Here is an 81,581-nt window from a genome sequence, read left to right as displayed (position 1 = left end):
CACGCTTGTTTTCGACTGCGAAATTGGCTAAATTATCGAAAGAGGAACAGCAAATGATCGACGAAGCACAGAAAGCCAAATGGGACGAATACGCCATCCATAAAGCCGCTATTGATACGGGGATGCGCTATGGTCGCAATCAAAAAGCTCGTGAAATGGCGAAAAAAATGGTGATGAAAAACGAACCTGTTGATAAAATTGTCGATTTCACTGAACTTTCCGAAGCAGACGTTCTCGCCATCAAGGCGGCTCTCGGCAAATCGTAAATTGACGAAGTTCTTTGATTATTTGAGTCCGGCGTTTTCGCTGGACTTTTTTGATTAAAGATGACTGCACTGGATCCTATCGGCTTTGTCTCAGGATGACAATGTCAAGGCTGAGGTGACAGTTTGGCGGCAAAGCCGCGATTTTTCACTTATTCCCCGTAAACTTTGTCGTCTAGCGGTCGGGTGCAGCCCCATGTTTTGGCGAAGTTGTCGAATTTCCGTTTGACGATGCGTTTGAGGACTAGTGCTATAATTTGACGAGCTGCCCATGGAATTTGTTCTGGCCCAGTGAACTCTTTTGCTTCGGCGAACATGAAGTTCCCGTTTTCGGCAAAGAGCTTGCCCATGGGAATATAAGCGTCTAGAACTTTGTCTGTATTCTTCTTGATGTACTCGTCATCGCGCATGCGGAGCATGAAACTGCCGCCTTTGACGAGTGTTCCGCCGTAGGTGCAGCCGAGTTTTGCAGGCAACGATTTCAAGAATTGTTCGCCGAGACGCAGCTGGTGGCCTTCGTCGAATCCGCCGTGAAGGATAAACGAAATTTTTGCAGGCCGCACGCGTTCTGTGGGGATTGTCGTCAAGAATTCAAGCATAAGGCCCGGAACGCATTCTACGTAAAGCGGCAATGCGATAATGATGTGGTCGCTGTTCATGAACGCTTCGCGTGCTTCGTCCCATTCTGAACGGTTCGAAAGCGAATAAAGTTTGTGCGTTGCCCCGGCTTCTTCAAGCCCTAAGGCGAACGACTGAATGATTTTGTCCGTGTTGCTGAATTTTTTGACGCGAGGGCTTCCGTTGATGATGATGACGTGTTCAACTTTTTCAGGTGCGGTCGCAGTAGCATCAGTCGCAGTTGTGTCGGTCGCTGTTGTCGCTTGGCTCGAAGCTTCGTTAAGGGCGAGCACTCCAAGCGAACGCCCTCCGAGGTTTGCCGCCGTCCGGTTGCACCATTCTTCGAGCATTTGCTGGTCGCCGTCGCCTTTGTAAATGACACCGACGTTCAGCGAATGGTAACGCAACTGGTGTCGCATCCATCCGTCGCGGAAAACAATGTACATGTTCAGCATCGGCATGATGCGGTCTAAAATCCGCTTGCCGCGATAGTCTATAAACCCAAATTTTGTATCTGAGACAAGCCACACGTTGTCTGCACTTACCAGTTTTTTGATGATTGTCTCGTAATCGTCTTTGATGGCGCATACGCCCGGAGTCTTGAGCCAGCATTGGTTGCAGCCCATGCAGTGGGCGATTTTCATGTTTGCGGCGTCGATGATTTCTATATCGAAATCGTTATTCGCGAGCAGTGCGTTTATCTGTTCTGTGTAAACGCCTGCTTCCAATGTGTTTATTACTATAGTCATTTTAACCTTGCTAAAATCTTTTTATCTATAACTCTGTAACACCTGAGACCTTAAAAAATGTCACCAACTTTTGAAACTTTTTTCAGGTCGCATCGCTTTTTCGGGGTACGCGTGTCGAATGGCTATAATCCGAAAATGTCAGCGTGGGAACCGGTATCGACTAAAGTTAAGGTGAGTATGCCATGATTTTTTCGATAGCACAATAACCAATTAGGCCTGATATGCAGTTCCCGAGTGCCGCTGAAATTCCCTGACAATTCGTGGTCATGGTGCTTTTCTTCAAGTGGCTCGTCTTTGCGAAGCTTTTCGACAATGTCTTTAAGTTCTTGTATGGGAAGTCCTCTCTTTTTGCAGAGCTTGTAGGACTTCTTGAATTGGCTGGTCCAAATTACTTCGTATATCATTTATCGAGATCCGCCCACATTTTTTTCATGTCCGTATAACGCTTTGTCTTTGGATCTGCTTCCAATCGTTTCGCTTCTTCGATTGCTTCCATCAGTTCCTTGGGGTATTCCGGATATTCAATCTTGAAGGGAAGTCCGCGATGCAACACGACTTGACGCAAAAATATCGAAACAGCCTGTGACATGGAAAGGCCGAGCCCCTCCAGCAAGGTTGTAGCTTGGGCGTTAAGTTCGGAATCGATACGGAAATTTTTTGCAACGGTACTCATATCATCAAATATACATTGATTTGCAAGCGTTTGCAAGTGTTTGCAAGTATTCTCTATCATTTTGACGCTATTCCTGTTATAATTGACTTTTCCCTAAAGGGGTAAAAAGCGTATTCTCGCAAACGGTGACTGGGCACTGTAGCGAGTGATACAGAAAAAACGCTTGTGAGCTGTTTGTGCTACGACCGCTTTACATGGAGAATATATTTCATGCGGAAATTGGATGCAATAGCTCGCGTTGCGGCAGACGTTCAAAGTATTTACAGCAAACTAAATAAGTTTTATATCAATTGGTGCAACTGATGCCGTCCCCATTCGCGGACCATGACTACTAAGCAGCAGAGCTGCAAGTGGTCAAAGTGAACAGAGTCCGGCATGACAGGCGTTAATAGGAATGTTTTAATGTCGTTTACTGTAATTTGTCAGAAGCAACGTGTTGCCTTGCGGTGTTTTGACTTGTACGACATGCGGCCCCTTGCTTGCGTTCGAATTGAGGTGCAGTCTGTATTCGCTCCCTGTAAACGTTGCTGTTGCAAGCGTTTGTCCTTGCACGTCGAAAACGTGAACCGTCTTTAATCCAGCGTCAGCGGAACTGATGAGGAGCGTGCTGCCTTCTGTTGCGATGCGGATTCCCGCAGGCATTTGAACACCTTGATGCGTGAATGTTCTCCTTTCGCTGCTCGACGAGACCGCCTGCGACGAACTCGATTTGCGTTCTGCGCTGCTCGACGATTCCGCTTGCGACGAACTCGATTTGCGTTCTGCGCTGCTCGACGATTCCGCCTGCGACGAACTCGACTTGCGTTCTGCGCTGCTCGACGATTCGGCTTGCGACGAACTTGAACTTTCAACATACACGCAGTCCCCGTCTTCTATAGTGGCGAGCGGATTTAAAGTGAAACATACGAGGGAATCTTTTTCGATGATGGAATATATGGCGTTAACGGCCTTTTTGTTGTCCCAAGTATAGATGGTTCCGTATTCTGTCACGTTCTGGCTACCGGGGAAGGTGTCGTCTATCAATTCTTTTGTTGTAAAATTGCCATTGTTTGTAGTAGGGACTTTTAGAGTTCCCGCTTCGACGATATCGACTCGCTGGTGGGCTGCACTGTCATTTAACCGCCCTCCCGACCATGCTCTTATGTCGAAATCTATGTGCCATATAAGCATGCCGTGGTTCGGAAGGCGAGAATCCCATTTTCCCTTTTGGCGGTTTTCGAAAACAAAAAATTCGTGGCTGTTGGCTTTGTGGTAATAGGCGACGTTGCTGGAATGTAGCGGTGGCAGGACTTTTATTTCGGAGCTTGATTTGAGGTCTGTAAAAGTAATCCATTTCATAAAGCCACGCTCGAACGCGCTGTACCCCGGCGGCGTTCTTCCATCGTTGAGAAATGTTCCACTCGCCATGACATCCCAAAGGAAAACTCCGGGAGCTTGGTATTCCTTGTATCTGTAGTTGAGGTCACATTCGCTACTCTTGGTGGTGCAGTAATGATCCTTGAGCCCCATTGCATGGCTGAATTCATGAATGAAATTTGCAAGCAACTTGTCTTTTTGAGGGAGGATAAAGCCGTTGTTGAACAATTTGCCTTGACCTGCGTCGAAGACGAGCGTGGAATCTCTTCGAGCGAACCAAGCGTGGAATCCGCCTAAATGCTTTCCGTTAGAATAGAAATTTTGGCCAGAAAAAAGTACGCCGAAGGCGTCGATTTCGCCGTCGTTGTCGGAATCGTAGAGGCTTGCGTCGAATGTCGGATATTTTTCTCGCATAGCAGCGATAGCCCTTTGGATCATCTCACCTTCGTTTTTGATAAAATCCTTGTAGGGTCTGCTTTCGCTTACGAGAAATACATCGAACGAAGGGGCGAATACGCCAAAGGACTGGTCGATAAAATAGTCCCGGACCGAGCCTGTGTGGGAATCCTGAGAGAACCCCTCTTCGTTGAGCAACGCATAAACGTATGCGGAGTCCATTGTCTTGTTGCCGTTTCCTTCTACGAGGATAATCGGGAAACGCAAGTTCCCTTTAGAAAATTCAGGGGCAGGGAGAGAAACGAGGCTTTTCGGAGGTGCACCCGAAGCATCGCCGAAAAGCTCTGTACCTGTTTCGGTCGCCGTCGGTACCCATGAGGAACGTTCTTCGGGATCGTTTTCGCGGTTTGTCAAAAGCGGATTTGAATTTTCGCTTTTTTGGCGGTGTGACTCGAGAGCTTTTTCTTGGTCGATGTTGTTCAAAAAAGTTTGCTCTGCGGCGGAGCGTTTGTCTGCATTTTTCGCCACGAATTTTGACGCCTCTCCGTTTTCGTCGGCGTAGTAGAAAGTCTCGGAGCTGTCGCATACGACGAGAAAACCGTCTTCGGTGAGCGTTCTGTTGTAGTATTCGTCGCCGATGAACCTAAGCGAAAGCGAGTCGCCGCCGTTATAGACGGTGTGAAGTTCCGAAGGGTCGAATGGGTTGGCGAATGCAGAGGCGGCAAACGACAAGAATGCAGAACCGAGTAAAAACGAAAATTTTTTCATATCCAACCTTTTTGCTGTCTAATTTTTACGTGGATAATTTAATATTTTATGCAACAAAAAGTCTAATATTTATTTAAAAACATTAATTTTTATAATATTTTTCATTTTTATTTTCTATATGCTACATAATGTTGCATATGAGGGGAAATGAGTGATTTAGATATTACGCACTTGTATTTTTATGCAAATACATTTGAGTCAATGATTTTTTTCAAAGATTCTTTTGTTTCTTTGTATTTTATATTGTCGAAAATAAAGAATTGCGTTACTCCTTCGTAATCTGACTTGAAGAAATCCTTGTCGCAAATTTCTTTTAAAAGCTGATTTATGTTGATTCCGGGTTTTGCCGAAGGGCAAATATCCAATGAACTCCGTATTTCACGAACTTTTTGCAAAAGTTTTCTGAATTGTTCGTTAAAGTTGATACGCGGAAGTATCTTATGAATATCGTAAATGTGTCGTGATAGACGGCGTGACTTCTCCGCAAGATAGTAGTCGCAGATGGCGAACACTTTGTCGATAAGTGTACGTTCCAAAACTTGAACATTCATCATGAACGGTTCCAGTCCGTAATCTTTCAGAGAAATATCTTTTGCATAGTCAGCGATGTAGTTTCCGATAGGCATCGCTTGGAACGGAAAGACCGCTGTAATTAAGCTTGTTTCTACTTTAACCGCAGGGATGATATGTGCATTGGAGTTGCATAGTGGCTTGTATTCGAATATGTAATTATTGATGTCTCGGTCGCTTTGCGTCTTATCTAAATTTGTGATAACAAGTCCAAGTTTCTCGGCGATTGGTGCAATTATATTGTATTTGAGCTTCTTTCGTCGCGATGCTCCGATATGCTCCGAAAAAGAAATGTCGATATCTTCTGAAAATCGGTTAATGGCCTTGAGAGCTTTTGAAAGAGATGTACCTCCCTTAAAAACAACTTTGTTTGAAGATGTCGCGATCTCTTTCAAAATGAGCGAAACATAGTAGTCTTTTTCGACTAGATCAGCTTGTATCTTGGAAACCTTGCTTACGGATTCCAATACATTAAAAAACTGTTCTTTGTTGTTATGCAAATACATCATAAAGCCTCAAGTCATAGATGTACTTGTATGTTTTTAAAGGGAAGTTCCCAATATATTTATCCACATCGGAACGGAGAATTTTGTTGCGTAGTATGTGCCTGCGGATGATGTCGGGAGCTTCTTCTTCGCAGCAGTAGTCGGTGTATTCTTCCACATCCTTTAGCAAATCCAGAAGTTGAAGGACGTTGCGGTTTTCCTTGGTGACGGCAACTTTGGCTCGACGTATGTAAAATGGAATATTTCCCACTTTTACTTCGCGTGCGATGGCTGTTGTATTATTTGTTACGATTTCTTCTTTATAAGGTACTTGTAAGCATAATCCAAGCTGATTTGCGAAGGTATAACCTGAATAATAGCCGTAAATTTCATCGCCATCGGTAATGTACTTGTACTCTGCAACCATATTGGACGAAATCGAGTAGTATTCGTGATTGGGGTCGGGCAGAAAATAGACGCCAGGCTCATAGCGAAAAAGTTCGCCGGAATCAACTAGTTTCTTAAATTGTTGACGCAGATTCCCGGCTGAAAGTCCGAGAGGTTCGGCATCTTCTGTAAAAATGGGTTTTCCCGGTCCGAATTTTGTTTTTAGAAATTCCAAAAGCATATTTGCCCCCTATTAACGCAATTTAATGTATATAATCAAAATACGTTTGTCAATAGGGGTGATTCATGCCAAAAGGCTCAATTATGTTTTTGCTTGTACAACGAGACTGGAATAAATCGTTTTAAAACAACCCGTCTAGCGTAATTTGGTGCTGTTAAAACGGATAAAGAATCTATGATTTTATATCCGAAAGTGGTATAAAAAGGTACGAAACGGATAAAGAATCGCAATGCGTGGTGGCGATAGGTGTTATGGGGGCTTGTTTTTTGAGTGTTCTGTCGAACGTGGTATGGTATTTTTCGAATCGTGAATTTTTTTATGTTGGGGAAACTATTTTATAATTTTTTATTATATTGCAAACGACATAGCCTGTGGCTTAAATAGCCATAGGCGCGAGTTTAACGTTGAGTTAGCTCTTATTCTCGTAATGGAAATCTGGTAAATTTTCAAAAAATCCCGAGAGTAAGGCGAAACACTCACGTCCAGCAATGGGCGTGGGTCGTTTGTGCTTATTGGGATTATAGGTTTACCAGAGCCTCCATTACGGTAAGTTCATTCGACGCCACGCTTTTTCTTTTTTTTGCGAACGCGTGGTTGCCGGGCGAGATAAAGGTCATTGAGCTTGCCGAAATGACCGCGGAATTTTGCTTGCAGTTGAATGCACCAGTATAAGGGCTAGCAAATGAGGCCCTTATGTTTGAGCAGACTTTTAACAATATCGATGACATCCTCTGGAAAGAGGGTGGTTGCAGCAACGAACTGGATTACGTGGAGCAGACCTCGTGGGTCCTGTTCCTCAAGTACCTGGACAACCTCGAAGCCGAGCGCGAAGAAGAAGCCGAACTCAAGGGCGAAACCTACGAGCGGATTATCGAAAAGAAGTTCCGTTGGAACACCTGGGCCGCCCCGAAGACCAAGAACGGCGAACCCGACCACGCCAAGGCTCTCACCGGCGATGACCTCACGGATTTCGTGAACAACAAGCTGTTCCCTTACCTCAAAAAGTTTAAGGAAACCGCCACCACGCCGCAATCGCTGGAGTACAAGATTGGCGAAATCTTCGGTGAACTCCGCAACAAAATAACGAGCGGCTACAACCTCCGCGAAATCCTGTGGTATGCCGACGCGCTGAGTTTCCAGAGCAGCGAAGACAAGCACGAGATGAGCCACCTGTACGAAGACAAAATCCGCAGGATGGGCAACGCAGGCCGTAACGGCGGCGAATACTACACGCCGCGTCCGCTTATCCGCACCATCGTCCGCATCATCGACCCGAAAATCGGCGAGACCGTGCTAGACCCGGCTTGCGGAAGTGCTGGGTTCCTTTGCGAAGCCTTCGCCTACATGAAGCAGAAAGTCAAGAGCGTTGCCGACAGGGAAACTTTGCAGAAGAAAACCTTCTACGGACAAGAGAAAAAGGGCCTTGCCTACATCATCGGCATCATGAACATGATTTTGCACGGCGTGAACGCACCGAACATTCTGCACACGAATACCTTGTCCGAAAACATGGCGAACGTGGAACAGAAAATGCGTAAGGACGTCATCATCGCGAATCCGCCCTTCGGTGGCAAGGAACGCGCCGAGGTCCAGCAGAATTTTCCCATCAAGACAAGCGAAACCGCCTACCTCTTTATGCAGTATTTTGTCAAGCTGCTCAAGGCGGGCGGCCGTGCGGGCATCGTCATCAAGAACACCTTCCTTTCGAACACCGACAACGCATCGGTCATGTTGCGCAAGGAACTCTTGGAAAACTGTGACCTGCACACGATTCTCGATTTGCCGAGCGGCGTGTTTACAGGCGCAGGCGTAAAGACCGTGGTACTCTTCTTCGAAAAGGGTCGCCCCACCGAAAAAATCTGGTACTACCAGCCGGACTTTGGCCGCAATCTAGGCAAGACAAACCCGCTCACCGAAGACGACCTTGCGGAATTCGTGAAGTTGCAGAAGAAAAAGACCGACAGTGAAAAATCGTGGACCGTGAACGTCAAGGATTTGAACCCCGAAACATACGACCTCTCGGTGAAAAATCCCAACAAGAAAACCGAAGTCGAATTCCGCGACGCCAAAACCATCATCAAGGAAATGCAGAATCTCAACAAGGAAAACGAAAAGATCTTGGAGGCTTTGTCAATATGATGGGGGAAGTCTCCCCCTCGCTATCCTTCGGCAGTAAGGCAGAGAAAGGTCCCTGAGCTGGTATGCTGAGCCAGTCGAAGTACTGCCGAAGGGCCGCTACCCCCTCGCCTAGGGGCTCTGCCCCTAAAACCCCGAACCGCAGAGGAAAAACGGTAACGTCATTGCGAGCTATGCGAAACAATCCAGTGATTACAAAGAACTGTATTTGGAGAATGTTATGAGCAAATGGGAATGGAAGAAACTTGGTGATTTGTATCCAATTGTAATGGGAAAAACTCCTCCACGTGGAGATCCCTCGTGTTGGGATAAAAGTAAACGTACAAATAATGTATGGGTTACTATAGCTGATATTTCATCTAATGAAAATCAGGTAATAACGGAAAGTAAGGAATATATTTCTGATAAGGCGACGAAAAATATTTCTTTGGTTTCGCCGAAATCTCTTTTGCTGAGTTTTAAGTTGTCAATTGGGAAAATGGCTTTTGCTGGTGTTCCGTTATATACAAATGAAGCGATTGTTAATTTTCCTCCTATAAAAGATATTGATTTACATTATTTACATAAGTATTTTCTCTATTACAATTGGGATAAGGCGAGCGAAGGTGATACAAAAGTAAAAGGAAAAACATTAAACAAAGAAAAATTAAAAAATATTGATATTCCCATTCCCCCTCTTTCGGAGCAGAAACGCATAGTCAAATTTCTTGACGAAGAATTCTCAAAAATAGACACGCTCAAAACAAACGCCGAAACCAACCTCAAAAACGCCAAGGAACTTTTCGAAACCACCCTTGAAAAAGAACTGAACCCACTATCACGTCATTCTGAGCGTAGCGAAGAATCCAGTGCAGATTTACCCTCCGGCTGGGAATTGAAAGCATTGGGAGATGTGTGCTATAGAATAAAACGTGGCAAGGCACCAAAGTATGTTGAACAAAGTGATGTCCTTGTATTTGCACAAAAATGTAATCAGCCTGATGGCACAATGTCTTTAGAAAAAGCTTTGTGCTTAGATCCATCAATTTTGGGTAAATATAAAGCGGAAGATTATGTAAAAGAGGGTGACGTCCTTGTAAATTCAACGGGAAATGGAACTGTTGGTAGAGTTGGCTTTTTTAACAATAAATTATTAAATAATAAAAAACCTGTTGTTCCTGACACCCACATAACAACCATTCGTGGTTTAGCGAATACATTTCCAAAATATTTGTATTACTTCCTAAAACCTAAAGAATCATATCTTTCTGATAAAAGTCTTGGAACGACAAATATGAAGGAACTTCATGCAGATGTTTTGGAACATCTTCAAATCCCCCTTCCGCCTCTTTCCGTCCAGAAAGAAATCGTCGCTCGCTTAGACAAACTCTCCGAGGACGTCAAACGCCTCGAAGCAAACTACAAGCAAATCATCGCCAACTGCGACGAACTTAAAAAATCCATCCTCAAAAAGACATTTCAAAACGAGAATTGAGATCCTTCGACTTCGCTCAGGATGACACGTTACTTTTTCTAACCACTAATCACTAACCACTGCCCACTAGATCATGAACGAGTCCGATACCAGAAGAAAGAAGATTGACCCCAAGCTGAAAGAAGCCTTGTGGGAAGTGACGCCGGACAGCGCCATTTATACGGAACAGTCCGCTTACGAAATCGCGCCGGGGCGAATCGGCCATGCCGAACGCAACCCCAAGAAAATCGACTACCTTCTGGTTTACAAGGGCATCAAGATAGCTATTGTCGAAGCGAAAAAGGACGAACTTGATGTAAGCGAGGGTGTGCCGCAAGCTAAGGAATATGCGGAACGCATGAACATCCGCTTCACGTATTCCTGCAACGGCAATAAAATCTGGGCAATCGACATGCAGACGGGTGAGGAGGGCTTTGTCAATGCTTTTCCGACACCGCAGGAACTTTGGAATCGGCTTTATCCTGAAAAAAATCCGCTCCGTGACAAACTGAATGCCGTTCCGTTCAACAGGGATGGCGGCAAGTCTCCGCGCTACTATCAGGAAATCGCCGTCAATAACGTCATGGATGCCATTTCCCGAAAGCAGGACCGCGTCTTGCTCACGCTTGCTACGGGAACCGGCAAAACATACATCGCTTTCCAAATCTGCTGGAAAATTTTCAAGGCACATTGGAATGTGGATGGAACGGAACGCTTGCCGCGCATCTTGTTCCTTGCCGACCGCAATATTCTCTCGAATCAGGCTCTCAATGATTTCGGACAATTTGACGAAAATGCCATGTGCCGCATTACGCCGGAATCTATTGCCAAATCAAAAGGCGTGCCTAAGGGCCCGAGCATCTATTTCAGCATTTTCCAGACGATGATGACCTCGTTGAATGGAAAATTCGTTTATGAAAATTATCCCGAAGATTTCTTTGACCTTGTCATCATCGATGAATGCCATCGCGGTGCCGCCAATGACGAAAGCCGCTGGCGTGATATCCTCGATTATTTCCAACGGGCGTATCACTTGGGCCTGACCGCGACACCCAAGAAAAATGAAAATGCCAATACCTACGAGTATTTCGGAAAGCCTGTCTATGTGTATTCTCTGAAGCAGGGAATCGAAGACGGTTTCTTGACGCCCTACCGCGTGCGGATTTCTTCTAGCAATATTGACAACTACATCTACGATCCCGAAGACGATGTAGAAAGCGGTGAAGTAGATCCGAATAAAATTTATAACGAAGATGATTTTTATCATGGTAACATCAAGATTCGTGAACGTGACGAGTTTAGGGTAGAAGAATTCCTAAAGCAGATAGACCCCGACGAAAAGACGATTGTGTTCGGTGCGACGCAGGCCCACGCGGCCATTCTGCGAGACCTCATCAATCAGCATTCTCGCAAGCCCAACGTGAATTATTGCAAGCGAGTCACCAGTGACGATGGCGACAAGGGCGAAGCCGATTTGAAGACTTTCCAGGATAATGAAAAACTGTTGCCAACAATCCTTACGACATCGCAAAAACTCTCGACAGGTGTAGATGCCAAGAATGTCCGCAACATCGTGCTGATGCGGCCCGTAAACAACATCATTGAATTTAAGCAGATTATCGGTCGCGGCACGAGACTTTTCGACGGAAAGTATTTCTTCACGATTTACGACTTCGTGGGCGCGAGCAAGAACTTTAGTGATCCCGAGTGGGATGGCGAACCGATTGTAGATACGCCGGAACCGCCCGACGGTGGAAAACCTGATGGAGATGGCGGCTCTAGCGGCGGGCCACGCAAACCGAAACCTTGCAAAATCTGCGGTAATCTTCCGTGCACATGCGACCCTAAAATGAAAGAGAAAAAATGCGTTGAAATTAAACTTTCCGACGGGCATGTTTTGCGCTTGCGTGCCCAGTGGCAAGAAAAATTCATGTTCGATGGCGAACTCATAACGCTCGAACAGTTTATTAAAATCCTCTTCGGCAAGATTCCGGAGTTCTTCAAGGATAGCCAGGATTTGCGAGCCCGCTGGTCTGACCCCACGACCCGCGAAGCGTTGCTGCAGAACTTGAGCGACAACGGATTCAGTAAAGAAAGGCTCCGCCAAGTGCAGGCCTTGACGCAGAACGAAAAGTGCGACCTGCTCGACGTGCTGGAACTCATCGCATACAACAAGAGCCCCATGGAGCGCGCCGAAAGAGTCCGCCTGATGCACGAAGAAATCTTGAACGAAATCTCCGAAAAGCAAGTCCCCTTCATGGAATTCGTCTTGCAGCAGTATGTGGAAAACGGAGTCGATGAACTATCGCTGAACCAGTTGCCCGAACTCGTCAAACTCAAGTACGGCACCATCAAAGATGCCTGCAAAAAAATGGGAGTGACTATCAAGGATCTGAATAAACTCTTCACCGATTTCCAGAAGACGTTGTACGTAGCGTAATTTTTGCAAGTGCCACTTGCACAATAAGATCGCGAACCAATTTTGCTAACGGTTATTTACAGAACAACCTATGACTCGGTCATGAAAACAAGTAAACTTGTTTTCGCGACTCTCGTGCTAACCTCATTTAAGAGTCGTTTTCTATATCGTTATTTATTTATCGACATAGGAACGGCTCTTTTTTTGAATTTAACCTACACAGAACAATCTGTGTAAAGGAGTAAAATGCAAGCAAACCACATCCCGTTTGAACAGCTGCCCTTCCCGAACACGAATTAGGTGACCAGTGTTTCAAAGATTGAGCTTTGCTCCAAATTCGCTGCGACTCGCAAATGCCGACATAAATGTCGTCGCTTGCTCGCCTTGCGGAATTTATTATATATTCAATAAGTACAAGGATGTCGCCGAGAAATCAGTCAAGGAGTACCTCGAATACTTCGCGACCAACAAGGCGACTTCTCAGGTAACTCAGGACATTGAACGTCTGCGGCAATGGTATCTGTCGGACAATGAAACAAGGAAACGCTATATGACTTGGCAACAGGAATTGGATGACATGGTATATGAGGAACGCGAACGCACCAAAGCGGCAGAACGCCGTGCTGACGAAGCAGAATCCCGTGCCGATAAAGCCGAGTCCCGTGCCGATGAAGAAAAATCTCGTGCCGATGAAGCGGAATCCCGTGCTGAAAGGTATGAAAAGATTCTTAAGGAGCATGGGCTTCTGTAAGGCTTCCTCATTTCCCTCTTCGTAATGATCGAGAATTTGCGACTGCCGATTGCGTGATTATCAGCAGCACAAACAAATTTACTTCATCTTGAACGCGAGCATCGTGATATCATCGAATTGCGGGGCGTTCCCGGCGAATTCCTTGACGGCCATGCGGACTTTTCTGCATGTGAGACGGACGGAATAATTTTTGGATTCGTTTAGGACGTTCAAAAGCCGTTCCATGCCGAATTCTTCGTTTCTTTCGTTTGTGGCTTCGGGAATGCCGTCGGTGTAGGTGAAAATCGTGTCGCCCGGTTGTAGCTGCGTTTCGAAATTCTGGTACCTGTAGCCTGCCATTCCGGCGAGCACGAATCCGCTTTTGATTTTTACGATTTCGAAGTTGCCGTCTGCGTGTTTGATGAAGGGCTTCTCGTGGCCGGCGTTTGCATAAACTAAGTGGCCCGTCTTGATGTTCAGTACGCCGCAAAGGCAGGTGACGAACATGTCGTGGACGTTGTGCTCGGCGAGTTCGTCGTTGGCGCGATTCAAGGCTTCGGCTGGAGAATGCCCGTTTTGCAAGTTGTGCCTCAGGACGATTTTGGAGACCATCATGAAGAGTGCTGCAGGGACTCCCTTGCCCGAAACGTCTGCGATAACGAGAGCTAGGTGGTCGTCATCAATCATGAAGTTGTCGTAAAAATCGCCGCCGACTTCAAGCGCGGGCCGCGTCATGGCGTAGTTGTCAAAACCTTCAACATTGACGGGCTTTGAAAGCGATGCCCGTTGGATGGCCGTCGCGATGGAAAGCTCCGTGTGCACTTTCTCTTGCTGTGCCGTAGCTTCGGTCAAATTCTTCACGTAATCGTCGAGTTCCGTTGCCATTTCTTCGTACGAACGGGCGAGTTTCCCGACTTCGGATGTGAAGTAGATGTACTTGTGGCATTTTTGCAGTGTGCTATGGATGCGCACGTAAATGTCTGTATTTTGTCCGAAAGTTTTTGCGATTTCGCTCATGCTTTCGATGGGCTTTGTGACGGTGCGTTCCATGTAGTAGAGGAATCCGAGTGAAACCCAGATGCCGATGTTGAGCAATGTGCCAATGTAAAAGTAAACGTAGTTCCAGAGGTAAAGATTGTTCTCGCCGTATTTAAGCGCAATGCTTGGGTAGCTTGTAATTCCAAACGCAACTGAGATGATGATGCTTGTGGCAAGGAAAAACAGAATAAATTTTTCGTTGAGCGAAAATGAAAAGATGAAATTGGCGGGCTTGTTCTTTTGCTTGCGGATGTTGCGTTGGCAAATCAGCGAAGCACAAATGAGGTACGGGAAGCCGATGACCACCATCGTGATGAATTGGTTGAAGAAAATGTTTGCCGATAGCATCGAAAAATACTGCTCGTCGTATTTGAGCTTGATGACGCTTACGACCATGAACGCTGCCGCAAGCGAATCTAGGATGACGATGAGCATGTACTGCACGTTCTTGTAAATCTTGTCGAGCTTGAACTTGTTCTTGTCGTTTTTGCGGAGCTTGTTCCAAATAACTGCGGGCACGTAACCATAAATAATCTGGATGAAAAATCCCGGGATAAAGATGATGGCGTCATAGCCCGATAATATATCGGCGATGAGGTTTGCAATCGCGCAGCCGAGGACGCCTGCAAATCCAAACGAAATGCCAAACAGCAAGGGGAGAGCCGCCACAATGCGGACTTCGGTCGTGTCGGAAATCTTGAAAAGCTCTCGGCAGGGGAATCCGAGGATAAAGAAAATAAGCCCACAAATAATCGCGATGAGTATGTACTTATGAATATTCTTCATAAAAAACTCCTTCTTAATTTTTAATATAAACATTTTTGAAGAAAGGAGTTGAAATGATGTCTTCCAATTGCGACTATGGGATAAAGTTGTTTGCGGACGGCAAAAACGAAAAGCCCTCTCTTTCGAGAGGGGTGAATTTTGTTTGTTTCGCATTCGCTCAACAAACGAAAAGCCCTCTCTTTCGAGAGGGGTGAATTTTGTTTGTTTCGCATTCGCTCAACAAACGAAAAGCCCTCTCTTTCGAGAGGGCTTTTTCGCGGGATAGACGAGGCTTGAACTCGCAACCTCCGGCGTGACAGGCCGGTGCTCTAACCAAAATTGAGCTACCACCCCAAGTGGTCTGATTGATTTCTCAATCAGTGTGCCATATTTAAAAATTTGTTTGGATTCAGTCAAGTCATTTTTGCAAAAAAAGTGATTTTTTTTAGAAAAATAGCCTTTTTCCTCGTTTTGGCTAATCTATTTCGTGTTTTTTTTCAAAATGTTCACTTTGAAAACGGGCCTGTCTTGTCAAAAACTCCTGAGGAATTGCTTTTTTTTACAATTTTTTGTATTTTGTCCGATAGATTTTTCTTTGTTGTAAAGAATAGTTTGGGAGAGCCATAAATGAAAACCCCTTTTAAAATGCATTTTGTTTTTGCCGCTTTTTCGGCAATTCTGCTTTTGGCTTGTTCCGACTCGCCAACATCTTCTGACTCGCCGGCGTCTTCTGCCGATGAGAAAATTGAGTCGTCATCGGGGAGTACGCCTTTGCCAGGTGGTAATTCCGCGAAGTCAATTTATGATGCGAAAAAGCAAACTTTGACGGATGGTCGCGATGGTCATGTTTATAAGACCTTTTCTTTTGATGACCGTGTGTGGATGGCCGAAAATCTGAATTACAATTATAATATATATTCAGCAAAAAGTACTTGCCTACATAATGATACTGCGAATTGTTTAAAAAATGGGCGAAGTTATACATGGAGCGCCGCTATGGATTCCATGGGTATCTTTTCGATTGGAGGTAAAGGGTGTGGTGTTTCTAGGTGCCGAAATATTACAGGGACGATTCGTGGGGTTTGCCCGGAAGGTTGGCACTTGCCTAACTTTGAAGAGTGGAATGAATTGTCTTATGCTATGAAAGCAGAAGGCCTAGATGTTGATTTTTATGCATGGAATCGTTCTACAGAAATCGCCGACCTTGAGAATGCTAATCTTGGTTCGGTTTTTTGGACGTCTAGAAATTATGAAGGAAATGTAATTGCTTTATATGAAAATGGAGATATTTCTTTTTTTAGAACGCTTTATTTAGAAGGTTCTTATCCTGTTCGTTGTGTGATGAACTATGACGAAAAAGATGTTTCCCCTAAATCGGATCGTAAAATCGTTTTCGGGACTCTTAAGGATTCTAGAGATGGCCGTGTTTACAAAACTGTAGATATAGGGGATCAAACATGGATGGCCGAAAATTTGAAATATGAGTATCCACAGGTGCCTTCGGAAAAAACATCTTGCTTTCGGGATGATCCCGCAAATTGTGATTCTTTAGGTCGTTTGTATGAATGGCGTGCTGCTGTGGATTCTGCTATGGTTTTTTCTGAAGATGCAAAAGAATGTAGATCAAATAATACTTGCATATTGAAGCACGTTGTTTCGGGGATATGCCCAGAAGGTTGGCGTATTCCTAGAGTAGCGGATTTTTTGAAACTTGCGGAAACTGTTGGGGGTAGCGATGTTGCGGGGCAGGTTTTGAAGGGGCGTGTTGGCTGGAATTATGAAGGACGGGGCTATGATTTATATGGATTTAATGCTTTGCCCTATGACAGTTTGGGAAAAACTAGTTTTTGGACATCGGATGTTTCTCATTCAGAGATTAGTTATCATGCGATTGCTTATGGATTGTCTGCTTTATCACCTAGGTCAGGTTTTTTCGAAGAATATATATTTGACAAGCTTCCAATTCGCTGCCTTAAATATTCTAAGGCCGATTTTGATTCTACGAGCTTATATATAAGGGATGAGAGTTTGTATGATCCAGAAGCTCATACATTGACTGATCTTCGTGATAATAAAGTCTATAGGACGACAACAATAGGGGATCAGATTTGGATGGCGGAAAACTTAACTTTCAATTATAATTGGGGTTGGGCCAAAAGTCATTGTGTAGATTATTATGGCAAGTGTGAAGATAAAGGTCGTTATTATAGTTTGGGAACAGCAATGGATTCTATTGGATTGTTTTCTGACGATGCGAAAGGCTGTAGCATGCATGCTTGCGAAAAATCTGAACGAGTTCGTGGTGTTTGTCCGAAAGGGTGGCACTTGCCAGACACTACGGAATGGAATAAACTGATTAAAAACGCTGGCGGCGGGTGGTATGCTGGAAATGCTTTAAAATCTGTGAATAGCTGTTGGCGTGCTGAAACCGTTGGAACGGATTCTTTGGGCTTTTCGGCAATTGCAAGTGGTTATATGAGTATTTATGGTGTCGCTTACAAAACTTGTGAACTGGCGAAATTCTTTACTTCGGATGTGGCGGTAGATTCTGTTTATTCCGTTTTATTAGATGCTAGATACGGAATATCCTTCTCCGTTGATACATACTACCCTAGAGAAATGTCTGTCCGTTGTGTAAAAGACGATGATTAGTATGCTTTGCTGGCGGTAAATACAGTTTTCTATCCAAATGTTCACTATTTTTTAGACAATTTGGCGGTCTTTTCCTATATTTGCGGTCATGACGAAATCTATTGAAATCCGCGATGCTCATGAACACAACCTCCGCCATGTCGATTTGACGATTCCCCGCGACTCGATTGTCGTGGTGACTGGCGTTTCGGGCTCGGGCAAGTCGAGTTTGGCGTTTGATACGGTGTTCCAGGAAGGGCAGCGCCGCTTTGTGGAGTCGCTTTCGGCGTATGCGCGCCAGTTCATTGGCCGCATGAAGCATCCGGATGTGGAGAGCGTTCGCGGTATTTCGCCGACTATTTCGATTGACCAGAAGACGGTGAACCGTAACCCGCGCAGTACGGTGGGTACGGTGGTCGAGATTTTGGACCATTACCGTTTGATGTTTGCGCGCCTCGGTGTTCCGCATTGCCCTAAGTGCGGCAAGGTGATTCAGGCGCAGTCGGTCGATCAGATTGTCGATAACTTGTATGCGAGTGACGAAAACAAAAAGATTTTGGTGATGGCGCCGATTGTGCAGGAGCGCAAGGGCGAATACCGCAAGGAACTTGCCGAACTCAAGGAAAATGGCTTTGTCCGCGTGCGTGTCGATGGGACGATTTACAGGCTCGAAGATGTGCCGTTGTTGGTGCGCTACGAGAAGCACACGATTGAAGTGGTGATTGACCGCTTGACGCTGGAACGCAAGAACATGAGCCGTTTGCGCGAGGCGATTGAAGGCGCCTTGAAGCTCACGGACGGAAAGCTCGTGTCGTTCTTGCTTTCGTCGCCGGATGTTGCGGGCGGTTCCGATGCTGCGGGCGGTACGGCGAATGCGTCGCGGGGTGGGGACGCCGCAAAGGAAGAATACCGCTTGCAGGGTACGCAACTTGCTTGCCCGAAGTGCGGAATTTCTATCCCGGAACTCGAACCGCGATTCTTTAGCTTTAACGACCCGAAGGGGCAGTGCCCCGCTTGCAAGGGCCTTGGTGAAAGTTGTGAATTTGACGTTAATTTGATTGTGCCGAATCCGGATTTGTCTTTGAAAGAGGGCTGCCTTGCCCCGCAAAAGAAGGATGACGGCTGCATTATCTTTAGCGATTTTGGCTGGCGTAATTTGCGCACGATTGCAAACGAAATGCACTTTTCGCTGGATACGCCGTGGTGCAAACTCAAGAAGGCACAACAGGATGCCGTGCTGTACGGGACTCCGAGCGGGAGCGAACGCGGCGTGGTGACTGTAATGCAGGAACTTTGGGACATGTGGCATATTTACCACTTCCGAAAGTACATGCAGATTGGCGTTTGCCCGGAATGCCATGGCACGCGAATCAACCGTATTGCGGCGGCGGTCGATTTTCACGGCCATAACATTTGCGAAATGACGGAATGGTCTGTCGAAAAGTCCGTCGAGTTTTTTGACAAGTTAAAGCTTTCCCCGAAGGAACAGCGCATTGGCCGCGAAGTGCTCAAGGAAATTCGCGGGCGCCTAGGGTTCTTGAAGGCGGTGGGCCTTGGCTATTTGGATATCAGCCGCAAGGCTTCGACTTTGAGCGGTGGCGAGGCACAGCGTATCAGGCTCGCAAGTGCCGTGGGTGCGGGTTTGCAGGGAGTGCTTTATGTGCTTGATGAACCGAGCATTGGCTTGCACCCACGCGACAACGACAAGTTGCTCGAAATGCTTGAACGTTTACGTGCCCAAGGCAACAGCCTTCTCATCGTGGAACACGATGAGGATACGATGCGTCATGCGGACTGCGTGATTGATGTGGGCCCTGGCGCGGGTGTCGAAGGCGGTCGCATTTTGGCGGCGGGCACGGTCGAAGAACTGGAGAAGAACAAGTCTTCGCTTACGGGCGCATATTTGAGCGGTCGCAAGGCGATTGAAATTCCGAAGCAGCGCTTGAAGATAGACAAGAATACGCCGAAGCTCAAGGTTTGCGGTGCCTGCGAAAACAATCTCAAGAACATCGACGTGGAAATTCCGCTTGGCGGTGCGTTTACTGTAGTGACGGGTGTTTCGGGCTCGGGCAAGAGCACGCTTGTGAACCAGATTTTGCGCCGTGAACTTGCGCGAGTGTTCTACAATTCCGAAGAACCGGTCGGCAAGTTTGACCATCTGGAAGGTCTCGAAAACATCGACAAGGTTATTGAAATTGACCAGACGCCGATTGGACGCACTCCGCGCAGTAACCCTGCCACTTACACGAAAATTTGGGACGATATCCGCGACTTGTTTGCTGGCATGGAAGAGAGCAAGGTGCGTGGCTACACCAAGAGCCGCTTTAGCTTTAATGTGAAGGGCGGCCGTTGCGATGCTTGCGAAGGCGCTGGCGTGAAGGTCATCGACATGCACATTTTGCCGAGCGTGCAAGTCACGTGCGACGTGTGCGACGGCAAGCGCTTTAACGAAGCGACCCGTGAAGTTTATTTCAAGGGCAAGAACATTTCTGAAGTGCTCGACATGAGTATCAGCGATGCTGCTGAATTTTTCAAGGATATTCCGAAAATTGCAGAACCGCTCAAGCTCCTTTGCGAAGTGGGCCTTGGCTACCTTACGCTTGGGCAACCCTCGACAACGCTTTCTGGTGGCGAAGCGCAACGCGTGAAGATAGCTTCGGAACTGCGCCGCCCGGGCACGGGCAAGACGCTTTACTTGCTCGATGAACCGACGACCGGTTTGCATTTTGAAGATATCCGCCGGTTGCTGGAATGTTTGAACCGCTTGCGTAGTCTCGGCAACAGCGTCGTGGTGATTGAACACAACCTCGATGTGATTAAGTGCGCGGACTGGATTATTGACCTTGGCCCGGATGCGGGCGTAAACGGCGGTCGCATTATCGCGACGGGGACTCCCGAACAAATTGCCAAATGCAAAAAGTCGGAGACGGGGCGTTACCTCGCTCCGGTCTTGGCGAAAAAGCATGGCGAAAACAAGCATTTTGAACGCACGGACGAAAAGGGCGAAAATTACTCGCTGGACATCGAAGTTCACGGTGCGCGCAAGCACAACCTCAAGAACATCGACGTGACGATCCCGCGCCACAAGCTCACTGTGATTACAGGTGTTTCGGGCTCGGGCAAGTCGAGCCTCGCGTTCCATACGCTCTTTAGCGAAGGACAGCGCCGTTTTGTGGAAACACTCAGCACATATGCCCGCCGCTTCTTGGGCCGCCCTGACCGTGGTAGCATTGATTCCATTTCGGGCCTCGCCCCTGCGATTGCCATTGACCAGAAGAGCGCAAGCAAGAGCCCTCGCAGTACGGTGGCGACGCTCACTGAAATTTACGACTACTTCCGCATTTTGTGGGCCCGCGTGGGTACGGCACACTGCTTAAAATGCGGAAAGCCGGTCAGCTCTTATGCCGCTGGCGACTTGATGCAATTTGCATTTGAGCGTGACCTCAATAAGATGGTGACGGTGCTTGCCCCGTTCGAAATCAAGGATGAAATTAAGTTATCTAAAATTCTGACGGAAAAGGGTTACCGCAAGGCGTATCTAGGCAAAAAGCTTGTAGAACTTCCGCTGCCTAAAGTCCCGACACGCGAAAAGCTGTTGCTGGCTGTAGTCGATTCTGTTGTTGTCAAGGAAGAAAATCGCGCCCGCTTGGTCGAAGCGTTTGAACGCGGCTACCGCGACGGTAACGGCATTTTGTACGTGGATTGCGATGGCGAAGAACGCCTCTCGGCAAGCGAAAAGCCCGGCTGCCCGGAATGCGGCTGGTACATGGATTCTGCACTCAATCCGAAACATTTCAGCTTCAACACGCACTGGGGCGCCTGCGAAACGTGCCTCGGCCTTGGCCACTTCAAGGATGGCGAGGAATGCCCCGACTGCCACGGCGAACGCTTAAAGCCCGAATATCTTGCGGTGCGTATCTTGGGCAAGAACATCATGGATGTGCATCACATGAGCATTGCCGAAGCCCGCGACTGGTTTGCAAAAGTCGATTTTGCAAACGAAGAAAATGCAACTTCTGCATCCATCCAGAGCAAAACGACAATTGCTTCTCCGCTCCTCCGCGAAATCATTGGCCGCTTGGACTTCTTGATTAGCGTGGGGCTTGGTTACATTGGACTTGACCGTGCGGGCGATACTTTGAGCGGTGGCGAGTCGCAGCGCATCCGCTTGGCAAGCCAAATCGGTAGCGGCCTCGAAGGCGTCTTGTATGTACTTGACGAACCGACCGTCGGCCTCCACGAAAGCGACACCGCAAAACTCCTGGATACGCTTTACCGCTTGCGAGACCTCGGCAATACGCTCGTGGTCGTGGAACACGACATCAAGATGATGCAGGCGGCAGACCACATTATCGATATGGGGCCAGGCGCTGGCGATTTCGGTGGCGAAGTCGTTGCCGAAGGATCTCCGGCAGAACTTGCAAAGCCGTATGCGTTGCAACAGTTCCCGCGTAGCGAAACGGTTAAGTTCCTCACGTATTCTACGCCGGTGGCAAACCAGCTGGAACCGGTACGCATTACGGATGATACGGAGTTTTACGAATTCAAGAACCTCAAGGCAAACAACTTGAAGAATTTGTCTGTGAAATTCCCGAAGAAGGCGGTGAGCGTTGTCTGTGGCGTTTCGGGTTCGGGCAAGAGTTCGCTTGTCGTGGATGAAATTTTCCCGGCGCTTAAAAAGCAGTTCCAGGCGCGTGGCCGCAAAAAGCAGAGTGGCGAAGTGCTGCTTGTCGATCAAAGCCCGATTTCGGGAACGCCGCGCAGTACGCCGGCGAGCTTCACGGGCGTGTTTGACGATATCCGCAAGTTGTTCTCCAAGCTCGAACAGTCCAAGGTCAAAGGCTTTGACTATGGCCGTTTCAGTTACAACCTCGCACGTGGGCGTTGCCCTGCTTGCGAAGGCCGTGGTGCAGTCGCGGTCGAAATGCACTTCCTCTCGGACATCTGGGAAACGTGCGAAGTCTGCGGTGGCAAGCGTTACAATCAAGAAACCTTAACAGTCACCTTCAAGGGCAAGAACATTGCCGACGTGCTTGACATGCGCATCGTGGATGCCTGCGAATTTTTCAAGGACCAGCCGAAGATTTTACCGAAACTCGAATGTCTCCGCGATGTGGGACTTCCGTACGTGAAACTGGGGCAGCCGGTCACTACGCTTAGTGGCGGCGAATCGCAACGCTTAAAGCTTGCTGCAGAACTCTGCCGCCGTCCGGCGAACGAGATGGTCTATCTGCTCGACGAACCGACGACGGGTCTCCACTTGAAGGATATCCAGATTCTCTGGAACCTCTTGCGCAGGCTTTCGGCCCGTGGTGATACGGTCATTGTCATTGAACACCACCCCGATATTATCCGTTTGGCAGACTGGAAAGTTGAATTAGGGCCTGTGGGCGGTGCAAAGGGCGGTTATTTGCTCGAAATGGGGGCAAATTCCATAAAATTTTAGAACATAATTGCTTACAAGAAATTATTTTTTTCTTAGAAGAAGGTTCTAAAGACAGGAGAGCTTATGACATTTTCCCGATTGCTTCCGCTTTTGTTGCTGGTTCCGGCATTGACCATGGCAGACGATGACCGCAACTTTAAAATAATGCCGGAAAATTTTAAAGTCGGTAGCGTTTTAGAGCATGCTGCCAATATTGCTATTGTATTGGATAGTTCTGTGGCTATCTCCTCGCAACCTGTTTTTCCATTGCAGCCGAACCAGCTTTACTTGCGTCAGAAAAAATCGGTAAAGGAATATTTGTGGTTCTCCGGTGTCGCCAAAACTGAAGAATATTTGAAACTTCATGCTTTTAGCCTGAAGGAAAACCACATGAGTCTGCGTGAAGTGGTTGGAATGCGGTTGTACGCATCACGCCAGCAAAAGGCTTTCCAAGATGAGGCCGATATCTATTTTGATTCCGAGTACATTTATTCATCGCGGGTTTCAAAGCTCTTGTTTATGAAAAACGGCAAGTGGCAAACGCTAAACGAGAGCGCTCATCCTGGCATCGTGGAAATCCAGTCTAGTGAAAAGGATCTGGAAATAGTTTCTTATAATACGTCCATGAAGAGTAACGCAAAGGTTTTTTATCCGGCGAAGGAAGGATTTTACATGTTCGCGTTCTCTGCTCCGGACAAACTTCCTTATGTGGAAGCCGGGCAACTCCGTGCAGGGAAAAGTCTTGTGTTCAAGGTGGATTTCCCTGTTTTGGATACCACTGCTTCTACGACTTCCAATTTCTCGGTATCGATACCTGATGTGCAAGCTCCTAAAACGCTTGAAGATACGGAAATACTCTATGATGCGTTCTCTGCCGAAGTGAATCAGAATGTTGGGCGAGTCGATACGACTGAATTCTCCAATATATACCCAGCAATCAAACCCGCTGATTCACTTGGGTTGATTGATTCTAGCAAGGATTACCGTGGTTACGTCAATCGTTACAACCACAAACGTTCCGAAGCACAAAAGATATGGCGTACCAGAAAGCTGGGCGAAGTCAATCAAGTTTTCAAGTCTATTCGTGAAAAACTTGACAGCTTGCAGCAGTTCCCGCTCCAGTTGAATGTTTGGCCCAGGTCTGTAGAAGCGATTGAAAAAGGTTCTACAATTAAGCCTGTTGAAAAGACTGCGGTTGTTGTGGATTCTACGGTGAAGGTCGCTGCTTCTGTTGCAGTCCCAGCTGATTCGACTGCGAAGGTTGCTGACTCCACTGCGAAGGTTGCCGATAGTACAGTTGCTCCAGTGGCTTCGGTGCCTGCACCTGTCGATGCAAAACCAGCGAAACCTGATACACTCCAGCTTGCTTTTGGCTCTAGCCAGGAAAGGGTTGATGTCATTTGGAAAGGTGTCATCAAGGGGTATTCCATGGATTCGATTTATGCAAAGCTGAAGTCTGTCGATCCGAGTGTCATTGTGACTTTGTTCCTTGCAAACAACAAACCTGTATGGATTTCCAAGGAAGGAACTCTAGTGGGGCGTTATCACTATCGCTACGAAAAGATTGCGTTCCGCATTGGAGTAAAGCTTTATGAAGGTGAAGGCAAATTTATTTTGCCGACGTACATAGAACAGGAACCAGAAGTCCGAGATTGGATTCACAGGGTCGAAGTGCCGACATCGAGTCCTTCTGTAGTGGAGGATACGACGCATAAGTTTGCTGTGCCGATCATTGAACATGCCACTCGTGGAACAGTTGCAGTCATTGATTCTGGCTCGTTCCGTTATCGTGGCAAGGTTGTCTCTATGTCGCCGTTTGCAATCCACACGACGGAAGTGACTCAGGAATTTTATAAGAAGACGATGGACAATCTTGATTCTGCAAAACGAATTCCGGACCGTTCTACGTTTAAAGGTCCGAATAAACCGGTTCAAGGAATTTCTTGGGAAAAAGCACAATACTTCTGCAAAGCTCTTGGTGGTGATTTGCCGACCGAAGCGCAATGGGAATTTGCTGGGCGTGCAGGCAGTAATAACGGCGCTCTTTGGGAGGTGGATGACCATTTCAGTGTGAACAAATATGCTGTCTTTGCTGAAAATTCTTACAAGATGGGCAAGACGGATACTGTGGCTTATGGTCCGCATGATGTTGCTACCAAGGAACCGAACGCTTGGGGCATGTACGATATGTCGGGGAACATGGCCGAATGGACTCGCGATAATTACTTTGCCATTACGTTCAAAATTGAAGATTCGAACCCGACCGGTTCTTACTGGGGTACGAATAAAGTTTTGAAAGGTGGATCTTGGAAGGACGGTGTTAAAAAACTGTACATGACGGATAGGGATGATGAAGATCCGCGTTATTGGTCTGATCATATTGGCTTCCGTTGCGTGTTCTCTCTCGAGAGAATCAATCAGGGAAAAAAGAAATGAGTAAAAATTCCGATAGGGAAAAAAGCATTTTTAAAAAGATTACGGCGTTGCCGTATCTGTTGGTTTTTCTTGCACTGTTGATGCCGCTTGCCAATGTTTCTTGTTCTGTCAAGGACAATAGCAAACCCATCGCGGAGACAACGTTTTATCAGATTGCTTCTGGCGTCGATTTAGATAAAGCTTTGGCGGAACCGGCACTTGGGCAAATGCACCGCATGGTCAAAGAAAACCCGAAAACGCTAGACCGCTTTAAAATGCATATTCCGAATTTCCCCAAGATGGAACCGATTCATCATTTGTATGGCATTCTGGGTGCGATTCTTTTAGCGGCAATATTTGCATGGCTTGTACCGCTGGCTTCGACTGTGATGGGGCTATTGTCGATGGTTTCTCTTTGGTCGCTTTTGATGCGGCTTGCTCACGTGGGAGAATCGCTTGGAATTCCGCTTTTAAAAGTTGAAGCCGGAATCGGGCTTTATTGCGCGAGTTTCCTTATCTTGATTGGAACGGCAATGAATATTGCGACGATGGTTCGACCTGCGGTTGCTGCTCGTCGCGCACGGAAAAAGAAAAAAACAAAATAACGTCTAAAGTAATTATTTTGAGCCTCCAATTTTAACGAATGGAGGCTTTATGCGTTTTATAGATTGTGCATTGGAATATTTGAATAAATGCTCTGATGAATTGTCGCCACTAACAGTGCGTACATATTATTGGAACTTGAAAAAAGTTGAATTGTTTAGTCCCGAATTGAGTTGTGATGAGGTAACTTCGAATTTTGTACGTGATTTCAAACATCATTTGGAAAGCTTGCGAAATAAGGAGGCTACTGTCGTCAAGGCTCTTTCTGTGCTCCGTGTATTCTGCAATAAGATGAAAGCAGATGACGTTATTAAAACAGACCCGTTTGAAAATGTGAAAATCAGGAGGGCGTATTCGCATCGCGGCTTTTTGACATTGCGAGAATTGAAACAACTTTATTTGAATTTTATAGATCGGCGAACGGTCTTGACTCGTGCCGAGGATGAGGTGATGCAAGTGTTTTTGTTTAGTTGTTTTACGGGGCTCCGTTACGGGGACTTGCGCACGCTCGACTCTTCAGAAATTTTCGATTGGAAAATCCGAAAGCAAATGCACAAGACAGGTGAGGCTGTCTATATCCCTATTCCTGTGCAAGCTCGGCTTTTGCTTCCGGAACCTCTTAAACCTGGGCTCGTGTTCCATGTGGTGGAAAATGCGACGTTCAATCGCACGCTTCGCAAAGCGGCTAAAAAACTAGGGCATTACAAGTATATCCATTGTCATCTAGCGCGGCACACGTTTGCTACGACGTGTATTACTATCGGTATTCCGCTCCCGGCGACGAGCAAGCTTCTCGGCCATCGCAATCTCGACACAACGCTTATTTACGCCAAGTACGTCGATACCTTTTTGGACAAGGAAATGAAAAAGTTTGACCGGCTGAGATAGCGCCTTCGGCGCATTTTATAGAACTTGGTTTGTTTCCCGCTGGGCAATGATCTCTTCAACTTTTTTGTTGATGCGATTGTTTTCCAGCAGGTCGTGCACAGCTTGTTCGTTTGTGGTCGCGACTCTGATGAGCTTGATGTAGAGAACGGTTAGGATAATCCACAAAAGCGTGCTGGTAAATAGTACGGCAGTATTAAAGCTTTTAAAACTGAAATAATTGAAAATGGGTGTTGCAATGTTGAAAATAAAGAACCATGTAAGCAACTTGTTTGACTCAGCTTTAACTTTTATACCCAGTAATTTTAATGTTTCATGTTGATTTTCTAATAATGATTTAAAGACGAAGTAATTGACGACGGGGATGTAGTAGCAGATGGTTGCTCCCCACGGGGTGAAATATGTTTCCGTGAATTTATTTTGTGCTTTATGGGCGTGATAAAACCAGAGCAAGTTTTTGCCGATGAAAACGCTAAAGGGAATGGCTACGAAGAAGAAAAATACGATTAAGGTCCATACAGCAAGATTGACATCTTTAGGTACAGGGGTGTCAACTTTATAGTTTCTATAATAATTTGCGATTACACCGAAAGTTTTTGTTGCTACGAAGAAGAAAAGGATGTTTAGGGCTATTTGGAGCTTTGTCCACGAGATGGCGCTTTTTCCGCGTTGCACATTGTCGTTGAAAGCTTGTTCAAGTTCTGGATCAACAATTTTTTTGAGCGATTCTTTGTGGGCTTCGCTTTGTGTCTCGGAATCTGCGGTTGAGGTGTCATCCCCGTCTTGTGAAGACAAGCTTTCGTTCGGTGCGTCACACCACAAGCATTTCGGCATGTCGTTGTCGTATTTCCTTCCGCACTTCTTGCAAATCATATTGGCCTCAAAAACATTTCAAAAGCAATTTTCGCATGACATTTGCTATTACTCGTCCATAACGCAACGGACACTGCGACCATATTGCTTGTCGGTTCCATACATGTACCAAACATGGGTAGAATACGTAAAATACATAAAGTCTGCTTTGTTTTCATCATCCTCTGTAGAAGTCCAGAAGTGTGCTTCTGAACCCACCTGGCCTCCATATCCCCGCTTGTCCCTATAGCCCGCAGGTAACGCCGAGAATCCATAGTCATCTGTTCCATTGCCACTAGTTCCTTTATAATCAAGCCAGCCACTGGTGGACTTTAGGTTCTCTGCTGCTTCATAATTGTTACCAACAGTAAACATCAAGCTACTCCATTCACTATTGGTAGGCAGGTGCCAGCCTTCTGGACACACTCCTCGCACATGCTGTCCAAAAGGCGTAGAAGGATAGCATTTTTTGCCATAACCGCAGCCCTTACCATACTCGCCCCATATGGCTGCGCTATCCATCGCGGCGGCCCAGGTGTAAAGTCGCCCATATTTGTTACAATAATCAGTGATATCGCTCATGCATAAGCTGTTATCCGATTCAAAGTTCAAATTTTCCGCCATCCATGTCTGCTTGCCTATGGTGACCGTTCTGTAGGTCCGTCCGTCGCGATTGTCTGTCATTGTTCCTAAGGCCGCGTTGAGCGCATTTGACGAAGAATTTGCGCGGGTGGCACTGTCACCGCAGGCGACAAGGTTAAACAGGAGCGCAATGGCCGCGCCTTTGGCGAGGCTCGCAAGGGTTCTGTAGGTGTTGAATTGTTTCATATTTCATTCCAAAAGGCTTCCTCAATACAATATAAAAATGAATTTGTATTTTACGTTTATTCACATTAGAATTGATCATAAATTATTAGGGAATATTGTGCTGCCTCATCGGGGGACGTTCCAGTATTTTCGTGTGACGGCGAAGACGGGGCGCCTATATTCAATTGGGCGATCGCTTTTTCGTTTGATAGTGGCTGTTGGACCAAGTTCATGCATATGAGTAGGACGATTATTGCAAATATGTCGAAAAATTAGAATCCGAGCCGAGCGTTATAATTCCTATCACGAAAATGAACAGGTCCGCCAAGACAATGGTTTGAACGGGTTATCGGGTGTGTAGGGGAGCCGTTTCAGCCTCTTGCAAATCATGGTTTTCCCGTCACAACAAACTCTACTGGTCAAGTTAGAAATTAAAATGTAGATTACTTCTGCTCATTATAAAATTTGAGGGGATTTGATGGAACGAGTTGTAGAAAATTTGTCCAAAGATTGTCTTTTGCCGCTGCTTCGTGAGCGGATCGCTGAATTGTCTAATGTCGAGGCGGTGCTTTCGAAAAGGCTTTCGCGTGCGCCGGCTGGCGTGCTGAATGTGTCGCCGCACCGTGGCGGGTTCCAGTATTTTCGCGTGACGGCGAAGACGGGGCGCAAGGGCGAGTATATTCCGGAAGAGAAAATGTCGTTTGCGTCGGCCATTGCCCAGCGCGATTACGACGCGAAAATGCGGGCCGAACTTCAGAAACTGCGCGGGGTCTTGGAAAAATGCGTGGCGAAGTACGATGCGTCCGTTGCGGAAAACTTGTATGCACTGCTGCATCCGGCGCGACGTTCGCTGGTGACCCCGCTTGTGTATCCCGATGAAGATTTTGTGGCGCGCTGGAGTGCGGTGAAGTACGCCGGTCGTGAATTCGACGCGGACGCGCCGGTGCTGATGACGGCGCGGGGCGAGCGCGTGCGTTCGAAGTCTGAAATTATCATTGCGGATGCGCTGTTCCGCAGGGGGATTCCTTACCGCTACGAGTTTCCGCATGAGTTGCTGCATGCGGGGGCGTGTGATGTGGACGTGGCGCGCGGTGTTGGTGAGGTTCGCGCGGGTCGTCGCGATGCTGGCGGAAGTCGCGGAGTTGGTGAATGTCGCGGTGGATTGCGTGCGCGAGGCCGTAAGAGCGTTGTTGTGTATCCGGATTTTACGTGCTTGAACGTGCGGACGCGTAAGGAGTTTGTCTGGGAACATTTCGGGATGATCGATGTGCCGGAGTATTGCCAGAACATGGCCTCCAAGATGGAAATGTACTTGATGAACGGCTTTTGCCTGGGCAAGAACTTCGTGATGACCACGGAGACGCATGACCGCCCGCTCAATTCCATGATGGTGGAAAAAATACTTGAACAGCTGGTGTGACGTTTTGGGGCTGAAAGCGCGAGCGAAGGTCTGAAAATGCGAGCGAAGGTCTGAAAATGCAAAAGTGGCGGTGAAATGAACAAAAAATTCGCGATTTCACCGCCAAAATTTAGTTTGTACGTGCTGAAATGAGGCGAATTCAGCTTTTGCAGGACTGCTGAAGCGTTTTCTGGCGGTGAAAATGGACGAAAATGCTGAAAATCACCGCCACAAAATGCGACATTACGGCGTTTTGGTCCAAAATCTTACAGACAAACTACAAAAGTGGCGGTGAAATGAACGAAAAATTCGCAATTTCACCGCCAAATTTCAATTTTTGCGAGCGAAGCACTCTATTCTTTAATTGTCGGGGCCTGTCTTGCGACCGGGGCGAGCTCGCCGTGCTTCCTAAACAGGTGCTTCACGAGCGTGCCAAATCCGCGGAAGACGCGGTAACGTTCACGCGGGTTCTTGATGGCCATGATGCCCTGGCGGATGATGTAGCTCGGGCGCAGGTAGAATTCACGGCGGGCCTTGTCGCAGAAATCGACGAGCGCCTGGCTTGTGAGTTCGCCGCGCTGGATCGTGGTGCGGTGGAAGCCGTCCTTGTCGAGCCACTGGCTGTAGTCCTTGGACTTGAGCGCACCGCTTTCGAGAGCTTCCTTGTACGCTTCGGTGCCGGGGTACGCCATGATGGGGTAGAACTGCGCCGTGTTCGGGTTCAGCTTCTTGGCGTAGTCGAGCGTCATGCGGAGCGTTTCCGGCGTGTCGCCCGGGTTACCGACCATGAAGCAACCGTGAACGAGGAGTCCTGCCTTGCGGGCGTTCTTCGTAAATTCAATCGCCTTGTCCGTGTTCTTCACGCCCTTGTGGATCTTTTCGAGAACCTCGGGGCTTGCACTTTCGAAGCCCACGCACATCTCGCGGCCACCGGCCTTCTTCATGAGCTTGAGCAAATCGAGCGGCACATCGGCGCGGGCGTTGCAGCTCCACGTAATCTTGAGACCGCGTTCCAGAATCAAGTTGCAAATCTGGCGCACGTGTTCGTGGCTCGCCGTAAACGTATCGTCTTCGAAGAACACTTCGCCTAAATCTTCGAAGTTTTCCTTGATGTACTGCAGTTCGTCAACAACGTCCTTCGGATCGCGGCGGCGGAACTTGTGACCGTTGAGCGTCTGCGGGATCACGCAGTAGCTGCAGTGGTTCGGGCAACCGCGGCCACTGAGAATCACGATAAGCGGGTTCAGGTTCGCGCCGTAGAAATACTTCTTGTAGCAGCTGTAGAGGTGCTTGCGATAGACCTTGGAAACCCACGGGATTTCGTTCAAGTTCTCGATTTTCGGGCCTTCGGGCTGGAAGTCCACCTTGCCTTCGGCGGTGCGGTAGGCAAGTCCCGCGAACTGACCGACGGGAGCGCCGTCTCCGCGGAGTGCACGGACGAGGTTCCGGCAAGTGTAATCGGCTTCGCCAATCACCACAAAGTCCAGCGACGGTTCCATTTCCATGGATTCAAGCGGCTCGGCGGTCGCGTGCGTGCCCATGATGGCAACCTTCACGTTCGGCAATTCTTGCTTGATGGCGTGGACCACCTTGAGGTCGTTCAAAATACTCGGGGTGCTAGTGCTGCAAATGACAAGTTCTGGGCCGAACTTCTTGATGCCTTCAAGCGTCTGCGCGAGGTCTAGTTCCATGGCGGGGCTGTCAATCAGCTGGATTTCGTTGCCGTCGGCTTCGCAAACGCCGGCTGCATAGCTCAAAAACATCGGCCAGTAAAGCGTACTGGATTTAGTAACACAAGGGGAGCGAGATTCCCGACTGAACATCGGGTGAAAAGGAGGATTTAAAAAAGTAACATGCATGACGGACACAAAATACATAATCTTAAATGATTATGCTACATTATAATGTAATGAAAAAGCTTTTTTTAATGATTTTTTTGTGTATCGTGACGGGCTGCACAGCTCAAACGGGCTCTTTGGCGGATTCTACGGCGGTTTCTCCCCCCGTAGATACGGTAAAAACGACGTATGACGACGGTCGCGTGTCGAGAATTTACACTGTCTTGAAGGGAACGGACGTGCGCGAAGGCATGTCGTTGACATACCATCCGAACGGGAATTTGGCGGTCGAAGCCCCCTACAAGAACGGCAAGTTGGACGGCGTTTTACGCTCGTACGATGAAAACGGGAAGTTGCACGAAACGGTCGGCTACAAGGACGGCGAAGAAGAAGGTCTGAGCACCATCTATTATGAAAACGGCAAAAAGAAATCGAGCGAGAAGTATAACCGCGGAACGTTAAACGGCATGTCGGAAGACTGGTACGAAAATGGAAAAATCCGCCGCCAGATTCCGTACGAGAACGGACAAATTCACGGCATCGTGAAAATATACGATGAGATGGGATTGCTGTTCGAAGACATGAAATTTGAACGTGGTATCCGCAACGGAGCTTACCACCGCTACAGCTTTGGCAAACTCGTCCAGGAAGCGGAATTTAAGGACAACCGCTGTGTCAAGAATTGCGATTTTTAGTCGTTTGTCAATGGTCGTGAGTCGTTAGTTATACAATCGCGTCGAATTGCCAATCTTAAAGCTAGTGACCAATAACTAATTACTAATAACTATTGTTAAATTTGTTCTAAAAAAGGAGAAGGATTTATGCTAAAAAGTAATTTATGGACTTTGACATGCAAACCGATGGTGGTATTGTTTGCCGCGTTTGCAATGCTTGCCGGATGCGGCGATTCGAACGGCACTTCGGTTGATGAAGTGCAATGGAATGGAGATAAAGGTACTTTTACCGATTCTCGCGATGGTCAAAGCTACAAAGCAATTGCCATTGATTCGGTAATTTGGATGGCCGAGAACCTCAGCTACAAGACTGAAAATAGCAAGTGCTTTGATGAAAAAGCGGACAAATGCAAGTACGGTCGCCACTACTCTTGGGATGAAGCCTTGATTGCTTGCCCTGCCGGATGGCATTTGCCGAGCAAAAGTGAATTTATTGCAATGTTTGCTGCTGTTGACATGAACAATTCCGAAGTGGACACGAGTAACGCTGCATATTTCATTATGGAAGATGTCGGATATGCTCTTAAGTCCCAAAAGGGGTGGGTGAATGAAGATGGCAAAAGCATTAATGGCTCTGATGCTTACTCCTTTACTGCTCTCCCTGCTGGCTGTTGGAACGCGGAAGACTTGGACTTTGTGCTTCAGGGCGAACAAGCCGATTTCTGGAGTTCTACAGAGACAGATTCTAATTTTTCGTATTGCGCGACTATAGGCGAAAACACTTATGTAAATGTGATAAGCTGCGGTGTTAAATTTGGACGCTCTGTCCGTTGCGTAAAAGACTAGTGGGACTTTGACGCCTTCGGCGTCTGCGGCTGCACTCGGTCATAGAAAATGCAATAGTTCACAAGGCGAAGCAAGCAGAAAACATTTATGTTTTCTATTTGTGAGCCGAAGGAATGGACGCGAAGCGTCAACCATTTTCTGCGACACTCGTTTTGCACGCTTTTGAGGTCGCTTCGCTCTCAGCTCGCTCGTAAACTCGCTTTTGGGCTATGGGGTCGGCACATTGTGCCTTTGAGCACGCTTCGCTTTGGGGTCGCCTTGCTTTGCAAGGCTTTGGGCTGTTCTAATTACAAATGCCCATACCTCAGAGGGAGCCGAAGGCGACCGTGCTCATACCCCATACCTCAGAGGGGCGTAAGCCCCGTGCCCATACCTCATACCACTCCTTTTTGAAGATAAATTTTTATATTTTAGTTGTATAAATAAATTTGAAGCTGGAGTGAAGATGAAACTTTATTGGATTGGTGTGGTGGCCTGCCTTGTCTTTGGGGCGTGCGGTTCGGATGAATCTCAAAAGCCAAATGATGAAATTCTTTCTCTGGATACGGAAGAAAATAAAGAAAGCAATTCCGAAAAAACGGAACTTAAAGGTAATGTAGATCCTGATGAAAAAGAGGACTACATCAAGACGAGTTTACCTTCGAACATTGTTTTTTCTATTGATTCGGTTCGCGATAACTATCGTAGCACGAACGTTTATTACATTCGTGTTGGAAATGCCGTATGGAACAGTCAGAAAAATACGGCGACATCTAGCGGTGTGGAAAGCGTTTGCTATGACGAGCAAAAAGGCAACTGTGATGATTTCGGTCGTCTGTATTCGTTGAATGGAAATATAAACGCGGTTTGCCCTGATGGTATGAATTTACCTTCGTCAAAAGACTGGGAACTTTTAGAATCATATCGTTCCGAATACCGCGAAATCGGTAAGCTGTTGTCGTTCTCGTATGGCGGTTATTGCGAAAAGACGAATGGCAAGTTTAAATGCTCGGATTTAAATTCATCGGCGAATTACCTTACTTCTGACGGGAAAGTTTATTCTCTTAAGAATGGTGCTGCAAAGGCCTCCTTTAAGTCTGCTAAAGAAAACGGATTTTATAATATCCTTTGCGTCGGTTATCCGTCGTATGTCAAAGCGAAAAAGGATTTGCCTACTTGCGACGAAGTAAAAAAGAATCCGCCCACGTTGGCGTATGTTTTTGAAGAAAAGCAGAACTACCGTTGCTACCCGGACTTGAAATCTTGGTTACCTGATTTCACTGAGAACTGTAGCAATAACCGAAAAACGTTCGTTGTCAACGATTCGATGATGATTTGCCAAGATGAAATTTGGCAGCTTGCAACTATCAGCGAATCGCCTGTAGTTTGTGACACCAGCAAGCAGGGGAAGGTCTTTAAATTCAACGGCGAAAAATACGTTTGTGACCAACTTAAATGGCGTAAGCCGACGGGTCTTGAAGATTCCTTGGGCGTTTGCAATAGCCGCAAAAACGAAAAAATTGATACTTTATTCCAAGGTAATGTAATTGAATTGTATTATTGCGATGGCTACAAATGGCGCGTGGCGACGATGAACGATTTCGTCGGTGATTGCAACGATAAACAGACTAAGCATTTGTACGATACGCTCGATTTCAAAAATACGCATTATATCTGCCGTGGCAATGGCTGGGAGCGAGTTACAAAACTTGAAGAACGTTTTGGCGTTTGCATTCCCAAAAAACAGTTTATGTTTGAAACTGGCACTTACGATATCACGGACGAAAAAACGGAATACATGTGCGATACTACGATGACTTTTGTATGCAAAGATTCTAGCGCAAAATCGACTGTTTGCGATTCGACAAATGGCGAAAAACAGATAACGTACGCATGGAAAAATTACACCATTAATGATATTTTGGGACCATGCGATGCTCCTGCGATAACAGAATTTCGTGATGCATATTACGAATGCGATGAGGGCTATAATGGGTACTTGTGGAGCTATCGTAGAATCGGATCTTCTTATAGAAGTGTACAGACTTTAAATCATTGTAATTCATCGACCGTAAATTTAATAATGAGCTCTAATGGCAATTATTATTATACTGAAGTATGCACGGACTATGGTGATTATTACAATGTAAAGACTCTTGTTTTCCCAAAATGTTCAAAAGAAAATCATGGTGAAACCTACACGAATGATACAACGGGAGTGAGTTATTACTGTAATGCTGATAAGGGTAGCTGGCGAAGCTTCTATGATGGCGTGGATAAATGTCTTTCTGATAATTACGGAAAAATGGGCAAAACAACTAAGTTTGGCTACGTTGTGTGTGATTCAAGTGGCTGGAAAAGCATCTCAAAAACAGAATACGAAATAGGACTTTGCGATAGAAAATCAAATTTGCAAATCAAAACATATAATGGTTCTAAAGTTATGTGTGTCGATGGACGTTGGGAGCTGTACAAGGAAAAAGACTCCTATCGAGTAAAAGGCAAAGCTAAAGGGGGCAAATAATGAATCCGATGAGTATGTTGAAAATGAAGTTGTTTGCTTTTGTTTTTGTTGCCTTGATTGCTGGTACATTTAGTGCTTGTGGCGATGATTCAAGTTCTTCGCAAGATGTCGAAAATGAAATTTCGACGGCGGAAAGTAGCAGTAGTGGAAAAATTAGTGGCAAAAAAGTTTCTAGTAGCAGCTTGGAATCTAACGTTGATATCAAAGATGGTCCCGTAAGCAATACGGATACCATTGATGTCAGCGAATATGATGATAACGATATTATTAAGGATAAGCAAAGTGAAAGGGGTTATGAACTTTTAGTTTCGGGAATTAACTCATGGATGGTCGAAAATCTCGATTACAAACCGAATCATCCGATAAGCACATGCTACGATTACGCCGATTCTTTGTGTCGCGATTACGGAAGGCTTTATTTCTCGAAGCAAAGGGAGGACATTTCTTGCCCGGAAGATTATCAATTGCCCAAAGCAAGCGAATGGAGACTCTTGCTGGAATCTAAGGTCGATCACAAACCGCAATTTGCCGGAAAGTGCAATCAAACGAGTGGCAAACCTTTGGAATGCATTGCCATCAAGGATACATCTTATTACCTTACTCAAGATGATAGCATTGTCGTGCTCCCCAAAAAGGGAACCTGGAAAGTCGTCAAGAATAGCAGTAAAATATTTACTAGCGTCCGCTGCATAAAGCATTTGAGTATCATCGAAAAAAAGAAGGATTTGCCCAAGTGCAATAACGATTACAGCCAGCGAACGGTTTATGTGATAGAAAATGATTCCGCTTACAAATGCCAATCTTCTGAATGGAAGTACGCAAAGACTTATTCTGTATGTAAAGACGGAGAAAAGTACCTTTACAAAGGCAAAAGCGATTCGCTGTATTCCTGCAAAAACGGAATGTGGCATATCGCAGACCTTTCTGACATTAACAGACCCTGCTTGGATGAAAACCGCCATAAGGACGTGACACTCAGCGGCAACCGTTATGCATGTACTGACACGGGTTGGGCAAAGTTGCCGTACCCGGCTTCTGTACTTGGCGAATGCTATTTGGAACATTTCGGTGTTATTGCGAAAGCTGATAGCATGAATACGTTTGTCTGTAGAAATACAGGACTTTGGACAAGTGCCGGGCCTGTTGATGTGTTCGGTAAATGCAATAAAGACCGTGATGGTTCCATTGTTACCCTTGATACCATGGAATATTTCTGTACAATGAAGTATGATGGTCGTTGGAATCGTCGAGATGATGATGCTGTGACGAAGGAACATGGATTCTGTACAGATGAACGTTACAATGAAAAACAGGTTACCCATGACCAATATTATTTGTGTGGAAGCGACAATCGTTGGATTCGAAAAGATAACTTTGATTACTTTGATAAATGCGATACAGCTTTGTGGGATTCTGTTGGCTTTGTCGGTAGTTTGGAATATTTGTGTAACAGGTATTTAAAAAAGTGGCAAACGGTTCCGCATATGTCGTTTGAGGAATTGGAAAAAGAAATCGATTGTACTCCGAAGGTTTATGGCAAGATATACACTCGAAAGTCTGGTGGTGACAAGTATATTTGCAAGTTAAACAGTAAATCGCAATATCAATTTTTGACTCCATCTGAAACGGAATTGAAATATGGTATATGTGGTCGAGATACTGCATTTCATGTTTCTGAAAGCGATAGCATCACTTATGTTTGCCAAAGCGGAAGCTGGAGTAAACGAGTGTTGGATAAGAACGAAATCAAATTTGGCATCTGTCCTAGGGATACAACGTATTTTATAGTCGAAGATACGCTTGTTTACACATGTAGAAACGGATCCTGGTCGAGTCGTAAATTGAGCGCTCTTGAATATAAACTTGGCATTTGTCCTAGAGATACGACTTATGAAGTTTTGGAAAATATGTATGTCTATACTTGCAAAAATGGAACGTGGAGCGAACAGAAATTGTCTGAGTGTGAATCTAAGTTTGGCAAATGCACTAAGGATTCAAATTACGTCAAGCTAAAGGATAAAACGGGATGTTTTTGTGAAAGCGGTGCATGGAAACAAAGAGTCCTGGAATCTGTAGAAATCAATTATGAAATTTGCAGGCAAGGGGTAAATTATATAATATTCGATAATAGATACACTTATACATGCAAAAATGGGGATATAACAAAGTACACTACGACAAAAAGTGATCGTAACGATGTTTTTGGAAAATGCCAAAGCTCTACTCATGGCATTGATACGGTCTATTACGGTCAGAGATTTGTTTGTGATATCGTTGCTTCTGATGAATGGATTCAATATGGCATACTTGACACCTTAGCGGGTTCGCACTGCACTGAATCGATAAATGATAAAGAAGTGAAATTGAATGACACTACGTATTTTACTTGTACCCATACAGTTTTTGGATATGAATGGAAACAACAATATATGTCTGAGCGCATGTCGAACTGTAACAAAGATAAAGAGGGGGCTATCGAAACTAACGGTCTTACGAGGAGTGTGTGCCGTAATTCTAAATGGGTGCCTGCAGATACGTTCCATGTAACGGATAGCCGCGATGGCAATGAATATGCGGCGATTACTATTGCTGGAAAAACGTGGATGGCTGAACCTTTAGCCTATGTTCCTGAAGGACAGCAAATTTTTGTGATAGGGAAAAAATATCCTGTTGAATCCGTAAATCGTGGTCAAGTTGTATTTTATCCTTGGGCTGTTGCCATGGGACTTGATAGGAAATATGATTCAACTTATGCAGGGGATCTTTTTAAAGATAAGGCTATGGTTCAGGGTATTTGTATGGATGGATGGCATTTGCCAAATCAAGATGAAGTCAGTGAATTAGATAAAGCTATTACGAGAAATTTTCGTAATAATTCGAAATTATTTGAAGATGAAGATATTGTCGGTATTCATTTTATAAAATCCCAATCATGGCAAATTTATCGAAATAGTGAAACCGGAATTGATTCTTTGAGTGTTGTAACTAATAATGAAGTAGAACATGTGTGGACTTCAAAGGAACAGGGATATACGAAGGCGTTTGAGTCTTGTTTTACTGAGGACTACCAAATCTCTGTGGCTGTTTCGAAGTTGCAAGTGTTTCCAGTCCGCTGCGTGAAGGATTATTAGTAGGCTGTGAGGTCGGCACGTTGTGCCTTTGACGCCTTTGGCGTCCGCGGCTGCACTCGGTCATAGAAAATGCAATAGTTCACAAGGCGAAGCAAGCAGAAAACATTTATGTTTTCTATTTGTGAGCCGAAGAAATGGACGCGAAGCGTCAACCATATTTCTGCGACACTCGTTTTGCACGCTTTTGAGGTCGCTACGCTTTGGGCAATTGCTCATACCTCGGAGGGAGCCGTAGGCGACCGTGCCCATACCCCATACCCCAAGGGGCGTAAAGCCCCGCCCATAGCTACTTTTTCTTCGGCTTCACGGCGTTCCACACCATGTAACCGATGAAGAGTACACCAAAGCCAAGCAACGCAATGGCGAGTTCAGAATTGTACTTTTCGATGATGTCCTTTTGACCGTGCGCAAAATAACCGAGCAGTGCGAGGACGCAGTTCCAAATGGCAGCACCGAGGAACGTGTAAAGCGTGAACGGAGCTAGCTTCATTTTTGCAAGGCCTGCCGGAATTGAAATCAGCTGGCGGATGACCGTGATGAGGCGACCGACGAATGTTGAAATGGCGCCGTGTTCGCGGAAGTAGTTTTCGGCTTTTTCGACTTTCTGGACATCGAGCAGCAAAAAGTGTCCGAGGCGGCTGTCTGCGAATTTGTAGATGATCGGGCGACCGAGAATCTTGGCGAGGAAGTAGTTGACGTAGGCGCCGATGAGTGCGCCTACGGTTGCGAAGAATACGATGAGCGCGATGTTGAGGCCAGAACCCGGCTGGAGTGCTTTATAAGCGGCGGGCGGCACGACAAGTTCTGACGGGAACGGGATGAATGAACTTTCAATCGCCATCAAGAGCGTGATTGTGCCGTAATTCAGGTTGTCATTGTACCAGTCAATAATGCGGTTGTAAATGCCTGTCGATTTCGTGGTGTCGGCGACAGCGCCTGCTGCGTTGGCGGCATCGACAGAGAGCGAATCTGCGGCAAATGTAAAAGCGGTAAGGAGAAGAGCTAAAGTAACTGTTGTTTTGAGAACTGAATTTTTCATTGGACGCAATTTAGAAAAATATTTGGCGTGTCGCCAGAAGATCTCATAAAAAACAGACCTCGGCGCAATGGCCGAGGTGACAAAAACTTGTTTTGCTGAGAATGTTAGAATACAAAGTAGATGCCGACGCCGAGAAGGGCGGCTGCAGTTCCTAGCAAGATGCCTCCAGCGATGGCCTTGTTGTCGCCTTGGTTTACAAGCTTATGGTTCTTTGAAACTTTGTTCCTGTAATTTTCACCTTTGACAGATCCCGGAATCTTGAGTTCTTTCTTGATTTCGTCGGCATCGTTGTAATCCAGATGGGCGAGGTACATGAACAAGGCTCCGATGAGCGCTGTTCCTGCGGCTCCGCCGATGAACGCTTCGCCGATAGTCTGCATTTTCTTGTCGCGAATCCACTTGTTCTGCTTTTCGATTTCGTCGAAATCCGTGAGCTTTTGCAGGTCGATGCTCAAGTCGATTTGCGGAACGGGGGCGACGAAGAAACTTATGAGCGTGTCGCGGTAACCGGCTTTGCGAATGATGATGCTGTCCGTGCCCATTTCGTAGGCGGGAATTTTTTCGGGCGTTTGTGCGATGACCTTGGATCGCTTGGTGATGGGGGAGCCAGCCTTATAGATGTTGGCTCCTTCGGGGAATGTCTGAATGCGAATTTCGGGAGAAACGCGTTTGAGTTTGAGCGAAACATGGGTGGTGTCGCCCGGGAGAGGATGGATGCTTGTGCTTGTGCCCCAAAGGTGCCTATCGACGTTCCAGTAAGCGTAAAGCGTGAATTTCGATGTGTCGGTAGTGACGAATGTGCAGGGTGACTTGCAGATGGCATCTTTGTCTGCTCGTGAAATTGTTGCACCGTCAGGATCCGTTTCGACGTGAATGTAGCTTCTGTCTTTTTTCGTCTTGACAATCTTTTTGCCTTGGGCATCCAGAAGCTGATTTTTTAATTTGTTGTTCGTGATGGCTTCGCTGAGAGCGGAACTTTCAGAAATAGTCAGCGTGGCGCGGTGCAATGTCGGGAGAGAATCCTCGTAAAGAACGTGCGTCAGGTTTAAGCGGAGGCTATCGGTTCTGATGACTGGCGTGATTTCACCGAAATAGATGGAGTTGAAGCCCATTGATGCAAGTTCGCTTTGAACGCAAACATTGTCATTGCAGTTGTTGATGTCCGTTTTACGGATGATTTGCGGCTTTTCTCCAGATTCGTATAAAAGGCGTGCCGTAAGTGCGGTGAACTGGTCTGCAAAGGATTTTTCAACATTGTCACCATTGTAAGCGACGAGTGCTGTTTTAATGATCGGCTTTGCTTTAGCTTCTTTAACTTCAGGAGATTCGTTTGATGCTTGCTTGCTTATTGTGGAATCCTTTGGTTCTGCTTTTTCTTTCGATGGTTCTGTTTTTTTCGATTCTATTTTTGCTGTTTCAGCTTTTTTTGCATCATTATTCTTCGCTTCATTCCTTGATGTTTCCGCTTTTGAAGAATCGGCGGCATTTTTCGCTTGTTCTGCATTTTTTCTTTCTACGGGGGCCGCTTCTGTCTGTGTGGCTACAGGTTTTGCTTGTTCTGGCTCGACCTTGTTTTCTGTTTTTGTAGCCGGCTTGGAATCGTCTGCTTTGTTCAGCAAGTCGTTTCCTTGTTCATCTACAATTTTTTTGAATTGCTTCTTTGCAATTTTAACGACAGTGAACTTGTTTTGAATGTACCCGCCAAGACTTACGGTATCGTTTTCGATGCCTAAAAATTTAGCACGCTGATGCGTTCCCGACAAGAGTTCCACATCGACGTATTTTCCTTCGGGCTCGGCGAAGGCGGCGGCTAAAGCGATTGTGATGAGTAAGAAAATCTTTTTCATATTCTACCTAGAATGAAAGAATAAACCCTGCGGAAAGGAGCAATAAACCTGTTCCGAAAAAAATCTTGGAAACTGTTTTCCCTGTTCTAGCACTGTTTCTGTGGTCCTCAAATTCTCGCATGTGCGAGTCGTAATTTTCATTTTTGAAACGCGTGTTTTCCATAGCTTTTTTGTGATCGTTTGCCTTACTGATATTGTACAGCGTGACGATTGTTGAAATACTGCCGATGCTAAAAGGGAGAATTGAAAACCATTGGAGATGGCGCCCTAGATTGCGCCTGCTTCGATGCTTAAGCGTTTCTTGTTGCGAAAGTAGAATTTCTTCGTCATAAGTTTGGCGGAGTGCGACTATAATGTAAGAGGTATCGTTAGAGGATAACTTTATATTGATGGTCGTATCGGCGTAATCCGTATGGAAAAAAGAAATGGTGATGTTGTCTTTTCCGTCGGGAACGGGAATGAACGCTGGCGACGTGTAATTGGGCTGGTTTGCAAAATCGACAAGTTGGGCGTCGGTATAGAGGTCAACGGTAGAAGGGTTTGTCGAAATGTGCAGGTAGCGCGTCTTTGGCTGGGCTTGCTGTTGTGCAAACAAGTTTCCATAGATTGCCATTAATATAAATACAATTACAAAGGAGGCTTTTTTGAAATACATCATTTATCCTCCGTTTTTGCATAAGGTCCATCAATTGTCGTTATGGTTTTGTTGACCTTGATTTTCCAATAGACTTCGGGAGCCTTGTTCTTTGCGTAGTCTTCGGCGTAGATTGAAAGATTGCATTCTTTTTTGCATGTATTGGGTATGGATAAAGTGTATTCGTCAAAGTAGGTTGTAAGTGTATCGTCATTCATGATGGCTGTAATTTTTGATGCGTTGACACCGGAGCCGTTGTCGAGAATGAAAAAATTTATTAGAGAAGATGTCGGAAGTTCTGTTGCTGAGGGAACCATGTTGGGCTTGATTTTATCTTGCAGGAATAGCGTGTCCGTTGTTGTTTTGGTACTTGATGGCAAATTTATGGTCATGGAATTACAGCCATATTCTGTAAGAACGCTGTCGCAGACAACGATTTTAACGTTAGATTGCGGAGGTAATGTTTTCCGAATGACTGAATTTGCGTTAATTTTTGAAAATTTGGCGAGTGTGTCACCGGTGCTTGAAATGAATGCACCTTTCAATTGCGATTTTTCGGGATATTGGCTGTGCATGCAAGCGACAGGAACTTCGATAATGGCTTTATCGTTATTTTCCAGTATTGTAGAAAAACTGAAAACATCGCTGAAATTCTGTTCAATATTGCCCCGTTCGTTTTTCGTGATGGCCCGAACTCCCCAATAAATTGTCGAATTGTCAGTAGTATGGTTGACTTCTTTTCCATTTTCGTCTATGTCCAAATTGAGCCTTCCTATTAGTTCGACGCTTTCGGAACAATCCGTTTCGCCTAAGGCTCGTTCCCAAATGGTTTCTTTGTAATAACTGGCGTAAACGATGCAAACAGAAGATTCCCAAGGGTCGATTCCAAAAACTTTCCATGAAAGTTCAAGCCCAGCCGCGTTTTCTCCATTAACTTGATTGTAGTGGTTTGCTGGCGACTGGAGTGCAACGGTGACAGGCGTGTTGACATAAACATTTGCGTGGGAAACCAACGTGTCTTCAAGAATGCCTATGGTTTCAAGTGAAATTTTATGGATTCCCGGTTTGCTAAATGTGTAGTAAAACGAGTTCGTGTTGATTTCTTCATTGTCGAGATGCCATTTGTTAGAATTGTAGAATGAAGCTGACTGATCTGTAGGGATATACTTATTGTCAATGGCGTAAATTCCGCAGACCCTGATTTTCTCGTTAAGATCAACGTAGAAGTTTTCGGAGGATGAATATTGATTGTATGGTTCTCCGAAGTAGTTCTCTGGAACAATGAAAATGGACTGTGATAATTCCGGTGTATCAGAAGAATGTATTTCGGCATCTGAACATGAAATCATCAGCAAAAAGATAACTATCGAAAAAAATACCGAAAGAGAATAAAATTGAAATCTCATTAATCTTCCTCCTTCGTTTTAGATTCCTTGACGAAAAGTTTCCATCTCTTGCTTTGCTTCATTCCGTTTGTATAAATGATTATAGATTCTATAGTTTGTTCTTTGTCGAATAGACTTGCTTCAAGTTCTGCGGAAAATGACGCCTTTTCAATATTTGAAACAGAGATGATGCTTTCGTTTTTGGTGACATTGTAAAATTGTAATGTTTCTACGCTAAACTCGAATGGGTTGAAGTCTTTGATGAACAAAAGAATTTTTTCGTCACTTGTAATGGTCGTATCACTGTTTGTTGCAAACCAGAGCGGAGAAGGTTGAATATAGAACGATTTTTTGGTAGTGTTGTTGCTTCCGTCGATCGCTGAAATGGTCAGAATACGGTATGTCCAGCTCTTGTCCGTATCTTTGAGAATTACGTTTAAAATGCTGTCTTTGTAGAATAGGTTTGTGATTAGGTCGGATTCTAGATGAACCATTGTATTCTTTGTGTTGATTTCTCCGCTTCCATCTTTTATGATAAATTTTAATGTATCTGAGAAATCAAGAGTATCGAGATTTGAAACGGATATTATGGAGGGAGGAATAGAATCAATTAATTTGATGTTGTCTAGGACTGTAACGAATCCGTCGCGAATGTTGACATCTTTTTTTATGGTTTCAAAGTCTGGATAATTAGACTGAATTGTTAGCTCGTATGCACCCGCTGATATTGCTCCGAGCGATATTTTGTTTTTAGATGGCGAAAGTGATATATCATATTTGAAAATGTTGCTTGCGCTGTTCTTCTTTTGAAGCGATAGCTGTATAGGTATGGAGAATTGTAGGTTTGTGTTGATGGTTGCTTGTAGAGAACCTTCTCCTGTTAATCCCTTGGTGTAAAAGAAGCTTTCAATTTTTTCTACAGATGCCAAGTTGTATTCATTGAATGCTTGAACGGTCCAGTTGTATTTTTTTAACGGATTTAGTTCATTATGATATTCAAAGTGTGGCTCGTTTAGAATTGTATCAATGGGAGTGAATTTTGATTCTGAGTGAAATCCTGAATAGGCGAAATCGTCTTCGCTCAACGTGAAATGAAAATGATGGGCGAGTCGAATCCCTTCGGTCTTAGCACTCCATGTGAAGTAAATTGTTTCGTAAGGATCAATGGCCTGTGTCCCTTGGGCTGGGATGAATGCACTATCGTTTAGAATAGGATTATCTGCTATCCATACGTCTAACGAGTCATAGTGCATATCGCCAAAGTTGTCTTTTAAAACAAACTTGAATTTATGATAGCCTGGTTCTGTGATTTGCTTTTTAAAATTGTATTCCGAAGAACAAAATTCTCCATCCATGAGCCAATGGTAATCTTGTACACGAAAATTTTTATTGGGGGTAATCGATGCTATAAAATAGATAGTGTCATGAATATTGAATGTATCCGCTTTTATGCTAGGCGTAAGCGTGTACATGGTGTGCGAAAGGCTTGCGTCAACACTTATTTCAATGGAATCATCTTCGTCAAAAATATGGTCATTGGAATTAAAGCATGATTGAAAAATCCATGCGGCGACAACAATGCAAAATGTTTGAACGTACTTCATTTTGCCTCCAAAGTGTCAATCACGTAAAAATTTCTGTAGTCAAGCGTATCCGTGTCTCCGTAGAGGTCTTGCACGATAATGCGGAATTTATGTTTTCCCGCTTTCAAGCCGGATTGCTTCACTTGCAAAAGAGTCCCGACATCGAATTGACGATCGTCAATTTCTAGAATGTGAAACAAAGTATCGTTGTTAAGCATGTCCATGTCGATACTGTACCATGCAAACAAAAATGCGGAATTTTGTGAACCGTAAAGCGTGTCACCATTGGCGGGTATCGTGGAGTCAGAAAGTACTGGCGGCGAGTTGATGATAACATTGAATCCCAGTGTGTCCTTGTTTCCTTCTTTGTCGGATGTTATGAGTTTGTTTGGAATTACTGCTTCGGATTTCGCTGCGTAAAAAGAGTATTCTGAGTTGCGCCCAAGCAAACTGTCTTTTTTTTCGCTAGTATAAAACCACTCGAAAGTCAAATCGTTTTGGTATTTTTCGGGAATGACTTTTGCTGTGACAGTTGCCGAATCGGAAGGATGAACCTTGAGCTGCGTCGAGAAGGAATCCCCTTTTTGTTTCACTAAAATACGGATAGAATCAACAGGCGTAAACGTCTCTGGATAGTCCGGTGCGTCAAGGCAACCGACAAGGAATAGACCGAAAAACATCGCGGTCATCAAAAAAGGCAAAAAGTAACGATTGAACAAATTCATTTGGTTTAAATCTAACTATATTCGTCGATATGAGTGAGCAAAATTTTGAATATAAAAACGCAATGGCACGTTTAGAGGAAATTCTCTCGAAAATAGACAATTCCGAGATGGAAATTGATGAACTTGCTGTGGAGGTTCAAGAGGCTACGCAGCTTTTGCGCAAGTGCCGCCAGATCTTGATTGCGACCGAAAAGAATGTTCAAGATGCTCTAGCCGAATTAGATGCTTGAATTGGACGCTTGATGAACATCGAAAATTTTGATAAGGCAGTTCCGGCCATCGAGGTGAACGAACTTACGGTAAAGTTCCCGATTCGCGGTGGCGTTTTCAGCAAGGTCAAGGATTATTTTACTGCTGTTGACAATGTTTCTTTTTCGCTACCGCAGGGGAAAATTCTTTCGATTGTGGGAGAGTCGGGCTGTGGTAAATCAACGCTTGTGAAGTCGCTAGTAGGACTTGTGCCCATTGCTAAGGGTGATGTTAATTTATTCGGATTTTCGGTGAAAAATGGAAAAGTGGGGACGGCGAAGGATTTTGTTCGTGTTTCGGATTTGGTGCAGATGATTTTTCAGGATCCGTTTAGCAGCTTGAACCCGCGACAGACTGTGGCTGAAATCTTGACAGCACCCGTTGTTGCCCGTGGCATTCCTTTTGATGATGCTTGCAAGCGTGCTAAGGAACTCTTGGACCGTGTTTCGCTCCCGACGGGGGCAATGGACAAGTTTCCGCATGAATTTTCGGGGGGGCAGCGTCAACGCCTTTGCATTGCGCGTAGCTTAATGGTTCGTCCCAAGGTGTTGCTTTGCGATGAAGTGACGAGCGCTTTGGATGTGTCTGTGCAGGCGCAGATTTTGCACTTGCTTGATGATTTGCGTTGCGAACTAGGACTCTCCATTTTGTTTATTAGTCATGACATGCAAGTGGTCCGTGCGTTAAGCGACGAAGTACTTGTGATGTACTTTGGCCATGCTGTGGAACATGGGGCTGCTGATGATGTTCTCTCGAATCCACAGAACGATTACACGAAAAAGCTTTTGGCGAGTGTTCCTACTATTCGTAGAGCGTAAATTGCTGCGTATTGCGTCAAATTGAATTGTTCAATGTCTTTGCCATTCCTGTCCCTTGACCGAGATAAACTCCGACGGGAATCTTCTTAAAAACTATATTTTACAATATGAAAATTGTATTTATGGGAACGCCGGAATTTGCGGCGCATTTTTTGGAGCATTTGATTGCTTCCGATAACGAAGTTTTAGCCGTTGTCACGCAGCCGGATCGTCCGGCGGGCCGTGGCCGCGTTCTTACGCCTCCGCCTGTAAAGGTGGCTGCTCTTAACTGTAATTTGCCTGTGTTGCAGCCGACGGACTTGAAGTCGCCGGAATTCGAAGCGGACCTCCGTAAATACGATGCCGACTTGTTTGTCGTCGTGGCTTATTCCATTTTGCCAAAGAACATCTTGGGTGTTGCAAAATTTGGTGCGGTGAACGTTCACGGTAGTTTGCTTCCGAAATATCGCGGTGCTGCTCCGGTGCAACGAGCTATTGCCGATGGCCTCAAAGAAACAGGCGTAACGGTTTTCCGTTTGGACGAAAAGATGGATCATGGTCCGATTCTTGCCCAGCGCACGGTTGTGATTGACCATCAGGATACGACCGCAAGCTTGCTCGACAAAATGGTCGCTCCGGGCTGCGATGCGTTGGACGATGCGATTAACCAACTCAAGAACGGCTGCGAAAAAGATTTGACGCAAGACCACGCTCAGGCCAGTGGCGCTCCGAAAATCAAGAAAGAAGAAGGTTTGATTGATTTCAGTTTGCCGGCACTCACGATCCACAACCGCATACGTGCATTTAACCCGTGGCCGGGCGGATACGGGAAGCTTGGGGGTCGCATGGTCTATCTCCGCAAGACGGATACTCCAGAAAATGCTCCGAAGCTTGCTCCTGGCGTTGTCGAATTTAAGGACAATCGCTTCTTTGTTGGCACTGGCGAGGGCGCTCTCGAAGTAATTGAAATTCAGGCCGAAGGCAAAAAGCCCATGCCCGTTGCAGACTTTATGCGAGGTATCCAAAAACGCGAGGAACTTCAATTTTGCTAACGGAACGTGAAGAAGCCTTTCGAGTCCTTTTGCTTTGGCTAAAAGATGGCTCGTTCATCAAGGAAAGCGGACTCTCACCCTTTGCGATGGAACTTGCTTTGGGCGTTTGCCGTAGGCACTTGTATCTCGAATATTTCGTCAAGTCGCTCACCAAGAAAAAGCCATCGCTCGAAGCTCGTGTGATTCTTGAAATGGGTATCTTCCAGATGTTCTTTATGGACGTTCCTGATTATGCGGCGATTAATGCAAGCGTGGAACTTGCGAAGTCTGCAAATCTTGGCGAAAGCACTGCGCGTCTTGTGAATGCTGTACTCCGCACGGCTCGCCGTCAAGGCGAACCCGCGCTTCCGCCACAGCGTGTGCGTCGCGTAAGTATCGAAAATTCTGTGCCTGAATGGCTTGTACGTCGCTGGTTTGATGTGTATGGCGGTGACCGTGCCGAAGTTTTGGCAAAAGCAACGCTCGATCGCCCGACGGAATGGATTCGTGTGAACTTGCAAAAAACAAGCGCACCGGTGCTTGCCGAAAAACTCGGTATCACGGGTTCGTCGATTCTGTACGATCGCTACATTGAAATTCCACGTGATGTCGGCGTGAAGCTATTGCTTGCCACGCCAGAATTTGTGAAAGGCGAATTCTCGTTTCAGAATCCGTCTGCGTTCGAAGTCGTGAAACTCCTTGACTTGAAGCCCGGCTTGAAAGTTTGGGACGCTTGTGCCGCACCCGGCGGCAAGACTGCCCTCATGGCTGAAATGGATAGCTCGTTAGAAATTTTCGCGAGCGATTCGTCTGCTTCGCGACTTGAAAAAATGCAAGACCTGATGAATCGCCTCGGCCTCACAAATATCAAAACCGAAGTCCTCGACCTCGCCGCAGTAGCCCATACCCCAGAGGGAGCCGAAGGCGACCGACCCCATAGCCCATACCTTTTCGACCGCATCCTCCTTGACGTCCCCTGCAGCAACATGGGTGTTATCGCGCGTCGTCCGGAATCCGTCTATCGCATGACTCCGGAATCTATTAATGAAATTGCTGAATTGCAATTCCAGATTCTTGAAAACGCATCAACGGCACTCGCTCCGAACGGTCGTCTCGTTTATGCGACTTGCAGCCCTGATCCTGTTGAAACGACACGCGTTATCGCTCGCTTCCTCAAGGCTCATCCTGAATTTGAAAAAGTGGGGCCGTCTGTTTTACCAGGACAGAAAGATTCTCGTTTTGATGGCTTTTTCGCACAAGCTTTGGAATATAAAAAATGAAAAAACTTATTACGATTCTTGCTTTAGGCTTGGTATCGTTTTTGCATGCGGAGGATCCACTCCAATTTCGAAATGATTCTGCGGCTGTTCAAAGTGATGTTTCTTTTTCGCATTTGTCTGTCATTCTTGATGGGGGCGAACTTTATCCGATGGGCGACCTGATGGATGCCGTGAAAAATGCTTTGTATGGTGGTGTCGGCATTCGCTACACTTACTGGGAAGACGTGGATGGTATTGTGATGTTCCAATACGCTTATTTTAAGCCGAATACAGATATATATTACGATGGTGTTCATCAGTTCATAGGACGAGTTGGTGTTGATTGGAAATGGAAACTTATTCATCCTGTTGTTCTTGGGGGGGGCTTTACTTGTAACTGGACACGTGCTGATACGGATAAAGAAAATAGTGACCTCCGTGGTGGTACGTTGGTTGATAACGAAACCGAATTTGGCTGGTTTGTAAGAATTAATCTGCCTGTGTTTAAGTATAAAGAATATAGTGCAGGTTTTCATGTAATGTGGGAACAACTTTGGACTCTTCCGAAACGTTCTAATATGTTGTCTGCTGGAGTTACTGTAGAAAGGAGCCTTTGGTGATGAAATTATTTATGAATAAAATAATTGTCATTGTGGCTATTTGGGCTTGTTCCTCCTTTGCGTCTGTCGATGCGGAAATGGATGGCTTGGAAGTTGTTTCCCGCGACGATGGAACATTTTTGGTGGGCTCGCCTACGTTCTATTTTGATCGTGCTCTTGGAGCAGGAGGAATCCATTCTGAAAGTGAACTGTGGACTCCGCGCAAGTTACGTTACCGTCAGCTTTTAAATCGCTTGTCTGTTTTGCCGAACTGGGATCCTATTGAAACACCATCAATTTGGATGAAATCTGGTAACGAATTGGGCGATATGATTTATAATGATTTTTTAATAGAAAAAAAAGATCGCCCTATGAATAGAACCCCTATTTTGGAAGGTGGCTTCCGCTCACCGCTGTTTCATGGATTATGGGCGACATTCCGTTTATTTCAAGATGATCATTATTGTTTTTCTTCGGCAAGATCGTACCGAAGATTTTTGGTAGGTAAATCTTTTTCGCTTTTTGGTGAAAACTGGCCGATGTTCAGCTCTGCTTACGGTGGCCTTGGATACAGAAACGATTTTATAAATGCGTTTGTTCTTGCAGGAATGGAATACATATGGATTTTTTCTGAAAGTTCCAGATGGATTCCGATAAAGTATAAACCGCGTATTGAAGCGCGTGCGGATTTTGGCAATTTTTCGACAACGCTTGTTTATGAAAATGCGGAATATCAGGACCTGCGCAAAAACGAATCTGGTGAACGCCATGAAGTAAATGGATCTGTCGTTTATAATTGCGGTGAAAGTTGTCAGCGCGGTATGCTACAACTTTCAGCAGGGCTTGCATTTCGCTTTGTCGATGATGATGGCGTGGTTTATACGGGCCTACAGAGTGATCGTGTATTGTGGCCGTTCCTTGAAATGCGTTTTGCTCCAATGAAACCGCTCAAGTTTGATGTAATGTTCGGTATCAACGATAGAGATTGGCTTGTGCAAGATAGCGTTGAATATCAGGTTCCTGCTTTTGAAAAAATGAATATTACAGTGGGCGCAAAAAACATTGCTGGAACGCGTTTGAATCCTTTGGCGGATACACATGAATATTTTGACGGTGATACGATCTCGCTTACCGCCGATGGCTACATGAATTTATTGCAAGGGTATGTCCGTTTTGAAGATTCTCTCACGAATTTCCTTGGGTTTGGCGTTCGGGGTAGTTTTTGGGCAGAATATGGTGCAGAAACATTTGATGTAAGTGAATTTGTTAAAGATGTCGATTTCTTGTTCCGTCATGGCGATGCTGGACGCATCAATTCTTGGATAAAAGGTGTGACTGGAGAATTTTGGTTAAAACTTTGGTACAAGGATATGCTCAAGTTTATTGCACTTGCGGGTTTTGAACGCATTGATGGTAATGAAAAACGTTTTGAAGTCAATCCCTCGGAATTTTTCGTTTCGTTCAATGCTGATTGGCTGATTCGAAAAACGTTCCGCATTTCTCATTCTCTGCGATACCGAAGCGACGCGCAATGGAATCTTCGTTCTCAAGACCCGCTTATCGTAAAGGGCGACTGGTTCTGGGATGCCACTTTTGAGCAACGCTTCCCGAAGTGGGGGATTTCGTTAGCTGGAACCATCATTCAAGCTCTTGGTGATGAAGTAAAGCAAGCACCGAATGGTGGATATAGTCGTATGCGATTTTTCTGCACTGCAAAGAAAGCTTTTTAGCGAATGGTCTTAAATATTCTAGAACACTTTCTTTAAAGCTTTCAAGCTAAAGCTGTTCGCGAAAGTCTCAAAGGCTTTCGCTTTTTCAATCCATTCAAATACGGCAGACTTGTCGCTATTCGCTTTAGATTTTGGCAAGTGCGCATTATTTGCTGTTGTTGTAAGCCGCATGTGCAGCACATTGCATTCGATTTTGTGAACGGTAATGTTATGGCGGAATGTTCCGCAATCATTGACCGATTCGACATCATCCGCGTTGATGTATTCTTCTGCTTGTGCAGGGATTCCGACCGTTGCTCCGCGAACGCTTTCAAAATGGGGCAAAGCGAGCTGCCCGTCCAAAAATTTTTGGCCACCATTTACAGCAAGAATTTTTTCGTCTGCACTTTCGATAACGAGCACTGTTCCGTGCCAGCTTTTTTCTGTGCGCTTCTTTGTGGGCGGAAATTCAGCCGTGCGGCCATCCAAAAATGCACGACATTCTTTATGGAGTGGGCATGTTTCGCAGAGCGGCGACTTTGTCTTGCAAACGGTTCTGCCAAGCTCCATTAAAGCTTCGTTGTGCATGTATGCTTTCGGCGAATCTGCCACCTCCCGCGCATATCCCCAATAAATCTCGGAGGAAGATTTTTCTGTCATGCCCGTTTCGTTACTTGTCATGCCCGATTTAATCGGGCATCTCCTTTTTTCTACTTTATCCGTCGGCAAAAAAGCAAGCTCATAAAGCCTGCTGAAAATTCGAACAAGGTTTCCGTCCAAAATCGCTTCGCGTTTATGGTAGGCAAGGCTTAAAATTGCCCCTGCTGTATAAGCGCCAATTCCCGGTAACGCTTCCAGTTCCTTGCGGGTCTCCGGCATTTTGCATCCCACCCGAGCATTCTCATTCAACGTCATCCTCGAAGCGGAGCGAAGGGGATCCTGTAAATTTTCCTCGCATACAATCTTCGCGGTCTTCAGTATATTCCTAGCACGACTATAATAACCAAGCCCCTGCCAATACTTGAATACTTCTGCTTCATCTGCTTTTGCAAGCGTTTCCACATTCGGGAACCGTCCCATCCAGCGGATAAAGTAATCCTTGACAGTCGAAACTTGTGTCTGCTGCAACATCGTCTCGCTAATCCATACCGCATACGGATCACGGGGCGCGTCCAAGTCCGCAGGCCTCCACGGCAATTCCGCCGCGTTCTCCTTGAACCATTTGCACAGCTTTTTTAAGGAATGGGGTGTCATTGGATGTAGGTGTTAGGTAATAGGTTTTAGGTATTAGGAATAATGGTTGTATTAGACGAGAGAGGCAATGTTACGAAAGCTAGTTTACATGATTTCATAACTGAGGCGAAATGTCTTGCACGGAATGCAAAGACGAGATGAGAAAAGTCGAAACTTCGCTGTCAAACTATAATCTTTCGTCTATCGTCTATCGTCTAACCTAAATCCTGTACGTTTCTTGCTTCAGTTTCCTGAAGTATTCGAACTGCGTTTTCGTCGAGCTTTCAAGCGTGTAGCGTTGGCTGCGTTCGTGGCTGTCGATTCGCATCTGTTCATAGACATCTTGCTTTTCGAGCTTGATTGTTCGGCATTCTTCCAATGTCTCGATCCACTTAGCCTCATCAATCGGCAAAATGCGACCGCACTTGTCGTCTTGCACAATGCTTCTCGGACCGCCGTAATTGCTGACGATTGCAGGGGTTCCTGCGGCCATCGCTTCGACAACAACGTTTCCAAACGTATCGGTTGTGCTCGGGAACAAGAAAAAGTCCGCATCTGCGTAAAGACTTGCGAGCATCTCGCCGCCTTGTTCGCCAGCAAAGCAAACGCTTGGATTGTCTTTGAACCGTTTTTTGATTTCTTCAAGATACCAGCCGTAGCCGACGTACATAAGCTCTACATCGTCAAATTTCGCCGAGAACTTGTCCCAAACGGAGTTCAAAAATTCCAGGTTCTTTTCTTTGGAAATACGCCCGATAAATGCGAAACGCACTTTCTTTAAGCTGCGTTCGCTGCCGAATTTTTCCCAAACGCCTTTGCCGCGCAATTCCGGCGAGAATCTTTCCAAGGGGAGTCCGCGAGGCAGGATTTTCACTTGATTCGCTGGAACCTTTAATTCCTTTTCGAGAATATTTGCATAGTCTTCGCAAGGGCTAATGACGGGGCGCGCCATCCAATAGAAAATACGCATGAGCCAAAGCACGTATGTATGCATCCATTTAGCTTTCACAAGCGTTTTGGCGTAAGTGGGCACGTCGGTGCGGTAATGGCTAAACACCTTGATGCCTGCAATCATGCCGCAAAAGCAAACGACCCAAGCTCCTGGACTCGGCGTTTCGAGTTCAATCATGTCGATGGGGTAACGCTTGAGCAACCGCAATGCCGGCGAAATTCGAGGAATGGCAAGTTCGCTATTGGCGTATCCGAGCTGTTCCATGGTGAACAAGCGAGGCAGCAAAATGCAATAGCTGTTTTCGACGACACCGCAGGGGCGAGTGTTGAATGCGCTTCCGGCGAGGTAAGCCTTCATTCCATGGTTACGCATGTATGGAATGACGTTTCTCAGATTGTTAGCAATACCGTTTGTTTCGTCCAAGTTGTCCGAGTAAAATAATATGCGTACATCGTTCGGATCTCTACGCTTGCGTTCTTCTTTCAAGTAAAAACGCAACTTCAAAAGTCTCGGGAAATTGATGATAATCGTGAGGAACACCAATGGCGGAATCCAGCAAGTACGGATATTGCCGGGCGGCCTATGGTCAAACGAAAACATCTTGCGGAAGGTGCTCGTGACCTTACGTCCAAAGATGGCGGGGCGAGAATCCAACTTGTCACTAGTCTTGAGCTTTGTTGAACTTGACGCAATCGTCATACTTCACTCCTTTGCCACCAAACAAGTCTAAAGCGCTGCCTATGGTGAGGTCAATTTTTCCGTTCGAAATTTCTTTGCAGTGTTTCAAGTCTTCTAGCGATTTTGCGCCGCCAGCATACGTGACAGGGATGGGGCTATTCTCGGCGAGGAACATGATGAGCTCGTCGTCCATGCCTTGCTGCTTGCCTTCGACATCTGCAGCGTGAACCAAGAATTCGTCACAGCTTTGTGCGAGGTCTTCAAGCGTTTCTTTGTTGATTTCGATGTCGATAATCGTCTGCCAACGGTTCGTCGCAATTTTCCATTGCGGTTTTCCATCGACAAATCCTGTGCGTTTGCAGCTCAAGTCCAAAACCAAATGCTCTTTGCCGACAGTTTGCACAAGTTCGGCCAAGCGTTCGCGGTCGAGCTTTCCATCTGGGAAAATCCAGCTCGTCACAATCACATGCGATGCGCCTGCGTCGATGTATTCACGAGCGTTCTGTGCGTTGATTCCGCCGCCGACTTGCAGTCCGCCCGGATACGCCAAAAGTGCGTCCTTTGCCGCACTTTCGTTTCCCTTGCCGAGCATAATGACATGCCCGCCCTTGATGTTGTCGTTCTTGTAGAGTTCTGCAAACCATGCAGATGAACGGTCTGTCTCAAAATTAGTTTGGAGTCCCGCTCCGCTATCGGAGAGAGAACTCCCAACAATCTGCTTTACTTTTCCATCGTGCAGGTCGATGCAGGGTCTAAATTTTGTCATTAATCCTTGACCCCGGTGATTGCCCAGTCAATATTCTTGCCAAGCCCATTCTGGCTACGACCGCGATAGAACAAGACTTCTCCGCCTGCTGCGACCTTCATGGCCTTCTTTGCAAACCAGCCGTCAATCTTGTCCAAAAGCGATGCTTTTTGCAAAACCTTGTTTACGGGGAACACTAAAGGCGTGACACCATTTTTCCATTCAAACGCCAAGGTTGTCTTCGGGAACTTTTTACCGTTGTATTCCGTTCCGCCTTCCTTGATCTTTGTCGGGATGGCGACCTTCATACCTTGGGGGCCGTTAAAAAGAGCATAGCCCATAAGCTGGCCTTCCGTAGTAAGCGTAATGCGACCGGCATGCATCGGGGATTTGTCGCTTGTGCTGAAATTGATGGTACGCACCGCCATGTCTGTCGCCTGTGCGGTTTGCCACGTCTGGTCCATGTAGGCGTAGCCCTTGACCGTCAAAGTATCGTCGTTGTAGGCAATCTTGCCTGTAACGCGGCCATACGGAATATGGATGTACTGGGCGAATTTTTGACTGCCGTATGTCCAGATGCCGTCACCTGGAACCATTCCCGATACAGCGCTTTCAAACGTCACGTCGAGGAGGAATTTTCCACCCTTGTCCGCGCTATAAAAAACGCGATGTCCTTTGCCCGGCTTGTTTTCGAGCAGGTATTCATCGGTCTTGATGGTGATGGTTGCTTTTTCCTTGTTGGCGACAAGGCGTTCGGGCGGATACTGGCGACCTACGGAGTATGTTTTTCCGTTGAAGTTCCAGAAACTCAAATCGCAACCGATTTTGCGGCCCGATCCCGGAACGTGAAGGAGCGAGTAGTTCACAAAAGCTCGGGTGCCGTTATCGAAAACGAACTGGTAGCTCCAGGTTTCGTTAAATTCTTTGGAGAGAGCCTTATGTGGCATAAAGTCGTTGACGGTGAGAGCACGGTCTGCTCCGGTGGGTGCAACGACATCTGCGGCATTAGCAGTCGCAGTAAAGGCGAGCAGGGCGAAAATCCCCACTGCAATATTTGCAAAATTTTTTATTTGTAATTTCATATTGTAAAAATAAAAAAAAGCGGCTCTTGTGGAACAGCTTTGTCTCGGATTTACGCTGAACGGCGTTATTTGGGGATAAACCGCTAGTATGTGGATTGAATTACAGACGCAAGTCGCGGCCCATGCCCATTTTGAGTTCTACGCGGCGGCGGACGACCATCTCGTTGAACAAATCTGCAAGGCAGTCTTCCATGCAAATCATGGGTTTCCAGCCGAGGTTCATGATTTTGGTGGGGTCGCCAATCAAGAGCGGAATATCGTTGCTGCGGTCGTAACCGGGGTCGAATCTGAAATCGACGCTCACACCGGAAATTTCCACGAGCATTTCGACGAGTTCGCGGAACGTATAGGATTTTCCGCAGCAGATGTTGAATGCTTCGCCGGATTCTGCTGTGTTTAAAATCTGGATGGCTGCTCGGGCTACGTCACGAACATCGACGACATCGCGACTTACGTCAAGACTCCCCGAATAAATAACCGGTTCAGCACCGTAATACTTTATCTTCACCAGCTGGTAGGCGATGGAAGGGATTACGAATCGGCGGCTGTGATGTGGCCCTGTAAAGTGGAACGGGCGGGCGAACACGACGTGCAGTCCGTTCGCATTGCGGAACTGGTTGCCGAGAATTTCCATGCAGGCTTTGGATGTGGCGTATGGAGTGAGCGGATTGGGAGGGTCTGATTCCTTGTGCAAGTAGGTCAGTTGCTTGTCCGTCCTGCCGTAGATTTCGCTGCTGCTGAGGAGCAACGTTCTTGCTTTAGGTGCCACTTGACGCACGGCTTCGAGGAGCGTCTGCGTTCCAAGCAAATTAATGTTGAGCGTTTCGTAGGGCTTTTTATAGCTGAGGCCTACGGAAGACTGGCTTGCCAAATGGTAAATATGCGTCGGGGACACTTTCTGGATCATTTCCTGGACGTTTCTGAAATCCAGCAAGTCTCCGGTCAGGTATTGAACGCCTTCGACTTTTTGCCACGGTTGTGGAAGTTCATCACTGAAACTGTACAGTTCGTGATTGGTGCCGCTTAAGTTCGAAAGAATGCTGAACCCAAGTGACCCAGTACCTCCGGTAACCAAGATACTCATCTATAACACCTCGCTTGCTTGGATGGCTTTCCAAGCGTTTGCAATAATACCCTTATCAATATTACAAACTTTTTCGACTTTTCCAATCTTTGTAGGCAAAATATAAACTCTTGTGCCTTTTTCTGCTTTTTTATCAACCGCCATAGCATTCCATGCGGCATCGACGTTTACATTGTAGTACTTGGGGAATCCAAGAGTGTCGAGCAATGCGTTTTGGCGTTTTTCATCATCTTCCGAAAGCTTTCCGAGAAGCACTGCTGCGCGTGCCGCAACTCGCATGCCCAAAGAAACTGCAATGCCGTGGCTGTAAAGTTCGTAGTGGGTGAGCTTTTCAATGGCGTGCCCGAACGTGTGCCCGTAATTGAGGATAGCGCGGAGGCCCGCTTCTTTTTCGTCGATGCCTACGACTTCGGCCTTGATTTGGCAACTGCGGAAAATCATGTGCTTCAAGACTTCGTAATCATGGGCTTTAATTTTTTCCACGTTGTTTTCGAGGTACGTAAAGAAATCTTCGTCGTAGATGACGCCGTACTTGACGATTTCGGCAAGACCAGCAAGGTATTCGGTCGGGGGGAGCGTACTCAGCACAGAAATGTCGCACACGACTGCTTTCGGCTGATAGAATGCTCCAATCATATTCTTGCCTTCGGCGTGGTTCACTGCGACCTTGCCGCCGACGGAACTATCGACCATCGACAAAAGCGTTGTCGGGAACTGCACGAACGGGATGCCGCGTTGGTAAGTGGCTGCCCCGAAACCAGCCATGTCGCCAACGACTCCGCCGCTGAACTGCAAAAGACAGCTCTTGCGGGTGTAACCGCGGTGCAGCATAAAGCTGTAAAGCTGGTTCAAGTTGTGGAGCGTCTTGTGGCCTTCACCGGCTTGGAACTTGAAAATCGGGCAACGGCCAGCCTGGCCGCGAAGTTCCGAAAGCTTTACGCTCTGCTCCTTGGCAATCGTCGTGTCCGTGCAAATCAAGAATTCATACGTCGGCGAAAGGCGTAGGCCTTCAAGCATGATGGCTGCATCTGGCACAATATTCTTGCCGATGAAAATCGGGTAGCTGTCGCCTTCGCTCGGATGCACGTCCAAAGCGTGATTTTCCCAGAACTTGAGCATGTGCATGATGCGTTCCGTGACGTGGTTCTCGGAACAATCGTTGGAACTTTCGACGCTGAAATTCGCGTGGGCGTAATTCTTTTCGCGTTCCTTGAGCATCTGCTTGATTTTTTCAAGGCGCTCTTCGTCATTCAAGTTCGCAAGGAGCGGGCGCGTGTTCTTGCGTCCGATGCGTTCCGAAAGCACTTCGGGCTTTGCCCAAAGGCGGATGATGGTTCCGCTTTCGCTGATGAGCTTTAAGTTGTCCGGGCGCGTTAAAGCACCACCGCCAAGCGATACGACAAGAGGCTTTTCGCTTTTCGCAATTTCCTCGATGACATCGTGCTCCATCTTGCGGAATGCGGCTTCGCCATCTTGCTCAAAAATTTCAGTGATGGATTTTCCGGCACGTTCAACGATAACGTTGTCTGTATCGACAAGCGGACGACCGAGACGGTCTGCGAGGGCTCGACCGGTACGGCTTTTGCCGCTGGCCATGAATCCTGTAAAGTAGAGATGCTTCTTCATATTAGCCCTGCATTCCTTTGCGCATAATCGCGGTAAGTTCTTCGTTTGTTTTGTTTTCGGTTTCTTTGGGGAACCACTTTTTAAAGCTTTCAAGCCCTTGGTGCACGAGCATGCCTTCGCCGGTCACGATTTTGCAGCCCTTCGCTTCTGCCATCTGCAAAAGCTTGGTGCGTGGAGGCGTATAGACGATATCGCAAACGACTTGACCCTTGTGGAGGCAATTGTCTGTAATGGGGGAGTCGTCGATGTTTGGACTCATGCCCACAGATGTCGCATTGATGATAATGTCGAATTTTGCGGAAATGTTTGCGAACTCGCTGAATGTCGTGACCTGAACGGTCGTGAAATTTTTGCCGTTTATGCCCGCAACTTGCGATTGGAAAAATATGTTCAGAGAGTTTGCAAGTGCTTCGCCTTTTTCTTTAGAGCGGCATACGATTGTCAGCTCGTTTTCTTGTTCCACAAGCGTGAAGGCGATAGACTGGGCGGCTCCGCCGTTTCCGAGGAGTGCAATTTTTTTGCCAGACGGATTTACGCCGTTCTCTTCGAGATTGCGAACGCAACCGTACGGGTCGGTCGTGGTTCCGCAGAGCGTCCCGCCGACAATGCCGTCTTTCCAGTATAGCGTGTTCACGCTTTTTGTGAACTTGCTGATGTCACTCAATTCGTCAACGAGCTTGGGATTGCCATTTGCGTCGATGAATTCCGTCTTGTAAGGGATGGTGACATTTGCGCCATGGAACTTCATCGCCTTGAAGCCTTGAATCGCTTGGGCGAAATTTTCTGGTTCGGGTGCGTAAGGAAGATAAGCCGCATTGATGCCAAGGGCGTCAAAAAGGGCGTTATGCATGGCGGGCGATTTGCTGTGTGCAACCGGATGCCCGAAGATGCAAAGAGTTTCCGTCATTCCGTTTATGGATGCCAAAGTAACCTCGTATGTCCTTCCCACCTGTGGGGAAAAACTCTAAATAATACACTACAAAGATATATTATTTTTAGAGAATGGATGTTAGTTTTTAGTTACTAAATGTTGGTCAAGTCTTATTGTCAAAAAAGCCACGCATTTCTGCGCAGCTTTTATTGTTTAAGGAGCAAATTTGTTTTCTAGGACTTACTTCCCGACGCCGAGAGCTTTGTCCAGGCCTTCAATCAGCTTGCCGTTTTCAATCACGGAGAAGTTGCCTGTGTAGCCCCAGTGAGTCCACGGAATCTGGAGTGTATCGCAAATTTCGCGCATGGCCGTGAGGTAGTTGATGCGGGATTCTGCGGTAGAGCGGAGGTTCAATGCGCCAAATTCGTTGAGAATTACAGGAACATTGTTCTTGGCAGCCCATTTCTTTGCCTTGAGCATTTCTACCATGATGGCTTCTTTGTTGCCCGTCTTATAGTAGTTCTTGATGGCTGTCTTTACGCCGGATTTAGAACTCTTGTTGACGCCGAAGTCTCCAGAAATGGTGGACCATTTTGCTTTATCATAGGGGAACGGAATATCATGAATGGAGGCATAGTCCGTCCAGGAACCGCCCTGATGTGTGAAAACAAACGGTTCGTAGGTGTGGATAACGTAGATGATATTGTCGTCGGTGAACGGTGTACGCTGGGCAAGCAGGCTGATGGAGTACCACTTGGCATCGCCAAAGAGGAGTGTCTGCTTCGTGTTGACCGAGCGGATGGCGTCAATCATTGCTTGTGCAGCTTTTGTCCATTGGGCGGCAGTCACCTTGCCTTCGGACATGTCGGGTTCGTTCAGGAGTTCAAAGAACACATCTTCACGGGTGTTCTCTGCGTAGTGGGCTGCGACATGTTTCCATACTTCAGCCATCATCTTGATGTAGTTCGTGTCTTTTGCGCTAGTGGAATTGTAGCTGTTGTCGTATTCGTGGTAATCGATCACGAGAGACATGTTCAGCTTGCCCGTCCATTCCACGAAGGAGTCGAGAACCATGAACAAAGTATCGTCATCGAACTTGAGTTCTGCATCGGTGCCCTTGACGAATGCATCGCGGTTTGTTGCGTAAAGGTCAAGGTCAATTGGCAAGCGGATGCTCTTGAATCCGTTATCAGCAAGAATCTTGATATCTTTTTCGCCAAATTCGAAAGATTTGAACTTGCCGTTTGCGTTTTCGAGCCAGTTGGTAAAGCTTACGCCCTTGTCCAAGTATTTTGCAGCTTTAGCCTGCAACGGGTTTGTCACAGTGATTTCAGCTTCGGTGAATTCCACTTTGGGAATGACTGGGTCGTTAATCTCCATGTCCGGCTTGTCTTTTTCGACTTCGCTGGTATCTTGCAGATAAATGTTGTCGATGAAGAGCGAATCCGTAATGACTTTGCTTCTGTTGCCTTTTGCTTGGAAACTAATTGCCATGATATTCTTGGCATTAAACGTAACTTCTTCGCCCCAACCGCCTTGGACCAAGTCCTTGAAGCGAACGACTGCTTGTTTCCAAGTACGCGATGCCGGAATTTTTGCAAGATGTACGTCATAATCCAGTACGTCGGTCACTTCGATATGGACTTCGTGTGCCCCGCCCTTGTACCAGTAAGTGATGCCGCCAAAACGAGCGTTGGCTTCGTCCGGTGCGACTTGCAATCCCCAACCTACGTAGGGGTCGAATTCGTAATCGCCCTTGTCTAACGAGTAAACGACTTTGAAAGCGTAGTTGGAACCGTTGTTGACAGGGGTTGCAATGGGGTATTTTTCTTCGTTAATAGGGGTCGTAATGACGGATGCTCCAGAGTTATCCTGATCATCATAGGTGTACCAACCGTCACCTGTTTTGCTTACGCCGTCGCCGTCTTCAAAGTCATCAACTAAGACACCGATGCCTTGCGGCAACGTAATCGGGCCTTCTGCCGGGAGATCTGTTGGCTGTACGACTTTTCCCGAATCTCCCGGTGTAACGGTCTTGCCTGAATCTGCCGGAGTAACCACCTTACCCGAATCCGCCGGAGTCGTGGTTTTTGTGGAATCAGTACCAGGCTGAGAATCGCCCGGTTGGGGATTCTGTTGGGCTGTATCCGGATTGTTGATGAGAGGAACAGAGTTGTCGTCGCTACAAGCTGCGAGTGCCATCAATGTTGCGATTCCCAAAATACCCAATTTCGGGTAAAAATTCTTGAGTTGCATAAAGCCTCTTGTGTTTTTTTCGTTTTTCTCGTAAAAAAATAGATTTCGGGTGAGCGTATATAATGAAAAAAATGACAAATCGTGTTTACAGGTGTATCAAGTGTTTTGATGTTTCCAAACCCCCAACCACTAATCACTAACCACTAACCACTAACCACAAATTTACTATCTTGCATTTTGAATGCGTTATTTCTCGGAAATTTATCATGAATCGACTCAGTACATTCCCCACGGAAGCGGGGATCCGGTTATTATGCATTGGGAAAAACAAGCGTATGCAGATAAACGCTATAACGGTTGTCAGAGGTTTCCGCTCACTGCTGGTTTTATGCCGGTTCTTTCTCCGGTTTCGGCAGATTATTTGAACCCGGTGTGCATTTATGCGGTCGTTCACGGAATGGATATTCCCGATGGTGTTTATTATGTTGATCGTGAAGATTCCAAACTTGTAAAGCTAGGCGGTGGCGATGTTCGCAAGGCGATTCTTTCCGCATTTCCGGAGCCGGAGTTTATAACGGAAGCCCAGACTATATTCCTTTATACGGGGCTTCTTGAAAGGGCAGTTTGGCGGTTCCGTGAAGCATCGTATCGCCAAGTGCAGATGGACGTAGGCTCGGCTTGTGCCAATACGATTCTCCTCGCAAAGTCGAGAGGGCAAAAGGTCTTTCCGCTTGGCGGTTTTGTTGATGATTCCATTGCGGTTGCTCTTAAGCTTGGTGCAACAGAAATGCCCATGGCGGCCATTGCGATTTTCCCAGAAAAGAGCATGGTGGCGTTCAACTCTGTCGATGATGGTGTCGGTGAATTAGCTTATTCGAACCATGCGGAGATGAATGCTTACGTGGGCGAAACTGAATGCAACTTTGAAATTTCGCGTTATCCGTCTCGGTTCATGTTGCAGAACCATCTTGAAAATATTGAGGATTTGAATCTTTGCATGAAGGTGCGACGCTTGAATGCGCAGGCATTGCCGGGCGACGAGTTTCCACTCACGCCGTCGAAGTTTACGCACGAATATTACTTGCGTGAACTTTGGTATTTGCGTCCAGACTCAAAAGTAGCGACTCCGTTTGCACATGGAACGTTGGACTTGGATGATTTTTCGTCGATGTTGAGATGGCTGGAAATAGCGCAGTTGAACGCTTTTGGTGCAGGGCTTATCAAAATTTGGGTCATTGTTTTTGATGTAATGTTCGTATATGCTGGCGTGTATCGCTATATCCCTGTCCGTAAGTCCATTTACATGCAAAGTGGTTCTGCCAATCCGAAAAAATTCAGCAAGTGCTTTGCTGTTCCCGAACAAGTTCAAAATACAATGTTTGCAGTCGTCCTTACATCCAATTTAAATGAATCCTGTAATGTGCTTGGCAATCGCGGCTATCGCTACATGAATTTAAATGCAGGCGTGCTGGCTGAATCGCTTTATGTTTCTGCCCGCTTGCTCAACAAGACTGCACGCGAAGAACATTTTTTCTATCACGACGAACTGAAAAAGCTTCTCGACATTCCCGAATCCGAAAGCATCATCACGACTATGCTTGTTGGAAAAAGTCAAGTGAAGTAGTAATTGGTCATTGGTCAATAGTCAATGGTCGTTAGTGGCTTGTAGGCGGTAGGATATTTGCGTCGTCATTCTCGACCGTCAGGGAGGAAATCCATTATTTTTCTTATTGTGCATGCCGGTGTTGTTGGGGGTGTGTTTTGTCTGCGTCTCGTCATCCTGACACCGGAGGCGGAAGGATCCAGTAAATTCATGTAATGCGAAAACAGAAATTAACTGGATTCTGCTCCTTCGAACCTAACTCAACTATGGCAACAAGTTACCAAGTTTCATATATCGGCTTTGCCTGGGAATGACGGCTTCGTGCGTCATGAACGGTGAGAACTGCAAGAATCTCCTTGCACAGTACGCTTGTGTCTTCCTGAGCGTAGCGAAGGATCCAGTGACATTTACGCGAATACGTTCAAGAGTATTGGTGCAATAAAAACGGTTATTACGCCAGCAACGCCTATAGACAAACTGCTCATCGCTCCTTGTACTTCGCCAATTTCCATTGCTTTGGTTGTTCCAAGTGCATGGCTTGCTGTGCCGATGGCGACACCTTGTGCCACAGGATGTTTAATGCGGAAAAAACGACAAACAAGTGGTGCTGTGACTGCGCCCGTAATTCCCGTAATGACAATGGATACGATTGTAATGGATGGAATGCCGCCAATTTGTTCTGATAAAACGGAACCCATTGGAATGGTTATGGATTTGGGTGTTAGCGAATACATCAGAGTTTTGCTCAAACTAAAAATTTTAGCGCAAGCGATGACACAGAGAACGCTAATCGTGCTACCGACGCCAATTCCCGCAAGAATCGGCAGCCAGTTTTTCTTGAGAGCTTGGATGTGTCTGTACAAAGGAACGGCAAGCAGAACTGTTACCGGTCCGAGGAAAAATGAAATGTAATCACCGCCGGCTTTATATGTGTCGTAACTGATTCCCGTGATGGTCAAAAATCCGATGATAAGAATGGTTGCTATGAGAATCGGGTTGAGAAGTGGATTTCTCCACTTGGTGCGGATAGTAACGCCGACTTCATAAGCGATGATGGTAAGGATAATTCCGAACATGGTGTGGTGTAGGGGGATAGGCTATTTTTCGGTTTCGTTTTTATCGGCTGTTTTTGATTTTTTGCACAACAATTGCACGGTCCAGCCTGTAGCAGCCATCGTCACGATTGTAATAGCGATGCAAAGGAACAGCAGTATCGGCCACTGGCTTTTAACATCGTCACCGACAAGCATAAGCCCAATTGCTGGCGGTAAAAAGAAAAATGCAAGACGCTTTAAAAAGAAATCGCTGATTTCACGAATTTGTTCTAATTTGACAATCTTGAGACTGAGCAGAAGGAGCAGGATGAGCATTCCGAGAATGTTTCCAGGGATGGGAATCCCCGTAAAATCGTGAATCAAGTCGCCTACGTAACAGATCCCTAAAATCAAAGCCAATTGTAAAAGCACTCGCATGCTGCCAAAGATAGCATTTTAGAGGTTAAAGATTAGGGGCTAGGGGACTGTTGTTATTTTGGGAGGCTCGAAAATTAGTTTTTGGCGTTTTTGAGAGGTATATGTTCTATGGGTTTTGGACTTTCGTGGGGAAGAATTACGGGTCTTGGCTTTTCTAGGTTGTCGATTCCAATTCCTTTGTGTTCCCGGTTTTTCTTTTGCAAAAGTCCTCTATTTAACGGAGCTTCTTTGTTCTCGTTTTTGTTGTTGCTAGGCTTTTGCTGGAGCAAATCTTCTTGAACGTCCTTGATTTCTGCTTTGACGTTTGCTTTGATGTCCGAGAGAATTTGTTGCCTTGCTTGCTTACGTTCTTCGCGTAAACGTAACCAATTCTCTTTTTCGCTCTGTCCGAGGTCGGGGGCACTTTGTGTGATTTCTGCTTTCTCGGCGGGGGTTGCGATCTCGGATTCCGGCTGTGCTTGCGGAACCGTCGCCAATGCCGCGATGGTCAGAAATACGATTTTGATTGTGCTTGCGTTTTTCATGGCTTTAACCTTGAAAAGACCCGAAAAAGAGAGGCGACAGGTTTTGTTCCCGTCGCCTAGTTGATTGGAATTAACGTTCCTTATTCAGCTTTTGCAGCGGTCTTTTCATCTTTGAGATTTTTCTTTTCGGCCTTCTGTGCGTCGAGTTCCGCCTTCTTGGCTTCTGCTTCAGCTTTTTTTGCTTCGCGTTCGGCCTTCAAAGCTTCTTCACGTTCTGCACGCTGTGCGTCGAGTTCAGCTTTCTTTGCTTCCATTTCGGCCTTTTTCGCTTCGCGTTCTGCCTTCAAAGCTTCTTCACGTTCTGCACGCTGTGCATCGAGTTCGGCTTTTTTTGCTTCCATTTCAGCTTTCTTAGCTTCGCGTTCAGCCTTCAAAGCTTCTTCGCGTTCAGCACGCTGAGCATCGAGTTCAGCCTTCTTGGCTTCCATTTCGGCCTTGCGTGCTTCGCGTTCGGCCTTCATGGCTGCTTCACGTTCTGCTTTCTGGGCTTCGAGTTCAGCCTTCTTGGCTTCGCGTTCCGCTTTCAAGGCTTCCATTTCGGCCTTGCGTGCTTCGCGTTCGGCTTTCATGGCTGCTTCGCGTTCTGCACGCTGAGCTTCGAGTTCGGCCCTCTTGGCTTCCATTTCGGCCTTTTTCGCTTCGCGTTCGGCTTTTTTGGCTTCTTCACGTTCAGCCTTCTTTGCTTCAAGTTCGGCCTTCTTGGCTTCCATTTCAGCCTTTTTCGCTTCGCGTTCGGCCTTCAAAGCTTCTTCACGTTCAGCCTTCTTTGCTTCAAGTTCGGCTTTCTTGGCTTCCATTTCAGCCTTTTTGGCTTCGTGTTCTGCTTTCTTGGCTTCTTCGCGTTCTGCACGCTTTGCTTCTTCTTCAGCCTTCTTGGCTTCGTGTTCAGCCTTCTTTGCTTCCATTTCGGCCTTGTGGGCTTCGCGTTCGGCTTGTAGTTCTTCTTCGGACTTTGGTGTCGGCGGGAGAACGTCCGGCTTTGGCGGTTTAGGAGCTTCTACCTTGAGTTCGTCCTTTTCGAGCTTGATTTTGTCCAAAAGTCCCTTGCGGGCTTCCTTGCGTTCTTCGCGCATTTTCTTGAAGTCGCTCTTTTCTGTGGTGGCGACTTCGGTTTTTACTTCGGTCGAAATTTCCGTGGAAATTTCGTTCTTGACGCTCTTCATGTCAGATGCATCGCTCTTGGCGGATGCCGTGGCAAAAAAAGCAAGTGTAGAAAGGGTGAGGATTGCAATGAATTTGGATTTCATGATTTGCCTTTTGAATAGGGTTTAAATTTCTTCTTTGCCCGATATACAGCAATATTCGTGCCAAATTTTGTAAAATTGCCGTTTTTGATTAAATTTTGCAAGTTTTGCAAAAAAAATCCAAATTACAGTTCTAAAAAACGCAAAAAAAAACGAGGTGATTTACCTCGCTGGGGAGTAAAGTTCCGATTTTTTTAGTAGGTATAGACTAGCAGGGTTTTAGTTGGGGCTGTTTCACATTGTTTATTTTGTCAACAACCGTTTGCAAAGAATTATAACAAACTTGCAAACCATAGGCGACATTTGCTTTTTTTACGAATAAATGCTGAATTTATGAAGAGAAAATAGCTCTTAATCCCTAACCCCTAAAACTTAATTTTCCCATTTGCTTTTCCAAAAAAAATATATATCTTTAAATCACAGTTTATTATATCGTTCTTTTGATCCTTTTGTTTTATCCCGGGCAGGGGCCGCTCACTTTGATGGCGTGTTGTCACGCACTTTTGCACAAGATTGTGCTCAAAAAGCGGGAATGCGATTTTAGGGGGCTTTGTGCTTCGTTTAAGGATCAAGGGTGTTTTCCTTGTAATTTTTCTGCTGACGGTTTTGCCGTCGTATGCTTCTAATCGTTCAGTATCCCGTTCTGCGGTCAAGTCATCGGCTTCTGCGGCAGGGGTGGTGACGCTTGATTTTGTTGATGTTCCGCTGGCGGAGGTGGTGCGAACGCTCTCGCGGGCTTATGGAATTTCGATTTTGGCCGATGAAGCGGGCGATGTTCGTGTGACGTTCCATCTGGAAGGTTTGAGTCTTTTTGAAGGGCTTACGGCGTTGTGCGAAGCTAATGGACTTGCTGTGGTGCAGGAAGGGCGCGTTTATCGCATTCGTCGGGCGAGAGTGCAGGGCGGTTATATTGCGATGGACGATTCTGGAGTCGTTGTTTCGGTCAAGAATATGAATGTGCGTGAATTTGTCCGGGAATTCGGTTTGAATACAGGAGTGAATGTGATTGCAGATTACGATGTCGAGGGATCGGTATCTGGAAATTTGAGTCATTTGGTTCCAGAAAAAGCTTTTCGCGTGTTGATGGAATCAAACGGGTTCAAGGTGCGTGTTGAGCGTGGCTGTATGCGGGTTTCGCGGTCGAGAACAGGGCTGTCTGGGCAAAACTCGGGCGGTACTGGGGGCTCGAAAGGTGGTGTGTCGGGATCGGAATTTTTGGTGGAGCGGACAGGCGACCTTTATTCGGTGGATTTGCAGTCGGTTCCGCTGAAAACTGCTCTCAAGGCGATTGCGGACGAGGCTGGCCTTAATTTGGCTGTGTATGGAGATTTGAATGAAACGGTCCAAATATCGTTCAAGGATGTGCTGCTACTGGAACTTTTAACGTCAATTTTTCGAGGGAGCGCATTCACGTTTCGGTTGGATTCGGCTTCGCTTTGGGTGGCGGAGAAGGGGGCAATAAAGGCTCTTGGCGATTTGCGAGTTTATCCGTTAAAACATGTTTCGCCAGAGAAGGCCGCGGCTCAGCTTTCGAAGTTTATGAAGGGGGAGGAAATTAATGTTTCGGAGTATCGGGAACAGAATGCTCTTGTGCTGGGAGCTTCGCCGCAAATGCTTGAACGTGCGGTGGAATTTTTGAAGATGATTGATTTGCCCCAAATGCAAGTGACGCTTGCTTGTGTGATAGTGGAATTGCGGAAAGGTCGTGGATTCGCGTTGGGTGTGCGGAGCGGAACGACGCGGAATGTGGGCGAGGGCGATGTGCAGGCTCGCGGCTTTTTTGATTTCTTGGGGAAGGATGTTTCGAAATCGGGTGCGTTCGGGAAAATTGGAATCTTGCCGGACCGCTTTGAACTGGAGCTTTCGTCGATGGAAGAAAATAACGAGGCGAAAGTGCTTGCGCGTCCGCGTGTGACGACGCTGAATGGCAATAAGGCGGAGCTAAATGTAACGAATACGGTCTATTATCTTGTCAGTCAAGTTTCGTCGGATGGCTATCCGATTACGGATTATCGCTCGTTCAATGACGGCATTTCGCTGGAGCTTACGCCCACGATGACGCAAGACGGTTTGATTACGCTTGCTGTCGCCCCGGAAATCAAGACGGCAGGCCGTAGCACGGGAGACGGGCCGCGAGACATTAGTTCCCGCAATATGAAAACGACGGTTGTGCTGCGTGATGGCGAGACGCTTTGTTTGGGAGGCCTCATTCGTAAAAATAAGACGGAAGTGCGGTCGGCGGTGCCGTTTTTCGGGAGCATTCCCGTGCTGGGGCGGTTGTTTAGCTATACGTCGGAAGAAGAAGACGAAACGGAGCTTGCGATATTCATAACGCCGACAGTGGAAGTTAGACGGGAGGCGGAGAAGTGAGCTGTGAGCCATGAGGTGTGAGGTCGCTCGCAAGCTCGCTTTGAGTAAAATATTTGGCGCTATTGGCGCGATTATTCCATGCTCAAAGGTTGCGTAAGCAACCGACCTCAAAGCCCCTAACCACTGTATTAGACGAAAGAACGCCCGCTCGGCGGGCTATAGACGAGAGAGGAATAATGGCGGCAAAGCCGCATAATGTCAAATGTACTGGATCCATTCGACTACGCCCTTATGGGCTTCGCTCAGGATGACACATAAATTTTTTACTACCCACTTTTTACTACCCACTAATAACTATTGACCAATGACCCTTTTAAAAACACATGTTGCAGCGATTGCTGCTCGGATGATGACGTGGGAGGTGACGACTGCGTTTGATGGAACTTTGACGGAAACGGAACTGCGGAAGCGGTTTGACGATGATTTTTGCGGCGCCTTTAAAGAGGGCTGTGATGAACGGGATTCTTTTAATCAAGTCTTTTTTTGGCCGTTGATTTCGTTCAACGCGACGGATGGGCGTAAACACCGTTATCTTGTTGCTACTGCGGATGAAACGCTTGCGGGCTATCGGAAAAAGTTTGACCGTTGCTTGCCGAGGCAGGTCGCATTGTATGCGATGGCGGATCAGGTGTTGCGGGGTGAAAATACTGAAAAAAATGCACCAGAAGACGGTGATTTGCTGTTTGTCGCACTTTGGAATAATGTCTTGTATGTACTTGTATTCGTGAAGGGACGATTATGCCATTGGTCGGAGGATTTCGGTTATGGAGAATCTATTGACGAACGATGCCGGCTTCGAGTGGAACGCTTTAAATCGTTCTTGAAATCGGATGATTTGTTTGCAAATTCGGGGGCGTCGAGTTCCGCTTTTCCGGTTGCATTTAGTGAAGTTTATGTATGCTGCGATTGCTTGGCGAATATGGATGAACTTTTTCGGGATGGTGTGCGGGATCCATTTTGGCGACATTTGGATTTAGATGCATGTGAATCTATGAAACTTTGCGAAAAACGGCGATGGACGTTGTGCTTTGCGTTGTTTGCTTTATGCACGGTGTTGGCCTTGACGTGCGGAACCTCTTGGACGTGGAATCGTTCGTTGGAATGGTGGCGTTCTTGGAATGGTGATGCTCTTGGGACTTCGAATGTTGCTCCTGTTGAACTGTCTTTGCCTGCGGCTCATGATTTGGAAATGCTTGCGTGGGCGAAGGGGCATCGCGATTTGCTTCCGGCGAAATGGGGACGGTTGCGGGATGGGGCGGCAGATGAACCGAGGGGGCGGTTGCAACACTCCCGTTGTAGCTGTGATTCGTCTGCGATTAAATTGCTTGGAATTGTGGGCGGTCGTGCGGCTCTTGTGACGACGGCGGCTGGCGAAATGAAAACGCTTTCGCTGGGCGATTCGCTTTATTCGTACCGCGTGAAGCGGATTGGAATGGATGATATCGTGCTGCGGTGCGGTGGCAAGGAGGTGCGTTATGCAGTTCAAACGCGGTAATGCTCTTCCGCTTGTGCTAGGAGTGCTGCTCGTGCTTTCGATTCTGTTGTCGGCAATGCTGCGTATGCCGGGGACTCTCCGCCGGACGGTGGCGATTGTCGCGGACGAAACGCAAGAGATGTATTGGGCGGAATCCGCGGTGCTGGCGAAATTGGAGGGCTTCCCGGAAGGGTATTTTGCGGGACTGCCTGCGGTGGAATCTCGCGTGCTTGGGCCGTGGACGGAATGGCGGACTGTGAAATTTGATGGCCGGGTGAACAAGTTCCAGTTTGTGTTGGGGAATGCTTATTCGCGGTTTTCGACATCGGAGTGGGCGCGTTGTGCCGTTTTGCTGGAGCGGAATTTGCAGGAACGCATTTTGCAGGCGGATGGCTTGCAGAAATTTTCGGGGAACCGCCGTTTTTTCAATCTGGATTCGGCAATGGCGAAGAGGGGAGCGGTGAATGTGAGTGCGGGCGACTTGACTTTGGACTTGGGCGGAAATGGCGCGTTCGACGGGTTGGCGAAGCGTCCTATAGTTCGTTCGTTTATGGCGAACGTCGAGGGTGATGTCAAAATTCGCGGGAATGTTCACTTTGATACGCTCAGGATTTATGCGTCTGGAACGGTGACTGTGCAGAGGGACGTGAGCGTGGGTTTTGCAGAAATTTTTGGCTTTGCGGGGGTGGAGGTGACGGGGGATGCTTCGCTGGCGGGGATTCTCTTGTCGAAACAGAGCGTGGAAATCTCTCGCCAAGCGAAGATGATGTTCCCAAGTGTCGCAATTGCTGTGGGCTATCGCGGCAATAGGCTCGCTTTGCGTGAAAAATCCGTATTTGAAGGCCTTGCGATTGCGCCGTCGGGGAGTTTCGAGCGAGATTCTTCGACGGTACTTCTCGATTCGTCAAAAACTCTTTTGCCATTTTGCATGGAATCTCGGAACGTTGTTTTTGAGCGGAGGCGGTTATGAATTATGGCGTGAACGAAAAATGCGGCTTTACCTTGCCCGAAGTCTGCGTGGCGTTGGCTGTTTTTCTTGTGGGGATTGCAGGTTTGTTCGGCTGTTGGGGCTTCTTTAATCGCGAAGTTGCGGACGAACGCTACCGGCTGGAGCGTTTTTACAACGTACTTTCGGCTATGGAATCGCTAATTGCGGAAAAAACTTTTTGTGCGGACTCGCTTGTGATGGTTGATTCGGTGACGGTTCGCTTGGAGCGTGTTCCGGGAGCGGCGCGTCTTGCATGGGCGGTCGCGGAACAGGACGGCTTTTCTTTAAAGCGTCTAGTGGGGTGCAAATGACGTTTTTTTGGGGGGGGTAAAATGAGGAATAAGAATGGCTTTTCTCTTATCGAAATGCTTATGGCGATGACTGTTGTTGCCATTTTGACAGGCGTTTCATTGAACGTTTTCGGAACTTTTCATCACGGCATCGTTGAAACAACGTCTCGCTACGAACAGTTTGTTGCAGAAAAAGTGAATGAACTTCGCTGCCGGACTAGCGTTGTGCGAGGCGTATTTAAGGGCAAAATGACTTGTAATGACGTATTTCGTATGATTCAAATGGAAAACCATACATATTTCAGTCGCTAAAAACAAGGGGTAAAATTAAATTTACGTGAATTTTGCCGAAAAAAAAACTATTACTCTTTTTTTTTTTTTAAATTCAGCGCATGCGACTCGTATTATTTATCTTACTTTTTGTTGCTTTCTGTTTTTCTAAGCCTTTAGTTGTCTATACTGGTGTTTATTCAGTGCGTGGGGACAAGGATCTTGGCAAAATTGATACCTTTGTTCCGATGTTCTATGAAATATTTGCTAAATGGCAGAATAATAGCGCATTACCATTTGATATTATGTTTGAAACGGATGCTGAAGCTACTAAGCATCTTGCATCTGATCCTATTTCCATGGCAATTCTTCTTACGAGAAATGACTTTGAAGTGGAACATTTTAAGAATATTGGTGTGACAAAAACTGTTGCTAATCTTGGCTTTAGTGTTTTGTTTTATCAAACTCGAAAAAGTGAAAATGGGTCTGTAAATACGATTCTTGCTTCTGTTCCGCTAAATTCTTACATGACCAATGAAAAAAAATTGACAACCGATAATTTGGAGGCGGAACGTCCCCAAATGATTAAAATCCTTGCTAAGGAGCTTATTCAAAATCGGTTCAAGCAGAGGGTCTCTAAAATTAGCATCGAAGAAATGAAAGTCAAAATTTCTTGTACCGAGACGTCATGCTTTGCGGAAAACTATAAGAAATTGGGCCTAGAAGATGGACAGAGCATTTCGATTTCCCTTCCAGATGGTTCGGATGACGTTTTCCTGAATGCAAAGGATGGATCTTTGATTGGGGAAGAACCGACATTGTCTATGTTGAAAAAGAACGGTCAGTCGGAAGGTGTTTCTTGTAATTTGAGAGGGTATAGCGAAGATACGTGGCAAGTCGTTTCTGTCGATATCACTTCGAAAAAGGCTAGCAAGCTTTTTGCTAAGGAGCCTATAAAGGCTCAGTTTGCGCAGTGGTATTCTGATTTTCTGAGTGGCGCTGGTAAAGCTGTTTTGCCTCCGATTAGCGGCGTCGAATGGTCTCAAAATTCGATGGGTCACACGGAAATGGTCTTGGCTCGTGCCGATGGTGAAATTCAAACGTTTTCTATGGCTCCAGCTCGCTACAAGGTCTCTTTAGGGATTAGCGGTGTGGGTAGTGGTGTTGTCGAGAAGAATCAGGTCAATGAAATTTGGGCTTACAAAATTTGGCTTACTCGTAAATGGAACAATCGAAAAGAAGAAGAAGTGGAATATACGACCTCCAAGAAAGTTGTTGTAGCTTCTCAAGAAGTCCATGAAGTTGATATATTTAGAGATTTGCTTCATGTAAGCTCGAAGAAATTCGCTGAAAAAGGAGAATAATAATGAAAAAGTTTATTTTGGTCATGATGGCTTTCTTGGTCAGCTTTGCGATGGCTGCTGCTGACCAGACAGTCATGGTTTCTGGCTCGGCAACCGAGAAAAAGGAAACCAACTTGGCTTATGAAGATGCTTTGCGTAATGCTCTTATCAACGCCGTCGAAAAGAATTTGGGTACTTGGTTGAACAGCCAATCCGGTGCAGTAAGTTTTTCTAGCACAAATGAATTTGCACAGGCTAAACAGAATATTTTATCCAAGTACGAAGACTTTATCGTTGATTATAAAATTAGAAAAAGAGGCTTATCTTCGAAGGGGTTCTATGAAGTTACTGCGTCTGTAACTGTTTCTAGTGATCGCTTGGCTGGTGAAATTAGAAAGTATGTCGGCGCTTTGAAATCTCAAATGGATAATCCTTCTATCGCCTTTGTCTTGACTAGCTGGGAAAAGAGGGGTGTTTTTACTACGACAGTAACCAAGGGTAATGCTTCTGTCAAGAATTCCTATAGCGGTAGCGGACAGTCTGAGGATTACTCCTATAATGAATCCGCCCAGAGTGGTTCTGTAAGTGCAAGAGCTGTTGGTTCTTCTTATAATGAAAGGCAAGCTGCTGGTTCTGGTCGTTTGTCCACTTCTGAACGTGCTGGTATGCGTGTGAAATCTGATGGTGATGCAGCGTATGCTGATGCCCGTTATGAAGCTTCTGGCAGTTATGAAAGCCGTAATGCCGAGGCTTCCCGTTCTGCTCATAGTGTTGACGCTGCTTATGCAGCTACGAACAAAAGCGCAAGCCGTAATGCGAGTGGCTTTGCTGTAAAAGGACAAAGTGAAAGCAATACAAGTGTTGACGCGACACTTACTAGCGGAAAAATTGATGAGACTGTTTTCGCCAAGTTTGCCGATATGGGTATCATTGATGGATTCCAGCAGGAATTTAAGGAAAAAGGTTTTGATTTGAAGGCCGCTGACAAGGCTCGCGAAATTGCCATTGCTCCGAGTGCTGCTCAAACCGGAATTAATATTAGCGACCGTTCTGCCGTGCGTAATTTGGCTGAAAAGGAAGGCGCTAACTATGTTGCACGCGGTGAAGTGATGTTGATGGGCCAGGAAAAGTCCGCTGCAACGGGTCAACCTGAAATTACCGCAAAGATTGGTGCCGAAATTATTGATGTCAATTCCGGAGATGTGGTTGCTTCTTACTCCAATACGGTAACGGCTTCCAATACCAATATCGATAAGGCTAAATTGCAGGTCATCAAAAAGGCTGCGGTTGTCGCTGCTAAGACTTTGGCTTCTCAGACTCTGCAAACTTGGCAGGAAAGAGCTGAATCCGGTCGTCAATATACGATTGAAATCCGTAATATGACTAAGGCCAGATCTCAGAAGATTCCTTTTGAAAAGGCTTTAAAATCTATTGCTAAAATCTCGTCTCAAACGTCTCCGAGTACAGGTGTTCAAACTTATCAAGTCCTTTATAAAGGAAGTAAGAGTGATCTTGGAATGGCCGTTATAGAGGCTATCGGCGATACAAAGGGCTTTAGCGAAAGCGAATTCGACGGCCCGAACGACGAAAATGGAAAGATTATTTTCACATTCACAAAATAAAAACAAAAATACAAGGAGATATAAAATGAAAAAAATGATTCTTGCTGGTGCTGTAGCAGCATTGTTGACGGCATGCGCTAGTGTTGGCGGCTTGGTTGGCGGTGGCGACAATCCGCAGGTCAAGCAGCTTGCAGCTCAGTCCACTGCTCTTACTGCTGATTTTGCAGTTTCTTTGGCTGAATCTGCAGAATCCTATGTTCTCGCAATGAAGGCTGTGGGTAACGAGACTGAAGCTTCTCGTATCGCGGAAGCTACGAATGGTCTTCGCAACGAAACCGATAAGGAAAAGTTGGAAGCTGCTGTGGGCACGTTGAATGAAGTCAATCTCGACGCTCAGTTGCAGGCTGCTCAGGAAGTTTCTGATGAAGGCAAGGCTCAGATTACGGAATCCATCCTCCATTTGGGTATGGCAATTTACCTCGATGCCAAGATTGGTGCTGATGCTGGTAACTTGGTTTCTTCTGCTACGGATGTTGCTTCTAACCTCTCTGCAAAGGATGCTTTGGCTATCAATGAAGTCCAGACGATCATTACCAATGCTCAGTGGATTTCTGGTATCGCTCCGGATCAGTTGACTCTCCAGAAGAACTCCTTCGAAGCCTTGAAGAACTATGCTGAAGCTCATGGCATCGAAGTTCCGAGCCAGGAAGTCATCGAAGAAAAGGCTAAGGGCCTCGCTAAGGAATAATAATTCCTAGTTACTGAATCAAGTGGAAACGCTGATGATGAAACGAATTCTTGTTTTGATTGCTACGATTGGTTTCGTTTCTGCATGTAGTGCTACTTTTGAAGAGCGTTACAAAGCAGGAGAAAGAGAACTTGATTCTCTTGGTATGGAAAAATCGAGTGCCAAACAGGAGGAACGTTCCACGTCAGCGTTTTCTTCTTATGATTCTGGAAAAAGCATTCAGTCTGTAGCTGTTCTACCTCCACCCTCTGTAATTGTAGTGCCTGAGAAAGGTTCTGATGGAGTATCTGAACTAGAAATTATCAAAAAGAATCCATATTCTCGTTTGATGATGGAAAGCATTGGTAATTACTTTGCCAAGAGTAACTATGATTTGAAAACATTGGACGGTGAGCAGAAGCTGAATGAATTTATTGCCATGCAAAATGATATTGCCGGCAACGAAGATGACTTAGCCTATATGGCAAGCTTATTCATTGGTGCTGACGTTTATATTAAGTATGCTGGTGATTTTTCTCGGAAAAACTTGAGAATAGATTTGAAAGCGTATGAATCTGTTTCTGGAGTTTTGCTGGGTAATGTTTCGGAAAATAAAAAGATAGACGCTTACAAGAATTTAGAAGAATGTATTCAGAGTACTGCGGAAAGTGCTTCGCGGAGTCTGGAATCAAAAATTCAGAATTTTAGAAAAAATGAAAGTCAAAATGGTGTCCAGTATAAGGTCATCATGAATATCTCTAGTGAATTTGATGAAGACTTTATTGAAAATCTTCATGAAGTCATTTCAAAACAGCTACCGGGTTTATTTAAATCAATCAAGTTTAGAGCTATGACGGATAAGACCGTCGATATGACTGTGTTTGCGACTCCCGCAACATATGCAAATTCCCAAGAAGTTTATAAAGCAATTCGCACTCAGTTGAAAAAGATTGTCGGTGTGAAAAAGACCAATATTACAAGAAAGCTGATAATGCTAGAACTTAAAGGTCGAGATTAAGGTTTGAGGACGCTTCGTAAAGGACGAAGCGTTTTTTATATTGTAGTAAACGACAAAAGTAAATTCTCTTAAAAAAGCCGACCCCGGCACTGGTGACCGGGGTGACAAAAGGCAAAAAGACGTGGAAGAAAGCGGGAAAAAAATAGAGTCTCCAATTGCTCGTTGGATTAATGCGAACCGTGGAACCGAGGGCTTTGCGGAATCGTTGCGAAAGTTGCTCATGTACGCATGCGTCGAGTGGATTCGCCGCGGGACATCTGCACTCCTCACGCCCGAAGAAGCCCTTTCGAAAATTGTCTGCTGTGCGTTGCCGCAGTTCCCGGTAGGGGAATGGGCAGAAACTCCCGAAAAGTACATGGACGAGATTGCCGATTTTTGCGAAAAGGCGAAAACTTTACCTTTGCCCGCCGCTCTCCAGGGCGAAATTCCATCGGTATTGGACTTGCGCGGGGTCAAGTGTCCCCTGAATGCCGCCCGTTCGAGAATCGTCATGTCGGGGTATCCGGCGGGGAAAACGTTAAAAATTTGGCTCGATGACGGCTCTCCCATCGAAAATGTGCCCGGTTCGCTCGTTGCAGATGGCCATAAAGTGCTTTCTCGCGAAAAAAAAAGCAATTATTGGGAAATCTCTGTGGTCAAATTGAATTCAATAGTATAGATTGTTTATGTGGAAAACAGAGTATTAGTTATAGGCGATGAAATGTTTGGTTCCAAGGGCGAAGCGGCGAACCGTTTTGTGGAAGCGGTGCTTTGCAGGGAACCGAGTCGTCCTATACAGTTTTCCGTGAATGTGCCTGTGGCGGTATCGCTTTCGCAAATCCGTGCGCGTCTTTCATCGGACATTATCGGCAAGAACGCGGGCCGCATTATCATGGGATTTGGACTGCGTGAATTGAACCATGGCGGTGCTGACGGGGCTTCTGTTGCCTCCATTTACGAAATGATCGTGAACGAGCTTGTGAACAAGACGCAGGCTCGGCTTTTCCTGTTGACTGTGCCTTCGGACATGTTCCCGATTGCCCTGAGCGAGGTGGAATATTTAAACAGCGTCATCCGGGATATTTGCTTGGCGAACGAGCGCGTGACTTTGCTCGACTTTGCGAAATTTGCCGAGACGTTCAAGGAGAAACAGATGGAACGCGGCAAGTTCGGGCGTAGCCTGTTTATGGAAGATGGCGCTCCGACATCGCTTTGCTGCATGCTTTTAGCGCTGTATTTGCAGGATGAACTTGTAAGAGATTTAAAGGAGATATAATTATGGGTCTTTTTGACAATCGTTTTGCTAGTAAAAATGCGGCCATGAGCCGTGCGTTTTCTATTGATTCCGATAAGGACAGGAAAAAACGGATTTCTCCGCGTGAACCGGCTGCCCCCAAGATGGGAATTTGCGACAAGTGCCACAAGGAAGCTCTGTTGCGTTCTTACCGCTCCAAGGAAATGTCCATGTCCGATGGTGCAGCAAGTTTTGGTACGGTTGTAAAGCACCTCTGCGAAGACTGCGCCCCGCGTTCCAAGCGATTCGAGGCTGCTCCTGTCCCCACGATGGATAAGAAGCAGGTGAAGAACTTGATGAAGTCTGCGAAGAAGGGACTGTTGTAGGTTTGAGGTCGCCCGCTATGGCGGGCTTTGAGGTATGAGCACGGTCGCCTACGGCTCCCTTTGGGCTTTATAAATGCACCTCGGGCGCCAAATTTAAGCCCAAAGCTTTGCTATGCAAAGCGACCTCATACCTCACTCCTCATTCCTCATCCGTAAACAATATTTTATAAAAAAATCTTACCCCCCTTAACGAAATTGATGTAAATTCCTAAATTTGGGTCTCGAATTTAATATGGAGACCTTCAATGTCTGATATTCGCGCCAAGGAATCTGTCAAACAATATTTGGATGGCGTCGTTTCGACAATCACCCCCGAATTCGTCCGTTCGCTCAAGCGTGGCTATACCCGCAAGGATTTCACCAGCGACTTGATGTCGGGCTTGATCGTGGGCATTTTGGCGCTCCCCTTGGCGATTGCGTTTGCTATCGCTTCTGGCGTTGGGCCGGAACAGGGTCTCTACACGGCCATTATCGCGGGCTTTATCATTTCGCTGTTGGGCGGCAGCCGCTTCCAGATTGGCGGCCCGACGGGCGCTTTCATCGTCATTGTCTATGGCATCGTGAGCCAGTACGGCTACGACGGCCTTGCTTCGGCAACGCTCCTTGCCGGTATTTTCCTCGTCATTTTCGGTCTTGCAAAATTCGGTGCGATTATCAAGTTCATCCCGTATCCGGTGACGGTCGGCTTTACGGCGGGTATTGCGATTATCATTGCGCTTGGCCAGGTGCCGAACTTTTTCGGCCTTACGTTTGCTGGCGCTGACCCGGCTGATGCCGTGGGCAAAATCAAGCTTTACGTTTCTTCTTTCGGCTCGATGAATGTTTATTCCGTGATTGTGGGCGTGGTTGCGCTTGCGGTTTGCATCTTGTGGCCGAAGATTACGACGAAGGTTCCGGGTTCCCTCATTGCGATTATTGTCGCGACGGTCTTGGTGAAGGTTCTTGGCTGGGACGATCCGGTGAACGGTCACGGCGTGGTGACAATTGGCATGAAAAACCACATCCCGAGCGGTTTCCCGGTGCCGCACCTCCCGAATATCAGCCTTGAAATGATGCAGAAGGTGTTCCAGCCGGCTTTGACGATTGCCATGCTCGGTGCGATTGAATCGCTCCTTTCTGCGGTGGTGGCTGACGGTATGACGAGTACAAAGCACCGCTCCAACACGGAACTTTTTGGTCAGGGTGTCGCTAACATCTTGAGCCCGATTTTTGGCGGTATCCCGGCGACGGGTGCTATTGCCCGTACGGCGACGAACATCCGTAACGGTGCCGTGAGCCCGATTTCTGGCCTTGTTCACGCCGTCGTTTTGCTCTTGATTATGCTCGTGCTTGGCAAGTATGCCGAAATGATTCCGATGGCTGCTTTGGCTGCAGTGCTTTTCCAGGTGGCGTTCAACATGTGCGGTTACCGCAGCGTTATCAAGATGTTCAAGGCTCCGAAGAGCGATGTGACGGTGATGCTTGTGGCTTTCTTCCTCACTGTGATTATTGACCTTACGGTGGCTATCGAAGTGGGCGTGCTCCTTGCCGCTGTGCTCTTCATCAAGCGCATGAGCGATGTGGCCGAAGTGGAATCGGTGACTTCTGCTCTCAAGGAAGACGACGAAGAAGCGGCTCACAACGAACTTTCGCGCCAGGTGCCGAAGGGCGTGGTGGTTTATGAACTTGCGGGTTCGCTCTTCTTTGGCGCTGTCGATAAGTTCAAGGAAACGATGAACCGCATTTCGGAAAAGCCGAAGATTTTGATTTTGCGCATGCGTAGCGTTTCGAGCATTGATGCTGCCGGTATCAACATGATTGAAGATTTGCTCAACCGTTGCAACCGCGAAGGAACGCAGCTCCTCTTGAGTGGCGTGCATGCCCAGCCGGTGGTGGCTTTGACCCGTGCCGGTGTGCTCAAGCAGCTTGGTGAAGAAAACGCTCTCGGTAATATCGATGCTGCCCTCAACCGTGCCCGCGAACTTTTGGGCCTCCCGATTGTGGATACGTCGCACGAAGATGTGCAGGCTCCGACCGTGTCTTGGGAAAAGAGTCTCGACAAGCCGTGGATGCCGGAAGAATCGAATGCCGCGATTGCTGAAGAAACTCCGGAAGTTATCGCCGAACGCATGATGGACGAACCCATCAAGAAGATTGAAGAAAGCCAGAAGTGATTTAAATAACATCTATAATTGATGTTGTCTCTCGTAACGTGATGTATCTCAAAATTGTAAAATATTATTAAAAAATATTGTCCTTTTTAAAAAAAATTGTTTAGATTAAGCAACGTAGAAGAAGATCTACGGGAAAACGAGTTGAGAATGGGTTATTGGGACGAAAGCCAAATTTCGGAAGAAACGTCAAACAGAACTCCTTTTAATGAGTTCGTTGTGAAGTTTATAGCGGCATTTAGCGGTTCGACATTGTTCGTCCTGATTAGCTTAATGTAAACATTTTTTTTAGAAGCCTGAAAATCCGTCGGTTTATCCGGCGGATTTTTTTTGCACTTCTCGCATTGTCCTCCCCGCGTTTGTCCCCCCAGACTAAGGTTGGTGAGCCTGCCGAACCATTCCGGGGCCAGCTTATACGGTACTCTTTGGCCGTCATCCTGAGGCAAAGCCGAAGGATCCAATTAAATCTTGTAATGCGAATGCTGAAATTGACTGGATCCTTCGTCCCGGTGGTCCTCAGGATGACTGCTTCGGTGACAGAGACCGCGACGCTCGCCCTACGCCTTG

62 protein-coding genes, 1 tRNA gene and 1 pseudogene are annotated in these 81,581 nt (G+C 46.4%); 35 read left to right on the top strand and 29 right to left on the bottom strand.

Annotated elements, in window-relative coordinates; all coding sequences use genetic code 11:
• Positions 1 to 266, top strand: a pseudogene (locus IKG78_RS17505) (hypothetical protein); the annotation flags it as partial.
• 149 nt (positions 267 to 415) lie between these two features.
• Here IKG78_RS17505 and IKG78_RS17500 read toward each other — a convergent pair.
• The 6 genes from IKG78_RS17500 to IKG78_RS17475 form a co-directional block, all read right to left on the bottom strand.
• Positions 416 to 1,630 (bottom strand): NAD(P)H-dependent oxidoreductase, encoded by a 1,215-nt coding sequence (locus IKG78_RS17500; protein WP_290945875.1) that lies wholly within the window; start codon positions 1,628 to 1,630, stop codon positions 416 to 418.
• 122 nt (positions 1,631 to 1,752) lie between these two features.
• Positions 1,753 to 2,031 carry a type II toxin-antitoxin system YafQ family toxin gene (locus IKG78_RS17495; protein ID WP_366075762.1) on the bottom strand — a complete coding sequence of 93 codons (279 nt, stop codon included), beginning with the start codon at positions 2,029 to 2,031 and terminating at the stop codon, positions 1,753 to 1,755.
• Positions 2,031 to 2,363, bottom strand: coding sequence for a type II toxin-antitoxin system RelB/DinJ family antitoxin (locus IKG78_RS17490; RefSeq protein ID WP_290945871.1), 333 nt, complete (start codon positions 2,361 to 2,363; stop codon positions 2,031 to 2,033). The genes IKG78_RS17495 and IKG78_RS17490 overlap by 1 nt, the downstream gene beginning before the upstream one ends.
• Before the next feature lie 339 nt (positions 2,364 to 2,702).
• Positions 2,703 to 4,823 carry a hypothetical protein gene (locus tag IKG78_RS17485; protein WP_290945869.1) on the bottom strand — a complete coding sequence of 707 codons (2,121 nt, stop codon included), beginning with the start codon at positions 4,821 to 4,823 and terminating at the stop codon, positions 2,703 to 2,705.
• Positions 4,824 to 5,002: 179 nt separating this feature from the next.
• A complete protein-coding gene (locus IKG78_RS17480; RefSeq protein WP_290945867.1) occupies positions 5,003 to 5,902 on the bottom strand; it encodes a nucleotidyl transferase AbiEii/AbiGii toxin family protein in 900 nt (299 codons plus the stop codon).
• Positions 5,886 to 6,506 carry a DUF6088 family protein gene (locus tag IKG78_RS17475; protein WP_290945866.1) on the bottom strand — a complete coding sequence of 207 codons (621 nt, stop codon included), beginning with the start codon at positions 6,504 to 6,506 and terminating at the stop codon, positions 5,886 to 5,888. The genes IKG78_RS17480 and IKG78_RS17475 overlap by 17 nt, the downstream gene beginning before the upstream one ends.
• Before the next feature lie 693 nt (positions 6,507 to 7,199).
• Here IKG78_RS17475 and IKG78_RS17470 point away from each other — a divergent pair.
• The 4 genes from IKG78_RS17470 (at position 7,200) to IKG78_RS17455 (ending at position 13,265) form a co-directional block, all read left to right on the top strand.
• Complete coding sequence (locus IKG78_RS17470) at positions 7,200 to 8,645, top strand: N-6 DNA methylase (protein WP_290945865.1); 1,446 nt, start codon at positions 7,200 to 7,202, stop codon at positions 8,643 to 8,645.
• 217 nt (positions 8,646 to 8,862) lie between these two features.
• Entirely contained in the window at positions 8,863 to 10,116 is a 1,254-nt protein-coding gene (locus tag IKG78_RS17465) for a restriction endonuclease subunit S (RefSeq protein ID WP_290945863.1), read from the top strand.
• A gap of 73 nt (positions 10,117 to 10,189) precedes the next feature.
• Positions 10,190 to 12,535 carry an EcoAI/FtnUII family type I restriction enzme subunit R gene (gene hsdR / locus IKG78_RS17460; protein WP_290945861.1) on the top strand — a complete coding sequence of 782 codons (2,346 nt, stop codon included), beginning with the start codon at positions 10,190 to 10,192 and terminating at the stop codon, positions 12,533 to 12,535.
• Positions 12,536 to 12,821: 286 nt separating this feature from the next.
• Positions 12,822 to 13,265, top strand: coding sequence for a hypothetical protein (locus tag IKG78_RS17455; RefSeq protein ID WP_290945859.1), 444 nt, complete (start codon positions 12,822 to 12,824; stop codon positions 13,263 to 13,265).
• Positions 13,266 to 13,343: 78 nt separating this feature from the next.
• Here IKG78_RS17455 and IKG78_RS17450 read toward each other — a convergent pair whose 3' ends face one another.
• Positions 13,344 to 15,068 (bottom strand): SpoIIE family protein phosphatase, encoded by a 1,725-nt coding sequence (locus tag IKG78_RS17450; RefSeq protein WP_290945857.1) that lies wholly within the window; start codon positions 15,066 to 15,068, stop codon positions 13,344 to 13,346.
• Between the two features lie 257 nt (positions 15,069 to 15,325).
• Positions 15,326 to 15,401, bottom strand: a tRNA-Asp gene (locus tag IKG78_RS17445).
• Between the two features lie 273 nt (positions 15,402 to 15,674).
• Here IKG78_RS17445 and IKG78_RS17440 point away from each other — a divergent pair.
• From IKG78_RS17440 to IKG78_RS17420, 5 genes are all read left to right on the top strand, one after another.
• Positions 15,675 to 17,699 carry an FISUMP domain-containing protein gene (locus IKG78_RS17440; protein WP_290945855.1) on the top strand — a complete coding sequence of 675 codons (2,025 nt, stop codon included), beginning with the start codon at positions 15,675 to 15,677 and terminating at the stop codon, positions 17,697 to 17,699.
• 88 nt (positions 17,700 to 17,787) lie between these two features.
• Positions 17,788 to 23,124, top strand: a complete 5,337-nt coding sequence (gene uvrA, locus IKG78_RS17435) for an excinuclease ABC subunit UvrA (protein WP_290945853.1) — start codon at positions 17,788 to 17,790, stop codon at positions 23,122 to 23,124.
• A 63-nt stretch (positions 23,125 to 23,187) separates the two neighbouring features.
• On the top strand, positions 23,188 to 25,539 hold the full coding sequence (locus IKG78_RS17430; RefSeq protein ID WP_290945851.1) for a formylglycine-generating enzyme family protein: 2,352 nt from the start codon (positions 23,188 to 23,190) through the stop codon (positions 25,537 to 25,539).
• Positions 25,536 to 26,123 (top strand): hypothetical protein, encoded by a 588-nt coding sequence (locus IKG78_RS17425; RefSeq protein WP_290945849.1) that lies wholly within the window; start codon positions 25,536 to 25,538, stop codon positions 26,121 to 26,123. Before IKG78_RS17430 ends, IKG78_RS17425 begins: the two co-directional genes overlap by 4 nt.
• Positions 26,124 to 26,172: 49 nt before the next feature.
• Entirely contained in the window at positions 26,173 to 27,009 is an 837-nt protein-coding gene (locus tag IKG78_RS17420) for a site-specific integrase (protein WP_290945847.1), read from the top strand.
• Between the two features lie 15 nt (positions 27,010 to 27,024).
• Here IKG78_RS17420 and IKG78_RS17415 read toward each other — a convergent pair whose 3' ends face one another.
• Both IKG78_RS17415 and IKG78_RS17410 read right to left on the bottom strand, forming a co-directional pair.
• Positions 27,025 to 27,879, bottom strand: coding sequence for a hypothetical protein (locus IKG78_RS17415; RefSeq protein ID WP_290945846.1), 855 nt, complete (start codon positions 27,877 to 27,879; stop codon positions 27,025 to 27,027).
• A 48-nt stretch (positions 27,880 to 27,927) separates the two neighbouring features.
• Positions 27,928 to 28,686: a fibrobacter succinogenes major paralogous domain-containing protein gene (locus IKG78_RS17410; protein ID WP_290945844.1), complete on the bottom strand. Its 759-nt coding sequence runs from the start codon at positions 28,684 to 28,686 to the stop codon at positions 27,928 to 27,930.
• Positions 28,687 to 29,143: 457 nt separating this feature from the next.
• On the opposite strand from IKG78_RS17410, the gene IKG78_RS17405 reads away from it, so the two are divergent.
• Complete coding sequence (locus tag IKG78_RS17405) at positions 29,144 to 30,085, top strand: hypothetical protein (protein WP_290945842.1); 942 nt, start codon at positions 29,144 to 29,146, stop codon at positions 30,083 to 30,085.
• Between the two features lie 332 nt (positions 30,086 to 30,417).
• On the opposite strand, the gene IKG78_RS17400 is transcribed toward IKG78_RS17405, so the two are convergent.
• Positions 30,418 to 31,887 carry a radical SAM protein gene (locus IKG78_RS17400; RefSeq protein WP_290945840.1) on the bottom strand — a complete coding sequence of 490 codons (1,470 nt, stop codon included), beginning with the start codon at positions 31,885 to 31,887 and terminating at the stop codon, positions 30,418 to 30,420.
• A gap of 104 nt (positions 31,888 to 31,991) precedes the next feature.
• On the opposite strand from IKG78_RS17400, the gene IKG78_RS17395 reads away from it, so the two are divergent.
• The 4 genes from IKG78_RS17395 (at position 31,992) to IKG78_RS17380 (ending at position 39,056) form a co-directional block, all read left to right on the top strand.
• Positions 31,992 to 32,597, top strand: a complete 606-nt coding sequence (locus IKG78_RS17395; protein ID WP_290945838.1) for a toxin-antitoxin system YwqK family antitoxin — start codon at positions 31,992 to 31,994, stop codon at positions 32,595 to 32,597.
• 126 nt (positions 32,598 to 32,723) lie between these two features.
• Positions 32,724 to 33,422, top strand: a complete 699-nt coding sequence (locus IKG78_RS17390) for a fibrobacter succinogenes major paralogous domain-containing protein (protein WP_290945836.1) — start codon at positions 32,724 to 32,726, stop codon at positions 33,420 to 33,422.
• 445 nt (positions 33,423 to 33,867) lie between these two features.
• The gene (locus IKG78_RS17385) at positions 33,868 to 35,925 is read left to right on the top strand and encodes an FISUMP domain-containing protein (protein WP_290945835.1); all 2,058 of its coding nucleotides are present in this window, start codon (positions 33,868 to 33,870) and stop codon (positions 35,923 to 35,925) included.
• Positions 35,925 to 39,056, top strand: a complete 3,132-nt coding sequence (locus IKG78_RS17380; protein ID WP_290945833.1) for an FISUMP domain-containing protein — start codon at positions 35,925 to 35,927, stop codon at positions 39,054 to 39,056. Before IKG78_RS17385 ends, IKG78_RS17380 begins: the two co-directional genes overlap by 1 nt.
• 286 nt (positions 39,057 to 39,342) lie before the next feature.
• On the opposite strand, the gene IKG78_RS17375 is transcribed toward IKG78_RS17380, so the two are convergent.
• From IKG78_RS17375 to IKG78_RS17350, 6 genes are all read right to left on the bottom strand, one after another.
• Positions 39,343 to 40,095, bottom strand: a complete 753-nt coding sequence (locus IKG78_RS17375; protein WP_290945831.1) for a DedA family protein — start codon at positions 40,093 to 40,095, stop codon at positions 39,343 to 39,345.
• 104 nt (positions 40,096 to 40,199) lie between these two features.
• Positions 40,200 to 41,942 (bottom strand): hypothetical protein, encoded by a 1,743-nt coding sequence (locus IKG78_RS17370; protein ID WP_290945829.1) that lies wholly within the window; start codon positions 41,940 to 41,942, stop codon positions 40,200 to 40,202.
• 7 nt (positions 41,943 to 41,949) lie between these two features.
• Positions 41,950 to 42,555 (bottom strand): hypothetical protein, encoded by a 606-nt coding sequence (locus IKG78_RS17365; protein WP_290945827.1) that lies wholly within the window; start codon positions 42,553 to 42,555, stop codon positions 41,950 to 41,952.
• A 41-nt stretch (positions 42,556 to 42,596) separates the two neighbouring features.
• Positions 42,597 to 43,982 carry a hypothetical protein gene (locus IKG78_RS17360; RefSeq protein ID WP_290945825.1) on the bottom strand — a complete coding sequence of 462 codons (1,386 nt, stop codon included), beginning with the start codon at positions 43,980 to 43,982 and terminating at the stop codon, positions 42,597 to 42,599.
• Positions 43,982 to 45,565, bottom strand: a complete 1,584-nt coding sequence (locus IKG78_RS17355; protein ID WP_290945823.1) for a hypothetical protein — start codon at positions 45,563 to 45,565, stop codon at positions 43,982 to 43,984. Before IKG78_RS17355 ends, IKG78_RS17360 begins: the two co-directional genes overlap by 1 nt.
• Positions 45,562 to 46,269, bottom strand: coding sequence for a hypothetical protein (locus tag IKG78_RS17350; protein WP_290945821.1), 708 nt, complete (start codon positions 46,267 to 46,269; stop codon positions 45,562 to 45,564). The genes IKG78_RS17355 and IKG78_RS17350 overlap by 4 nt, the downstream gene beginning before the upstream one ends.
• Positions 46,270 to 46,331: 62 nt before the next feature.
• Here IKG78_RS17350 and xseB point away from each other — a divergent pair, with 62 nt between their 5' ends.
• From xseB to IKG78_RS17320, 6 genes are all read left to right on the top strand, one after another.
• Positions 46,332 to 46,499, top strand: coding sequence for an exodeoxyribonuclease VII small subunit (xseB, locus tag IKG78_RS17345; protein WP_290945819.1), 168 nt, complete (start codon positions 46,332 to 46,334; stop codon positions 46,497 to 46,499).
• Positions 46,500 to 46,511: 12 nt separating this feature from the next.
• Complete coding sequence (locus IKG78_RS17340; protein ID WP_290945817.1) at positions 46,512 to 47,336, top strand: ATP-binding cassette domain-containing protein; 825 nt, start codon at positions 46,512 to 46,514, stop codon at positions 47,334 to 47,336.
• A gap of 107 nt (positions 47,337 to 47,443) precedes the next feature.
• The gene (fmt, locus tag IKG78_RS17335) at positions 47,444 to 48,367 is read left to right on the top strand and encodes a methionyl-tRNA formyltransferase (protein ID WP_290945815.1); all 924 of its coding nucleotides are present in this window, start codon (positions 47,444 to 47,446) and stop codon (positions 48,365 to 48,367) included.
• Positions 48,361 to 49,626: a transcription antitermination factor NusB gene (locus IKG78_RS17330; RefSeq protein ID WP_290945814.1), complete on the top strand. Its 1,266-nt coding sequence runs from the start codon at positions 48,361 to 48,363 to the stop codon at positions 49,624 to 49,626. Before fmt ends, IKG78_RS17330 begins: the two co-directional genes overlap by 7 nt.
• Positions 49,623 to 50,225 (top strand): hypothetical protein, encoded by a 603-nt coding sequence (locus tag IKG78_RS17325; protein ID WP_290945812.1) that lies wholly within the window; start codon positions 49,623 to 49,625, stop codon positions 50,223 to 50,225. Before IKG78_RS17330 ends, IKG78_RS17325 begins: the two co-directional genes overlap by 4 nt.
• An 11-nt stretch (positions 50,226 to 50,236) precedes the next feature.
• Positions 50,237 to 51,934 (top strand): hypothetical protein, encoded by a 1,698-nt coding sequence (locus IKG78_RS17320; RefSeq protein WP_290945811.1) that lies wholly within the window; start codon positions 50,237 to 50,239, stop codon positions 51,932 to 51,934.
• Positions 51,935 to 51,952: 18 nt separating this feature from the next.
• On the opposite strand, the gene IKG78_RS17315 is transcribed toward IKG78_RS17320, so the two are convergent.
• From IKG78_RS17315 to IKG78_RS17280, 8 genes are all read right to left on the bottom strand, one after another.
• On the bottom strand, positions 51,953 to 53,089 hold the full coding sequence (locus IKG78_RS17315) for an A/G-specific adenine glycosylase (RefSeq protein WP_290945809.1): 1,137 nt from the start codon (positions 53,087 to 53,089) through the stop codon (positions 51,953 to 51,955).
• A gap of 277 nt (positions 53,090 to 53,366) precedes the next feature.
• On the bottom strand, positions 53,367 to 54,797 hold the full coding sequence (locus IKG78_RS17310) for a glycosyltransferase (protein ID WP_290945807.1): 1,431 nt from the start codon (positions 54,795 to 54,797) through the stop codon (positions 53,367 to 53,369).
• Positions 54,760 to 55,542, bottom strand: coding sequence for a phosphoribosylformimino-5-aminoimidazole carboxamide ribotide isomerase (gene hisA, locus IKG78_RS17305; protein WP_290945805.1), 783 nt, complete (start codon positions 55,540 to 55,542; stop codon positions 54,760 to 54,762). Before hisA ends, IKG78_RS17310 begins: the two co-directional genes overlap by 38 nt.
• Complete coding sequence (locus IKG78_RS17300; RefSeq protein ID WP_290945803.1) at positions 55,542 to 56,603, bottom strand: lipocalin-like domain-containing protein; 1,062 nt, start codon at positions 56,601 to 56,603, stop codon at positions 55,542 to 55,544. The genes hisA and IKG78_RS17300 overlap by 1 nt, the downstream gene beginning before the upstream one ends.
• Positions 56,604 to 56,703: 100 nt before the next feature.
• Complete coding sequence (locus IKG78_RS17295) at positions 56,704 to 57,687, bottom strand: GDP-mannose 4,6-dehydratase (protein WP_290945801.1); 984 nt, start codon at positions 57,685 to 57,687, stop codon at positions 56,704 to 56,706.
• Complete coding sequence (aroB, locus tag IKG78_RS17290; protein WP_290945799.1) at positions 57,688 to 59,313, bottom strand: 3-dehydroquinate synthase; 1,626 nt, start codon at positions 59,311 to 59,313, stop codon at positions 57,688 to 57,690.
• Position 59,314: 1 nt separating this feature from the next.
• A complete protein-coding gene (gene aroE, locus IKG78_RS17285) occupies positions 59,315 to 60,238 on the bottom strand; it encodes a shikimate dehydrogenase (RefSeq protein ID WP_290945797.1) in 924 nt (307 codons plus the stop codon).
• A 186-nt stretch (positions 60,239 to 60,424) separates the two neighbouring features.
• Positions 60,425 to 62,440, bottom strand: a complete 2,016-nt coding sequence (locus tag IKG78_RS17280; RefSeq protein WP_290945795.1) for a carbohydrate binding domain-containing protein — start codon at positions 62,438 to 62,440, stop codon at positions 60,425 to 60,427.
• 181 nt (positions 62,441 to 62,621) lie between these two features.
• Between IKG78_RS17280 and IKG78_RS17275 the strand changes: the two genes are divergently transcribed.
• Positions 62,622 to 64,004 (top strand): nitroreductase family protein, encoded by a 1,383-nt coding sequence (locus IKG78_RS17275; protein ID WP_290945793.1) that lies wholly within the window; start codon positions 62,622 to 62,624, stop codon positions 64,002 to 64,004.
• A 386-nt stretch (positions 64,005 to 64,390) separates the two neighbouring features.
• Here IKG78_RS17275 and IKG78_RS17270 read toward each other — a convergent pair whose 3' ends face one another.
• The 4 genes from IKG78_RS17270 to IKG78_RS17255 all read right to left on the bottom strand — a co-directional run bounded on the left by IKG78_RS17270 (position 64,391) and on the right by IKG78_RS17255 (position 67,226).
• On the bottom strand, positions 64,391 to 65,059 hold the full coding sequence (locus IKG78_RS17270; RefSeq protein ID WP_290945791.1) for an LrgB family protein: 669 nt from the start codon (positions 65,057 to 65,059) through the stop codon (positions 64,391 to 64,393).
• Between the two features lie 21 nt (positions 65,060 to 65,080).
• Positions 65,081 to 65,455 (bottom strand): CidA/LrgA family protein, encoded by a 375-nt coding sequence (locus IKG78_RS17265; RefSeq protein WP_290945789.1) that lies wholly within the window; start codon positions 65,453 to 65,455, stop codon positions 65,081 to 65,083.
• Positions 65,456 to 65,529: 74 nt separating this feature from the next.
• On the bottom strand, positions 65,530 to 65,979 hold the full coding sequence (locus IKG78_RS17260) for a hypothetical protein (RefSeq protein ID WP_290945787.1): 450 nt from the start codon (positions 65,977 to 65,979) through the stop codon (positions 65,530 to 65,532).
• Positions 65,980 to 66,059: 80 nt separating this feature from the next.
• On the bottom strand, positions 66,060 to 67,226 hold the full coding sequence (locus tag IKG78_RS17255) for a hypothetical protein (RefSeq protein ID WP_290945785.1): 1,167 nt from the start codon (positions 67,224 to 67,226) through the stop codon (positions 66,060 to 66,062).
• Positions 67,227 to 67,775: 549 nt separating this feature from the next.
• Here IKG78_RS17255 and IKG78_RS17250 point away from each other — a divergent pair.
• The 13 genes from IKG78_RS17250 to sulP all read left to right on the top strand — a co-directional run bounded on the left by IKG78_RS17250 (position 67,776) and on the right by sulP (position 81,017).
• Positions 67,776 to 69,593: a secretin N-terminal domain-containing protein gene (locus IKG78_RS17250; protein WP_290945783.1), complete on the top strand. Its 1,818-nt coding sequence runs from the start codon at positions 67,776 to 67,778 to the stop codon at positions 69,591 to 69,593.
• A gap of 304 nt (positions 69,594 to 69,897) precedes the next feature.
• Positions 69,898 to 71,088 carry a hypothetical protein gene (locus IKG78_RS17245; protein WP_290945781.1) on the top strand — a complete coding sequence of 397 codons (1,191 nt, stop codon included), beginning with the start codon at positions 69,898 to 69,900 and terminating at the stop codon, positions 71,086 to 71,088.
• Entirely contained in the window at positions 71,069 to 72,037 is a 969-nt protein-coding gene (locus IKG78_RS17240) for a hypothetical protein (RefSeq protein ID WP_290945779.1), read from the top strand. Before IKG78_RS17245 ends, IKG78_RS17240 begins: the two co-directional genes overlap by 20 nt.
• Complete coding sequence (locus IKG78_RS17235) at positions 72,034 to 72,366, top strand: prepilin-type N-terminal cleavage/methylation domain-containing protein (RefSeq protein WP_290945777.1); 333 nt, start codon at positions 72,034 to 72,036, stop codon at positions 72,364 to 72,366. Before IKG78_RS17240 ends, IKG78_RS17235 begins: the two co-directional genes overlap by 4 nt.
• A gap of 21 nt (positions 72,367 to 72,387) precedes the next feature.
• Positions 72,388 to 72,657, top strand: a complete 270-nt coding sequence (locus IKG78_RS17230; protein ID WP_290945775.1) for a prepilin-type N-terminal cleavage/methylation domain-containing protein — start codon at positions 72,388 to 72,390, stop codon at positions 72,655 to 72,657.
• A gap of 80 nt (positions 72,658 to 72,737) precedes the next feature.
• Positions 72,738 to 73,979: a hypothetical protein gene (locus IKG78_RS17225; protein ID WP_290945773.1), complete on the top strand. Its 1,242-nt coding sequence runs from the start codon at positions 72,738 to 72,740 to the stop codon at positions 73,977 to 73,979.
• Positions 73,980 to 73,981: 2 nt separating this feature from the next.
• Positions 73,982 to 75,580, top strand: coding sequence for a hypothetical protein (locus IKG78_RS17220; protein WP_290945771.1), 1,599 nt, complete (start codon positions 73,982 to 73,984; stop codon positions 75,578 to 75,580).
• Between the two features lie 25 nt (positions 75,581 to 75,605).
• The gene (locus IKG78_RS17215; RefSeq protein ID WP_290945769.1) at positions 75,606 to 76,268 is read left to right on the top strand and encodes a hypothetical protein; all 663 of its coding nucleotides are present in this window, start codon (positions 75,606 to 75,608) and stop codon (positions 76,266 to 76,268) included.
• Between the two features lie 34 nt (positions 76,269 to 76,302).
• Positions 76,303 to 77,265, top strand: a complete 963-nt coding sequence (locus IKG78_RS17210; RefSeq protein WP_290945767.1) for a hypothetical protein — start codon at positions 76,303 to 76,305, stop codon at positions 77,263 to 77,265.
• A gap of 121 nt (positions 77,266 to 77,386) precedes the next feature.
• The gene (locus tag IKG78_RS17205; RefSeq protein WP_290945765.1) at positions 77,387 to 77,923 is read left to right on the top strand and encodes a sulfurtransferase TusA family protein; all 537 of its coding nucleotides are present in this window, start codon (positions 77,387 to 77,389) and stop codon (positions 77,921 to 77,923) included.
• A gap of 42 nt (positions 77,924 to 77,965) precedes the next feature.
• A complete protein-coding gene (locus IKG78_RS17200) occupies positions 77,966 to 78,520 on the top strand; it encodes a hypothetical protein (RefSeq protein ID WP_290945763.1) in 555 nt (184 codons plus the stop codon).
• Positions 78,521 to 78,522: 2 nt separating this feature from the next.
• Positions 78,523 to 78,864 (top strand): hypothetical protein, encoded by a 342-nt coding sequence (locus tag IKG78_RS17195; RefSeq protein ID WP_290945761.1) that lies wholly within the window; start codon positions 78,523 to 78,525, stop codon positions 78,862 to 78,864.
• Between the two features lie 245 nt (positions 78,865 to 79,109).
• Positions 79,110 to 81,017 carry a sulfate permease gene (gene sulP, locus IKG78_RS17190; protein ID WP_290945759.1) on the top strand — a complete coding sequence of 636 codons (1,908 nt, stop codon included), beginning with the start codon at positions 79,110 to 79,112 and terminating at the stop codon, positions 81,015 to 81,017.
• The last annotated feature ends 564 nt before the right edge of the window (positions 81,018 to 81,581 follow it).

Origin of the sequence: Fibrobacter sp., from assembly GCF_017545445.1 — a bacterium.
Classification (GTDB): Bacteria; Fibrobacterota; Fibrobacteria; order Fibrobacterales; family Fibrobacteraceae; genus Fibrobacter.
This window is presented reverse-complemented; position numbering and strand designations above follow the sequence as displayed.

What these genes read in the sequence shown, in the direction of transcription:
- IKG78_RS17370 (WP_290945829.1), bottom strand. Translation starts at nt 41,942, where the DNA reads ATGAAAAAGATTTTCTTACTCATCACAATCGCTTTAGCCGCCGCCTTC.
- sulP (WP_290945759.1), top strand. Translation starts at nt 79,110, where the DNA reads ATGTCTGATATTCGCGCCAAGGAATCTGTCAAACAATATTTGGATGGC.
- IKG78_RS17270 (WP_290945791.1), bottom strand. Translation starts at nt 65,059, where the DNA reads ATGTTCGGAATTATCCTTACCATCATCGCTTATGAAGTCGGCGTTACT.
- IKG78_RS17465 (WP_290945863.1), top strand. Translation starts at nt 8,863, where the DNA reads ATGAGCAAATGGGAATGGAAGAAACTTGGTGATTTGTATCCAATTGTA.
- IKG78_RS17225 (WP_290945773.1), top strand. Translation starts at nt 72,738, where the DNA reads ATGCGACTCGTATTATTTATCTTACTTTTTGTTGCTTTCTGTTTTTCT.
- IKG78_RS17230 (WP_290945775.1), top strand. Translation starts at nt 72,388, where the DNA reads ATGAGGAATAAGAATGGCTTTTCTCTTATCGAAATGCTTATGGCGATG.
- IKG78_RS17360 (WP_290945825.1), bottom strand. Translation starts at nt 43,982, where the DNA reads ATGAGATTTCAATTTTATTCTCTTTCGGTATTTTTTTCGATAGTTATC.
- IKG78_RS17200 (WP_290945763.1), top strand. Translation starts at nt 77,966, where the DNA reads ATGTTTGGTTCCAAGGGCGAAGCGGCGAACCGTTTTGTGGAAGCGGTG.
- IKG78_RS17320 (WP_290945811.1), top strand. Translation starts at nt 50,237, where the DNA reads ATGAATAAAATAATTGTCATTGTGGCTATTTGGGCTTGTTCCTCCTTT.
- IKG78_RS17350 (WP_290945821.1), bottom strand. Translation starts at nt 46,269, where the DNA reads ATGAATTTGTTCAATCGTTACTTTTTGCCTTTTTTGATGACCGCGATG.
- IKG78_RS17220 (WP_290945771.1), top strand. Translation starts at nt 73,982, where the DNA reads ATGAAAAAGTTTATTTTGGTCATGATGGCTTTCTTGGTCAGCTTTGCG.
- IKG78_RS17420 (WP_290945847.1), top strand. Translation starts at nt 26,173, where the DNA reads ATGCGTTTTATAGATTGTGCATTGGAATATTTGAATAAATGCTCTGAT.
- IKG78_RS17300 (WP_290945803.1), bottom strand. Translation starts at nt 56,603, where the DNA reads ATGAAATTACAAATAAAAAATTTTGCAAATATTGCAGTGGGGATTTTC.
- IKG78_RS17375 (WP_290945831.1), bottom strand. Translation starts at nt 40,095, where the DNA reads ATGAAAAATTCAGTTCTCAAAACAACAGTTACTTTAGCTCTTCTCCTT.
- aroB (WP_290945799.1), bottom strand. Translation starts at nt 59,313, where the DNA reads ATGAAGAAGCATCTCTACTTTACAGGATTCATGGCCAGCGGCAAAAGC.
- IKG78_RS17275 (WP_290945793.1), top strand. Translation starts at nt 62,622, where the DNA reads ATGCGTTATTTCTCGGAAATTTATCATGAATCGACTCAGTACATTCCC.
- IKG78_RS17280 (WP_290945795.1), bottom strand. Translation starts at nt 62,440, where the DNA reads ATGCAACTCAAGAATTTTTACCCGAAATTGGGTATTTTGGGAATCGCA.
- IKG78_RS17260 (WP_290945787.1), bottom strand. Translation starts at nt 65,979, where the DNA reads ATGAAAAACGCAAGCACAATCAAAATCGTATTTCTGACCATCGCGGCA.
- IKG78_RS17265 (WP_290945789.1), bottom strand. Translation starts at nt 65,455, where the DNA reads ATGCGAGTGCTTTTACAATTGGCTTTGATTTTAGGGATCTGTTACGTA.
- IKG78_RS17325 (WP_290945812.1), top strand. Translation starts at nt 49,623, where the DNA reads ATGAAAAAACTTATTACGATTCTTGCTTTAGGCTTGGTATCGTTTTTG.
- IKG78_RS17450 (WP_290945857.1), bottom strand. Translation starts at nt 15,068, where the DNA reads ATGAAGAATATTCATAAGTACATACTCATCGCGATTATTTGTGGGCTT.
- IKG78_RS17400 (WP_290945840.1), bottom strand. Translation starts at nt 31,887, where the DNA reads ATGTTCAGTCGGGAATCTCGCTCCCCTTGTGTTACTAAATCCAGTACG.
- IKG78_RS17480 (WP_290945867.1), bottom strand. Translation starts at nt 5,902, where the DNA reads ATGATGTATTTGCATAACAACAAAGAACAGTTTTTTAATGTATTGGAA.
- IKG78_RS17405 (WP_290945842.1), top strand. Translation starts at nt 29,144, where the DNA reads ATGGAACGAGTTGTAGAAAATTTGTCCAAAGATTGTCTTTTGCCGCTG.
- hsdR (WP_290945861.1), top strand. Translation starts at nt 10,190, where the DNA reads ATGAACGAGTCCGATACCAGAAGAAAGAAGATTGACCCCAAGCTGAAA.
- IKG78_RS17485 (WP_290945869.1), bottom strand. Translation starts at nt 4,823, where the DNA reads ATGAAAAAATTTTCGTTTTTACTCGGTTCTGCATTCTTGTCGTTTGCC.
- IKG78_RS17195 (WP_290945761.1), top strand. Translation starts at nt 78,523, where the DNA reads ATGGGTCTTTTTGACAATCGTTTTGCTAGTAAAAATGCGGCCATGAGC.
- IKG78_RS17245 (WP_290945781.1), top strand. Translation starts at nt 69,898, where the DNA reads ATGACCCTTTTAAAAACACATGTTGCAGCGATTGCTGCTCGGATGATG.
- IKG78_RS17310 (WP_290945807.1), bottom strand. Translation starts at nt 54,797, where the DNA reads ATGACGATTGCGTCAAGTTCAACAAAGCTCAAGACTAGTGACAAGTTG.
- fmt (WP_290945815.1), top strand. Translation starts at nt 47,444, where the DNA reads ATGAAAATTGTATTTATGGGAACGCCGGAATTTGCGGCGCATTTTTTG.
- IKG78_RS17295 (WP_290945801.1), bottom strand. Translation starts at nt 57,687, where the DNA reads ATGAGTATCTTGGTTACCGGAGGTACTGGGTCACTTGGGTTCAGCATT.
- IKG78_RS17470 (WP_290945865.1), top strand. Translation starts at nt 7,200, where the DNA reads ATGTTTGAGCAGACTTTTAACAATATCGATGACATCCTCTGGAAAGAG.
- IKG78_RS17410 (WP_290945844.1), bottom strand. Translation starts at nt 28,686, where the DNA reads ATGAAACAATTCAACACCTACAGAACCCTTGCGAGCCTCGCCAAAGGC.
- IKG78_RS17385 (WP_290945835.1), top strand. Translation starts at nt 33,868, where the DNA reads ATGAAACTTTATTGGATTGGTGTGGTGGCCTGCCTTGTCTTTGGGGCG.
- hisA (WP_290945805.1), bottom strand. Translation starts at nt 55,542, where the DNA reads ATGACAAAATTTAGACCCTGCATCGACCTGCACGATGGAAAAGTAAAG.
- IKG78_RS17340 (WP_290945817.1), top strand. Translation starts at nt 46,512, where the DNA reads ATGAACATCGAAAATTTTGATAAGGCAGTTCCGGCCATCGAGGTGAAC.
- IKG78_RS17395 (WP_290945838.1), top strand. Translation starts at nt 31,992, where the DNA reads ATGATTTTTTTGTGTATCGTGACGGGCTGCACAGCTCAAACGGGCTCT.
- IKG78_RS17210 (WP_290945767.1), top strand. Translation starts at nt 76,303, where the DNA reads ATGATGAAACGAATTCTTGTTTTGATTGCTACGATTGGTTTCGTTTCT.
- IKG78_RS17215 (WP_290945769.1), top strand. Translation starts at nt 75,606, where the DNA reads ATGAAAAAAATGATTCTTGCTGGTGCTGTAGCAGCATTGTTGACGGCA.
- IKG78_RS17475 (WP_290945866.1), bottom strand. Translation starts at nt 6,506, where the DNA reads ATGCTTTTGGAATTTCTAAAAACAAAATTCGGACCGGGAAAACCCATT.
- IKG78_RS17500 (WP_290945875.1), bottom strand. Translation starts at nt 1,630, where the DNA reads ATGACTATAGTAATAAACACATTGGAAGCAGGCGTTTACACAGAACAG.
- IKG78_RS17365 (WP_290945827.1), bottom strand. Translation starts at nt 42,555, where the DNA reads ATGGCAATCTATGGAAACTTGTTTGCACAACAGCAAGCCCAGCCAAAG.
- xseB (WP_290945819.1), top strand. Translation starts at nt 46,332, where the DNA reads ATGGCACGTTTAGAGGAAATTCTCTCGAAAATAGACAATTCCGAGATG.
- IKG78_RS17430 (WP_290945851.1), top strand. Translation starts at nt 23,188, where the DNA reads ATGACATTTTCCCGATTGCTTCCGCTTTTGTTGCTGGTTCCGGCATTG.
- IKG78_RS17255 (WP_290945785.1), bottom strand. Translation starts at nt 67,226, where the DNA reads ATGAAATCCAAATTCATTGCAATCCTCACCCTTTCTACACTTGCTTTT.
- IKG78_RS17390 (WP_290945836.1), top strand. Translation starts at nt 32,724, where the DNA reads ATGCTAAAAAGTAATTTATGGACTTTGACATGCAAACCGATGGTGGTA.
- IKG78_RS17440 (WP_290945855.1), top strand. Translation starts at nt 15,675, where the DNA reads ATGAAAACCCCTTTTAAAATGCATTTTGTTTTTGCCGCTTTTTCGGCA.
- IKG78_RS17490 (WP_290945871.1), bottom strand. Translation starts at nt 2,363, where the DNA reads ATGATAGAGAATACTTGCAAACACTTGCAAACGCTTGCAAATCAATGT.
- IKG78_RS17425 (WP_290945849.1), top strand. Translation starts at nt 25,536, where the DNA reads ATGAGTAAAAATTCCGATAGGGAAAAAAGCATTTTTAAAAAGATTACG.
- IKG78_RS17415 (WP_290945846.1), bottom strand. Translation starts at nt 27,879, where the DNA reads ATGATTTGCAAGAAGTGCGGAAGGAAATACGACAACGACATGCCGAAA.
- IKG78_RS17355 (WP_290945823.1), bottom strand. Translation starts at nt 45,565, where the DNA reads ATGAAGTACGTTCAAACATTTTGCATTGTTGTCGCCGCATGGATTTTT.
- IKG78_RS17235 (WP_290945777.1), top strand. Translation starts at nt 72,034, where the DNA reads ATGAATTATGGCGTGAACGAAAAATGCGGCTTTACCTTGCCCGAAGTC.
- IKG78_RS17380 (WP_290945833.1), top strand. Translation starts at nt 35,925, where the DNA reads ATGAATCCGATGAGTATGTTGAAAATGAAGTTGTTTGCTTTTGTTTTT.
- uvrA (WP_290945853.1), top strand. Translation starts at nt 17,788, where the DNA reads ATGACGAAATCTATTGAAATCCGCGATGCTCATGAACACAACCTCCGC.
- IKG78_RS17240 (WP_290945779.1), top strand. Translation starts at nt 71,069, where the DNA reads ATGCAGTTCAAACGCGGTAATGCTCTTCCGCTTGTGCTAGGAGTGCTG.